Annotated in this window: 92 protein-coding genes, 3 tRNA genes and 2 pseudogenes (1 of these 97 running past the window's edge); 59 read left to right on the top strand and 38 right to left on the bottom strand. The window is 68.9% G+C overall.

The genetic code is table 11. The features are described from left to right. The 3 genes in view from E3O48_RS11940 to E3O48_RS11930 are tightly spaced (at most 8 nt apart) and all read left to right on the top strand, a layout consistent with a single transcriptional unit that may run on beyond the window. Positions 1-276 carry the end of a methyltransferase domain-containing protein gene (locus E3O48_RS11940; protein ID WP_134507479.1) on the top strand. It extends 567 nt beyond the left edge of the window, so 276 of the gene's 843 nt are visible here — the last part of the coding sequence; the start codon falls outside the window, past its left edge; its stop codon occupies positions 274-276. A gap of 8 nt (positions 277-284) precedes the next feature. Continuing rightward, positions 285-1,709, top strand: coding sequence for a class I adenylate-forming enzyme family protein (locus E3O48_RS11935; protein ID WP_134539075.1), 1,425 nt, complete (start codon positions 285-287; stop codon positions 1,707-1,709). After that, positions 1,690-2,928 carry a thiolase family protein gene (locus tag E3O48_RS11930; RefSeq protein WP_134539073.1) on the top strand — a complete coding sequence of 413 codons (1,239 nt, stop codon included), beginning with the start codon at positions 1,690-1,692 and terminating at the stop codon, positions 2,926-2,928. The genes E3O48_RS11935 and E3O48_RS11930 overlap by 20 nt, the downstream gene beginning before the upstream one ends. A 20-nt stretch (positions 2,929-2,948) precedes the next feature. Here the strand turns inward: E3O48_RS11930 and E3O48_RS18235 are convergent, their stop codons facing one another. The 8 genes from E3O48_RS18235 to E3O48_RS11890 form a co-directional block, all read right to left on the bottom strand. After that, complete coding sequence (locus E3O48_RS18235) at positions 2,949-4,379, bottom strand: protein kinase (RefSeq protein WP_134539071.1); 1,431 nt, start codon at positions 4,377-4,379, stop codon at positions 2,949-2,951. Positions 4,380-4,475: 96 nt separating this feature from the next. After that, positions 4,476-4,742, bottom strand: coding sequence for a hypothetical protein (locus tag E3O48_RS11920; protein ID WP_134539070.1), 267 nt, complete (start codon positions 4,740-4,742; stop codon positions 4,476-4,478). A gap of 1 nt (position 4,743) precedes the next feature. Beyond that, positions 4,744-5,190, bottom strand: coding sequence for a GNAT family N-acetyltransferase (locus tag E3O48_RS11915; protein WP_134539068.1), 447 nt, complete (start codon positions 5,188-5,190; stop codon positions 4,744-4,746). 9 nt (positions 5,191-5,199) lie between these two features. Continuing rightward, on the bottom strand, positions 5,200-7,782 hold the full coding sequence (gene valS / locus E3O48_RS11910) for a valine--tRNA ligase (protein WP_134539066.1): 2,583 nt from the start codon (positions 7,780-7,782) through the stop codon (positions 5,200-5,202). 133 nt (positions 7,783-7,915) lie between these two features. Next, complete coding sequence (locus E3O48_RS11905; RefSeq protein WP_370249885.1) at positions 7,916-9,619, bottom strand: dipeptide ABC transporter ATP-binding protein; 1,704 nt, start codon at positions 9,617-9,619, stop codon at positions 7,916-7,918. Further along, entirely contained in the window at positions 9,616-10,479 is an 864-nt protein-coding gene (locus E3O48_RS17830; RefSeq protein ID WP_134539062.1) for an ABC transporter permease, read from the bottom strand. The genes E3O48_RS11905 and E3O48_RS17830 overlap by 4 nt, the downstream gene beginning before the upstream one ends. After that, positions 10,476-11,498 (bottom strand): ABC transporter permease, encoded by a 1,023-nt coding sequence (locus E3O48_RS11895; RefSeq protein WP_370249883.1) that lies wholly within the window; start codon positions 11,496-11,498, stop codon positions 10,476-10,478. Before E3O48_RS11895 ends, E3O48_RS17830 begins: the two co-directional genes overlap by 4 nt. After that, positions 11,495-13,147 carry an ABC transporter substrate-binding protein gene (locus E3O48_RS11890; protein ID WP_134539060.1) on the bottom strand — a complete coding sequence of 551 codons (1,653 nt, stop codon included), beginning with the start codon at positions 13,145-13,147 and terminating at the stop codon, positions 11,495-11,497. The genes E3O48_RS11895 and E3O48_RS11890 overlap by 4 nt, the downstream gene beginning before the upstream one ends. A gap of 380 nt (positions 13,148-13,527) precedes the next feature. On the opposite strand from E3O48_RS11890, the gene ileS reads away from it, so the two are divergent. Genes ileS through ndk form a run of 4 tightly spaced genes read left to right on the top strand, consistent with a single transcriptional unit; the run spans position 13,528 to position 19,094 of the window. Further along, positions 13,528-16,971, top strand: coding sequence for an isoleucine--tRNA ligase (gene ileS, locus E3O48_RS11885; RefSeq protein ID WP_134539058.1), 3,444 nt, complete (start codon positions 13,528-13,530; stop codon positions 16,969-16,971). Beyond that, positions 16,964-18,340 carry a folylpolyglutamate synthase/dihydrofolate synthase family protein gene (locus E3O48_RS11880; RefSeq protein WP_134539057.1) on the top strand — a complete coding sequence of 459 codons (1,377 nt, stop codon included), beginning with the start codon at positions 16,964-16,966 and terminating at the stop codon, positions 18,338-18,340. Before ileS ends, E3O48_RS11880 begins: the two co-directional genes overlap by 8 nt. Further along, the gene (locus tag E3O48_RS11875) at positions 18,337-18,675 is read left to right on the top strand and encodes a DUF4233 domain-containing protein (RefSeq protein ID WP_241982510.1); all 339 of its coding nucleotides are present in this window, start codon (positions 18,337-18,339) and stop codon (positions 18,673-18,675) included. The genes E3O48_RS11880 and E3O48_RS11875 overlap by 4 nt, the downstream gene beginning before the upstream one ends. Beyond that, on the top strand, positions 18,672-19,094 hold the full coding sequence (ndk, locus tag E3O48_RS11870; protein WP_134507492.1) for a nucleoside-diphosphate kinase: 423 nt from the start codon (positions 18,672-18,674) through the stop codon (positions 19,092-19,094). Before E3O48_RS11875 ends, ndk begins: the two co-directional genes overlap by 4 nt. Positions 19,095-19,120: 26 nt before the next feature. Here the strand turns inward: ndk and E3O48_RS11865 are convergent, their stop codons facing one another. Both E3O48_RS11865 and E3O48_RS11860 read right to left on the bottom strand, forming a co-directional pair. Then, positions 19,121-19,531 (bottom strand): PLD nuclease N-terminal domain-containing protein, encoded by a 411-nt coding sequence (locus E3O48_RS11865; protein WP_134507493.1) that lies wholly within the window; start codon positions 19,529-19,531, stop codon positions 19,121-19,123. Between the two features lie 169 nt (positions 19,532-19,700). Beyond that, positions 19,701-20,300 (bottom strand): vitamin K epoxide reductase family protein, encoded by a 600-nt coding sequence (locus E3O48_RS11860; protein WP_241974586.1) that lies wholly within the window; start codon positions 20,298-20,300, stop codon positions 19,701-19,703. Positions 20,301-20,578: 278 nt separating this feature from the next. Here E3O48_RS11860 and E3O48_RS11855 point away from each other — a divergent pair, with 278 nt between their 5' ends. Beyond that, complete coding sequence (locus E3O48_RS11855) at positions 20,579-23,257, top strand: Rne/Rng family ribonuclease (RefSeq protein ID WP_241982542.1); 2,679 nt, start codon at positions 20,579-20,581, stop codon at positions 23,255-23,257. Between the two features lie 111 nt (positions 23,258-23,368). Here E3O48_RS11855 and E3O48_RS11850 read toward each other — a convergent pair whose 3' ends face one another. After that, positions 23,369-23,659 (bottom strand): DUF4031 domain-containing protein, encoded by a 291-nt coding sequence (locus E3O48_RS11850; RefSeq protein WP_134539051.1) that lies wholly within the window; start codon positions 23,657-23,659, stop codon positions 23,369-23,371. 198 nt (positions 23,660-23,857) lie between these two features. On the opposite strand from E3O48_RS11850, the gene rplU reads away from it, so the two are divergent. The 13 genes from rplU to E3O48_RS11785 all read left to right on the top strand — a co-directional run bounded on the left by rplU (position 23,858) and on the right by E3O48_RS11785 (position 33,497). After that, complete coding sequence (gene rplU / locus E3O48_RS11845; RefSeq protein WP_134447928.1) at positions 23,858-24,166, top strand: 50S ribosomal protein L21; 309 nt, start codon at positions 23,858-23,860, stop codon at positions 24,164-24,166. Positions 24,167-24,185: 19 nt separating this feature from the next. Next, positions 24,186-24,443, top strand: coding sequence for a 50S ribosomal protein L27 (rpmA, locus tag E3O48_RS11840; protein ID WP_134507497.1), 258 nt, complete (start codon positions 24,186-24,188; stop codon positions 24,441-24,443). A 77-nt stretch (positions 24,444-24,520) separates the two neighbouring features. Then, entirely contained in the window at positions 24,521-26,098 is a 1,578-nt protein-coding gene (gene obgE / locus E3O48_RS11835) for a GTPase ObgE (protein WP_134507498.1), read from the top strand. After that, complete coding sequence (gene proB / locus E3O48_RS11830; RefSeq protein WP_134507499.1) at positions 26,095-26,904, top strand: glutamate 5-kinase; 810 nt, start codon at positions 26,095-26,097, stop codon at positions 26,902-26,904. Before obgE ends, proB (E3O48_RS11830) begins: the two co-directional genes overlap by 4 nt. A gap of 13 nt (positions 26,905-26,917) precedes the next feature. After that, complete coding sequence (proB, locus tag E3O48_RS11825) at positions 26,918-27,766, top strand: glutamate 5-kinase (RefSeq protein WP_134539049.1); 849 nt, start codon at positions 26,918-26,920, stop codon at positions 27,764-27,766. A gap of 9 nt (positions 27,767-27,775) precedes the next feature. Continuing rightward, positions 27,776-29,047 (top strand): glutamate-5-semialdehyde dehydrogenase, encoded by a 1,272-nt coding sequence (locus E3O48_RS11820; RefSeq protein ID WP_134539047.1) that lies wholly within the window; start codon positions 27,776-27,778, stop codon positions 29,045-29,047. A 72-nt stretch (positions 29,048-29,119) separates the two neighbouring features. Beyond that, entirely contained in the window at positions 29,120-29,320 is a 201-nt protein-coding gene (locus E3O48_RS11815) for a hypothetical protein (protein ID WP_134507502.1), read from the top strand. Between the two features lie 13 nt (positions 29,321-29,333). Then, positions 29,334-29,927, top strand: a complete 594-nt coding sequence (nadD, locus tag E3O48_RS11810; protein WP_134539045.1) for a nicotinate-nucleotide adenylyltransferase — start codon at positions 29,334-29,336, stop codon at positions 29,925-29,927. Beyond that, positions 29,924-30,928, top strand: a complete 1,005-nt coding sequence (locus tag E3O48_RS11805; RefSeq protein ID WP_134539044.1) for a hypothetical protein — start codon at positions 29,924-29,926, stop codon at positions 30,926-30,928. Before nadD ends, E3O48_RS11805 begins: the two co-directional genes overlap by 4 nt. A gap of 40 nt (positions 30,929-30,968) precedes the next feature. Beyond that, on the top strand, positions 30,969-31,346 hold the full coding sequence (rsfS, locus tag E3O48_RS11800) for a ribosome silencing factor (protein WP_134507504.1): 378 nt from the start codon (positions 30,969-30,971) through the stop codon (positions 31,344-31,346). 87 nt (positions 31,347-31,433) lie between these two features. After that, a tRNA-Ala gene (locus E3O48_RS11795) sits at positions 31,434-31,509 on the top strand. Between the two features lie 176 nt (positions 31,510-31,685). After that, on the top strand, positions 31,686-33,020 hold the full coding sequence (locus tag E3O48_RS11790) for a phosphoribosyltransferase (protein ID WP_134539042.1): 1,335 nt from the start codon (positions 31,686-31,688) through the stop codon (positions 33,018-33,020). 72 nt (positions 33,021-33,092) lie between these two features. Continuing rightward, on the top strand, positions 33,093-33,497 hold the full coding sequence (locus E3O48_RS11785) for a YchJ family protein (RefSeq protein ID WP_134539040.1): 405 nt from the start codon (positions 33,093-33,095) through the stop codon (positions 33,495-33,497). A gap of 25 nt (positions 33,498-33,522) precedes the next feature. On the opposite strand, the gene E3O48_RS11780 is transcribed toward E3O48_RS11785, so the two are convergent. The 3 genes from E3O48_RS11780 to E3O48_RS11770 form a co-directional block, all read right to left on the bottom strand. After that, positions 33,523-34,176, bottom strand: a complete 654-nt coding sequence (locus E3O48_RS11780) for an anaerobic ribonucleoside-triphosphate reductase activating protein (protein WP_134507507.1) — start codon at positions 34,174-34,176, stop codon at positions 33,523-33,525. Next, positions 34,173-36,269, bottom strand: coding sequence for a ribonucleoside triphosphate reductase (locus E3O48_RS11775; RefSeq protein ID WP_134539032.1), 2,097 nt, complete (start codon positions 36,267-36,269; stop codon positions 34,173-34,175). Before E3O48_RS11775 ends, E3O48_RS11780 begins: the two co-directional genes overlap by 4 nt. A 396-nt stretch (positions 36,270-36,665) precedes the next feature. Further along, the gene (locus tag E3O48_RS11770; protein ID WP_241982509.1) at positions 36,666-37,712 is read right to left on the bottom strand and encodes an NAD(P)-dependent alcohol dehydrogenase; all 1,047 of its coding nucleotides are present in this window, start codon (positions 37,710-37,712) and stop codon (positions 36,666-36,668) included. A gap of 144 nt (positions 37,713-37,856) precedes the next feature. Between E3O48_RS11770 and E3O48_RS11765 the strand changes: the two genes are divergently transcribed. Next, positions 37,857-38,552, top strand: coding sequence for a TetR/AcrR family transcriptional regulator (locus E3O48_RS11765; protein ID WP_134539031.1), 696 nt, complete (start codon positions 37,857-37,859; stop codon positions 38,550-38,552). A gap of 50 nt (positions 38,553-38,602) precedes the next feature. On the opposite strand, the gene E3O48_RS11760 is transcribed toward E3O48_RS11765, so the two are convergent. Both E3O48_RS11760 and E3O48_RS11755 read right to left on the bottom strand, forming a co-directional pair. Further along, a complete protein-coding gene (locus tag E3O48_RS11760; RefSeq protein WP_134539029.1) occupies positions 38,603-39,283 on the bottom strand; it encodes a hypothetical protein in 681 nt (226 codons plus the stop codon). 175 nt (positions 39,284-39,458) lie between these two features. Beyond that, on the bottom strand, positions 39,459-39,662 hold the full coding sequence (locus E3O48_RS11755) for a hypothetical protein (RefSeq protein ID WP_134507512.1): 204 nt from the start codon (positions 39,660-39,662) through the stop codon (positions 39,459-39,461). 123 nt (positions 39,663-39,785) lie between these two features. On the opposite strand from E3O48_RS11755, the gene E3O48_RS11750 reads away from it, so the two are divergent. Next, positions 39,786-40,757, top strand: a complete 972-nt coding sequence (locus E3O48_RS11750; RefSeq protein WP_174774796.1) for an NAD(P)-dependent alcohol dehydrogenase — start codon at positions 39,786-39,788, stop codon at positions 40,755-40,757. A gap of 33 nt (positions 40,758-40,790) precedes the next feature. On the opposite strand, the gene E3O48_RS11745 is transcribed toward E3O48_RS11750, so the two are convergent. Next, positions 40,791-41,216: a hypothetical protein gene (locus tag E3O48_RS11745; protein WP_134539027.1), complete on the bottom strand. Its 426-nt coding sequence runs from the start codon at positions 41,214-41,216 to the stop codon at positions 40,791-40,793. A gap of 456 nt (positions 41,217-41,672) precedes the next feature. Here E3O48_RS11745 and E3O48_RS11740 point away from each other — a divergent pair, with 456 nt between their 5' ends. From E3O48_RS11740 to E3O48_RS11715, 6 genes are all read left to right on the top strand, one after another. Beyond that, positions 41,673-42,707, top strand: coding sequence for an LLM class flavin-dependent oxidoreductase (locus E3O48_RS11740; RefSeq protein ID WP_134539025.1), 1,035 nt, complete (start codon positions 41,673-41,675; stop codon positions 42,705-42,707). Positions 42,708-42,824: 117 nt separating this feature from the next. Next, the gene (gene glgX, locus E3O48_RS11735) at positions 42,825-45,137 is read left to right on the top strand and encodes a glycogen debranching protein GlgX (protein ID WP_134539023.1); all 2,313 of its coding nucleotides are present in this window, start codon (positions 42,825-42,827) and stop codon (positions 45,135-45,137) included. Further along, entirely contained in the window at positions 45,134-47,491 is a 2,358-nt protein-coding gene (gene treY, locus E3O48_RS11730; RefSeq protein ID WP_134539021.1) for a malto-oligosyltrehalose synthase, read from the top strand. The genes glgX and treY overlap by 4 nt, the downstream gene beginning before the upstream one ends. Then, positions 47,481-49,301 carry a malto-oligosyltrehalose trehalohydrolase gene (treZ, locus tag E3O48_RS11725; RefSeq protein WP_134539019.1) on the top strand — a complete coding sequence of 607 codons (1,821 nt, stop codon included), beginning with the start codon at positions 47,481-47,483 and terminating at the stop codon, positions 49,299-49,301. Before treY ends, treZ begins: the two co-directional genes overlap by 11 nt. A gap of 5 nt (positions 49,302-49,306) precedes the next feature. Beyond that, a complete protein-coding gene (locus E3O48_RS11720; protein WP_134539017.1) occupies positions 49,307-49,840 on the top strand; it encodes a hypothetical protein in 534 nt (177 codons plus the stop codon). After that, positions 49,833-50,333, top strand: a complete 501-nt coding sequence (locus tag E3O48_RS11715) for a hypothetical protein (RefSeq protein ID WP_134539015.1) — start codon at positions 49,833-49,835, stop codon at positions 50,331-50,333. The genes E3O48_RS11720 and E3O48_RS11715 overlap by 8 nt, the downstream gene beginning before the upstream one ends. A gap of 72 nt (positions 50,334-50,405) precedes the next feature. On the opposite strand, the gene E3O48_RS11710 is transcribed toward E3O48_RS11715, so the two are convergent. Next, positions 50,406-51,638, bottom strand: coding sequence for a low temperature requirement protein A (locus E3O48_RS11710; RefSeq protein ID WP_134507520.1), 1,233 nt, complete (start codon positions 51,636-51,638; stop codon positions 50,406-50,408). Positions 51,639-51,757: 119 nt separating this feature from the next. Between E3O48_RS11710 and E3O48_RS11705 the strand changes: the two genes are divergently transcribed. Genes E3O48_RS11705 through paaZ form a run of 4 tightly spaced genes read left to right on the top strand, consistent with a single transcriptional unit; the run spans position 51,758 to position 56,633 of the window. After that, positions 51,758-52,942, top strand: coding sequence for an acetyl-CoA C-acyltransferase (locus E3O48_RS11705; RefSeq protein WP_134539013.1), 1,185 nt, complete (start codon positions 51,758-51,760; stop codon positions 52,940-52,942). Next, a complete protein-coding gene (locus E3O48_RS11700) occupies positions 52,943-53,689 on the top strand; it encodes an enoyl-CoA hydratase/isomerase family protein (protein WP_134539011.1) in 747 nt (248 codons plus the stop codon). After that, positions 53,686-54,591 (top strand): 3-hydroxyacyl-CoA dehydrogenase family protein, encoded by a 906-nt coding sequence (locus E3O48_RS11695; RefSeq protein WP_134539009.1) that lies wholly within the window; start codon positions 53,686-53,688, stop codon positions 54,589-54,591. Before E3O48_RS11700 ends, E3O48_RS11695 begins: the two co-directional genes overlap by 4 nt. Next, positions 54,588-56,633 carry a phenylacetic acid degradation bifunctional protein PaaZ gene (paaZ, locus tag E3O48_RS11690; RefSeq protein ID WP_134539007.1) on the top strand — a complete coding sequence of 682 codons (2,046 nt, stop codon included), beginning with the start codon at positions 54,588-54,590 and terminating at the stop codon, positions 56,631-56,633. Before E3O48_RS11695 ends, paaZ begins: the two co-directional genes overlap by 4 nt. Positions 56,634-56,829: 196 nt before the next feature. Here the strand turns inward: paaZ and E3O48_RS11685 are convergent, their stop codons facing one another. The 5 genes from E3O48_RS11685 to E3O48_RS11665 all read right to left on the bottom strand — a co-directional run bounded on the left by E3O48_RS11685 (position 56,830) and on the right by E3O48_RS11665 (position 61,958). Next, the gene (locus E3O48_RS11685; RefSeq protein ID WP_134539005.1) at positions 56,830-58,338 is read right to left on the bottom strand and encodes a dihydrolipoamide acetyltransferase family protein; all 1,509 of its coding nucleotides are present in this window, start codon (positions 58,336-58,338) and stop codon (positions 56,830-56,832) included. Continuing rightward, a complete protein-coding gene (locus E3O48_RS11680) occupies positions 58,335-59,351 on the bottom strand; it encodes an alpha-ketoacid dehydrogenase subunit beta (RefSeq protein WP_134509972.1) in 1,017 nt (338 codons plus the stop codon). The genes E3O48_RS11685 and E3O48_RS11680 overlap by 4 nt, the downstream gene beginning before the upstream one ends. Beyond that, on the bottom strand, positions 59,348-60,508 hold the full coding sequence (gene pdhA / locus E3O48_RS11675) for a pyruvate dehydrogenase (acetyl-transferring) E1 component subunit alpha (protein ID WP_194088068.1): 1,161 nt from the start codon (positions 60,506-60,508) through the stop codon (positions 59,348-59,350). The genes E3O48_RS11680 and pdhA overlap by 4 nt, the downstream gene beginning before the upstream one ends. Positions 60,509-60,619: 111 nt before the next feature. Beyond that, positions 60,620-61,114: an Lrp/AsnC family transcriptional regulator gene (locus tag E3O48_RS11670; protein WP_134509968.1), complete on the bottom strand. Its 495-nt coding sequence runs from the start codon at positions 61,112-61,114 to the stop codon at positions 60,620-60,622. 40 nt (positions 61,115-61,154) lie between these two features. Then, entirely contained in the window at positions 61,155-61,958 is an 804-nt protein-coding gene (locus tag E3O48_RS11665) for an oxygenase MpaB family protein (protein WP_241974899.1), read from the bottom strand. Positions 61,959-62,065: 107 nt separating this feature from the next. Between E3O48_RS11665 and E3O48_RS11660 the strand changes: the two genes are divergently transcribed. Both E3O48_RS11660 and E3O48_RS11655 read left to right on the top strand, forming a co-directional pair. Continuing rightward, entirely contained in the window at positions 62,066-63,319 is a 1,254-nt protein-coding gene (locus E3O48_RS11660; protein ID WP_134539001.1) for a glycoside hydrolase family 3 N-terminal domain-containing protein, read from the top strand. Between the two features lie 107 nt (positions 63,320-63,426). Further along, a complete protein-coding gene (locus E3O48_RS11655) occupies positions 63,427-63,987 on the top strand; it encodes a YceI family protein (protein ID WP_134539000.1) in 561 nt (186 codons plus the stop codon). 162 nt (positions 63,988-64,149) lie between these two features. On the opposite strand, the gene E3O48_RS11650 is transcribed toward E3O48_RS11655, so the two are convergent. The 4 genes from E3O48_RS11650 to sepH all read right to left on the bottom strand — a co-directional run bounded on the left by E3O48_RS11650 (position 64,150) and on the right by sepH (position 67,922). After that, entirely contained in the window at positions 64,150-65,187 is a 1,038-nt protein-coding gene (locus E3O48_RS11650) for an aromatic acid exporter family protein (RefSeq protein ID WP_134509962.1), read from the bottom strand. A gap of 4 nt (positions 65,188-65,191) precedes the next feature. Continuing rightward, on the bottom strand, positions 65,192-66,379 hold the full coding sequence (locus tag E3O48_RS11645) for a winged helix DNA-binding domain-containing protein (RefSeq protein WP_134538998.1): 1,188 nt from the start codon (positions 66,377-66,379) through the stop codon (positions 65,192-65,194). 19 nt (positions 66,380-66,398) lie between these two features. Continuing rightward, the gene (locus tag E3O48_RS11640) at positions 66,399-66,689 is read right to left on the bottom strand and encodes a hypothetical protein (RefSeq protein ID WP_134509958.1); all 291 of its coding nucleotides are present in this window, start codon (positions 66,687-66,689) and stop codon (positions 66,399-66,401) included. A gap of 150 nt (positions 66,690-66,839) precedes the next feature. Continuing rightward, positions 66,840-67,922 carry a septation protein SepH gene (gene sepH, locus E3O48_RS11635; RefSeq protein WP_134538996.1) on the bottom strand — a complete coding sequence of 361 codons (1,083 nt, stop codon included), beginning with the start codon at positions 67,920-67,922 and terminating at the stop codon, positions 66,840-66,842. 197 nt (positions 67,923-68,119) lie between these two features. On the opposite strand from sepH, the gene E3O48_RS11630 reads away from it, so the two are divergent. Further along, positions 68,120-68,413 carry a DUF4193 domain-containing protein gene (locus E3O48_RS11630; RefSeq protein ID WP_066599570.1) on the top strand — a complete coding sequence of 98 codons (294 nt, stop codon included), beginning with the start codon at positions 68,120-68,122 and terminating at the stop codon, positions 68,411-68,413. A 6-nt stretch (positions 68,414-68,419) separates the two neighbouring features. Here E3O48_RS11630 and E3O48_RS11625 read toward each other — a convergent pair whose 3' ends face one another. Then, positions 68,420-68,875 carry a DUF3093 domain-containing protein gene (locus tag E3O48_RS11625; RefSeq protein ID WP_134509955.1) on the bottom strand — a complete coding sequence of 152 codons (456 nt, stop codon included), beginning with the start codon at positions 68,873-68,875 and terminating at the stop codon, positions 68,420-68,422. A gap of 38 nt (positions 68,876-68,913) precedes the next feature. Here E3O48_RS11625 and dut point away from each other — a divergent pair, with 38 nt between their 5' ends. The 8 genes and pseudogenes from dut to E3O48_RS18340 form a co-directional block, all read left to right on the top strand. Then, a complete protein-coding gene (dut, locus tag E3O48_RS11620; RefSeq protein WP_134509953.1) occupies positions 68,914-69,405 on the top strand; it encodes a dUTP diphosphatase in 492 nt (163 codons plus the stop codon). Beyond that, the gene (locus E3O48_RS11615; RefSeq protein ID WP_241974897.1) at positions 69,402-70,031 is read left to right on the top strand and encodes a DUF3710 domain-containing protein; all 630 of its coding nucleotides are present in this window, start codon (positions 69,402-69,404) and stop codon (positions 70,029-70,031) included. The genes dut and E3O48_RS11615 overlap by 4 nt, the downstream gene beginning before the upstream one ends. A gap of 28 nt (positions 70,032-70,059) precedes the next feature. After that, on the top strand, positions 70,060-70,899 hold the full coding sequence (locus E3O48_RS11610; protein ID WP_134538994.1) for a DUF3159 domain-containing protein: 840 nt from the start codon (positions 70,060-70,062) through the stop codon (positions 70,897-70,899). Positions 70,900-70,903: 4 nt separating this feature from the next. Beyond that, positions 70,904-73,297 (top strand): HAD-IC family P-type ATPase, encoded by a 2,394-nt coding sequence (locus E3O48_RS11605; protein WP_134538992.1) that lies wholly within the window; start codon positions 70,904-70,906, stop codon positions 73,295-73,297. 203 nt (positions 73,298-73,500) lie between these two features. After that, a complete protein-coding gene (locus E3O48_RS11600; protein WP_134538990.1) occupies positions 73,501-76,323 on the top strand; it encodes an aconitate hydratase in 2,823 nt (940 codons plus the stop codon). Between the two features lie 95 nt (positions 76,324-76,418). Further along, positions 76,419-78,374 carry a 1-deoxy-D-xylulose-5-phosphate synthase gene (gene dxs, locus E3O48_RS11595; RefSeq protein WP_134538988.1) on the top strand — a complete coding sequence of 652 codons (1,956 nt, stop codon included), beginning with the start codon at positions 76,419-76,421 and terminating at the stop codon, positions 78,372-78,374. A 58-nt stretch (positions 78,375-78,432) separates the two neighbouring features. Then, positions 78,433-78,762, top strand: coding sequence for a MerR family transcriptional regulator (locus tag E3O48_RS18345; RefSeq protein ID WP_370249854.1), 330 nt, complete (start codon positions 78,433-78,435; stop codon positions 78,760-78,762). Beyond that, a pseudogene (locus E3O48_RS18340) lies at positions 78,759-78,935 on the top strand (aldo/keto reductase); the annotation flags it as partial. The gene E3O48_RS18345 and the pseudogene E3O48_RS18340, both read left to right, overlap by 4 nt. Before the next feature lie 75 nt (positions 78,936-79,010). On the opposite strand, the gene E3O48_RS11585 reads toward E3O48_RS18340, so the two are convergent. From E3O48_RS11585 to E3O48_RS11570, 4 genes are all read right to left on the bottom strand, one after another. Next, entirely contained in the window at positions 79,011-81,173 is a 2,163-nt protein-coding gene (locus E3O48_RS11585; protein ID WP_134538986.1) for a 3-hydroxyacyl-CoA dehydrogenase NAD-binding domain-containing protein, read from the bottom strand. Between the two features lie 3 nt (positions 81,174-81,176). Then, entirely contained in the window at positions 81,177-82,376 is a 1,200-nt protein-coding gene (locus E3O48_RS11580; protein WP_134509939.1) for a thiolase family protein, read from the bottom strand. Positions 82,377-82,452: 76 nt separating this feature from the next. Next, a complete protein-coding gene (locus E3O48_RS11575) occupies positions 82,453-83,649 on the bottom strand; it encodes an HRDC domain-containing protein (protein ID WP_134538984.1) in 1,197 nt (398 codons plus the stop codon). After that, on the bottom strand, positions 83,642-84,232 hold the full coding sequence (locus E3O48_RS11570; RefSeq protein ID WP_134509935.1) for a DUF3000 domain-containing protein: 591 nt from the start codon (positions 84,230-84,232) through the stop codon (positions 83,642-83,644). Before E3O48_RS11570 ends, E3O48_RS11575 begins: the two co-directional genes overlap by 8 nt. Before the next feature lie 113 nt (positions 84,233-84,345). Between E3O48_RS11570 and E3O48_RS11565 the strand changes: the two genes are divergently transcribed. Beyond that, positions 84,346-85,485 carry a S9 family peptidase gene (locus tag E3O48_RS11565; protein ID WP_134538983.1) on the top strand — a complete coding sequence of 380 codons (1,140 nt, stop codon included), beginning with the start codon at positions 84,346-84,348 and terminating at the stop codon, positions 85,483-85,485. A 66-nt stretch (positions 85,486-85,551) separates the two neighbouring features. Here E3O48_RS11565 and E3O48_RS11560 read toward each other — a convergent pair whose 3' ends face one another. Together E3O48_RS11560 and E3O48_RS11555 are read right to left on the bottom strand one after the other, a co-directional pair. Then, positions 85,552-85,995: a SufE family protein gene (locus E3O48_RS11560; protein WP_134538981.1), complete on the bottom strand. Its 444-nt coding sequence runs from the start codon at positions 85,993-85,995 to the stop codon at positions 85,552-85,554. 74 nt (positions 85,996-86,069) lie between these two features. After that, positions 86,070-86,972, bottom strand: a complete 903-nt coding sequence (locus E3O48_RS11555) for a sulfurtransferase (RefSeq protein WP_134538979.1) — start codon at positions 86,970-86,972, stop codon at positions 86,070-86,072. Positions 86,973-87,148: 176 nt separating this feature from the next. Here E3O48_RS11555 and zapE point away from each other — a divergent pair, with 176 nt between their 5' ends. The 11 genes from zapE (at position 87,149) to E3O48_RS11500 (ending at position 110,223) form a co-directional block, all read left to right on the top strand. Continuing rightward, the gene (gene zapE, locus E3O48_RS11550) at positions 87,149-88,198 is read left to right on the top strand and encodes a cell division protein ZapE (RefSeq protein ID WP_134538977.1); all 1,050 of its coding nucleotides are present in this window, start codon (positions 87,149-87,151) and stop codon (positions 88,196-88,198) included. A gap of 209 nt (positions 88,199-88,407) precedes the next feature. After that, positions 88,408-89,679, top strand: a complete 1,272-nt coding sequence (locus E3O48_RS11545) for an ammonium transporter (protein WP_134509925.1) — start codon at positions 88,408-88,410, stop codon at positions 89,677-89,679. 352 nt (positions 89,680-90,031) lie between these two features. Further along, on the top strand, positions 90,032-96,712 hold the full coding sequence (locus E3O48_RS11540; RefSeq protein WP_166788692.1) for an SdrD B-like domain-containing protein: 6,681 nt from the start codon (positions 90,032-90,034) through the stop codon (positions 96,710-96,712). A gap of 47 nt (positions 96,713-96,759) precedes the next feature. Next, a complete protein-coding gene (locus E3O48_RS11535) occupies positions 96,760-98,094 on the top strand; it encodes a multicopper oxidase domain-containing protein (RefSeq protein WP_166788691.1) in 1,335 nt (444 codons plus the stop codon). A gap of 26 nt (positions 98,095-98,120) precedes the next feature. Beyond that, on the top strand, positions 98,121-99,464 hold the full coding sequence (locus E3O48_RS11530) for a multicopper oxidase domain-containing protein (protein WP_241982541.1): 1,344 nt from the start codon (positions 98,121-98,123) through the stop codon (positions 99,462-99,464). Between the two features lie 38 nt (positions 99,465-99,502). Then, on the top strand, positions 99,503-102,472 hold the full coding sequence (locus E3O48_RS11525) for a multicopper oxidase domain-containing protein (RefSeq protein ID WP_166788690.1): 2,970 nt from the start codon (positions 99,503-99,505) through the stop codon (positions 102,470-102,472). A gap of 60 nt (positions 102,473-102,532) precedes the next feature. Then, on the top strand, positions 102,533-103,045 hold the full coding sequence (locus E3O48_RS11520; RefSeq protein ID WP_134538969.1) for a hypothetical protein: 513 nt from the start codon (positions 102,533-102,535) through the stop codon (positions 103,043-103,045). A gap of 29 nt (positions 103,046-103,074) precedes the next feature. Beyond that, positions 103,075-104,919, top strand: coding sequence for a copper resistance CopC/CopD family protein (locus tag E3O48_RS11515; RefSeq protein ID WP_166788689.1), 1,845 nt, complete (start codon positions 103,075-103,077; stop codon positions 104,917-104,919). Then, complete coding sequence (locus tag E3O48_RS11510) at positions 104,916-107,945, top strand: S8 family serine peptidase (protein ID WP_134538965.1); 3,030 nt, start codon at positions 104,916-104,918, stop codon at positions 107,943-107,945. Before E3O48_RS11515 ends, E3O48_RS11510 begins: the two co-directional genes overlap by 4 nt. Before the next feature lie 105 nt (positions 107,946-108,050). Beyond that, positions 108,051-109,499 carry a flotillin family protein gene (locus E3O48_RS11505; RefSeq protein WP_134509909.1) on the top strand — a complete coding sequence of 483 codons (1,449 nt, stop codon included), beginning with the start codon at positions 108,051-108,053 and terminating at the stop codon, positions 109,497-109,499. A gap of 1 nt (position 109,500) precedes the next feature. Further along, positions 109,501-110,223 (top strand): YqjF family protein, encoded by a 723-nt coding sequence (locus tag E3O48_RS11500; RefSeq protein WP_241982507.1) that lies wholly within the window; start codon positions 109,501-109,503, stop codon positions 110,221-110,223. Between the two features lie 41 nt (positions 110,224-110,264). Here the strand turns inward: E3O48_RS11500 and E3O48_RS11495 are convergent, their stop codons facing one another. Beyond that, entirely contained in the window at positions 110,265-110,954 is a 690-nt protein-coding gene (locus E3O48_RS11495) for a TetR/AcrR family transcriptional regulator (RefSeq protein WP_166788688.1), read from the bottom strand. Between E3O48_RS11495 and E3O48_RS11490 the strand changes: the two are divergent. Then, positions 110,953-111,354, top strand: a pseudogene (locus E3O48_RS11490) (hypothetical protein); the annotation flags it as partial. The gene E3O48_RS11495 and the pseudogene E3O48_RS11490 sit on opposite strands and share 2 nt — an antisense overlap. Positions 111,355-111,500: 146 nt before the next feature. On the opposite strand, the gene E3O48_RS11485 reads toward E3O48_RS11490, so the two are convergent. Next, positions 111,501-112,211 (bottom strand): M50 family metallopeptidase, encoded by a 711-nt coding sequence (locus E3O48_RS11485; protein ID WP_134538959.1) that lies wholly within the window; start codon positions 112,209-112,211, stop codon positions 111,501-111,503. Between the two features lie 4 nt (positions 112,212-112,215). Next, positions 112,216-113,166: a cobalamin biosynthesis protein CobQ gene (locus tag E3O48_RS11480; protein ID WP_134538957.1), complete on the bottom strand. Its 951-nt coding sequence runs from the start codon at positions 113,164-113,166 to the stop codon at positions 112,216-112,218. A gap of 205 nt (positions 113,167-113,371) precedes the next feature. Here E3O48_RS11480 and E3O48_RS11475 point away from each other — a divergent pair, with 205 nt between their 5' ends. Further along, a complete protein-coding gene (locus tag E3O48_RS11475; RefSeq protein ID WP_166788687.1) occupies positions 113,372-114,835 on the top strand; it encodes an acyltransferase in 1,464 nt (487 codons plus the stop codon). Positions 114,836-115,034: 199 nt separating this feature from the next. On the opposite strand, the gene E3O48_RS11470 is transcribed toward E3O48_RS11475, so the two are convergent. Continuing rightward, positions 115,035-115,107, bottom strand: a tRNA-Val gene (locus E3O48_RS11470). Positions 115,108-115,262: 155 nt separating this feature from the next. Here E3O48_RS11470 and E3O48_RS11465 point away from each other — a divergent pair. Then, positions 115,263-115,334, top strand: a tRNA-Gly gene (locus tag E3O48_RS11465). The last annotated feature ends 9 nt before the right edge of the window (positions 115,335-115,343 follow it).

Below are 115,343 nucleotides of genomic sequence, written 5' to 3'. Positions count from 1 at the left end.
GGGCGGGCGCTGAAGGCCTGGGCCCGGCAGGCCGGATTCACCAGTGTCGCCAGCAGCGCGTCGATCTGGTGCTTCGCCTCGGACGCCGAACGCGAGTGGTGGGGAGAGTCGTGGGCCGTGCGCGCCACCGAATCCGCGTTCGCGGCGCACGCGATCGAGGTCGGCGCGGCCGACCTCGCCGACCTGCGACAGATCGCGGCGGCCTGGCGGCAGTGGGCGGCCGACCCCGACGGCTGGTTCGGGATGCCGCACGGCGAGATCCTCGCCCGGAAGTAACATCAAGGGTGCCCTTCCTGGATCAGCTGAATCACTGGGCCCGGCACCAGCCGGGCGCGACGGCCGTCGAGGTCGGCGCCGACCGGCTCAGCTTCGCCGGACTCGCGGCCCGGGCGACCGGCGCGCTGCCCGAGGAGACCGACCGGGCGTTCATCACCGCCATCAGCCTGCCCAACGGCATCGACTTCGCCGTCGCCCTCACCGCCGGGATCGCCGGCGACGGCGCCGTCGCCGTGCTCGACCCGGGCTGGCCGGTCGCCCAGCGGGAGACCGTCACAGAACGGCTGGCCGCCGAGGGCGCTCGGTGGCAGCCGCGGTCCCGGCCCGGTTCCGTCCCGGCCCTGGCCGACGGGCGCCCCGGCTCGGTCTTCCTCTACGGATTCACCTCCGGAACCACCTCCCTGCCCAAGGCGTTCACCCGCACCCGCGAATCCTGGCGACGCTCCTTCGAAGCCGGCACCGACTACTTCGGGCTGACCCGGCACGACCGCACGCTCGCGCCGGGACCGTTGTCCTCCAGTCTCACCCTGTATGCCCTGGCCGAGTCCCTGCACGCCGGCGCCACGTTCGTCACCCTGCCGGAATTCGACCTGGCCGCCGCCCTCGCCTGCGTCGCCGACCGGGAGATCACCCGGCTCGTGCTGGTGCCCACCGTGCTACGCCTGCTCGCCGAACGCGGCCTGGCCGGCGGGGTGGACGGCCGGGGGCTGACCAGCATCATCAGCGCCGGCGCCCGGCTGGATCCGGCCACCCTGGCCGCCGCACGACGGTTCGCGCCCAACGCGACCATCCACGAGTACTACGGGGCTGCCGAGCTCAGTTTCATCGCCGCATCGACGCTGCGCCCGGGGGAGGCGCCCGGAACGGACGTCACGGCCGTCGGCCGCGCGTTCCCCGGAGTCTCCCTGAGCATCAGGGACGAGTCCGGGCGGGAACTGCCCCGGAACGAAACCGGCACGATCTTCGTGCGCAGCGACCTGGTCGGCAACGGCTATGCCTGGGGCGACGACGGCGAGGCCTTCCGCCGCGACGGCGACTGGTGCACGGTCGGCGACCTCGGCTTCCTCGACCGGGACGACGTGCTGCACTTCCGGAACCGTCGGGCGGACATGGTCGTCACCTCCGGCCAGAACGTCTACCCGCAGGAGGTGGAGGCGGCCCTGCAGGGCCTGTCCGGCGTCACATCCGTCATCGCGGTCGGGGTGCCGGATGCCCGCCGGGGCGCCCGGCTCGTCGTGGCGGTCCTCGGCGGTCCCGAGGTCGACGCGGCCGTGCTGCGCCGGGCCGTCGCCGCCTCGCTCGCCGAAGCGAAACGGCCACGGTCCTACTACCGGCTCAAGGCGATGCCCCTCACCCCCAGTGGCAAACTCAGCCGCAGCATCCTTGCCCGCTGGATCACCGAGGGAGACCCGCGTGTCACCGCACTGGACTGATTCTGCCGGGTCTGGCCACGCCGGGCCGGGCGCCGACCGTGAGCCGGTCGTCCTCCTCGGCCGCCGCACCGCCTTCGGCCGGGTGAACGGCGCTCTGGCGACGCTCACCGCCGACCGGTTGCTCGCGCCGGTGCTGGCCAGGCTGCTGGCCGACGCGGGCGTCGCCCCGGAGACGGTCGACGATGTCATCATCGGCAACGCGGTCGGCGGTGGCGGCAACGTGGCACGCCTCGCCCTCCTGCGCGCAGGCCTGCCCGTGACGGTGCCGGGCCTGACCGTCGACCGCCAGTGCGGCTCCGGCCTCGAGGCCATCGTCCTGGCCTGCCGGCTCATCGCCGCGGGCGCCGGTGACATCTATCTGGCCGGCGGCGTGGAGAGTTGCAGCACGGCGCCGCTCCGGGCCCACCGGCTCTCGTCGACGCCAGGGCACCCCGACTTCTTCGACCGGGTGCGGTTCTCGCCCGACGAGGTCGGCGACCCCGAGATGGGCGTCGCCGCCGAGAATCTGGCCGACCGGTTCGGCATCACCCGGGAGCGACAGGACGCGTTCGCACTCCGCAGCCACCGGCTGGCCATCATGGCCGGCGCGTCAGGGAAGCTGGCCGAGGAGATCGTCGCCCTGGCCACCGAGGCCGGCCGGGTCGATGCCGACGAGGGCCCGCGGCCCCGCCTCACGGCCGGCCTGTTGAGCCGGTTCGGTCCGGCCTTCCGGGCAGGCGGGACCGTCACCGCCGGCAACTCCTGCGCAGACGCCGACGGGGCCGTCGCGGTGCTGGTGACCAGCCGGCGGACCGCGGATGCCCTCGGCCTCGGCGGTGGGCTGCGATTCGTCGATTCCGCGGTGACGGGCACGAACCCGGACGTCCTCGGCATCGCCGGCGGCGAGGCGGCCCGGCTGGTGCTCTCCCGGCAGGGGCTTGGGGGAGCGGACCTGTCCCGGATCGAATTCACTGAGGCCTTCGCGGCCCAGGTGCTGGCGTCGCTGGATCTGCTCGGTGTTGCGGAGGAGCGCGCCAACCTGCAGGGCGGGGCGCTGGCTGTCGGCCATCCGTTCGGCGCGAGCGGCGCGCTGCTGGTGCTCGGCCTGCTGCGGCAGTGCCGGGCCGCGGCCTCGCCGGGAGAACTCGGCCTCACGGCCGTGAGCATCGCCGGGGGACTGGGCGTCGCGGCGCTCTGGGCCTGGGACGACACGGGTGGCGCCGCGCGGCGGGACCGGTAGCCGGCGAGACGAGCCGCGGTTCAGCCTGGGGTCGGAATAGCGGTCGCTCCGGCCTTCATCGAACGTCGGGTCTCCAAGCGCAGTTCCATCTCGCTCATGACGATGGCCGCGAGGTCCCCGAGGGTGGCAAGTTCCTGTTCCGTGGCCAGGCGCGGTTCGAAGTCGAGCACGCACAGCGTGCCGAGGTTGTGTCCGTCGCGGGTGCGCAGGGGCACTCCGGCGTAGAACTGCAGGCCGAAATCGTCGGCAACAAGGGGGTTCGCCAGTGTCCGTGGGTCGAACCGGGCATCTTCCACGACCCAGGGCAGGTCATCCATGATGGCCGACGCACAGAGCCCGGGGTGCCTGTCGATATTGTCTATCTCGAGTCCGTGGTGGGACGTGAACCAGATCCGATCGTGATCGACGATGGTGACGAGAGCGACTGGAACCGAGAATACCCGGGCGGCAATCGCCGTGATCCGGTCGAATGCCCCGTCGGCCGGTGCCTCAGGCAGCCGGTAGCGCTCTACCGCGAGCATCCGGGCCTCCTCGGTCGACGGCTCGGGATCGGTGCCGACACCCCTGTGCCGGCCGGTCTCGGACGCCACCAGCTGGCGCAGCGCCGGGACCAGATCGTGGATGGACGGGCGGTCTTTCGGGTTGCGGGCGGTCATGGCCGCCAGGAGGGCCCGCCATTCCGGGGCGAGGCCGTGCGGAATGGGCGGATCGTTTCGCAGCCGGGCCAGCGCTGACTGGATCGGGTCGCCGGGAAAGGCGACGGTGCGGGTGAAGCACTCGAGGAGCACGAGACCCAGCGAGTAGATGTCGCTGGCCGACCCCAGGTTCTGACCGCGCGCCTGTTCGGGGCTGAGGTAGGCGGCCGTGCCCGTCGTGACGGTGTCCGTGTCACCGCCCGGGGCGGCACCGACCAGGGCGATACCGAAGTCGGTCAGCTTCGCACGGTACCGTGCGCTGCCCTGGTTGTAGTCCACCAGCAGGATGTTCGCCGGCTTGACGTCTCGATGCACGACGCCCCGATGGTGAATGTACTGCAGGCCCTCGGCCAGGTCGAAGCCGATGTGCGCTATCTGGCGAGGAGTGAGCGGACCGCGCTCGAGCTTGACCTTGAGATCGGCGCCCGTGACAAGCTCCATGACGAGGTAGACGCGCGGCCGGGCAGCATCCGTTCGGTCGACGCCCGCGTCGAGCAGGGTGACGAGACTGTGGTGATTGAGGCTCGCGAGGAGGTTCACCTCGTCTTCCTGCAGCCGGATGTCCTTCTCGCTCGTTGCCGACGCGTCGAAGACCTTGACGGCGACGTCGCGACCCAGCGATTCGTCCGTGGCGCGAAAGACCGAGCCCTTGCCGCCGCGGCCGATCAGTTCCTGCAACCGGTATCGTCCGCGCAGTCGCGGGGCGCCGGCCTCGGCGACCTCAGGCGAGCGCCCCGACGTGGTGATGACATCCATGAGAGAGCCTTCGTGTCGTGCCGCCGTCACCACAGGCGGTCCGGCGAGTCCACTTACTAGACGTAGCTCGATGTCGATATGTCACGCCGGTGACTCTTAGATCCAGTCCTCGTCGTCCTCGACCGCCACGGCAGGCTGGGTGATGGTGGCGCTGTCTTCCCCCGGGTTGTACCGGATGACGGTGCCGTCGTCGAGCTCGAGCACCGGCTGGGCCTCCAGCCAGGTCAGCGTCCAGCGCCAGCCGCTGTTGTCCTCGCCCAGGGCGGCGAGTTCCTCCTCGACCGCCTGGATCGCGATCTCGACCACGTGCGGCAGCCCCGTCGGAACCGGTCCGCCGAGTGGGAAGCGGTTTCCCAGCTGCACCCTAGAGCTCTATCTCGTAGGTGACCCAGTCGGTGCGGGTGGCGACATCGTCGTAGAGACGCTGGGCCTCAACATTGTCGGCAGCCGTGATCCACGCCAGGGTGCTGAGGTGGTGCTCGGTGGCGTATTGCTTCGCGAACTCGATCAGGGCACGTCCCACCCCGCTGCTGCGCGACTCTGGGACCACGAACAGGTCGTCCAGGTAGAGTCCGCGGGTTGCGCTGAGCGTGTTGGGCACCTCGCGATAGTGGGCGAAGCCGATGAAGTCACCCTCGTCATTGACGGCGACCGCCCCGGCCAGCACGTGGTCCTTGTCGATGATCCAGCTCCAGACCTGGAGCGCCTTCTCATCGGTGAGCGCGCTCTTGTAGAACTCGCTGTAGCCCTCGAAGAGGCCTAACCACGAGAAAAAGTCCTTGTCGCCCAGTGTTCGTACCTTGACTGACATCCGGTTCTCCTAACTCTCTGGCACCGTGTCGAGCACGATATCAGTGACAGCCAATTCGCTGCCATCGACAAAAACCAATTCCGAGATACGACCAACGGCCCGCAGATCATCGGAAGCCTGCGCGAGCAGGGCAACCTCAGCGGCCGTTCCGCTAATTACAGCAGATGCGACGGCAGATTTCTGGGATGCTTTCGCATCGGTCTTGGCGCGCCGGATGCCGGTGAGCGCCCGGCTGGCCAAATCGAGCAGGGCGACGTTGCCGGCACTTCCCGCGGCGAGCTCGGCCTGGCTCGGCCACGGCGCTCGGTGCACCGAGCCGTCGTTGGACCAGGACCAGGCTTCCTCCGTGGCGAACGGCACGAACGGCGCGAACAGGCGCAGCAGCGTGGCGAGGGCCGTGCGGAGCGCGGCGACGGCCGACGCCTGGCCGGCGCCGCTCTCGCCGTAGGCGCGTTCCTTGACCAGCTCGAGGTAGTCGTCGCAGAAGGTCCAGAAGAAACTCTCGGTGAGTTCGAGCGCGCGGGCGTGGTCGTAACCGTCGAACGAGGCCGTGGCCTGGCCGACGACCACGCTCAGCCGGGCGAGCATGCTCTGGTCGATCGGCTCGGTCACCGGGGCGTCCGCGGCGCCGTCGAAGCCGAGGATGAACTTCGACGCGTTCAGGATCTTGATCGCGAGGCGACGGCCGATCTTGATCTGGGTCGGGTTCTTCGGGTCGAACGCGGCATCCGTGCCCAGGCGCGACGACGCGGCCCAGTAGCGCACCGCGTCGGAGCCGTGCTGCTCGAGCATGTCGGCCGGGGTCACCACGTTGCCCTTGGACTTGGACATCTTCTTACGGTCGGGGTCGACGATGAAGCCCGACAGCGCCGCGTGCTGCCACGGTGACACGCCGTGCTCGAGTTCGGCGCGGAGCAGGGTGGAGAACAGCCAGGTGCGGATGATGTCCTGACCCTGCGGGCGGAGCGAGTACGGGTAGACGAGGTCGAACAGTTCGGGGTCGCGTTCCCAGCCTCCGGCGAGCTGCGGGGTGAGCGATGACGTGGCCCAGGTGTCCATCACGTCGACCTCGCCGACGAAACCGTTCGCGGCCCCGCGCTGGTCGGCGCTGTAGCCGGGGGCGGTGTCGGACGACGGGTCGACCGGGAGCAGGTCGCGGGTGGCCACGATCGGCTGGTCGAAGACCGGGTTGGCGTCGGCATCCAGCGGGTACCAGACAGGAAGGGGGACGCCGAAGAAGCGCTGGCGGGAGACGAGCCAGTCGCCGGTGAGGCCGTTGACCCAGTTCTCGTAGCGAACGCGCATGAATTCGGGGTGCCACTGCAGGTCGGCGCCGTGGGAGATGAGGCGGGAGCGCAGGGCCTCGTCGCGGGCACCGTTGCGGATGTACCACTGGCGGGTCGACACGATCTCGAGCGGCTTGTCGCCCTTCTCGAAGAACTTGACCGGGTGCACGATCGGTTTGGGCTCGCCGATCATGTCGCCGCTCGCGCGGAGCAGTTCCACGACGGCCTGCTTGGCGGAGAAGACCGTCTTGCCGGCCAGCTGGGCGTAGGCGGCACGGCCGGCCTCGCTCACGATGACGTCGGGGGCCTCGGCGATGATCCGGCCGTCGAAGCCCATGATCGCGCGGTTGGGCAGGTCGAGTTCGCGCCACCAGACCACGTCGGTCACGTCGCCGAAGGTGCAGATCATCGCGATTCCGCTGCCCTTGTCCTTCTGGGCGAGGTGATGCGCGAGAACAGGCACCTCCACGTCGAAGAGCGGGGTGCGCACAACGGTGCCGAAGAGCGCCTTGTACCGTTCGTCGTCGGGGTGCGCGACGAGGGCCACGCAGGCGGGCAGCAGCTCGGGGCGGGTGGTTTCGATCTCGATGGTGCTCTCGTCGGGCTTCCGGAACGACACCCGGTGGTAGGCGGCGGGCATCTCCTTGTCTTCGAGCTCGGCCTGGGCCACGGCGGTGCGGAAGGTCACGTCCCAGAGGGTCGGCGCCATCGCCTGGTAGGCCTCGCCGCGCTCCACGTTGCCGAGGAACGCGAGCTGGGAGGTGATCAGCGAATCGTGGCCGATCGTGCGGTAGGTCTGGGTCCAGTCGACGCTCAGGCCGAGGGTGCGCCAGAGGGCCTCGAACTGCTTCTCGTCCTCGATGGTGAGGCGCTCACACAGCTCGATGAAGTTGCGGCGGCTGATCGGGAGCTGGTCGGCGGCCTTGCTGCTCTTGCCGTCGCCGCCCTCGAACGGCGGGGTGAAGTCGTCCGCGTAGGGGAGCGAGGGGTCGCAGCGCACGCCGTAATAGTTCTGCACCCGGCGTTCGGTGGGCAGGCCGTTGTCGTCCCAGCCCATCGGGTAGAACACGTCGCGGCCGCGCATCCGCTGGAACCGGGCGATGACGTCGGTGTGGGTGTAGGAGAACACGTGGCCGATGTGCAGCGAGCCGGAGGCGGTCGGCGGCGGGGTGTCGATGGAGAAGATGTTCGCGCGGTTGGCGGAGCCCCGGTCGAACCGGTAGGTGCCGGAGTCTTCCCAGTTGCCGCCCCACTTGGTTTCGAGACCCTCGAGGGCCGGTTTGTCCGGAACGCTGGCGGCGGTCATGTTTCTCCGTTTGTCTATGTGCGGCACCGAGTCGTTGGTGAGGTGCCTGAGTATTGGGCCTCACCCAATCTACCGGATGCCCTGTTCCCCGCCGATTCCGGCGGTGCTCGAGTGTTCGAGTGCGGCCTCCGGCTCAGCCCAGGCGGGGGACCGCGGCGAGCAGGGACTGCGTGTACGGATGCCGCGGCGCCGTGAAAACCTGCGCCGTGTCCCCGGTCTCCACGATCGTGCCGTCCAGCATCACCGCGACCTGGTCGCTGGCGTGCTGGATCACCCCCAGGTCGTGGGAGATGAGGAGCAGGCTGAGGCCTCGCTCCCGCTGCAGTTCGTCGAGGAGATCGAGCACCTGGGCCTGCACCGTCACGTCGAGGGATGACACCGGTTCGTCGCAGACCAGGATCTGCGGCTCCGAGGCCAGCGCCCGCGCGATGCCGACCCGCTGGCGCTGGCCGCCGGAGAGCGACAGCGGGCGCCTGCTGAGGAGCGTCGCCGGAAGCGACACCTGGTCGAGCAGCTCGAGCACCCTGGCCCGGTCGCGGGCGGCGTTCCCCGCCTGGCGGGCGGCGTGGCGCGCGCCCCGCACGGCGTCGCGCAGCACCGCGTCGACGCTCAGTCGAGGGTCGAAGGAGCTGAGGGCATCCTGGTAGATCGCGCCGAGCTCCGGGCGCAGGCGCCGGCGCTGCCGCTCGGTGACGGCGCTGAACGGGCGACCGAGCACCCGCACCTCACCCGCATCCGGTCGGCTGAGGGCCAGCAGCAGACGCGCCGTCGTGGTCTTGCCCGAACCGGACTCGCCGACCAGACCGAGGGTGGTGCCACGAAGGAGCCGGAAGGAGACCCCGTCCACCGCCCGCTGCTCACTGCCGTCCGGCCTCCGGAAGGTCTTGACGAGTCCGGACGCCTCCAGCACGACCTCGGCCGGAGCCGGGGCCGACGCCGACGCCGGGGCAGAAGCCGGGGCATCCGCCCGGCCTTCGGGGGAGGACAGCCGGGTGCCGCGCGGCTTGTCGATCGGAATCGCGGCGATCATCCGCCGGGTCTGCTCATGCTTCGGCGAGGCGAGCAGCCTCGCGGCCGGCCCGCGTTCCACGATCCGACCGGCGCTCATTACCGCGATCCGGTCGGCGATCCGGCCCACCACGGCGAGATCATGACTGATCAGCAGGATGGCCGTCCCATGCCGTTTGAGGCTCTCCAGGAGGTCGAGGATCTGCGCCTGCACCGTCACGTCCAGTGCCGTGGTCGGTTCGTCGATCAGCAGCAGGGGCGGGTCGAGGGCGATAGCGGAGGCGATCAGCGCGCGCTGGCGCTGCCCGCCGGACAACTCGCCCGAACGCTGCCTCACCCGGGTGCGGCCGTCGGGCAGCCCCACCCGCTCGAGCACCTCCTGCACCCTGGTCCGCCGCGCCGCGCGATCGAGGGTGGTGTGCAGTCGGAGCGAATCGGCGATCTCGCGGCCAATCGGTCGCAACGGGTCGAGGGAGACGAGTGCGTCCTGCAGCACCAGGCCGACGTCCCGGCCGCGCCGCCGCCGCCACTGCGCGTCGGAGAGGCCGAGCACGTCGCTCCCGTTGATCTCCAGTTCGGCGGCCTGCAGCCAGGCGTCGTCGCCGGCCAGGCCGATCAGGCTCCGGGCGGTGACGCTCTTGCCGGAGCCGGACTCGCCGACCAGCGCCAGGCATTCGCCGGGGGCGATGTCGAAGGAAACCCCGGCGACGACCGGATCGGTCCCCGGCTGCCCGCCGAACCCCACCGCGAGGTCCCGAACGCGGAGCATCGAGACGAGCGTCGGGGTCACCGCGGCACGGCGGGCGGCGGGACCGGTTCCCTGGCTCATGCGTGCCTCAATCGTCGTTCCAGGGCGCGCCCCAGGCTCGTCGCGGTGACCGCGGTGAGCACGATGAACAGCCCGGGGAAGAAGGCCATCCACCAGGCCGACGTGATGTAGGTGCGCCCGGCCGAGAGCATGGCACCCCATTCGGCGGCCGGTGGGGCTGCGCCGAGCCCGAGGTAGCTCAGGGCCGACGCCCAGACCACGGCCTGCCCGATGCCGAGGGTGCCCAGCACGAACAGCGGCGCCAGGGTGTTCGGCAGGATGTGCCGCACCAGGATCTGCCGGCGGCCGCGGCCGAGCACGGTGGCCGCCTCCACGAACGCCGAGGACCGCACCGAGATGAGCTGGCCCCGGATGATGCGGGCATAGCCGGGCGCCGTCGCCAGCCCCACCGCCACGGTCGCCGTCTGCGTTCCGGGCCCGAAGACGAGGATGACGAGCAGTGCCAGCAGAAGTCCGGGGAACGCGAACAGCACCTCGAGGAACCGATTGACGGTGAAATCGACGACCCGGCCGAGCATCCCGGCCATGGTTCCGAGCACGATCCCCAGGCCGAGCCCGATCGCCGTGGCCAGGATGCCGATGACCAGGGAGCCTCCGGTGCCGTGGCTGACCCGGGTGAAGATGTCCCGGCCGGACTCGTCGGTGCCGAACCAGTGCGCGAGATTCGGCGGCTGGAAGGCCGACAACGGGTCGATGGCGAGCGGGTCGCCCGGTGCGAGAACGGAGGGCGCGACCGCGGCCACGACGAGGAACAGCGCGAATGCCGCGGCGAGGGCCTCGGCCACGCCGATCCGGCGGCGGCGAGGTTCCCGGGCGCGCGCCTGGCGGCCGAGGTCGGCCTGGATCTCGAGGTCGCTCATCGCCGGCGCAATCGCGGGTCGGCGATCCACTGGGCCAGGTCGGTGACGACGGTCATCAGGATGTACCCCACGGCGACGATCATCACCACCCCGATCACGACGGGCACGTCGCGCACGGTGACCGCATTGAGCATCGTGCGGCCGAGGCCGGGCCGGGCGAAGATGGTCTCCACCACGACTGCGCCGCTGATCAGGGAGCCGAAGGCCCAGCCGGAGAGGCTGATCGCCGGCAGCGACGCGTGCCGGAGGGCATGGATCCAGCGCACGCCGCGATCGCCCTCGCCGCGGGCTCTCGCCGAGAGCACGAACGGCGACTCGAGTGCGGTGAGCAGGGACTCGCGCATGATCTGGCCGAGGAACCCGGCCAGGGGGACGGCGAGGGTGAGCACGGGCAGCACGAGGCCGGCCGGGCCCGGGGTGCTGATCGGCGGCAACCACCCCAGCCAGACGCTGAACAGCACGATCAGCGCGGTAGCCAGCCAGAAGTGGGGCAGCGCCGCCGCGACGATCTCCAGTCCGGAGCCGAGGTACCAGGCGAAGCGCCCGCCGCGGGTCGACCAGGTGGCGAGCACGAGCGCGAACAGCCAGGCGACGACGAGCGCGAGTGCCGCCAGCAGCAGGGTCCCGCCGAGCTGGCCGACCAGGAGCGGGGCGACATCCTGCCTGAGCGCGTAGGACCGGCCGAGGTCGCCGGTTGCCAGCCGGCCCAACTGGGCCAGGTACTGAACGACGACGGGCTGGTCGAGACCGTACCGGGCCCGCACCGCGGCCAGTGCCTCCGGCGACGTCTGCGAGCCCGGACCGCCGAGGATGGCCTCGGCCGGGTCGCCGGGGATCAGCCTGATCGCGAAGAAGGTGATCGTGGCGACGGCCCAGAGCACGAACACCGCCCCGGCCAGGCGGGCGGCGAGCAGCCCGGGCAGCGTCCGGCGGAGAGCGCGCCGTGGGCGTGCCCGAACCGGCCGGGCGGAGCGGGGTGCTCCATCCGGCCTCAGCGAACCCGCCGCCGCGTCGGTCACTCGGCGGGGAGCCAGGCGTCGTAGAACGTGGGAGTGGACACGGTCGGCATCGCGCGGGCCCCGGAGACGCGGGAGCTCAGCAGGTAGTGGTTCTGCTGGTCGTAGAGCGGCAGGAGGTAGAAACCCTCCAGGACCTTGTTCTGCACGTCCGTGTAGAGGGCGGCGCGCTTGCCGGCATCCGTCACAGTGGCGGCCTCGGCGAGCAGCGCGTCGACCGCGGGGTCGTTCACCTGCGCGTGGTTGGCGAAGTAACCGCTGGGGGCAGGGACGATGCCGGCGGAGTCGAAGAGGATGCGCAGCACGTCAGGGCCGACCTTCGTGTACGGGGCGCTGACGGCGTCGTAGCCGTTCTCGCCGAGAGCCGTGTACCAGCTGGAGAGGTCCATCGGGGTGAGCACCACGTCGAAGCCGGTCTTCTTCGCGGTCGCCTGGAGCTGCTCGAACAGCGACTGCTCGGCGGGGATGGACTGGTTCGTGCTCACCGGGAACTGCACGGTCAGGCGCGCGCCGTCCTTCACCCGGTAGCCGGCCGAGTCGCGGGCAGTCCAGCCGGCTGAGTCGAGCAGCTTGTCGGCTGCTCTGGCGTCGTAGCCGAACAGGTCAGGCCGCTGCACGGCGGTGGCCTCCACGCTGGAGAGCGCGGAGTACGACCGCGTGGCGGTGCCCTGGAAGAGGCTGCTGACGGCATCGTCCACGTTGGCCGAGCGGATGAAGGCCTCCCGCACGAGGGGGTCGTTGAACGGCGGCCGGGACGAGTTCAGTTCGATCCGGTTCGAGGCTCCGGGCCGGGGCGCGTCGAGGTGGGTGATCGTGTCACCCTTCTCCGCCTGGACGATCGTGTCGGGCTGGGCGTTGTCGATCACGTCGACGTCACCGGCCTGCAGGGCCGCGAAGCGCGACGCCGAGTCGGGGATGAACCGCCAGATGATTTTGGCCAGGTACGCCGGGCCGGAGTGGTCCGCGTCGGCGGGCGGCGACGTGTAGCCGGCGTTGCGCACGAGCACGACCGAGTCCTGCTTCTCCCAGCTCTCCACCTGGAACGGGCCGGTGCCGACGGGGGCCGCGCAGTTCTCGTCCACGCCCCGGGCCAGGCCCGTCGGGGACTCGATCGCCAGCCACGGCTGGGTCAGCGATTCGAGGAGGGCGCCGTCCGGTTGGCTCAGGACGAATCTCACCACGTTCGCCGAGACGGCCTCGGTGCTCGCAACCTTCGCCAACGCCAGGTAGCCGGTCGAGGACCCGGTCTTCGGGTCCCGCAGGTGCGCCAGGTTGGCCTGCACGGCGGCCGCGTCGAGCGGGGTCCCATCCGTGAACGTCACGCCGTCCTTGAGGGTGAACTCCCAGGTGAGCCCGTCGGGGCTCTCCGTCCAGGACTTCGCCAGCCACGGGATGATCTGGCCGTTGGAGTCCCGGGAGACCAGCGACTCCAGGTACTGCGTGCTGACCAGGGCCTGCGGGTAGTTGCCGCCGACGTGCGGGTCCAGGCAGGTCGGTTCGGCGTCTCCCGACGCGTAACTGAGCGTGCCGCCCTTCACCGGGGTGCTGCCGGCGTCGGTGCCGGGGGAGGCCGTGCACGAGGTGAGGAGGAGGGCGGCGGCCAGAACGGCCCCGATGACGGCCGGACGATGTGAATGGACCGAGGAATGCATGCGGTGATCTCTTTCCACGGCAGGGAACGGCCGAGTGTGCTGGTCGGGGTGCGGCCCCGTGGTGGGCCGCCAGTGTCCCATCGTAAAACATCCGGTGGCGGCCGGGAATTCCACCCGGCGGATACGGCAGGCTAGAATTACGTACGCATGACTATGATCCGGCCATCACCGGTGAGTCTTCGGAAGAACGGTCCTCCGGGGCCTGGTAGAACCGAACGGGTCGGGCCCGTCACAGCCTCTGAACAAGCGGTCGCCCGCTCACCCGGGCGGCAAGCGAGGTGGTACCGCGGCGGATCCCTTTCGGAGTCGGCGTCCTCGTGGAACAGGGCAGGCCTGCCTCACGCAGGACGCAGAAACTGCCCGACTCGTCCAGGAGAAGCATGACGTACCCCCAAGGTCAGCAATCAGGTTCGGCCGACCAGCAGTCCGGCTCGATCGTGCCGTCGCCGAACTTTCCCCAGCTCGAAACCGAGGTGCTCTCGTTCTGGAAGGACGATGCCACCTTCCAGGCGTCGATCGACAACCGCGAGGGCGCGCCCGAGTGGGTCTTCTATGACGGCCCGCCGTTCGCCAACGGCCTGCCGCACTACGGTCACCTCCTGACCGGGTACGCGAAGGACCTGTTCCCGCGTTTCCAGACCATGCGCGGCAAGCAGGTGCACCGCCGGTTCGGCTGGGACACCCACGGGCTGCCGGCCGAGCTCGAGGCCGAGCGGGAGCTCGGCATCGTCGACAAGAGCGAGATCGAGAAGATGGGCATCGGCGCCTTCAACGCCGTCGCCCGCAGCTCCGTGCTCAAGTACACCAAGGTGTGGGAGGAGTACGTCACCCGCCAGGCCCGCTGGGTCGACTTCGAGAACGACTACAAGACCCTCGACATCACCTTCATGGAGTCCGTGATCTGGGCCTTCAAGCGGCTGCACGACAAGGGGCTCGCCTACGAGGGCTACCGGGTGTTGCCGTACTGCTGGCGCGACCAGACCCCGCTGTCCAACCATGAGCTGCGGATGGACGACGACGTCTACAAGATGCGCCAGGACCAGACGGTCACGGTCACCTTCCCGCTCGTCGGGGCGAAGGCGGAGGTGCTCGGCCTCACCGCAGTGCGTGCCCTCGCCTGGACGACGACCCCGTGGACCCTGCCGACCAACCTCGCGCTCGCCGTCGGCCCGCAGATCGTCTACGCCGTCGTGCCGGCCGGCCCGAACGGCACCCCGGACGCCACCGTGCTCCGCGAGGAGACCGGGCGAACGGATGCCTCGGCCGAGGTGCTCGGCGCCGAGTACCTGATCGCGATCGACCTCGTCGGCAACTACGCCAAGGACCTCGGCTACGAGTCCGCGGCCGACGCGACCGCGGCGATCGCCCGCACCGTGCTCGGCAGCGAACTCGAGGGCGTCTCCTACGACCGGCTCTTCGACTACTACGCGGACACCGCGGTGTGGGGCACCGGGAACGCCTGGACCATCGTCGTGGCGGACTATGTCACCACCGCGGACGGCACCGGCATCGTGCACCAGGCCCCGGCCTACGGTGAAGAGGACCAGCGGATCTGCGAGGCCGCGGGCATCCCGGTGATCATCTCCCTCGACGACGGCGGCAAGTTCCTGCCCGACGTGCCCGAGGTGGCCGGCCTGCTCTGGTCGGACGCGAACAAGCCGCTCACCCAGCTGCTCCGCGCCGAGGGACGCCTGCTCCGCCAGGCCAGCTACGAGCACTCCTACCCGCACTGCTGGCGTTGCCGCAACCCCCTCATCTACAAGGCCGTCTCCAGCTGGTTCGTGCGGGTCACCGACTTCCGGGACCGGATGGAGGTGCTCAACCAGGACATCAACTGGGTCCCGGAGAACGTCAAGGACGGCCAGTTCGGCAAGTGGATCGGCAACGCCCGCGACTGGTCGATCAGCCGCAACCGCTACTTCGGCTCGCCGATCCCGGTCTGGAAGAGCGACAACCCCGACTACCCGCGGATCGACGTCTACGGCTCGCTCGACGAGCTCGAGGCCGACTTCGGCGTGCGCCCGACCGACCTGCACCGCCCGTACATCGACGAGCTCACCCGGCCGAACCCCGACGACCCGACCGGCCAGTCCACCATGCGGCGCATCACGGATGTGCTCGACGTCTGGTTCGACTCCGGCTCGATGCCCTTCGCCCAGGTGCACTACCCGTTCGAGAACCGGGATTGGTTCGACAGCCACAACCCGGCCGACTTCATCGTCGAGTACATCGGGCAGACCCGCGGCTGGTTCTACATGCTGCACGTGCTCTCGACGGCGCTGTTCGACCGCCCCGCCTTCAAGAACGTCGTCAGCCACGGCATCGTGCTCGGCAACGACGGGCAGAAGATGTCGAAGTCCCTGCGCAACTACCCCGACGTGAACGAGGTGTTCGACCGGGACGGGTCGGATGCGATGCGCTGGTTCCTGATGAGCTCCTCCGTGCTGCGCGGCGGCAACCTCATCGTCACGGAGGAAGGCATCCGGGAGGGTGCCCGCCAGGTCATGCTCCCGCTCTGGAGCACCTGGTACTTCTTCTCCCTCTACGCCAACGCGTCCGGCGAGAACGGCTACGACGCCGGCTGGCGCACCGACTCCACCGACGTGCTCGACCGGTACCTGCTCGCCAAGACCCGCGCCCTGATCACGGACGTCACCGCCGACCTGGAGAACCTGGACAGCACTCTCGCGTCCGCCCGGCTCCGGGACTTCGCCGACGTGCTCACCAACTGGTACGTGCGCCGGTCGCGCGACCGCTTCTGGGCCGGCGCGGCGGCCTCGGGAACCACCGGCTCCGAGGCCTTCGACACCCTGTACACCGTGCTCGAAACGCTCACCCGGGTTGCCGCGCCCCTGCTCCCGCTCGTCACCGAGCGCATCTGGCAGGGACTCACCGGCGGCCGCAGCGTGCACCTCGAGGACTGGCCCGACCCTGAACTTTTCCCTGCCGACGATGTGCTCGTCGCGGCCATGGACCAGGTGCGCACCATCAGTTCCACCGTGCTCTCCCTGCGCAAGCAGGCGGGGCTGCGCGTGCGCCTGCCGCTCGCGAACCTGACCGTGGTCACCACCGACACGGCGGCGATGGCCCCGTTCGAGGCCATCCTCCGCGACGAGCTCAACGTCAAGAACGTGTCCCTCGTGGAGCTCGCGGCCGACAGCGCCACCGCCTACGGCGTCACCTCCCGGCTCAACGTGAACGCCCGGGCCGCGGGCCCCCGACTCGGCAAGCAGGTGCAACAGGTGATCAAGGCCGCCCGCGCCGGCGACTGGACCGAGACCGACGGCGTCGTCACCGCCGGCGGGATCGAACTGGCCACGGGAGAGTACGAGCTCGTGCTGCAGACCGGCGGCCCGTCCGCCGACGCGGGCCAGGGCGCCGAGTCCGGCGACACGACCGCGCTCGCCCTGCTGCAGGGCGGCGGATTCGTGCTGCTCGACACGACCACGACGGCCGAACTCGAGGCCGAGGGATTCGCCCGGGACCTGATCCGTGCGGTGCAGGATACCCGCAAGTCCGCCGGATTCGAGGTGAGCGACCGCATCCGCCTCGACCTGGTCTTCTTCGACGACCTGGACGCGGCCACCTTCGCCCTCGCGGCCGGCGTCGATGTGCCGGCCGAAACCCTGACCACCCGCTTCGCCACCCACCGGGCGAGCGACGCCGACGCCGAACTGCTGGCCGCGACCCTGCCGTCGGAGTGGCTCGGCGACCTGGTCGGCGCTCCGGTCGAACACTACGTGCGCTTCGAAGCGGGGCAGTACGCCAACCGGGGTGCCGTGCTCGTCGCCGTCGCCAGAGAGAACGGACTCATCCATGTCTAAGTCCAGCCCCACAGCAGGCGACGCCGCGCGGGAGGCCGGCGACGCCGTCTACACGGCCCTGCTCGCCCGCGTCGGCGAAGGATCGCCGCGGCCCCGCCTCGAACCGACCAGGCGCGCCCTCGAACTGCTCGGCGACCCGCAGACCGTGTACCCGATCATCCATATCACCGGCACCAACGGCAAGACCAGCACCAGCCGGATCGCCGAGAGCCTGCTCCGCGCGTACGGCCTGCGCACCGGCCTGCTGATCAGCCCGCACCTCGTGCGGCTCAATGAGCGCATCGTGATCGACGGTGAGTCGATCGAGGACGAGGCCCTCGCCGCGAACTGGGACGACATCGCCCCCTACCTGCGGATGGTCGACGACGAGCTCACCGCCGCCGGCGACGAACCGCTCACCTTCTTCGAGGCGCTCACCGTTCTCGCGTTCGCCTGCTTCGCGGACGCTCCCGTCGACGTCGCCGTGATCGAGGTCGGCATGGGCGGCGAGTGGGACTCCACCAACGTCGCCGACGGGCAGGTCGCCGTGATCACGCCGATCGCCCTTGACCACACCAGGCGCCTCGGCGACACCATCGCGGAGATCGCCCGCACCAAGTCCGGGATCATCAAGCCCGCGGCATCCGTCGTCACGGCGAAGCAGGGCGAGCAGGCGCAGGCCGAACTCGAACGCGCCGTCGAACTGACCGAATCGACCCTGGCCAGTGAGGGCGAGGACTTCGCCCTGCTCGCCAGCCAGGTCGCCGTCGGCGGGCAGCTCATCTCGGTGCGCGGCCTGGCCGGCACCTATTCCGACCTGTTCCTGCCTCTCTACGGCACGCACCAGGCGCAGAACGCGGCCGTCGCGATCGCCGCCGTCGAATCGTTCATCGGCGCCGGCAGTCAGGAACTGGCCTACGACCTCGTCGAGGAGGGGCTCGCCTCCGCCACCTCGCCCGGCCGGCTGCAGCTGGTCGGCACCGACCCGACCGTGCTGGTGGATGCCGCGCACAACCCGCACGGCGCGGCCGCCCTCGCCGCGGCGCTGGATGCCTACTTCGACTTCGACGAGATCGTCGCCGTCGTCGGCATCCTGGCCGACAAGGACGCCGCCGGGATCATCGCGGCGCTCGAGCCCGTCGTCGCCCGCTTCCACGTCACCGCGTCGCACTCCGAACGGGCCATCCCCGTCGACGACCTCGCCGACCTGGTGGCGCGCACGGTCGGGGACGACACCACCATCCGGTTCGACGACCTCGCCCAGGCGCTCGAATCGGCCAGGGACTGGGCCGAGGAATCCCCGCGGCGCGCCGTCATCGTCACGGGGTCGATCACCCTCGTCGGTGAGGCGATCGCCCTGGCCGACGCCCGGGAATGGCTGAAGAAGTGAGCCGTCGCTCGGTGAAACGGTCGCTGGCCTCGATCGTGCTGGGCTTCGAGATCATCGTCGTCTTCCTCGCCGCGCTGGTCGTCTTCGGCCTCGGCGCGCTGCCGGCGTGGCTCGCGCTCGGCGGGGGAGCGGCGCTCTGCCTGGCGATGGCCTTGGTGATCGGCCTGCTCGGCCGCGACTGGTCGTACTACGCCGGCTGGTCGATCCAGGCCATCGTCGTCGCGACCGGTTTCCTCAACCCCACGATGTTTTTCGTCGGCGCAATGTTCGCTGCCATGTGGACGTACTGCATGATCGTCGGCACCAGATTAGACAACCAGAAGGAGAGCTCATGAGCACCCAGATCGAAGAAACCCTCGTATTGGTCAAGCCGGATGGCGTCGCCCGCAACCTGTCCGGTGAGATCCTGCGCCGGATCGAAGCGAAGGGATACTCCCTCGTCGACGTGAAGCTGGTCGAGCCCGAGCGGTCGCTGCTCGTGCAGCACTACGCAGAGCACGAGGGCAAGCCGTTCTTCGAACCGCTCGTCGAGTTCATGGAAAGCGGCGCCATCCTCGCCCTCCGGATCGCCGGCGAACGCGTGATCGAGGGCTTCCGCGCCCTCGCCGGGACGACCGACCCGACGACCGCGGCACCCGGCACCATCCGCGGCGACCTCGGCCGCGACTGGGGCGGAAAGGTGCAGCAGAACCTCGTTCACGGCTCCGACTCGCCCGAGTCCGCCGCCCGCGAGCTGGCCCTCTGGTTCGACTGACCGCCGGTTCGACTGACCGCCCGGGGCTACTCCAGGCTCTTCCGCCGGGCCTCGATCTCGGCTTCGAGGTTCCGGATCCTCGCCGCCTCCGCGTGGAACTCGATCTCCCGTTCGAGGTCGGCCAGCTCGTCCTCCGTGGAGCGGCTCGGAACACCGGTGTACTTCCCGCGTGAGGGTTCTCCCGGTCGGGGTTCGCCCGGCCGGGAGGGTCGTGCCTGGCTCCGGCGGGGGTCGCCGAACGTGCCCCGATCGATCGGAGCCGCATACTCCCGCCCGACGGCGAACCAGAGGATGCTGCCGATGACCGGAAGCAGGATGACGATCATGATCCACACCAGCTTCGGCAGATGCTGAACCTGGCCGTCCTGCCTGGTGATGATGTCGATGAGCGCACCGAGCAGCAGCAGAAAGAACACCGCGGAGATCAGCATGTACATGGGCGACAGTCTAGTGACCCGGGCGCGCTGAACGTGGGTCGATTTTGGTCGTTGATCAGGGGTCGAATCGGGCCTGCCGTGCCCCGCCGAACTGTGAGAAAAGTCGCCCTTTCCCGGGTGGAAGACCTGCTTTTCTCACAGCTCGGCGGGGTGGGGGGTTCGAGGCAGGTCAGAGCCGGTGCAGGAAGTCCATCTGCACCTGGGCGATCGCCGCGGCGACCAGGTAGCAGCCGATCGTGATCACGACGATCCAGGAATAGGCGCCGGCGGCGAAGCGACGCACGGCGGCAGGTGCCGGCAGGTTCCCCTCCGTGAGGTTGTGCAGCGTGACGGCGAGAAAGACCGGAATGGTCACGACCCAGGTCACCATGCACCACGGGCAGAGCACGTCCAGCACGAAGAAGCTCTGGCCCATCAGCCAGACCACCAGTGCGATCGCGCCGGTGACTCCGACGTTGAGGCCGATCCAGAACCAGCGGGCGAATCGGGCACCGGCGAGGATGCCGGCCCCGATCGTGATCACGACGGTCCAGCCGATGAGGCCGATCAGCGGGTTCGGGAAACCGAAGATCGCGCCCTGCCACGAGCCCAGGTTGGTGCTGCAGCCCACCAGCACACTGAAGTTGCAGGAGAGCTGGGCCTGGGGGTCCTCGAGGATGTGGATCTTGTCGAGGGTGAGCAGGAAGGCTGCGGTCAGGGCGATCAAACCGCCGATGATGAGGAAAATTGCGAGCCCGACGGGGCGCTTGGACGTCTCGGGCTGGGGCACCTTCGGATTATGCCATGCGCCTCGCGCGTCTTCCTGAGAATGCATGCGATAATCGAAGAAGTCGCTTGAGCCGCGCTCAAGCCGATGCCAGAGAAGGCCTAATGGGCAGCGAAAGCCCAGATTCATTGGTCCCACGACCAAAGGTATTAGCAGCCAGAGCCAAGAGCCGGTTGCGAACGAAGAGGATTCCCGAGGCTTTTGCGCAAGCAAAAACCTCGCATGAGAGGAGCCGGATGGGTGGCGCGGTCGCCCAAAACCGGTCAAGGAGCGCACCAGTGATGGTGGAAGACAACGAAATCAAGAAGCGCAAGGGACTGTTCGGCGGTCGCAGGACCAGCCGACGGGCATCCGCGGCCGCACCGACCACGCCGGAGGTGGCCGTAGAGCCGCAGCCCGTTGTGACGGATGCCGCCCAGGCCACTGAGGCGGCGGCGACCAACGCCGCGCCGACCCGCGCGACCAGGACCAGCACGGCGCGGACGAGCGCCGCGACCACCACCGATGGCCCGGCCGAATCGAACTCCGCTTTCGAGGCCCAGCCCCAGACCCCAGCGGAACAGGAACCCACCGTGGACCTCACCACCCCGCCCGTCGAACAGCCCGAGGTGCGACGCCCGTCGACTTCGCTCCTCTTCCAGGCGCCGAACATCCTCCCGCTCCCGGCCCGCACCGCTGCGCGCCAGGGAACCGCCCGCCAGGACGGCTTCCGCCAGGACAACCTCCGCCAGGACGGCTTCCGCCAGGACCAGGACGACGACGGCGATGAAGCGTCGACCGTGCGCCGCCGGGCCCGCCGCCGCACCGGCGACGAAGGACGCTCCGGCTCAGACGACCCGGCGAACACCGTCGTGCGGGTGCGCACCCCGCGCGAACCCGAACTGATCACCGAGCCCCAGCGGATCAAGGGCTCCACCCGGCTCGAGGCCAAGAAGCAGCGCCGCCGCGATGGTCGCGATGCCGGCCGCCGCCGCCCCGTGATCACGGAGGCCGAGTTCCTCGCCCGCCGTGAGGCCGTCGACCGGGTCATGGTCGTGCGCGCCAAGCACAACAAGATCCAGATCGGCGTCCTCGAAGACGGCGTTCTCGTCGAGCACTACGTGGCGAAGAACCAGGATGCGTCGCTGATCGGCAACGTCTACCTCGGCCGAGTGCAGAACGTGCTCCCCAGCATGGAAGCCGCGTTCGTCGACATCGGCCGCGGCCGCAACGCCGTGTTGTACTCCGGTGAGGTCGACTGGGATGCCGCCGCTGAGAACTCGGGCAACAGCAGCCAGGCCCGCCGGATCGAACTGGCGCTGAAGCCGGGCGACAAGGTGCTCGTGCAGGTGACAAAGGACCCGATCGGCCACAAGGGCGCGCGCCTGACCAGCCAGGTCTCGCTCCCGGGCCGCTACCTCGTCTACGTGCCCAACGGTTCGATGAACGGGATCAGCCGCAAGCTGCCCGACACCGAGCGTGCCCGGCTGAAGAAGATCCTCAAGGAGGTTCTCCCCGACAATGTGGGCGTCATCGTGCGCACCGCTGCCGAGGGTGCCACCGACGAGCAGCTCACCCTCGACGTGAACCGTCTCACCACGCAGTGGGCGTCCATCGCCAAGCAGGTCGACACGGTCCAGGCGCCGGCCCTGCTGCACAGCGAGCCCGACCTGCTGATCAAGATCGTGCGGGATGTCTTCAACGAGGACTTCCAGAAGATGGTCATCTCCGGCGACGACTCGCGCGAGATCATCGAGGCCTACCTGCGCCAGGTGGCCCCCGACCTGGTCGAGCGCGTCGAACGCTATGAGGGCGACGTCGACGCCTTCGACGAATACCGCATCTCCGAGCAGATCGAGAAGGCCCTCGACCGCAAGGTCTGGCTGCCGTCGGGCGGATCCCTCGTGATCGACCGCACCGAGGCCATGACGGTCGTCGACGTCAACACGGGCAAGTTCGTCGGCTCCGGCGGCAACCTGGAAGAGACCGTCACCAAGAACAACCTCGAAGCGGCCGAGGAGATCGTGCGCCAGCTGCGCCTGCGCGACATCGGCGGCATCATCGTCGTCGACTTCATCGATATGGTGCTCGAGACCAACCGGGACCTCGTGCTCCGGCGCATGCTCGAATGCCTCAGCCGCGACCGCACCAAGCACCAGGTGGCCGAGGTCACCTCGCTGGGTCTCGTGCAGATGACCCGCAAGAAGCTCGGTCTCGGACTTCTCGAATCGTTCAGCGAGAACTGCGAAGCCTGCGCCGGCCGGGGAATCATCATCCACCACGACCCGGTCGTCAAACACCGCCAGACCGCGCAGCCCGCCATGGAGCGTCGCCCGCGCAGCAAATCGGGCGGCAACGGCGGCAACGGGGACGCCGGCAGCCGCGGCGGCGACAACGGCCATCGGGGCGGCAGCGACAACGGTCACCGCGGAGCCGGCGCGCAGCAGTCGGAGCCGGCCAAGTCCACTGTCGGCACGCACGGGATCACCGAGGACGCCAAGCACGCCCTCGCGCTGATCGCGGCGCGTACCATCACCCGATCGCTGACCGGTTCCATCGCTGTCGTCCCGGCCATGGAGGCCAACCCGATCGCGGCGGCGGTCGACGCGGCTGCTGTCGAGACGGCTGCGGGCGACGCGGCAGTGACCGAGACGGCGATGACCGAGACGGCGATGACCGAGACGGCGACGTCTGCCCCGGTCACGGCCGGCGAAGCGGAGGCGGCGGCATCCGCGCCCCTGATCGACGACGCCTCGGAGTCGGTGGCGATCCTCGACATCCCGCTGAAGAAGTCCCCGCGCAGCCGGCGCACGGTCAGCAAGCAGGTCACCGACCAGCTCCTCGACTCCGTGCTCGAGGCTCTCCCCGAGCCCAAACAGCCCGGCCAGGGTCGTTCGCGCAGCCGCCGTGTCACCACCGCCGGCGGCTCGACCGCCACGGTGCAGCCCATCGTGACCCCCGGGCACGACGCTCAGCAGTAGCGGTTCCGCCCCAGGCGACCGATGGAGACCCGGCTTCGGCCCGGCCTTCATCGGTCGCCTATCTTTAACGGGCTCCGACGGGTGCGGGCTGCGGGAGCGGGGCGCCGACGGCTAGGAGCCCGGGTGCTCCGGACGGGTCGCGCGATCCCTTTTCGTCACTCTGAGCCCGCTGGCCCGCAGGCGCAGCACCAGCTCCCGGTTGCCGACCGGATGCGCCCCAGCGGCCACCAGGACGTCGTAGAGGCGCGCGGGCACGTCATAATGATCCAGGTCGAATCCGCGCAGGGGGATCTCGTTGGCGGCCGCGAAGGCGTGCAATTCGTCCAGCGAGGTGTCGCTGATCAGATGGGACCAGACGGTACCGTGGGCGGGCCACATCGGACGGTCGATCAATACGGTCATCACCAGATTCTATGTTCCCGGTTCGGTTTGACCGGGGCAGGAGGATCAGCTAAAGTCGATTGTTGGTGTGCGATGGGCCTGAGCCCGCGCGGTCACCAAGGTTTTCTGACAGCGACGAGCCGACTTGGCCCGTTCAACGCAGTAACTTTCCATCTTAGGAATCGGGGCCTCACGGCTCCCCAGAGTTAGGTACGTAACGTGGTTTACGCAGTTGTGCGCGCCGGTGGGCGGCAGGAGAAGGTAGAGGTCGGGACCATCGTCACGATGGACCGAATCAAGGCTGATAAGGACGGCAACGTCGAGCTGGCCGCCGTGCTTCTCGTCGACGGCGACAAGATCACCTCTGACTCGAAGTCGCTGGCCAAGGTCACGGTTACCGCCGAGGTCCTCAACGACCTCCGTGGTCCGAAGATCGTCATCCAGAAATTCAAGAACAAGACCGGGTACAAGAAGCGTCAGGGGCACCGTCAGGAGCTCACACGCGTTCAGGTCACCGGCATCGCCTAAGGCCTGAGGAGAAGAACAGATGGCACACAAAAAAGGTGCGAGTTCCACTCGCAACGGTCGCGACTCCAATGCTCAGCGCCTCGGCGTGAAGCGTTTCGGTGGTCAGGTTGTCAGCGCGGGCGAGATCATCGTTCGTCAGCGCGGCACGCACTTCCACCCCGGCGTCAACGTCGGCCGCGGTGGAGACGACACGCTCTTCGCCCTGGAGTCCGGCTCGGTTGAGTTCGGCGCCAAGGGCGGCCGCAAGGTCGTCAACATCGTGGTGGCTGCCGCGTAGGCATCCACAACTCTTGAACGTCAGGGCGGGCCTTTGGCTCGCCCTGACGTGTTTTCGCCACCTGAAAGGGGCACCCCATGGCCACATTCGTTGACCACGTCACGCTGCACCTGAGAGCGGGCAACGGAGGGAACGGCTGTGTCTCCGTCAAGCGGGAGAAATTCAAGCCCCTCGCCGGCCCCGACGGCGGAAACGGCGGAAACGGCGGCGACATCGTGCTCGTGGCCGACCCCCAGGTGACCACGCTGCTCGGCTACCACCGTTCGCCGCACCGCAGCTCCTCCAACGGCGGCCCCGGTATGGGCGACCACCGCGCCGGCTACGCCAGCGACCTGATGGAGCTGTCCGTGCCGCTGGGCACCGTCGTCAAGGACGCCGAAGGCAATGAACTCGCCGACATGACGGAACCCGGCTTCCGCATCGTCGTCGCGCCCGGCGGCCAGGGCGGGCTCGGCAACGCAGCCCTCGCCTCGACCAAACGCAAGGCGCCCGGTTTCGCACTCCTCGGCACTTACGGCTGGGAAGGCGACATCCAGCTCGAGCTCAAGACCGTGGCGGATGTGGCGCTCGTCGGCTACCCGTCGGCCGGCAAGTCCAGCCTGATCGCGGCGATCTCGGCCGCACGTCCCAAGATCGCCGACTACCCCTTCACCACCCTGCACCCCAACCTCGGCGTCGTCGACGCCGGCGAGGTGCGGTACACCGTCGCCGACGTTCCCGGCCTGATCGAGGGCGCCAGCGAGGGCAAGGGGCTCGGGCTCGAATTCCTGCGTCACGTCGAGCGCTGCACCGCGCTGCTGCACATCCTCGACTGCGCCACCCTCGACCCCGACCGCGACCCGCTCAGCGACCTCGACGTCATCCTCGGCGAGCTGGCGGCCTACCCGGTCCCCGAAGGCCAGAAGCCGCTGCTCGACCGGCCGCAGCTCGTCGCGCTGAACAAGATCGACGTGCCGGAGGCCCGCGAACTCGCGGACTTCGTCAAGGGCGACCTCGAGGCGCGCGGGTACCGCGTGTTCGAGATCTCCACGGTCAGCCACGAGGGCCTTCGCGCGCTCAACTACGCGCTGGCCGAGGTCGTCGAAGCCGGCCGGGTCGAGGCAGCGGCGACGCAGGCGGCCAAGCCGCGCATCGTCATCCGCCCCAAGGCCGTCGACGACAGCGGTTTCGTCGTCAAGGTCGAGGGTGGCTCGTTCGGCAACATCTACCGGATCATCGGCACCAAGCCTGAACGCTGGGTGCAGCAGACCGACTTCACCAACGATGAAGCGGTCGGGTTCCTCGCCGACCGGCTGGCCAAGCTCGGGATCGAGAACGAACTGTTCAAGGCCGGCGCCATCGCCGGGTCGACGGTCATCATCGGCCCCGGCAACGGCGTCGTCTTCGACTGGGAGCCCACGCTCACGTCAACGGCCGAGCTGATCACCGCGCCCCGCGGAACGGACACCCGGCTCGACGACTCCAAGCGCCGCACGAGCAACGAACGTCGCGAGGAGTACTTCGGGCGGATGGACGCCAAGGCGGCCGCCCGCGCCGAACTCATCCGCGAACGCGAAGCCGGCATGTGGTCCACCGGCGAAGAGGAATTCAACGGCGACGTGACCGGCGACGGTTCAATCCCGGTGAAGGGAAAGCAGGAAGGCGAGTCCGAATGAGCGCCAGAGCCCGCGCCCAGGTGTCCTCCGCGCGCCGGATCGTGGTGAAGGTCGGCTCCTCCTCGATCAGCGGTGACAACGCCGACCAGATCGCACCGCTGATCGAAGCCCTCGCCGAGACGCACGGGCGCGGCGTCGAGGTGGTCCTGGTGTCCTCAGGGGCCGTCGCGAGCGGGATGAGCCACCTGAACCTCGACGGGCGACCGAGCGACCTGGCCACCCAGCAGGCGGCCGCGTCCGTGGGGCAGAACGTGCTCACCGCCCGCTACCAGGAGACCCTCGACCGGCACGGCATCGCCGCGGGGCAGGTGCTGCTCACCGAGGGAGACCTCCTCAACGAGCCGCACCGCAGCAACACCCGCCGTGCGGTGAACCGGCTCCTCGACCTCCGGATCATGCCGATCGTCAACGAGAACGACACCGTGGCCACCTACGGCCTGCGGTTCGGCGACAATGACCGCCTCGCGGCCATGCTGTCCGTGCTCATCCGGGCCGACCTGCTGCTGCTGCTCAGCGATGTCGACTCGCTCTACACCAAGCCCCCGCACCTGCCCGGCGCCGAACGGATCGACCACATCGGCTTCGACGAAGAACTCGCCGGTATGGAATTCGGGGCGACCAAGGCGGCGGGCGGCGTCGGAACCGGCGGCGCCAACACCAAGGTGAAGGCGGCCCGGCTGGCCGCGTCCGCCGGCACCGCGGTGCTCGTGACCGCGACCGGACTCGCCGCGGATGCCCTCCGCGGCGAGGAGGTCGGCACCTGGTTCGAGCCGATGCCCACGGCGCCCGGGCGCGCGCTCCTGTGACCCGGGCCGGGGAATGAGCGTGCTCGCACGGAATGAGATCGCATCGGCGGCGCGCATCGTCGTCAAGGTCGGGTCCTCGTCGATCAGCGGCGAGAACGCCGGCCAGATCGCCCCGCTGGTCGACGCCCTCGCCACGGCCCATGGGCGCGGAGCGGAAATCGTGCTCGTGTCCTCCGGAGCCATTGCCACCGGGATGCCCTACCTTCAGCTCGACGAACGGCCCACCGACCTCGCCACCCAGCAGGCCGCGGCATCCGTCGGTCAGAACCTGCTGATTTTCCGCTACCAGGACAGCCTCGATCGGTACGACATCGTCGCCGGCCAGGTGCTCCTCACGGCGGGCGACCTCGAGAACCCGTCACACCGCAGCAACGCGCACCGGGCCATGGACCGGCTGCTCGGGCTGCGCATCCTGCCGATCGTCAATGAGAACGACACCGTCGCGACCCACGAGATCCGGTTCGGCGACAACGACCGGCTCGCGGCCCTCGTCGCCACCCTGATCAAGGCCGACCTGCTCGTGCTGCTCAGCGACGTCGACGCGCTCTACACCCGTCCGCCGCACTTGCCGGGTGCCGAGCCGATCTCGCACGTCGGCGCCGGCGACCGGCTGCCCGGCGTCGAATTCGGCGCAAGCCGTTCCGGCGTGGGCACCGGGGGTGCGGGCACCAAGGTGTCGGCGGCCCGGATCGCGGCCGACGCCGGCACCGCAGTCCTGGTCACCTCGACAGCGCTGGTCGCCGAGGCCCTCCGCGGTGACCTGGTCGGAACCTGGTTCGAACCGAGCGCCGGCGCGCCCACCCTGCGGCCCGGCAGCCCTGCTCGGCAGACCACCCAGCGCTCCGGCGGCCCCGTCGCGTAAACTGCCGGGATGTCCTCACAGACCCTGACCGACACTGTCCAACTCACGCCCATCCTCGAGGCGTCCCGGCGGGCGGCGGTTGACCTCGCCGCCGCGCCGACCCAGGTGAAGAACCGGGCGCTGGCCGCGGTGTCCGCCGCGCTGCGCGGGAACGTCCCCGACATCCTCACCGCCAACCGCGCCGACCTGGCCGCCGGCCGCGAGAACGGCCTGTCCGGCGGGATGCTCGACCGCCTCATGCTGGACGAGGCCCGGATCGAAGGACTCGCCGCCGCCGTCGAGCAGATCGCCCTGCTCACCGACCCGATCGGCGAGGTGGTGCGGGGGAAAAGCCTGCCCAACGGCATCAGGATCAGCCAGGTGCGGGTGCCCTTCGGCGTGGTCGGGGTCATCTATGAGGCCAGGCCCAACGTCACCGTCGACATCGCCGCGATCGCGCTCAAGAGCGGCAACGCCGTCGTACTCCGCGGCGGATCCGCCGCGGAGAACACCAACCGGGTCCTGGTCGGCCTGTTACAGCAGGCGATCGGTTCGTCCGGGCTTCCCGCGGAGTCGGTGCAGACGATCGACCCCTTCGGGCGCGAGGGCGCCACCCTGCTGATGCAGGCCCGCGGCCACGTCGACGTGCTCATCCCCCGGGGAAGTGCCGGCCTGATCCAGGCGGTCGTGAACCAGTCGAAGGTGCCCGTGATCGAGACCGGGGCGGGAGTCGTGCACATCTTCCTCGACGAGAGCGCCAACGCAGACTGGGCGGTGGAGATCGTGCACAACTCGAAGGTGCAGCGGCCCAGCGTCTGCAACGCCCTCGAAACCCTCCTCGTGCACCGGGATGCCGCCGCACGGCTGCTCCCCGGCGTGCTGGCGAAGCTCGCCGCATCCGGCGTCACGGTCCACGGGGACGCGCGGGTGCGGGAGATCTTCCCGGCCGCGGTGCCGGCGACCGAGGAAGACTGGGGCACCGAATATATGGGCCTCGAGGTCTCCGTGGCCGTGGTCGACTCGCTCGATGACGCGATCGCGCACATCCGCCGCTACTCCACCGGGCACACCGAATCGATCATCACCAACGACGTCGTCAACGCCGAGCGGTTCCTGGCCGAGGTCGACTCCGCCGCCGTCATGGTCAACGCCTCCACCCGGTTCACCGATGGCGGCGAATTCGGATTCGGTGCCGAAGTGGGCATTTCGACCCAGAAACTGCACGCCAGGGGGCCGATGGGCCTGCCGGAACTGACCAGCACCAAATGGATCGTGCGTGGCTCGGGCCAGGTGCGCGCGTAGGCCCCGCTAGAATACTGTCGGAGTCGTCCAATCTTGCCGGGCACCCCTGAACCGCCTCTGAATGGAGAACCCATGTCGTTCCTGAACGTAGTGCTCGCGCAGGCCGAACAGGTCGCCTTGCCCATGCCGACGTTCGTCTACGGCCTGATCGCCCTCGTGACCTTCGCCGCCCTCGGCGTCGTCGTCTGGTCGTACCGTGACGTGGCGAACCGCCACCAGGCCAAGGCGAAGGCATACGCCGACGCTCACGGCGGCGCCCGCGCCGGCCACTGAGGCTGACGTTTCGATGCCGGAGCGCCGTCTGAGAATCGGTGTGATGGGCGGCACCTTCGACCCGATCCACCACGGGCACCTCGTGGCCGCGAGCGAGGTCGCGCAGAGCTTCGACCTCGACGAGGTGATCTTCGTGCCGACCGGCCAGCCGTGGCAGAAGTCCGATGTGACGGTCAGTGAACACCGTTACCTGATGACGGTCATCGCGACGGCGTCGAATCCGCGCTTCACGGTGAGCCGGGTCGACATCGACCGCACCGGACCCACCTACACGATCGACACGCTCCGCGACCTGCACGCCCAGCACCCGGACGCTGAGCTCTTCTTCATCACCGGCGCCGACGCGATCCGTCAGATCCTGAGCTGGAAAGACGTCCAGGAGCTCTGGGACCTCGCCCACTTCGTGGCTGTGAGTCGTCCGGGACATGAGCTCAGCGTTTCGGGATTGCCGAACCAGGACGTAAGCTTGTTGGAAGTTCCGGCTTTGGCTATCTCGTCCACAGACTGCCGGGCACGTGTGAACCGGGGATTCCCGGTCTGGTATCTGGTCCCCGATGGGGTTGTCCAGTACATCTCAAAGCATCATCTGTATCGGAGTGTGGCATGACGTTGGGTAATGACCCACAGCCACTGACGCGTCGTCAAGCGCGCGAGTTGGCCCAGGGGCACGAGCCTGCCTCGGCAGACCAGCAGCATTCGTCGACCCACATCCCCACGCACACGTCCGGCACCACGCCGGTGCGACCCCCGGCCCCGGTCCCTGTCACGCCCGCCGCCGTCACACCGGACACCGAGCCCGCTTCCGCATCCGTTTTCGCGCCGCCGGCGACGAAGTCCGGCTGGGCCGGCGCGGTGAGCGCCCCGCGCCAGCCCGTCCCCGAACGAACCCTGACCCGCCGTGAACTGCGCTCCCTGCAGCTGGCCCAGGGCCACGACGACGAATCGGGCCCGTCCGAGCCGGCCCCGGTCGAGTTGTCCGCAGCCGAGACCCCCGTCGTCGAGGCGACGCAGGTCAAAGCGAAGCAGGCCGTGCCCGTCGAGTTCCTCGTCGAATCGAAGACCTCTTCCACGGCCTCTGCCCGGGCCCGCCCCGGGGTGCTCCACCCGCCGGTCGGTCACTGGTCCCTCGATCGTGACGAAGACGACGGTTCCTTTCCCGGCGGATCACCGATCGAGCCGTTCGACCAGCTGATGAGCCGCGGGATCAGCGCCGGCGGAATCCCCACGACCACCAACGCCCTCATCCTGCCGTCGATCCCGCACCAGGGCACGACCTCCGGACCGTTGACCAGCACCGGCGAGATCATGATCACCGGGTCGATCGACCTGCCGCGCAGTCTCGGCTCGACGGGCGCGCATCCGAACCTGTTCGATTCCGCCGAAATGGACCACATGCTCGACCAGCTCGATGAGAGCGGTCACCACAGCGACGTCGCCCCGGTGAGTGCCAGCCGCGCTGTCAGCACCCACGCCTCGACCAGGGGCGTGATGGCGCCGCCGGCCAAGCGCGGGGTGACGCTTCCCACCGTCCTGACGATCACCGTCGGCGTGCTCGCCCTCGGCGTTGTTGCGCTGTTCATTGCCGGCTACGTTCTCAAGATCTTCTAATGCCACTTCATTCGCTTTCACTAACTCAGGGATCCATTCGATGACCGCTTCTGCCCATGCTCTCGAGCTCCTCAAGCTGGCCGCTGCCGCCGCAGACTCGAAAGCGGGGGAGGACCTCGTCGCGATCGACGTCTCGAACCCCCTTCCGCTTGCCGACATCTTCCTGATCGTCACGGGGCGCTCAGAGCGCAACGTCGTGGCCATCGCCGGCGAGATCGAAGACAAGCTCACCGAGGCCGGCCACAAGCCCCTGCGTCGCGAGGGCCGCGCCGAGGGCCGTTGGATCCTCGTCGACTTCGGAGACCTCGTCGTCCATGTCTTCCACGAGGAAGAACGCGTCTACTACTCCCTCGAGCGTCTTTGGAAGGACTGCCCCGTCATTCCGATCGAGCTGCCCGCCCACAAGGTCCAGGAGTAGCAGTTGGTACTCAACAGGCTGGGGATGTAGTAGCCTAGAGAAGTTGTTTCGGGCCGGAAGAAATGGAATCCGGCCGAAGCACAATCTGGGTCCGTGGCGCAGCTGGTAGCGCACCTGCATGGCATGCAGGGGGTCAGGGGTTCGAATCCCCTCGGATCCACCAAAAACTGTTTGACGAAGAAGACCCGCTCACTGAGTGGGTCTTTTTTGTTTGGCAGGGAAGACCCGCTCACTGAGCGGGTCTTTTTCACGGTCCGGCCCGCCCCTGTCGGGGAGCCCCGGTCGGGGGGATGATGTGCGGGAGCACAATCATCCGCTCGATCAAGGAGGTTCCGGACAATGGTCGTCTTCGCCGATCGCGTCGATGCGGGTCGCCAACTCGCCGAACGCCTTCTCCACCTGCGTGACCGGGATGTGGTCGTGCTCGGTCTGCCGCGCGGCGGTGTTCCCGTCGCGTTCGAGGTCGCCGAGGCCCTCCACGCGCCGCTCGACGTGATCGTGGTCCGCAAGCTCGGGGTTCCGTACCAACCCGAACTCGCCATGGGGGCGATCGGCGAAGGCGGCGCCCGCGTGCTCAACACGGAGGTGCTCACTCTCACCGGCGTGACCGCTGAGGAGCTCCGCACCGTGGAACGTCGAGAGCGGACACTGCTGGACGAGCGGGTGGCCGGCCTCAGACTGGGCCGGGAGCGGGTGGATCTGACGGGGCGCACCGTTGTCATCGTCGACGACGGCATCGCCACGGGCTCCACGGCCCGCGTGGCCTGTGAGGTGGCCCGTCACCTCGGCGCGGCGACGGTGATCATGGCCGCGCCGGTGGTGCCGGCGGAAACGGTCGGAAACCTTCCGGGGGCCGACGAGGTCGTCTGCGTCCTGGCTCCGCACCGGCTGGTCGCCGTCGGGAACCACTACCGGGACTTCTCCGCGACCAGCGACGAGGAGGTCGTGGTGCTGCTGGATGCGGCAGCCCGGCGGATGCGCAACGGCCGGGTCGTGGTCGACGACCTGGATCGCGACGTCGAGATCCCCGCTGACGGCGTGCTGGTGGAGGGCCATCTGCGCTTGCCCCAGGGCGCCACGGGGATCGTGCTCTTCGCACACGGCAGCGGCAGCAGCCGGCACAGCCCGCGCAACCAGTTCGTCGCGGAGGTGCTGCTCCGAGCCGGCCTGGGGACCCTGCTCCTGGACCTCCTCACGGCCGACGAGGAGACTGACCGATCCAACGTCTTCGACATCGGACTGCTCGCGAACCGGCTGACCGCGGCAACCGCGTGGTTGCGGCACCGCCCTGAGACGTCACAGTGCCGGATCGGGTACTTCGGAGCGAGCACCGGCGCGGGCGCTGCGCTCTGGGCGGCGGCGGAGCCGGCCAGCGACATCTCGGCCGTCGTCTCCCGTGGAGGACGACCCGACCTGGCCGGCGCCCGGCTGCCACTCGTACAGGCCCCGACCCTGCTGATCGTGGGCGGAGCGGACGAAGCCGTGCTCGAGCTCAACCGGCAGGCCCAGGCCCGCCTGCACTGCCGAAGCCGACTCACGGTCGTGGACGGAGCCACGCACCTGTTCGAGGAACCGGGCGCCCTCGCCGCCGCCGCCAACCTGGCCACCGACTGGTTCTCCCGCTACCTCCTCCCGGAGCGGGGCGAGAACGGGGACGACCCGACCGGGTTCTGAGGCCGCCCCGGAGCGTCACGGATGCCGCGGCATCCGTTTGGACCACCACCGGCGGTGGCCGATAATGGGGCTGTGCCGACCCCTGAACCGACAGCCCTCCGACCTGGGCCCTGCCCGTGCCAGAGCGGCGACTCCTACCTCGGCTGCTGCGGGCCGCTCCACGACGGCCTCTCGGTCGCTCCCACCGCCGAACGACTGATGCGCTCCCGGTACAGCGCGTTCGCGGTCGGCGACGTCGGCTACCTGCTCTCGACCTGGCATCCGAGCACCCGGCCCGACGAATTCGAACTGGACGCCACCCTCGTCTGGACGCGCCTCGACATCGAACGGACCGAGCGCGGGGGACCGTTCGACACCGACGGGGTGGTGGAATTCACGGCGCAGTGCCGCGCCGACGGCATCCGCAGCCGACAACATGAGGTGAGCCGCTTTGTGCGGGTGGATCGCCGCTGGCTCTACCTGGACGCAGCGGACTGACCTGGCGCCCGGCCGGACCGGCCGATCACGCGAAGTGGGCGGCCAGGCGCTCTGCGTATTCCGGTCGAGCGCCCTCTGAACGCACCGTCTGGATGACGTGCTCGTCCACGCCCAGGGCGCTGAGGATGCCGGTGAGCCCGGCCACGTCCTCGTCCGACATGATCATCGGGTCCACCGTGGTGCGCACCTGCAGGTCCACCGGGGAATCCAGAGCGACCCGGAGGCAGGCGAAGGCCTTGGCCGCCGCGGACTGCACCCCGGTGACTGCGCCGTAGAGCCGCTCGGGCGCCTTGATGTCGAGGCCGACCCAGTCGCAGAGCGGAAGCACCTCGGCGAACCGTTTCGGGTAGGGACCGGCGGTGTGCATCCCGACTCCGAAGCCGAGCTCCTTCACTTCGCGCATCGCCGCGGCCAGGCCGGCCTGGCGGGTCGGTTCCCCACCGGAGAAGACGACGCCGTCGAGCAGGCCGTGACGTTTGGCGAGGAGCTCGCGCACCTGCTGCCAGGCGAGCGTTCCCGGCGTGCGCGGGTCGAGCAGTTCGGGGTTGTGACAGTAGGTGCAGGCCAGGGGACAACCCTGGAGGAACACCGTTGCCACGAGCTTGCCCGGCCAGTCACAGGTGGACAGGCTGACCAGCCCCGCGATCTGCAGGTCGTCCGCGCACGCCGGCGTGCTCATCGGGCCATCGCGGCTTCGACGAAGTGGGTGCGCTCGGCGTGCTCGCCCTTCTTGCCGATGTTGAACGAACTGACCGGGCGGAAGTACCCCATCACCCGGGTCCAGACCTCGCACGGACCTCCGCAGGTCGTGCAGGTCGGGTGCTCGCCGGCCAGGTAGCCGTGGTCAGGGCAGATCGAGAACGTCGGCGTGACCGTGATGTACGGCAGCCGGTGCGTCGACAGACTGCGCTTGACCAGCTCGCGGCAGGCCGCGGCAGTGGAGAGCTTCTCCGACATGTACAGGTGCAGCACGGTGCCGCCGGTGTACTTGGTCTGCAGCTCGTCCTGACGGTCGAGGGCATCGAACGGGTCGTCGGTGAAGCCGACCGGCAGCTGCGAGGAGTTCGTGTAGAACGGGTTCGCGACGGTGCCGGCCTGCAGGATCGACGGGAAGCGTTTCTTGTCCTCCTTGGCGAACCGGTAGGTCGTGCCCTCGGCCGGGGTGGCCTCCAGGTTGTACATGTTGCCGGTGGCCTCCTGGAACTCGATCATGCGGGTGCGCACGTGGTCGAGCAGGCGCACGGCGACCCCGTGGCCCTCCTCGCTGGTGATGTCGTGCGCGTCGTCGGTGAGGTTGCGGATCATCTCGTTGATGCCGTTGACGCCGATGGTGGAGAAGTGATTGCGCAGGCCCGCGCCGAGGTAACGCTTCGTGTACGGGAAGAGCCCGTCGACGATGAGCTGGTCGATCACCGTTCGCTTGAGTTCGAGGGAGTCCCGGGCCAGGTCGAGCAGGCGGTCGAGGTCGGCCAGCAGAGCGGCCTCGTCGCCGCGGTGCACGAAGCCGAGGCGTGCGCAGTTGATGGTGACGACGCCGAGCGAGCCGGTCTGCTCCGCGGAGCCGAACAGCCCGTTGCCGCGTTTGAGCAGCTCGCGCATGTCCAGTTGCAGGCGACAGCACATCGACCGGATCTGGTTCGGCTTGAGCTCGGAGTTGATGAAGTTCTGGAAGTAGGGGGTGCCGTACTTCGCGGTCATCTCGAACAACCGGTCGGCGTTCTCGGATTCCCAGTCGAAGTCCTCGGTGATGTTGTAGGTGGGGATCGGGAACGTGAACACCCGGCCGCTGGCATCCCCGGCCGTCATCACGTCGATGTAGGCGCGGTTGATCACGGCCATCTCCTCGGCGAGCTCGCCGTAGGCGAAGGACTGTTCGACCCCGCCGATCACGGGCACCTGTTCGCGCAGGTCCTCGGGGCAGACCCAGTCGAAGGTGAGGTTGGTGAACGGGGTCTGGGTGCCCCAGCGGGAGGGCACGTTGAGGTTGTAGATGAGCTCCTGGATGCCCTGGCGGACCTCGGCGTAGCTGAGCTTGTCGATCCGTACGAACGGCGCCATGTAGGTGTCGAAGGAGCTGAACGCCTGGGCTCCGGCCCATTCGTTCTGCATGGTGCCGAGGAAGTTCACGATCTGGCCGATCGCGGAGGAGAAGTGCTTCGGGGGAGTCGATTCGACCTTGTCCGGCACTCCGTTGAGTCCCTCTTCGAGCAGCACGCGCAGCGACCAGCCGGCACAGTAGCCGGCGAGCATGTCGAGGTCGTGGATGTGCAGTTCGCCCTCGCGGTGGGCCTTGCCGATTTCAGGGGAATAGACGTTGGAGAGCCAGTAATTGGCGACGACCTTGCCGGCCGTGTTCAGGATGAGGCCGCCGAGGGAGTACCCCTGGTTCGCGTTGGCGTTGACCCGCCAGTCGGAGCGGTCGAGGTACTCGTTGATCGACGTGCTCACGTCGACTGTGGTGCGGGTGACGTCGCGTTCGCGTGCGTGCTGGTCCCGGTAGGCGATGTAGGCCCGGGCGGTGGCGGCATAATTCTTGGCGAGCAGGGTCTGTTCGACGAGGTCCTGCACCTGTTCGACGGTCGGGTAGGCCCGGCCCAGGTCGGCGAGCGCCACGACGACGGTGTTCGTGACGAGGTCGGCGTCGTCATCCGACATTTCTCCCGACGCGGTTCCGGCGCTGTTGATGGCGGCACGGATGCGCTGGGCATCGAACGGTGCGGTTGCGCCGGTGCGCTTGATGATGCCTAAGGGAGAAATGTTTTGTGGTGTCATTCGAGGCGTTCCTTGGATTGTGGCCGACATCCGGATGATGGGGGCCGTTGAATCACCACCATACGCCCGAGCACCATATGTAGTGGTCGGCCCGCGCCGTGCAACTGCATGTAGTGGTTGGGTCGGATACTTAGTGCCCAATGTTTTCCAGTCGACCGCGGGCGGGCAGCCTTCGAAAATGTTGTCAGACCACATTGGGCGATCGCGGTGCCACGGGCGAGTCGCGGCTGCTCCGCCGGCGGCGGGGTCCGTCGCGGCCGCGGCCCCGGCCGTGCCGCCGGTGATCAGGACCGTTCGACCGGACATCGACTTCTCGGGGTTCGTTTCCATGGTCGTGCTCCTTCTCGTGGTAGTCGGGTTGTCAGGGGTCCTGGTCGGATGCCGGGGAGCCGTGGGTCACAGCGTGACGACGATCTTCCCCCGGGCATGGACCTCGGCGAAGTGGCGGATCGCCCCGGGCACGTCGCGGAGCGGGTAGCTCCGGTCGACGACCGGCGTGACCTTCCCGGATTCGACGAGGGTGCGCAGGAGGTCGAGGTTCTCCCGGCTCGGGGTGCCCACGAATGTGCGCACGCTCTGGCTGACGAAGCGGGACAGTACGAGCGCCCCGACCACGCGGCCGAGCGGCCCCAGTACCCGGCCGCCGGTGCCGCTGGAGAGCACGAGCGTGCCCGTGGGCGTGAGGGAGCCGATGCAGGAGCGCACGGGATGGTTGCCGATGAGGTCGAGGATGAGGTCGTAGCGCCGGCCGTTCGCCGTGAAATCGTGCCGGGTGTAGTCGATCACCTCGTCGGCGCCGATCGATCGCACCAGGTCGACGTTCCGCGCGCTGCAGACACCGGTGACCTCGGCCCCGAGGGCCCTGGCGATCTGCACCGCGAAGCTGCCGACACCTCCCGAGGCGCCGTTGACCAGGACCCGCTGCCCGGCCCGCAGGCCGCCCGCGTCGCGGAGTCCCTGCAGGGCGGTGTTCGCCGCAAGCGGCACGGTGGCGGCCTGCTCGAACGAGAGGTTCGCCGGCTTCGGCGAGACCAGGGCTGCCGGTGCGCGGGTGAACTCGGCGAAGCCTCCCGCCGGGACCTGGGCGTACACCTCGTCACCGGGGCGGAACCCGGTCACGCCCGCGCCGACGGCCTCGACCAGCCCCGCGACATCCATGCCTCGGACGCGTTCTTTCGGCCGCCGCAGCCCGAATGCCAGCCGGCCGATCAGGGGACGGCCGGTCGTCAGCACCCAGTCGGCGTGGTTGACAGCGGCCGCGCGGACCCGGATGAGCACGTCGTCGTCGCCGATCCTCGGCCTGTCGACGCGCTCCAGGCCCAGGACCGCCGGTGACCCGTAGCGGCGCTGCACGATGGCCTCCATCGTCTGGTCCGGTGTGACCGGCTCCGGCGAGGCCTCTTCGCCGACGGTCGCTCTGCTGGAATGGCTTGTCCTGGTCATTGTGCCCTCCTGGGGTCTCGGTGACACCTGCACCATACGGCGTAAGGTGATTGGTGCGAATGTACCATACGATGTAAGGTGTGTTCAGGGCTCAACCGGCCGACCGCGGGCACGGGTCGCCCGGCACGCAGACGGAGGCATGAGATGGCGACCACGGCACCCAACGAGTCGACGCGGGCGCCGGTGACCCGGGAGAGCGCCGTGCGGGCGGCGGTCGCGCTCGCCGACCGGGACGGGCTGGATTCTCTCAGCATGCGCAAGCTCGCCCGTGAGCTCGGGATCGAGGCGATGTCGCTCTATTACCATGTCACGGGCAAGGACGACATCCTCGACGGCATGGTCGAGGTCGTCGTCGCCGAGATGGCCCTCCCGGCCGACGGTGCGAACTGGAAGGCGGCACTGCGGGACGGTGCCGAGTCTGCGCGCGCGGTGCTCGGACGGCATCCGTGGGCCATCAGCCTGATGGACTCGCGCACCACCCGGGCGACGCTGAACCACCACAATGCCGTGATCGGCTGTCTCCGGAACGCTGGTTTCAGCATCGGTCTGGCCGCGCACGCGATGTCCCTCCTCGACAGCTACGTGCACGGGTTCGCCTTGCAGGAGGCGTCACTCCCGCTCGACGAGTCCGGCGACATCGGCGCCGCGACCGAGGAGATCATGGGCCGGCAGGACCTGATGGCGGAATTCCCGCACCTGTCCGAGATGGCCGTGGCGCACATCCTCCAGCCGGGCTACGCCTACGGGAACGAGTTCCGGTTCGGTGTGCGCGTGATCCTCGACGGCCTCGAGACGGCATTGGCCGCGGATGCCGCCACCGCGTCGCGCGGCCGTCTCTGACCTGGCCCGGCATCGGCAATCCCCTCGGCCGGGCGGGGGAGACCGCATGGTCAGCCGGAACGCGTTCCCACGAGGAACGCGGTGACGACACCGCGGGTTCCGAGCGTCCCGGAGCCCGAGATCGCGGCCACCTCAACGGTCCAGCGAGGTGACGACCGATCGATGCCGTCGCCCTCCGCCGCCCAGACGGCTCCGTTCACGGCGCACGAGTATGTCCCGAACCAGCCGGGGTGCGCGGCCAGGTCGTTCCAGACGCCGCCGCTGCGGATCAGGCAGCGGTCACCGTCGCTGAGCACCAGGCCGAGTGGCTGGGCCGTGGCGAGGGCCGGCGCCGCCGGGAAGCTGTCGCTGAGCGTCATTTCGACCAGGTCAGGGCTCCACGGGTCCCGGAAACAGATCGCGGTGGCCGGGGCGGCTCCGTTCCAGCAGGCGACGGCATAGGCGCTCGACGGTGAGCAGACCAGGATGTCGTCGTCGACGGCGACCGGCGACGGGCGGGCCGTGGACGGCGAACCGCAGTCGATCGTCACGGACGTGTCGCTGGTGACGGAGAACCCGCCCGCCGGCCGGCCGGCTGCGGTGACCGGGCGAAGCACAATGCGTTTCGTCGGCGTCGATGGCTCCGCGCTCGGCGTGGAGGAGTCCGATGGAGGCGCCACCTCGGATTGCGCGGCGCATCCCGGGAGCGTGGCGAGGGCAATGCCGAGGGCGATGAGGAGCAGCGAGCGCATCCCAGCCCTCCGTCCCGCGGGCTTCCCGAACTCCGGCCGGGCGGTCGTGACGAGATGTCCGCCGGGTATCCGTGCCCTCTGAGGCCGCCCTCTGAGGCCAGACGCTACCCGCGGCCAAACTCCCCGTCAAGGGAGTCGTGACGAGGTCGATCATGCCCGGTGACAGGTGAAACCCTCAGCGGTGACGGAACTCCGACCGCTGACGGGAATGCAACTCGGTGACATGACGGCGCCGGCGCTCATGTTCCGCGTCGAACGCGTCCTGCCCGCCCGCTTTCGCGATGAAGCCGGGATGGTCTGAGTAGTGCACCCACCGGTCGAGGTCGGCCCGCGCCGCGGCGAGCTCCTTCGGCGTCGGTGCGGAGGCATCAGGCTGCATGGCTCGATTATGGCGTGATCGAGGGCCGAGGTGTTGCTCCCGCGCAGGTCCGGCGATGCCGGACGCACTTTTACGGAACGGGCATTCCGTCCGGGCCAGGGGTCGATTCGCTAGAGTCCAGTCATGAGGGCAGCGGTGTACACACGGTACGGTCCGCCGGCCGTGGTCCGGATCGAAGAGGTGGGACGACCGGCCGTCCGGGCCGGGCAGGTGCTCGTCAGGGTCCACGCGACCACGGTCAATCGCACGGACTGCGCCTGCCGGGCCGCCAAGCCGTTCTTCATGAGGCTGTTCACCGGGTTGACCGGCCCGCGCGCGACCGTTCTCGGCAACGAGTTCGCGGGAGTGGTCGACGAGGTCGGCGCCGGCGTCAGATCGTTCGAGGTCGGCGACAGGGTCTTCGGGTACATCGAGGGCCCGTTCGGGGCCCACGCCGACTACCTGTCGCTTCCCGCCACCGGATCGATCGCGACCATGCCGGCGCATTCGACGTTTGCGGAGGCCGCCTCGAGCACGGAGGGCGCGCATTACGCCCTGGCGCAGATCAGGGCGGCGAAGATCACGGCGGGCCAGGACGTGCTCGTCTACGGTGCGAGCGGCGCGATCGGATCGGCGGCGGTTCAACTGGTCAAGGGCCTCGGCGCCGGCGTGACCGCTGTCTGCGGCACGGCGAACGTGGAACTGGTGAGGGGACTGGGTGCGGACCGGGTCGTCGACTACCAACTGGAGGACTTCACCGCAGACAGCCAGGCCTACGATGTCGTCCTCGACGCGGTCGGCAAGAGTTCCTTCGGCCGATGCAGGCCGCTCCTGAAGCCCGGCGGGATCTACATCTCCACGGAGTTGGGCCGCCGCGCCGAGAACCCGTTCCTCGCCCTGATCGGTTCGCTGCATTCCGGCACGAGGGTGATGTTCCCCATCCCCACCCACGACCAGGCGATGATCGTGTTCATCAGGGGACTGATCGAGAGCGGGACATTCACGGCGGTCGTCGACCGAACGTATCCGTTGGACCGCATTGTCGACGCCTACCGGTATGTGGAGACGGGTCAGAAGACCGGCAGCGTCGTGATCAGCCTGACGGATCAGGCCTGACAGCTGTTCCTCGGCACGACGGCCGCGGGAACGCTACCGGGCTGCCGTTCCGCAACCGAAGACGGCCGTCATCGGGTGTGGCACCGTCGCCCCATCGGCACCGGCCAGGGCGCCGGCCAGGTCCGCCAGCAACGCCGCCGCGGCATCCGGGCCCAATGAGGCGATCTCCGGGCCGAACGGGGTCCCGGCAATCCCACGGGCTTCGTCTCCGGGCGTGGGCCAGCGAACCGTGAGGCGTTCCCGTGTCGCGATGACCTGCTCGAATCCGCCGCCCGCCAAAGCTGCGGCCACACCGTCCGGGGTCATCGAGAGCGTGCCGCCGGCCATCGCCCGCGCGAATGGTGAGTCGGGCAGGTTCCGCCGAACGAATTCCGCGTAGCTGTCGAACGGTTCCAGCCGTTCACCGAGGGCCCAGACCGCAACGGCAACCGTGCCGCCCGGCCGGAGAACACGTCGCATCTCCCGAGCGACAGCGACCCGATCCGGCATGAAGGGGAGGCACCGGTGCCGGCTGCCACATCGAGCACGATCTGGCCGGGGCGGGGGCCCGCGAACTCGACCAGGCGCCTGGCCCATGGGTCGAACAGGTACGGCTGGAGGTACCGGCGATAGTGCTCGGCGATGCGTGCGGGTTCGAACAAGCCCTGGTCCGGGACGGTCACAGCCGGAACTCCTCTCGGTCTTGTCGCGGGTGCCTTTCGTCATGGCCGACCGGCGGACCCGTTGCCTCTCATGACGAAGCTAGACCCTCAGGGCGGCCGGGCGGAAGCCCTGGTCGGCGGCGACCGAATCGAACCGGGTGAAGCTCGCCTGAAACCACGATGGTCGGGACCTGAGGCTCCGGAATAAGACCGGCCCCGGCGCGGTTTCCCCGTTGAATGCATTTGCATGCAAATTGACTGAGGGAAGACGACGATGGCGCAGAAGATCGAATTGGGACTGGACACCTTCGGAGACGTGACCTTCGACGCGGCGGGGGAGCTGCTTCCCCAACCGCAGGTGCTGAGGAACGTGGTCGCCGAGGCGGTCCTGGCCGACCAGGTCGGGCTGGACTTCTTCGGCATCGGCGAACACCACCGCAGGGACTTCGCCGTGTCGGCACCCGAGGTCGTGCTCGCCGCGATCGCGGGCCAGACCCGCGGCATCCGGCTCGGATCCGCCGTCACCGTGCTCAGTTCCGACGACCCCGTGCGAGTCTTCCAGCGCTTCTCGACCCTCGACGCCGTATCGAACGGGCGCGCTGAAGTCATCCTCGGCCGCGGCTCGTTCACCGAGTCGTTCCCGCTCTTCGGCCTTGAACTCGATCAGTACGAGCTTTTGTTCGAGGAGAAGCTCAACCTCTTCACCGAGCTGCTCAAGGAGAAGCCGGTGACCTGGTCCGGGGAAACGCGGGGCGCGCTGAACAACCAGAGTGTCTACCCGCCCACCGAGACCGGGTCGCTCCGCACCTGGATCGGGGTGGGCGGCAGCCCGCAGTCGGTCGTGCGCGCCGCGCACTACGGTCTGCCGCTCATGCTGGCCGTCATCGGTGGCTCGCCGCTCGCGTTCGAGCCCCTGGTCGCCCTGTACCACCGCGCCCTCGCCCAGTTCGAGAAGCCGACCCAGCCGATCGGCGAGCACTCGCCGGGATACGTCGCGGCGACGGATGCCCAGGCCCGAGAGGAGATGTGGCCGCACTACGCGGCCATGCAGGAGCGGATCGGACGCGAACGAGGCTGGGGGCCGGTCAGCCGGGAACGGTTCGAGCACGATGCCGGCCCTGACGGCGCCCTCTTCGTCGGCTCGCCCGAGAGCGTCGCCACCAAGATCGCCGCCGTCGCGAAGGGTCTCGGCCTGTCGCGGTTCGACCTGAAGTACAGCCTCGGCACGCTCGCCCACGAGAAACTGATGACCAGCATCGAGCTTTACGGCACCCGGGTGGCCCCGCTTGTGCGGGAGCAACTGGCCTGATTCGGCGTCGCCGCGGCTCCGCAGGATGTGGCGGACTCCCGGAGACGGTAGCGTACTGATGTGTTCTGCGGCCGCCGCCGGGCACCTGTATCGATCCGAAAAACCCTGAGGAGTCCCTTGGAAACCTGGCCTGGAACTGCTTACCCGCTCGGCGCCACCTATGACGGGAGCGGAACGAACTTCGCCCTCTTCAGCGAGGCCGCCACCCAGGTGGAACTCTGCCTGTTCGATGATGACGGCGGCGAAACACGCATCGACGTCATCGAGTCCAGCGCGTTCATCTGGCACTGCTACCTCCCGCTCGTGCAACCCGGCCAGCGCTACGGCTATCGGGTGCACGGCGACTACGACCCGGAGAACGGCCAGCGCGCCAACCCGAACAAGCTGTTGCTCGACCCGTACGCTAAGGCCACCTGCGGCACCATCGACTGGGACCCGTCGCTGTTCTCCTATGACTTCGGCGACCCCGATTCGCGCAACGACGACGACTCCGCGTCGCACATGATGCTGGGCGTCGTCGTCAACCCGTTCTTCGACTGGGTCGGCGACCGCCCGCTGCGCACGCCGTACAGCGAATCGCTGATCTACGAGGCCCACGTCAAGGGGCTCACCAAGTTGCAGGAGCTCGTGCCGGAGTCCCAGCGCGGCACCTACGCGGGAGTCGCGCATCCGTCGGTCATCGACCACCTGCAGAAGCTCGGCGTCACCGCCATCGAGCTGATGCCGGTGCACCAGTTCGTCAACGACGGCACCCTCGAGGAAAAGGGGCTGAACAACTACTGGGGCTACAACACCATCGGCTTCTTCTCCCCGCACAACGCGTACTCGTCGACCGGCGACCGCGGCCAGCAGGTGCAGGAGTTCAAGGGGATGGTGCGCAGCCTGCACGATGCCGGCATCGAGGTCATCCTCGACGTGGTTTACAACCACACCGCGGAGGGCAACCACCTCGGCCCGACCATTTCCTTCAAGGGCATCGACAACCAGGCCTACTACCGGCTGATGGACGACGACAAGCGCTATTACATGGACTACACGGGCACCGGCAACACGCTCAACGTGCGGCATCCGCACTCCCTGCAGCTCATCATGGACTCGTTGCGGTACTGGGTGATCGAGATGCACGTCGACGGCTTCCGGTTCGACCTGGCCTCGGCGCTGGCCCGCGACCTCTACGACGTCGACAAGCTGTCCACCTTCTTCGAGCTCGTGCAGCAGGATCCGATCGTGTCCCAGGTCAAGCTCATCGCCGAACCGTGGGACGTCGGCCCCGGCGGCTACCAGGTCGGCAACTTCCCCGCCCAGTGGACGGAGTGGAACGGCAAGTACCGCGACACCGTGCGCGACTTCTGGCGAGGTGAACCGTCGACCCTCGGCGAGTTCGCCTCCCGGATCACCGGCTCCGCCGACCTCTACGAGCACTCCGGGCGACGCCCGGTCGCGTCGATCAACTTCGTCACCGCGCACGACGGGTTCACCATCAACGACCTCGTCTCGTACAACGACAAGCACAACGACGCCAACGGCGAGGGAAACAACGACGGCGAATCGCACAACCGGTCCTGGAACATGGGCGTGGAAGGTCCCACCGACGACCCGGAGGTGCAGTCCCTGCGCGCCAGGCAGCACCGCAACTTCCTGGCCACCATGCTGCTCTCGCAGGGCGTGCCGATGATCCTGCACGGCGACGAACTCGGCCGCACCCAGCAGGGCAACAACAACACCTACGCGCAGGACTCCGAGCTGAGCTGGATCCACTGGGATGATGCCGACCACCCCCTGATCGAATTTACGGCCGCCGTGTCCCGGCTGCGGAAAGAACACCCCACCTTCCGGCGCAGCCGGTTCTTCGACGGGAATCCCGGCAAGCGTGCCGAGGGCGACCCGCTGCCCGACATCGTCTGGCTGAACAGCGACGGCCAGGAGATGCAGACGCAGGACTGGGATGAGAACCGGGCTCGCACGGTCGGCATGTTCCTGAACGGTGACGGGATCCGGGAGCGGAACTCGCGCGGTGAGAACGTCACCGACGTCAACTTCCTCCTCATCTTCAACGCGGACCACGAAGACGTCGCCTTCACCCTGCCGTCCGCTGACTACGCGCCGGCCTGGGAGATCGTCGTCGACACCGCGGGCCACGGAGCGGATGCCCTGCCGCACGCCGCCGGCGCCGTGCAGACCGTGTCGTCGCGCTCGCTCGTGGTGTTGCGCGCCTACCAGCCGCCCGAATCCGTCCCGGATCACTCCGTCGCGGCCTCCCTCGCGGCCCTGGCCGGTTCGCCGATCCCGCCCGACTCCCTGTCCGGCGGCGTCGCAGCGGATGCTGCCGCTCCGGGTTCGGCGCCGGCCGTCGAGGCGACGGCCGAACCGTCCGCAGAGCCGGTGAAGAAAACGCGGAAGCCGCGCGCCAAGCCGGAAGAGAACAAGTGAGGATCCCGCTTTCCACCTACCGGGTCCAGATCACGGCGGACTTCGATCTGGACGCTGCCGCCGGCATCCTCGACTATGTCACCGCGCTCGGCGTGGACTGGCTCTACCTCTCGCCGCTGCTCGCGGCGGAGGAAGGCTCCGACCACGGCTACGACGTGGTCGACCATTCCACCGTCGACCCGGCGCGCGGCGGGCCGGACGGGCTCCTCCGGTTGGCGACGGCCGCGAGGGAGGCGGGGCGGGGAATCCTCGTCGACATCGTTCCCAACCACGTCGGGGTCGCCACCCCGCGGCAGAACGCCTGGTGGTGGGACCTGCTCGCGGGCGGCCGGGGCTCGCGCTTCGCCGAAGCATTCGACGTGGACTGGGCGGCCGGAGCGGGCCGCATCCTGCTCCCGGTGCTCGGTGACGGTGACGCTGAACTCGACGCGCTTGAGATCGTCGGCGACGAACTCCATTACTTCGACAACCGGTTCCCGCTTGCCGCCGGCAGCGCCGACGACGGGGCTGACGCCCGCACCGTGCACTCCCGCCAGCATTACGAACTCGTCAGCTGGCGCCGCGCCGACACCGACCTGAACTACCGGCGTTTCTTCGCCGTCAACAGCCTCGCCGGGATCCGGGTCGAAGTGCCCTGGGTGTTCGAGGAATCGCACCGGGAGATCGTGCGCTGGGTGCGGGACGGGCTCTTGCACGGCCTGCGGGTCGACCACCCCGACGGCCTGGCCGATCCGGGCGGCTACCTCGACCGGCTGCGCGCGGCCACCGGGGGTACCTACGTGCTCGTCGAGAAGATCCTCGAGGGTGACGAACAGCTGCCGGCGAACTGGGCCACCAGCGGCACCACCGGCTACGACGCGCTGGGCGACTTCGACCGCGTCCTCGTCGACCCGGCCGGCGAAGATGAACTCGACGCCCTCGAGACGCGCCTGCAGCGGGAAGCGGGACGCCTCGAGGACGCCGACGCGCTCGCCTGGGAGGAGCTGGTGCACGCCGACAAGCGCACCATCGCCGACCGGACCCTGCGCGCCGAGGTGCTGCGACTGGCCAGGCTGGTGCCGGAGATCGCCGACCCGGCTGACGCGATCGCCGAACTGCTCGCCTGCTTCCCGGTCTACCGCTCCTACCTCCCGGTCGGCATCGACCGGCTGCAGGCCGCCGCACGGTCGGCCGTGGCCCGCCGCCCCGAGCTGGTGTCGACGATCGACCTGCTGCTGCCCGTGCTCGGCGACCCGGGGCATCCCGCCGCCGTCAGGTTCCAGCAGACCTCCGGAATGGTGATGGCCAAGGGCGTCGAAGACACCGCCTACTACCGTTACAGCCGGCTGACCTCGCTCAACGAGGTCGGCGCCGACCCGTCGGAATTCACGATCGACCCGGCCGAGTTCCACCGCCGCCAGCAACTGCGGCAGGCCACCATGCCCGGCTCGATGACCACGCTCGCCACCCACGACACCAAACGCGGCGAAGACGTGCGGGCCAGGATCACCGTGCTCGCCGAGGTCCCCGCCGAATGGGCGAGCACCCTGGACTCTCTCCGCCAGGCGGCGCCGCTCGGCGACGCCCCGTTCGAGAACCTGCTCTGGCAGGCCGTGATCGGCGCCTGGCCGGCCAGCCCCGAACGTCTCGGCGCCTACGCGGAGAAGGCCGCGCGGGAGGCCGGAACCTCGACCACCTGGACCGACCGGAACGATGCTTTCGAAACGGCGCTGCGTGACCTCACCGCCGCGACGACCGGGAACGAGTCCGTCGCCGGCACGATCACCGGGTTCGTCGACCGGGTGCGGCACGCAGGCTGGAGCAACTCCCTCGCCGCGAAGCTCGTGCAGCTCACCACCACCGGCGTGCCCGACGTGTACCAGGGCAGCGAACTGTGGGAGACCTCCCTGGTCGACCCCGACAACCGCCGCCCCGTCGACTACGCGCTCCGGCGCGACTACCTGGCCCGGATCGACGACGGATGGCTGCCGGAGGTCGACGAGAGCGGTGCGGCCAAACTGCTGGTCACCAGCCGTGCCCTGCGACTGCGCCGCGACGAGCCGGGCCGGTTCTTCCGCTACGCGCCGGTCCCGGCCTTCGGGGCACGGGCCGGGCACGTGATCGCATTCGACCGCGGCGAGGCCGTCACCGTCGCGACCCGGCTCCCGCTCGGCCTGGCCGACGCGGGCGGGTGGGAGGACACGACCATCGTGCTCGCCGGCCGCCAGGTCGTCGACCTTCTCACCGGCATCCGTTTCGACGGCGGGTCGATCAGGCTGGCCGACCTGCTGGCGCGCTACCCGGTGGCGCTGCTCGTGACCGAGGACGCCGCCGACCGGCGCGAAGCGACGAAAGGCGGCCGACATGCCCGGTGAACCCTTCGAGGACAAGGCGCCGCTGGAGGACAGTGAGTCCTTCGAGATCTGGGCTCCGGCCGCGGCCACGGTGGAGCTGGTGCTCGCCGGCGCCACACTGCCGATGACCCGAACCGGCGACGGCTGGTGGCGGGCCCCACGGCCTGGTGCCTCCGGCCCGCTCGACTACGGCTTCCGGGTCGACGGCGAGGGCCCGTTCCCCGACCCTCGCTCGCGGCACCAGCCGAACGGGGTGCACGGCCTGTCCCGGACCGTGGATCACGGCGGGGCCTGGACCGACCAGGCCTGGACCGGCCGCCAGCTGGCCGGAAGCACCATCTACGAGCTGCACCTGGGCACATTCACCCCGGAGGGCACGCTCGACGCCGCGGCCGGGAAGCTGGCCCACCTCGCCTCGATCGGCGTTGACTTCGTGGAGCTGCTCCCCGTGAACGCGTTCAACGGCGCCCACAACTGGGGCTACGACGGCGTGCTCTGGTACGCGGTGCACGAGGGCTACGGCGGCCCGGCCGCCTACCGCCGCTTCGTCGACGCCTGCCACCGGGCCGGCATCGGCGTCATCCAGGACGTCGTCTACAACCACCTCGGGCCGAGCGGCAACTACCTGGGCAAGTTCGGGCCCTACCTCAGCGCTGCCGCCGGGAACACCTGGGGATCGTCACTCAACCTGGACGGCCCCGGCTCGGACGAGGTGCGCCGCTACATCATCGACAACGCCCTGATGTGGCTCGGCGACTACCATGTCGACGGCCTGCGCCTGGACGCGGTGCACGCCCTGCACGACGAGCGGGCCACCCACCTGCTCGAGGAACTGGCCATCGAGGTCGACGCCCTGAGCGCGCACGTCGGCCGCCCGCTCAGCCTGGTCGCCGAATCCGACCTCAACGACCCGCGCCTGATCACCACCAGGGAGGCGGGCGGTTACGGGCTCACCGGGCAGTGGAGCGACGACTTCCACCATGCGGTGCACGTCGCCCTGACCGGCGAGACCACGGGCTACTACGCCGACTTCGAGCCGCTCGGCGCCCTCGCGAAGGTGCTCACCCACGGTTTCTTCCACGACGGCACCTTCTCCAGCTTCCGGGCACGCACCCACGGCCGCCCGATCGACACCGAGCGGATGCCGGCCTGGCGCCTCGTCGTCGCCAGCCAGAACCACGACCAGATCGGCAACCGCGCCATCGGCGACCGGCTCGGCGCCCAGCTGGACGCAGGCCAGCTCGCCATCGCGGCGACCCTGACCCTGCTGGGCCCGTTCACGCCCATGCTCTTCATGGGGGAGGAGTGGGGTGCCCGCACACCGTGGCAGTTCTTCACCTCGCACCCGGAGCCCGAGCTCGGCGAGGCGACCAGGAATGGCCGGATCAGCGAGTTCGCCCGGATGGGCTGGGACCCTGCCCTGGTGCCCGACCCCCAGGACCCGGAGACGTTCACCCGGTCCCGGCTCGACTGGACAGAGCCGGATGAACCAGGCAGCGCCCGCCTGCTGTCGTACTACCAGGCCCTGGCGGTTCTGCGCCGAGCCGTTCCCGGCTTCACGGACCCCCGCTTCGACCGGATCCAGGTGGACGTCGACGAGCGGGAGCGCCGGCTCAGCCTGCGCCGCGGCGAGACGGAGATCGTGGTCAACCTGGGTTTGGAACCCTGCCGGGTCGCCACGACGGGCGGCCGGCCGGCCGCGTCGTTCGCCGCATCAGGAGACGCCGTCGTCGCGACCCACGACGGCGGGCTGACCCTGGCCGGGCACGCCGTCGTCGTGTTCTGCGACCGGCCCGGAAGCGCGGCCCCGCGTCACCAGCGGGACCGATGACCGCGATGAGCTCATTCCTGGCGCCGTCCACCCGGGCTGCCCTGGTGCGATTGGCCGAACTGAACGAGGACCAGGCTGCGCCGCCGCTTGAACGGGTGCGGGCCATCCGTCGCCTGGTCCACGAACTCGAGGCCGACCCGGCCACCCTGGCCGGGGTGAGGGATGCCCTGGACGCCGGCGCCGGCTGGGACGAGATCGCCGACGCCGCCGGGTTGAAACCGGCGGCGGCCCGGTGGCGCTGGAGCGGCACCGACGAGGACATCGCGGCGCGGCTGGCCGCCGGCCGCAAGCGCGGCGCCCGGCCCAGCAGCGTGCCGACGGAGCTGCCCGGTTTGTCTGTCGCGCAGGCGGCGGCGACACTGGGAGTCACGGTGCAGGCCGTCTACCTGCAGGTGAGCCGGGGCAAACTGGCCAGCCGCACCGTGGAACTGCCGGACGGCCGCTCCTACAAACGGGTCTTCCTCGACGGAGCCCCGGACGACGCCTCGATTGAACTCCCCACCCGATCGCACATTGAAGATGGAGCAACAGATGACTGACCTGCCCACGAACCAGGACGACCGGACCGCGGTGATGCCCACCTTCGACGGCGCCGCATCGGTCCCTGCTCCGGCCGCGCCGACCGCCGCCGCCGCCGTGCACACCATCGCACACTCGAACACCGCCCAGCGCACGGCCCTCGTCGTGCTCGTCGGCATCGGCGCGCTCGCGCTGGCCTTCATCGTGATGATCCTCGTCGGGGTGTCCAGCGAGAGCATCAACGCCCTCGCCGTGTTCGCGACGCCGATCGCGTCGATGGTCGCCGCGTACTACGGGATCACCCTGAGCATCCAGCAGGTCAAGAACGAGCGCGCCGAGAAGGAGAAGGCGATCGCGCGGGCGGATGCCGCGGACGCCGGCAGCCGGGAGACCGAGGTCTGGGCGGCGCAGATGGAATCAGGGCTGCGCGTGGCGATGGCCAAGCTCGCCGCCGCGGGCGTCGGCACCGATGAGGTCACGAAGGCGGCGGGCACGCCCGACGGCTTCTTCTGATCCGCCCCTCCGTTCCCCGCTCCGTTCCATCGCTCTCGCGGCCGGAACGGTCCGGGAACAGGACGGGGCAGGTCAGCCGGCGTCGGCATCGGTCGTGCCGGCCCGGAGCCGCACGATGGTCTCCCAGGCCGCGACGAGCATCAGGACGGCAGTGCACAGGCCGGCGAGGGCGAGCGGCGAGACCAGCCCGGCTGCGGCGAACGCGAGCGCCAGGAGGGCGATCCCGGCCAGGTGTGACGCCAGCACCTGCCGGGCGACGATCCAGCGGAACAGCTGGAGCCCGATGAGATAGACGAATGGCCCGCCGGTGATCACCACGGCCGTCGACAGCCGCATCGGCTCGTCCGGATGCGCCAGGATCTCCTTGTCGGCAACACTGGTCAGCACGATGCCGGCGATGATGATCGCGTGCACGTAGGTGTAGGCGAGGCGTGCGATCCGGCCCGGCTCCGCCGACGCGGCGATCGCGCGGCTCCCGGCCCGCTCACCGTGGTCGAAGTACAGCCACCACATCATCACGCCACCGGTGAAGGCGAGGAGCAGGCCGAGGACCCCGGGAAGCGACGCGTCCTGGTCGACGAACGCGAAACCGCTGACGAGGATGGATTCGCCCAGCGCGATGATCACGAACAGCGCGCTGCGCTCGGCGATGTGCGGGCCGGAGAGGTCCCAGTCGTCCAGACCCGACCGGCCGAGACCCGGCAGCCGGAAACCGATGCTTGCCGAGACGTACTCGACCAGGAGCCCGGCGATCCACAGCGGGAGCCGGAACTCCAACGGCAGCAGCGCCCCCATGATCCAGAAGACGCCCGAGACCGAGAGCCAGACCAGGATGCGCAGGAAATTCCGGTAGAGCACCCGGTCGTGGCGCGCCAGCGCCAGTGCCATGAAGACCGTGCGCCCCAGCTGCAGCGCCACGTAGGCGAGGGCGAAGGTGAGGCCGCGGTCGCCGAACGACTCCCCGATCGACACGCTCAGGAGCAGGCCCACGAGCGAGAGCCCGATCACCACCAGGCGCACCGGCAACCGGGCCGGGTCGAGCACGTTCGTCACCCAGGTCGTGTGCACCCACACCCACCACAGCGCCAGCACCAGGGTCGCGGATTCGAGCGCGCCGACCCAGGACTGGTTCTCGTAGAGGAAGCGGGACAGCTGGGTGAGGGCGAACACGAAGACGAGGTCGAAGAACAACTCGATGTAGGTGACCCGGTCGGTGCGCGGGTGGTCGGCGGGCCGGGCGAGATCGCGGCGGAGCCCGAGCGCGGGCGTGGACGGATGGGTCGCATCCTTCGGTCGGGCAGTCACGACTCCATTGTGCCCGACCTGCCCGACCGGAGGGTCGGTTGCCGCATCCGCTGTTTCTGTGTCATTCTTTACGGAACGAACGGTCAGTAAGTAATACGGCGATCAAAGGTGATGAAGCCATGCCCGAAGCATTCCTCGTTGATGGTGTTCGAACTCCCATCGGCCGATACGGCGGGGCGCTTGCCGGCGTTCGCCCCGATGACCTGGCCGCCCTCGTGCTGTCCGCCGTCGTGAGCCGCTCCGGCCTCGACCCGCTGCTGATCGACGAAGTGATCATGGGCGCGGCCAACCAGGCCGGCGAGGACAACCGCAACGTCGCCCGGATGGCCGTGCTCCTCGCGGGGCTGCCCGACAGCATCCCCGGGATCACGGTCAACCGGCTCTGCGCTTCCGGCCTCTCCGCGGTGCACCTGGCCGCCAGCATGATCAAGGCAGGCGAGGCCGACCTGGTCATCGCCGGCGGCGTCGAATCGATGACGAGGGCGCCCTGGGTGCTCGCCAAACCCGAGAAGGCATGGGCTAAACCGGGGGAGATCGTCGACACGTCGATCGGCTGGCGCTTCACCAACCCGCGCCTCACCGAGCGCGACAAGGCCACCTTCTCCATGTCGGAAACGGCCGAGGAGGTCGCCGCGATCGACGGCATCAGCCGGGCGGATGCCGACGCCTTCGCCCTGCGCTCTCACCGGCTTGCCGTCGACGCCCGGCAGGGCGGCACCTTCGCCCCCGAGATCGTGCCGGTGCCCACCCGGGCCGGCCTGGTCGACGCCGACGAGGGCCCCCGTGCGGACACCACCCTCGAACGGCTCGCCGGCCTGCGCTCGGTCGTCCGCCCGGGCGGAATCGTCACGGCCGGGAACGCCAGTTCGCTCAACGACGGGGCCTCCGCCATCGTCGTGGCCAGCGAAGCCGCCATCGAACGTCTCGGGCTGACCCCCCGGGCCCGGGTCGCGGGCGGCGCCAGTGCCGGCGTCGCGCCGGAGACGATGGGCCTCGGCCCCGTGCCCGCCACCGAGAAGCTCCTGCGCAGGCTGGGCCTCGGCATCCAGGACCTGGACGCGGTCGAACTCAACGAGGCCTTCGCCACCCAGTCTCTGGCGTGCATCCGCCGCCTCGGCCTCGACCCGGAGATCGTCAACCGCAACGGGGGCGCGATCGCCCTCGGTCACCCGCTCGGCTCCTCCGGGGCGCGCATCCTGGTCACCCTGCTCGGCCGGATGGAACGCGAGGGCGCCCGGCGCGGCCTCGCCACCATGTGCGTCGGCGTCGGCCAGGGTTCGGCCCTCATCGTGGAGAGTGTCTAGATGCCCCGGGAATTCAGCACCCTGCTCGTCGAACGCCGCCCCGACCGGGTGCAGGTACAGCTGAACCGCCCCGACGTGCGCAACGCGATCGACCAGGCCATGGTCGACGAACTGCACCTGCTCTGCAGCGAACTGGAACGCGGGCCGAGGATCCTGATCCTGTGCGGCGCAGCCGGGGTCTTCGCCTCCGGCGCCGACATCGCCCAGCTGAGGGAGCGCCGCCGCGACGACGCCCTCACGGGCATCAACTCGGAGCTGTTCGAGCGGATCGCCCGCTTGCCGATGCCGGTCATCGCCGCGATCGACGGCTGGGCGCTGGGAGGCGGGGCCGAACTGGCCTACGCCGCCGACTTCCGGATCGCCTCCGAAACGGCTCGCCTCGGCAACCCGGAGACCTCCCTCGGCATCATCCCCGCCGCCGGGGCGCTCTGGCGACTGGCCGAGCTCGTCGGCGAACCCGTCGCCAAGGAGATCATCCTGGCCGGCCGCATCCTCACCGCTGAGGAGGCGCTCGCCGTGCGCCTGGTCACCGAGGTGCACCCGGCGGAACGGCTGCTCGCCGCCGCGCACTCCCTCGCGGACCGGATCGCCGCCCAGGACCCCCTCGCCACCCAGCTCGCCAAGGAGGTCTTCCACGTGCCGCGCGCCCGGCATCCGCGCGCCGACAACGAGGCCCAGGCCGTCCTCTTCGAATCCGAAGAGAAATTCGCCCGAATGACCGCATTCCTGGAAAGGAAGAAACGATGACGCTCGCCCCCGGCAGCACGGACCATCAGCCCGCGCCCGCGCCCACCACCGTGCCCACCCAGGTCGGCGTGCTCGGCGGCGGACGAATGGGCGCGGGCATCGCCCACGCCTTCCTCGTCGCCGGCGCGCACGTCACCGTCGTCGAGCGGGGCGCCGACGCGGCCGCCGCGGCACGGGAGCGCGTGCTCGGCGCCGTCGACACAGCCCTCCGCCTCGGCGCGATCCAGGGCGAACGGTCCAGCTACGCCGACCGGCTGAGCGTGGCGACGGATGCCTCGGCTCTCGCCGGCGCCGGCCTCGTCGTCGAGGCCGTGCCTGAGGTCGTGGCGCTGAAGACGGAGGCGCTCCGCAGCGTGGAGGCGCAGCTGGCCCCCGACGCCTGGCTGGCCTCGAACACCTCGTCGCTCTCGATCACCGAACTCGGCGGGGTGCTCGAACGCCCGGACCGGTTCATCGGGCTGCACTTCTTCAACCCGGTGCCGGTCTCGACCCTGATCGAGGTCGTCATGGGGGAGGTCACCAGCCCTGAGCTCGTCGGCCTGGCCGCCGGCTGGGTCTCCGCCCTCGGCAAGACGCCGATCCTGGTGCGCGACTCACCCGGATTCGCCAGCTCCCGGCTCGGCGTCGCGATCGCGCTGGAGGCCATCCGGATGGTCGAAGAAGGCGTCGCCAGCCCCGCCGACATCGACGCGGCCATGGTGCTCGGCTACAAGCATCCGGTCGGGCCGCTGCGCACCACCGACCTGGTCGGACTCGACGTGCGCCTCGGCATCGCCGAGCACCTGCACTCCACCCTCGGTGAGAGGTTCGCCCCGCCGCAGCTGCTGCGCGACCTCGTCGCCCGCGGTGACCTCGGACGCAAGAGCGGCCAAGGATTCTTCGATTGGAAGGACGCATCATGACTCTCCTCAGCACCGGCACGATCGTGCCCAGCTACGTCCTCGACTCCTGGTGGACCCCGGCGGACGGTTCCCGGTCCCAGCTGGTGCTCGACGCGAGCACCGGCGAGGAGGTCGCCTCGGTCAGCAGCGAGGGACTCGACCTCGCCGACGTGGTCGAGCACGCCCGCACGGTCGGCCAGGCCTCGCTCGGCCGGCTCACCTTCCACCAGCGCGCCATCCTGCTCAAGCAGCTCGCGCAGTACCTGAGCGGGGTCAAGGAGGAGCTGTACACGCTCTCCGCGCGCACCGGTGCGACCCGGTACGACTCGATGGTCGACATCGACGGCGGCATCGGCGTGCTGTTCACCCTGTCGTCGAAGGGCCGGCGGGAGATGCCCAACAGCCAGGTCTACGTCGACGGCGACGTCGAGGCGCTGTCGCGGGACGGCTCGTTCAGCGGCCAGCACATCTACACCCGCATCCCCGGGGTGGCCTGCCAGATCAACGCGTTCAACTTCCCGGTCTGGGGGATGCTGGAGAAGTTCGCCCCCGCGTTCATCGCCGGGGTACCCTCGATCGTCAAGCCCGCCTCTCCCACCGGCTACCTCACCGAGGCGGTCGTTCGCCACATCATCGCCTCCGGAATCCTGCCGGCCGGAACCCTGCAACTCGTCTCCGGCAGCGCCCGTGACCTGATCGATCACCTCGACTACCGCGACCTCGTCGCCTTCACCGGCTCGGCCGGCACCGCGCGCAGCCTCAAGGCGCACCCGAACGTGGTCGAGGGCGGCGTGCGGTTCACCAGCGAGACCGACTCCCTCAACGCGGCGATCCTGGGCCCTGACGCCACCAAGGGCACGGCCGAGTTCGACGCCTACGTCGCATCCGCCGTCACCGAGATGACCAGCAAGGCCGGCCAGAAGTGCACGAGCATCCGCCGGCTGATCGTGCCGGCCGGGCGGCGCGACGAGATCGTCGCGGCCGTGGCCGAGCGGGTGGAGCGCCGGGTCAGGATCGGCGACCCGCGTGCCGATGGCGTCACCATGGGCCCCCTGGCCAGCCTCGACCAGCGCCGGGAGGTGCTCTCGAGCGTCGCCCGACTGCAGGGCGGCGGCGGCCGGATCGTGATGGGGTCGACGGATGCCCCGGCCGGCACCGACCCCAACGGCGCCTTCGTGGGGCCGCTGCTCCTGGCCTTCGACGACGCCGAAAGCCCCGCCGTGCACGAGATCGAGGCGTTCGGTCCCGTCGCTTCGATCATCGAGTACACCGGCCTGGACCACGCAGTCGCCCTGGCCGCCCTCGGCGGCGGCTCGCTGGTGGCCACGGTCGCGACCCACGACCCGAACGTCGCCCGAGCCCTGGTGCTCGGCATCGCCGCCCACCACGGGCGGGTCCTGATGCTCGACCGGGTCGACGCGCGCAGCAGCACCGGCCACGGAGCTCCCGTGCCGCACCTGGTGCACGGCGGCCCCGGCCGCGCCGGCGGCAGCGAGGAGCTGGGCGGCATCCGCTCGGTGCTGCACCACATGCAGCGCACCGCCATCCAGGGCTCGCCCGACATGCTCACCGCGATCACCGGCCAGTGGCACACCGGTGCCGCGGTGCGGCACGGGATCCACCCGTTCCGCAAGTCTCTGGCCGTGCTCCGGGTGGGCGACCAGGTGCAGGGCGGACCGCGCACCGTGACCCTCGCCGACATCACCGCGTTCGCCGAGGCGACAGGGGACAAGTTCTACGCGCACACCGATGCGGAAGCGGCCGCGGCGAACCCGTTCTTCCCCGGGATCGTCGCCCACGGGTACCTGCTGGTCTCTTGGGCGGCCGGGCTGTTCGTGGATGCGGCTCCCGGGCCCGTGCTCGCGAACTCCGGGCTGGAACGACTCCGGTTCCTTACCCCGGTCTCCCCGGGCGACAGCATCCGGGTCACCCTCACCGCCAAGCGGATCACGCCGCGGGAGACGGAGGACTACGGCGAGGTCTGCTGGGACGCCGTGCTGCACAACCAGAACGATGAGGTCGTCGCCAGCTACGACGTGCTCACCCTGGTCAGCAAGAACTAGGGGCGGCCGGCTCCGGTCCGCCGGGGTGTGAGCCGTGGGCCCGAGGCCCCGTCGAATTCGACGGAGATTTTGCTCCACGGCCGGCTGAGAACGCCATTTCGGGCCTGAAACCGGAAAAAGTCCGTCGAATTTGACCGCGCCGGCTCCCGGCTTCCGGCCCCAGGCTGCCGGCTGCCGGGTGCCGGGGCCGGCGGGCTCAGAGGTCGGCGAGCAGGGAGACGGGGGATTCGATGCACCGGGCGACGTAGGTGAGGAACCCCGCCGCCGTGTCCCCGTCGCAGACCCGGTGGTCGAAGACCATGGACAGCTCGACGACGGTGCGCACGGCGAGCTGGTGGTCGACCACCCACGGGCGTTCGATCATCCGGCCGATGCCGAGGATCGCGGCCTCCGGGTGGTTGATGATCGCCGCCGACCCGTCCACCCCGAGGGAACCGAAGTTGTTCAGGGTGAAGGTTCCCCCGGCCAGGGCTCCGGGGGAGAACGCACCGTCGCCGGCCTGTGTGACCAGCCCGGCGATGGCGTCCCGCAGCTGACGGGTGGTCAGGGCGTGAGCGCCCTGCACGACCGGGACCATCAGGCCCCGCGGAGTCTGCGCGGCAATGCCGAGGTTGATGTCCCCGCGCACGAGAATCTCCTGGCTGGCGGTGTCGACGGATGCGTTGAGGAGCGGGTAGCGGCGCAGGCCGGCCACGACGAAACGCGCGATCAGGGCGGTCACGCTGAAGCGTTCCCCGGTGTCGGCGAGCAACCGGTCCCGGGCGGCGAACAGCTCCGTGGCGTCCACGTCGAGCCAGATCGTTGCCTCGGGGATCTCCCGCCGGGACTGGGCCAGGCGTTCGGCGACGACCTTGCGGAGCCCCGTGATCGGAATGCGGGTGTCCCCGGTCGTCGGTGGTGCTGCCACGGCCGGTGCTGCCACGGCCGGCGCTGCCGCCTGGGCGGGCGCTGCCGCCACGGCGGGCACCGGTGCCTCGGCAGCGCGGATCCGGGCCTCGACGTCACGACGCAGGACCAGGTCGTTCGGCCCGCTGCCGCGGAGGGTGCTCGCGTCGAAGCCGTTCTCGCGGGCGAGCCGTCTCACGATCGGGGAGACGACCGGTGACGGGCGGCCGAGGCTGGTCGGGCCGGCTGCAGGGCCGGCTTCCGGGGTGACTACAGGGCCGGGCGCGGGGGCGGCTGCAGGGGCGGCCGCGGGAGCGACCACCGCTGCGGTGGCCGAGGGAACCGGCGCGGGAGCAGGCTGGCCGGCCCTGGCGCCGAACCGCGCCGCGGACGGCCGCCGGACCGGCCGGGTGTTCTCACTCGTGCCGTAGCCGACGAGCACGGCGCCGGATGCCCCGCTCGGCTCGGCAGAGGACGCCGACGACGCGGGCGCCGACGCCGCGAGTGCGGGGGCCGGCGCGGCCCCGGGCGTAGCCGCGGGCGCGGACCCCGACAGCGTGCTCTCCGTGGGCGGCGCCCCGGCATCCGTCACGCTCAGCAGCACCTGGCCGGAGTGGATCACCTGGCCGGCCTCGCCGAAGAGCGCCTTCACCACGCCGCCGAACGGTGACGGCAGCTCGACGATCGACTTGGCGGATTCGACCTCGACCACGGGCTGGTCGATCGCGATGGTGTCGCCGACGCTCACCAGCCAGGAAACGATCTCCGCCTCGGTCAGCCCTTCGCCGAGGTCAGGCAGGATGAAGTCGTTCGTCATCATGACCACTCCCAGGTGCCGAGTGCGGCGAGGATCCGGTCGGGGGTCGGCAGGAAGTACTCCTCGAGTTTGGGCGACGGGTAGGGGATGTCGAATCCGGTGATCCGCAGGATGGGCGCGGCGAGGTGGAAGAAGTTGCGTTCGGTGAGCCGTGCCGCGACCTCCGCGCCGTACCCGCCGAACTGAGCGGCCTCGTGCACGACCGCGGCCCGGCTCGTCTTGCGCAGGGACGCGCCGACGGTCTCGTCGTCGAACGGTGACAGGCTGCGCAGGTCGATGACCTCGATCGACAGTCCCTCCTCCATCGCCAGTTCCGCGGTGGCCAGGGCGGTCTTCACCGTGGGGCCGTAGGCGATGAGCGTGACGTCGGTGCCCTCCCGGAGCACGACGGCGGTGTTCATCGGTGCGGTCTGCACGGGCAGAGTGAGCTGCTCCTTCATCCAGTACCGGCTCTTGGGTTCCATGAAGATCACCGGGTCGTCGCTGGCGATGGCCTCGCGCAGCATCGAATACGCGTCCGCCGGGTTGGACGGCGACACGACCGTCAGGCCGGGAGTGGCGCACCAGTAGGCCTCGGACGAGTCGGAGTGGTGTTCCACTCCGCCGATGTCGCCGGCGTAGGGGATGCGGATGACGATGGGGAGGGAGATCCGGCCCCGGGTGCGATTGCGCATCTTGGCCAGGTGCGACACGATCTGCTCGAACGCGGGATAGCTGAACGCGTCGAACTGCATCTCCACCACCGGGCGCAGCCCGTAGATGGCCATGCCGATCGCGGTGCCGACGATGCCGGACTCGGCCAGCGGGGAATCGCTCACCCGGGTCTCGCCGAACTCGGCATAGAGCCCGTCGGTGACCCGGAAGACGCCGCCGAGGGGACCGACGTCCTCCCCGAACAGCACCACGGTCGGGTCGTCCCGCATCGAGTCCTGGATGGCCGCGTTGAGGGCGGCGGCCATGGTGAGGGTGGCCGGTGGGCGGGCACCGACGTGCGGGGCCGTGCTCTGCAGCGTCATGCGGGGGCTCCTGACGGGGTGGAAACGGGCGGGGGCGCGGTGTGCCCGGCGAGCGCAGCGTGTTCGGCCAGCTCGGCGGCCAGGAAGGCGCGCTGTTCGGCGAGAGCGGGCCGCGGGGTGGCATAGACGTGATCGAACAGCTCGAGCGGGTCCGCCTGCACGGGCAGCGTCATGCAGTCCCGGGTGGCCGCGGCGAGGTCCTCGGCTTCGTCACGGATGCCGGCCCGCTCCCGGTCGCTCAGGGCGCCGATTGACACCAGATAGGTCTCCAGTCGTTCGATCGGGTCGCGACGCCGCCAGACGTCGACGTCGCCCGCCGTGCGGTACCGGCTCGGGTCGTCTGAGTTCGTGTGCGCCTCTATCCGGTAGGTCAGCCCCTCGACCAGGGTCGGCCCGCCCCCCGTGCGGGCACGGTCGACGGCCGCGGAGGTGACCGCGTACATCGCGGCGACGTCATTGCCGTCGACGTAGAAGCCGGGCATGCCGTAGCCGATGGCCTTGTCGGCGATGGTGCGGCAGCGCATCTGCTTGTCGAGTGGCACGCTGATCGCGAACTGGTTGTTCTGCACCACGAACACGACCGGCGCCTGCCAGACGGCGGCGAAGTTGAACGCCTCGTGCGCGTCGCCCTCGCTCGTGGCGCCGTCACCGAGCAGGGTGAGGGCGACGGTGCTGTCCCGTTTGAGTTTGGACGCGGTGGCCAGGCCGACGGCGTGTAGCGCCTGGGTGGCGAGCGGGGTGGCCTGCGGCGCGATCCGGTGCTCGTACTGGTCGTAGCCGCTGTGCCACTCGCCGCGGAACGAGGCGAGGATGTGTTCGGGCTTCACGCCTCGGGTGAGCAGGGCGATGCTGTCCCGGTAGGTGGGGAACAGCCAGTCGCCCGGATCGAGCGACGCGACGGCCGCGATCTCGCAGGCCTCCTGGCCGAGGGCCGACGGGTAGGTGGCCAGACGGCCCTGCCGGGTGAGGGCGGTGACCTGCACGTCGAACCGGCGTGCCACCACCATCTGGCGGTACAGGCCGAGCAGCGTGAGCGGGTCGGGGAGGGTGAAACCGCCCGCGTCGTCCGTCACGGCATGCCCGGTGTCATCGATCAGGCGGAGGGGCTGCGGCGCCGACGCGGTGGACACGACCGGGCTCTCGACATTGAGGCTCATGACGCAATCGTGGGGCATCCGTCGGCCGGTCACGACACCGCGGCGACGGATGTGAACGATTGGCTCGAACAGGCCCGTCGCCGTGCCAAACGTCCGATATCCAACTCGGATTCAGTGCCAGATGTCCGGTGCTTCGGCGGGCGCGTGACCGGCGATCTCCTCCAGAATCAGGTGGGACCGGGTGGAGATGACGCCGGGCATACTGTGGATGTCGCGCAGGATGGCCTGGCTGAGCTGCTCGTGGTCGGGCGCGCTGACCGTGAGGATGATGTCGATGTCCCCGCTGACCGCCTGGGCCTTCTCGACGAAGGGCAGCTTGCTGAGCCGGGACGCGATATCCGTCCAGGAGACGTCGCCGATCTTGACCACGACCAGGGCGGACACGTGCAGGCCGAGGGCGCGCGGATCGATCTGGGCACCGAAGCCGGTGATGACCCCGTGGCGCACGAGGTTCTGCACCCGAGTGTGGGCCGCCGTGCGGGAGATGTGCACGAGGGCGGCGACCTGGCGCATCGACAGGCGCGCGTCCCTGCTCAGTTCGGCGACTATTCGCCGGTCGATCGCGTCGAGGCCGGCGGGCGCGGGCGATGGGGAGTGCTCGCTCATACCGGCGGCTGCGTCATTGTGGTCCTCAGTTCGGGAGGCTTCAGACTACCGCCGGCTCAGCCATGGATTGGCGCACCGCGCGCAGGTAGTGGTTCTTCGGCCAATGGCGAAGCCGCATCGGCAGGAGCGGGTAGACCACTGCCGTGATGGCCAGCAGCCGGTCGAACCGCCGCTGCGACCGCGGTGACCAGTCGAGCTCGAACAGCTCCCGCACGCGCGCCGGGAGCAGCCCCACGGTGAGGAGACGGCCCAGCGGCATCAGCATCCGCAGCCAGACCGGTCCGGCCTGCGGGTGCAGGAGCTCATTCGCCACGGCCCGAGTGGTGGCATCGGTGCGAAGTTCGGCGACCCGGTCCCGGAAATACCCGGCGAACGCCGCGCGATCGACCGGCCAGAGGTCGGCCGGCACCTGGAGCGCCGTTCCGAGAACGGCGTAGTCCAGGTAGAGGGCGTCGGCGACGTCGTCTTCCAGCGGCCCGAAGACCAGTTCGCGCATCGTGATGGCAGAGTCGTACAGGGTCGCCGCCACCCAGAGCTGCAATTCCGGGGTGAACGCGCTGTAGGCCGGGGCTCCATCAGCGGCCTCGCCGACGACCGGGCCGTGAGCGCGGTTGACCCGCCGGCTGGCGCTCGCCGCCTCTGCCGGGGTGCCGAAGACCACGGCGTAGACGTAGGTCAGTGTGCCGCGCAGCCGGTCGAGGGGCCGCGAAGCGAAATCGCTGTGGTGCGCGACGCCGTGCCCGATGGCCGGATTCGCGATCTGCAGCAGGATGGACCGTCCGCCGGCGGCGATGAGCGCGCCTTCGCCGGCGATGTCCCGCATGCCCAGGTCGCGACGTGCCACTGGTTCCTCCCGTCGGGTGCCTCCCGTTGTGAATGCCGAGTGTAGTGCGACTCGGCCGCGTCGTGGGACCGGGTGCCCGCGCCGGCTCGCGGGGCTAACCTTGACCGATGATCACCGGTGGAGGACGACATGGCCGCCCATCCGGGAGCGCGGCGCTCGCCGCCGCTGTGGCAGCCGCTGTCGCCCTGTCGATGGCGCTGGCCGGCTGCTCGCCGGTCTCGCCCTCCGGGGGCACCGGGACCCACGCGCAGGCCGCGCCGGCCCGCACCAGCGCCCCGGTCGACCCGCTCGCTGCCGACGCTCGGCGGCGCCTGTCCGTCATGACCCTGACCGAGAAGATCTCCAGCCTGCTGATGCTTCACCAGCCGGGAACGGATGCCGCCGCGCTCGGCTCCTTCGCCGCCGACAACGGCCTCGGCGGGCTCATCCTGATGGGCGACAACGTGCCGCCCGCACCGGAGGACCTCGGCGCGTTGACCTCGGCGCTGAGCGCCGACGCCGCGCTTCCCCTCGTGATCGGGATCGACCAGGAGGGCGGCGAGGTGGACCGGCTGCGGAATGACGAGGCCCCGGGTGCGGAGGCTCTGCGTCCCCAGCCGGTGCAGGCCACCGAGGACGCCTTCCGCAGTCGCGGCGCCCTGCTTCAGTCGGCCGGGATCAGCGTCAACTTCGGAATCGTGGCCGACGTCACCGCCGATCCGAACTCGTTCCTGTACGGCCGCGTGCTCGGCACGGACCCTTCCGCGGCATCCGTGCGCGTGGCCGCAGCCGTCGCCGGCGAACGTGGCCGGGTGCTGAGCACCCTCAAGCATTTCCCGGGGCACGGGGCGGCACCGGGGGACTCGCACCGGAGCATCCCGTCGACCGGGCTGGGCTATCGGGACTGGCTCAGCCAGGTGGCACCGCCGTTCAGGGCCGGGATCACAGCCGGCGCGCAGGTGGTCATGTTCGGGCATCTGGCCTATCCGGCCGTTGATGCCCGGCCGGCCAGTCTCTCCCCGGCCTGGCACACGATCCTGCGCCGCACGCTCGGATTCACCGGAATTGCGATCACCGACGACCTGCTGATGCTTCAGGACACGGGGCTTGCCGAGTACGCCGACCCGACCGAGAACGCGATCGCGGCGATCGCCGCCGGCAACACCATGCTGCTCTACGTCACGCCTGCCGACCCTGCGCGGGTCGGGATGGTCATTCCGGCCCTGATTAACGGAATCGCCGGTGCCGTCGAATCCGGGCGGATCACGGAGGCTCAGATCGACGACGCGGCCTACCGGCTGCTCGTGGTGCGCCGGGGGCTCGCGGTGCGCTCGGCGCACGGAGAACCGTGCGGCGTGGATTGCCGCCGGCTGCTCCGATAGCGAGGCGGAACGAAAGAAATAACCGCGGATTCGGAATAAACCGGGATCCTATGCAATTGCATGTAATTGACGGCGACAATCCACCGCCTGAGACTCGAGGAGAACCCATGACTGACACCATCACGAACATCCCCGGCTACAAGGCTGGGACCTGGACCATCGACCCGACCCACAGCGAGGTCGGCTTCAGCATCCGTCACCTGATGATCAGCAAGGTCAAGGGCAAGTTCGAGAAGTTCGACGCGACCTTCGTGACCGCAGTGAACCCGCTCGACAGCACTGTCAGCGCCACCGCCGAGGTCGCCTCGATCAACACCAACGAGGCCAACCGCGACGGTCACCTCCGTACCGGCGATTTCTTCGACGCCGAGACTTTCCCCAGCATCAACTTCGTCTCCACCGGTGTACGCAGCGTCAAGGGCGACTTCCTCGTCGACGGCGACCTCACCATCAAGGGCGTCACCAAGCCGGTCACCTTCGACTTCGAGTTCGGCGGCTTCGGCATGGACCCCTACGGCAACTACAAGGCCGGCGCGACCGCCAAGACGGAGGTCACCCGTGCAGACTTCGGCCTCGAGTACAACGCGGCCCTCGAGACCGGCGGCCTGCTCCTCGGCGAGAAGGTCACCATCACCCTTGAACTCCAGGCTGCGCTGAACCAGGCGTAACGGGCACTTTCGACAGGGGCTCCGCTACGGCGGGGCCCCTTCGTTGTGCCCCTGTCGCCACCGTCACCGCACCTGCCCGGCCTCCGATCCCATCCGCAAGTCCTGTCCCGAGTTCAGGAGTGCAGCTCGGAACTCAGCCGAGCCCCCACCGCAGCCTCGAACCTAGTCGCCCTTGATCTCCTCGCGCACCCGGCGGAGGTCTTCCATCAGTGAGCCGATCAGAATCCAGTGCTGCGGATGCGGTGTCGCGATGATCAGCGGAGCCGTCAGGGCCGGCGGCTCCACGGGCAGGGACACCTTCTCGCGGTCGGGATGGTCGACCTCCGACGCCAGCAGCCGCAGGTCATGGGCGGCCCGGCTGAGCTCCACGGTGATCGCCAGCACTGTCGGCTCGAGGTGGAGCGAGTGGTCGTAGTGGTCCCTGAGCGACCTGGTCATGCCGATGGTGCGGGTGACCAGGGAGATCAGCCGGTTGTAGAACTCCTCGTCGATGTCGAGCAGGCGCCGGTGCATCCCGTGCCGGGGATTGAGCGTGAGGCTCTCCTCGGCCTGCTTGATCGCCTTCTCGGCCTTGCTCAGCATCGGGCGCAGCAGCCGCGCCTTGATCATCATCTCTTCGATCTGGCCGGCCTGCTGCGGAAAACGGAGGGCGTCGACAATGCGGTCGAGGGTGTCGGCGACCTCGAGGGCGAGCCGCACCACGGCGTCATGCGCCGGCGCGAGCAGCACGGGCGGCACTATCAGCGCGTTGACGACGAGCGCGACGGCCGCCCCGATGATCGTTTCCAGGATGCGGTCACGCGCGTATTCGGGGGTCGTCGCCCCGATCGAGAGCACGAGCATCGCGCTGATCGGGATCTGGCTTGCCGAGCTGGGGGCGAGGCGCAGCGCCCAGGCCAGCATGATGCAGAAGACGATGGCGAGCAGCACGATCCAGCTGGACTGACCGAACGCGATGCCGACCGCATAGGCGATGAGCACGCCGCCGATGACCCCGAGGCTGCGTTCGACCGCCCGGCCCAGGGTCTGGTTGATGTTGGGCTGCACGACCAGCAGCGCCGCGATGGCGGCGAAGATGGGCAGGTCGGTCTGGAGCAGGAACTGCGAGAGCAGCCAGCCCAGCCCGACGGCAACGGAGGTCTTCACGGCCTGGAGGAGCGGGATCCGGCTCGTGGATTGCAGGCGGGCCGTTAGTCTCACTTGCTCAGGGTAGCGCGAGCGGGCCCTCGGGCAGTCCGGGCCGTTCGACGTGTTCCCGAGGTTCGCCCTGCCCGGCGGCTGCCGGGGCGCCGTGAGGCTGGAAGAAGCGGGTGTAGTCCCGGACTGCCCGGTCAAACCCGGTGCGCTGACGCTCCGTCAGGCCGGTGAACGCGATGGCCTCGTAGCCCGGGCTTCCGGACGGGCCGGACTTCCGGCGCCAGGTGCCGGCCACCCGGCCGTTCACGAGCACGAGGGGCAGGAAGATCCCGTTCTTGCCGGGCACGACGCGCGGGAAGTCGGCGTCGGCCACCGCGAATCCGCGGTTGCGATAGCCGAGCAGGTATTCGTCGAAGCCGGGAAGCGCGAGCACCGGTGTGCGTTGCTTCGGTGGGCGCCCGGTCTCGCCGGTGTCGGCCGCAGCGGCCCAGTAATGCGCGATGCCCTCCACCTGCAGTTCGGTCAACCGGTCGCGAGCGACATCGAGGCCGACCCGGGCGTCGGCGACGGTGAGCTGGGACCACCAGACGAAGTCCTGCACGGTGGCCGGCCCATGGCCGGAGAAATAGCGCAGCACGAACTCGCCCAGGGCCTCCTCGCGCTCCAGCCGTCGTGGCGCGCGCACCCACCCTTCCAGCAGCACCAGCTGCTGCTGCGAGCCGACCTGCCTGCCCCAGCAGATCGTGCCGGTCAGGGCGAGGTGGGCGATCAGGTGGTAGCCGCGCTGGCCCGCCGTACTGATCCCGGCCGCCTCGAGGGCGGCGAGGAAGCCGGCCCGGGAGAGCTGTCGACCCTCGGCGAGGGAGGAGAGGGCAGCGCCTCTCGCCTGTTCGAGGGTCGCCTCGTCCAGGTCGAGCTGGCCGCGGCGGGTTCTCATCCCGGCCAGCACCCTCGGGGCCGTCACGCCGAGCATCCAGCCCAGGTCTGCCGCCGGCACGAAATGGAGGGTGCCGCGCATCGGCCAGGACCGCACGATCTCTGCGTCGTCGATCGCCCGGCGCACGTCGTCGGCGGATGATCCGGGCGCCCGAACGCCGACGGCCCACCGGGCGGCCGTGAAATCCTGCGCCTGCAGGGCGAGGAGTCGCTCGACGACCTCGACAGGCCCGTCCGGCGAGCCGCCGGTGACGGGGCCGAGGCCGTGCCGGACCAGGCGCAGCCGGGCGACGTCCCGAGCGGAGGCGGTCAGTGCCATCGGATCAGTATGCCGGACACTAGTCGAACGTGCGCAGCAGTTGCCAGTCCGCGTCGGTCTCGCCGTGCTCGACGTCGAAGACGTGGGTTTCGCCGTCGTCGGCGGTGGCCTGGAAACGCCAGCCCGCGATCCGGAGCGGCGGATGCCCGATGCCGAAGTCGTGCGGCGAGAACGGTCGCCACCAGTCGCAGGTCCCGACGAGGGCCGTCGGGGTGTCCGTCACCCGGAACCGGCGCGCGCGCCAGACCATCCGCTGCGGTTCTCCGGCCGCGCTCGTCCAGACCCTGATCGGTTCATCCACCCTGGACACGGGGCACCACCTCATCACCATCCCGAATCGAACGTATGTTCGATACAGAACTATAACTCCGTTGGCCGGTTCACCGCCAGTGCGCGTCGGGTCCCGTCGGGAATTGGACTATCCCGGTTGACCCCGGCCCGACACCCGGGGCTGCCGGGTTCAGGCGAGGTCGTCGTCCGTGCGCGCGCCGAAGACGATCTCGTCCCAGCTGGGCATCGAGGCCCGGCCGCGTTTGCCGTGGCTGCCGGTGTTGCGGGGCTGACCGGTGGCGGCCTGGTTCGACCAGGCATTCCTGGACGGATCGGTGGCCGGTTCGACGACGGGTGCCGGGGCCGGGGTCTCCAGCAGTCGCATGCCCTGCGAGGGCACCACGGGGGCCTCGTCGTGCTCGAACACGGCGGCTTCCCGCTCGCCTCTCCGGCGACGGAGGGACTCGAGGAGGTCGGCGGTTTCGCTCAGGCTCTGGGGCGGCTCGGCGGCGCGCTTGATCGCGGCCTTGGAGACGGCATCCGTCGTGCCGGCCGGGCGCGAGTAGGGGATCGGGTCCAGCAGCGGCGCGGTGTCGGCGAGCAGGTCGTCGGCCAAGGATTCCTTGAACGTGAACGCTCCGCTGTCGAAGCGGGACACGTCGGCCATGCTCGTCTCCGCGCCGACGGCGCGAAGGCGGGGGATGAGTGCGCCCTTGAGTTCGCCCTGCTGGGAGAGCGCGATGGCCTCGTTGCCGACGGGCGAGAGGGAGTTCTTCTTCGGTTCGAAGCCCCAGCGGGCATCGTGGTCGATGTCGTCCGCCGTGAAGGCGAGCTTCACGATCCACCCGGCGCCCGGCTCTTTCCAACTGGCCCAGCGCTCATTGGTGGCACCGAGCGACGCGAGGCGTTCCCGGATGACGCTGCCGAAGTTGGCGCCGCCCTCCAGCGGGTCAGGGTCGATGGCCGTGTGCACGGGCACGCTCAGCGCACAGGACACGATGTATTCGCGCTCGGCGACGACAGGTCCCTCGAAGCGGCGAACGAAGTCGATGGGTGCTCCCGTCACGGCCGCGACGTCCTCGGCGGACATGCCCGAGCGGATGTGCGCCTGCACCTCGCGTGGGGACAGCTTCGGTCCAGACGTCGACTCGGTCTGGGTTTGGCGAAGCCGGGACTGGAGAACCTCGTCGATGGGGATCCGGAAACGATCACCATCCTCGCTTGCTGCAAGCAGCGCGCCGTTCTCAACTCCGATAACTTTCAATTCCTGCATCTCGAAAGCCCTCTCGCGATCACTGATGTCGCCAAGACTGCCATGCAATCACCGCTTTTCCGGGGAATACGCCGGGCGTGCCGCAAGTTGATGACTGTGCCGGTGAACACGGACGGCGCGTAGTTTGCTATTCCGTCGGGATTGTTGGAAACTATGCCCGCCGATTTCGTTTATCGGCGATAAAGAAATGGATGGGTATGGCAACCGATTACGACGCACCGCGAAAGACCGAAGACGACTCTGAGTCGATTGAGGCCCTCAAGGAGCGCGTACCCGACAAGATGTCCGGAGTCGTGGATGTCGACGACTCAGACAACCCCGGTGGTTTCGATCTTCCCGGCGCCGATCTGTCCGACCTCGACCTCGATGTCGTCGTCCTGCCTCCGCAGGCCGACGAATTCACCTGCGTTGAGTGCTTCCTCGTGAAGCACCGCTCGCAGATGTCGCACGAGACCAAGCTCGGTCCGGTCTGCCTGGAGTGCGACGCCTAAGCGCGCTTAGTCACTTGATGCTGGCCGTCGCGATCCATTGATCGCGGCGGCCAATTTCTGTGGATGGCGGGTCGACACCAGCCAGTACGGCGCGGGGTCGGTCGCGTCCTCGATCGGAATGCGCACGACCGGGCCTACCCAGCCACGGATGAGCAGCCACGCGCGGGCATCGAGCCGGCGCCCCCGCTCCAGCGTCGCCTCCGCGCCCTCGAACGCGGCGGCCGCGCCGACCAGGTCGGTCGCGATCCTCGCCTTCCCGGCCGTCAACGTCCCGTCCTTCACCTGGACGACGGGCGAGGTGAGCACCAGGGTCAGGACACAGGCTGCATACAGGCAGGCGGCGATGATGATTCCGGCCGGCATCGAAATCGGCGCGAAGACGAGGATGCTCGCGGGGATGACCAGTGCTGTGGCGACGTAAGGCGCAGGTGACGCCCAGAGTTTTTCGCGATATTCAGGCATGGCTCTATTCGATCAGACTTCTGCACTAGCCTCGACACGTGGCAGAAAGCGTCGAAGTCCTGATTACCGCGTCCGTCCTCCCGAATTACGCGCATCCAGGCGATGCCGGGGCAGATCTGCATTCCTCGGAGGCGCTCGTCCTGGCCCCCGGTGAACGTGCCCTGGTCGGAACCGGTGTCGCCATCGCGCTGCCCGACGGTTACGCCGCGTTCGTGGTGCCCCGGAGCGGCCTCGCCGTGAAGCACGGCATCACCATCGTCAACGCGCCGGGCACCGTGGACGCCGGCTATCGCGGCGAGATCAAGGTCACGCTGCTCAACACCGACAGTTCTGCCGCATTTCCGATCGCCGTCGGCGATCGCATCGCGCAGCTCATCATCATGCCCGTCGCCCGGGCCTCCTTCATCCCCGTCGAACGGCTGCCAGGCAGCCAGCGCGGGGAAGGCGGATTCGGATCGACCGGGCTCGGCCGGAAGAGCGCCGGCGCCGCCGGGCCGGCCGGCACCCCAGAATCAGGAGACAACCCGTGAGTGACATCGTGGAACCGGAAGAATTCCCGGAATCATTTGCCAAGTCGGCACCGGAAGACCGTGAGACCGAAGGTCCCCTCGACGAGATCGAGGCGAACCCCGTGCGCCCGTATGTCGACCTCGGCGGCGTGAAGATCCTTCCCCGAGAGGGTCTCCACCTGCGCCTGGAGATCGAAGAGGGCAGCAAGCGGGTCGTCGCGATCGGGCTCGACTACGCCGGCTCGACCCTTCAGGTGCAGCCGTTCGCCGCCCCGCGGTCGAGCGGCCTCTGGCACGAGATCCGCGACCAGATCGCCGACCAGATCGGAAAGCAGGGCGGCACCACCACCCTGCGGGAGGGGCCGTTCGGCCCCGAACTCGTCGCGGAGATCCCGGTCGCGGCCGGCTCAGGCGCTGACGAATCGAGTCGGCTGGCCCGCTTCATCGGCGTCGACGGCCCCCGGTGGTTCCTCCGCGGCGTGATCGCGGGGGAGGGCGCCGTCAACCCGGAGGCGGCCGCCCAGATCGAAGACCTCTTCCGCAGCATCGTCGTCGTGCGCGGGTCGGCGCCGATGCCGCCCCGCGATCTCATCCCGCTCCGGATGCCGTCCACCGCGACCGGCGCCGCCGAGCCCACCGACGGCTGACCGGCCTCCCCGCAGGGAGAACGCCCGAATGACGGACGCACCGCTACCTCCAGACGAGTCCCCGGCCCAGTCGACGTCGGCGGATGCCCCGGGCGGGGCCGCCCCTGCCCAGACGCCGGGCTCCGCTGCCGGCCCCGCGGTCTCGGAGACTTTCGCCCAGGGAATGGCCGCGGCGGCACGGCGCGCCGGCTTCGCCTCGGCCGCCGACGGCGAGCCGATCACCGGCCACGCCCTGCTCGCGGCGATGGGCGGCATCCGCGGCCTGGTCGAGGCGGTCCTGCCGGGCCTGGTCTTCCTCATCGTCTACACGTTCACCCGGTCCACCGTCCCTGACCAGTCCCTCCTGCTCTCCCTGATCGCCCCTGTGATCATCGGCGTCGTGTTCGCGGTGCTCCGCCGCGCGGTGCGCCAGACCGTGACCCCGGCCATCGGTGGCCTGCTCGGCGCCGGTTTCAGCGCCGTGCTGGCCTTGTTCTCCGGCAACGCCGCGGATGCCTTCCTGCCCGGCTTCTGGACCAATGGCGCCTATGGCACAGTCCTCCTGGTGTCGGCCCTGGTCGGCTGGCCGATCCTCGGCCTCGCCGTCGGCTTCCTGATGAACGACGGGATCGCCTGGCGGGACGATCCGTCGAAGCGTCGGGTGCTCACGGTGCTCACGCTGTGCTGGGCCGCGCTCTTCGCCCTCCGCCTGATCGTGCAGCTCCCGCTGTACTTCTCGAACAACGTCGAATGGCTCGGCGCGGCCAAGCTGATCATGGGCATCCCGTTGTATGCCCCGCTCCTGGTTGTGTCCTGGTTGATGGTGCGTTCCGTCTATCCGGCGCAGGGCCGACCGGGTGCGACGGCTGCCGAGGCGAGCGGGGACTGACCCGATGGCCCTCGGCGATGAGCTTCCGGGTCTCACCGGCGGGGAGGCAGCCCAGCGGCTCGCCGACGGTCGCGGCAACGATGCGCCGCAGCCGACCTCGCGCACCGTGGCGGACATCCTGCGGGAGAACGTCTTCACCCTCTTCAACGCGATCCTCACGGTGTGCTTCGCGGCCGTGCTGCTCCTCGGCGACCTGCGCGACGGACTGTTCTACGGGGTCGTCGTCGCGAACGCGTTGATCGGAATCGTGCAGGAGGTGCGAGCCAAGGTCGTGCTCGACAGGCTGGCGCTTTTGTCCACCCCGGAGGTCGCGGTCAAGCGCGACGGGCTGCGGCAGATCGTGCCGCTCGCCGGGGTCGTCCTGGATGACATCCTCGTGCTGCGGCCGGGCGACCAGGTGCCCGCCGACGCCCGGGTGCTGGGCGGGGACGACCTCGTCGTCGACGAGGCCATGCTCACGGGGGAGTCCGAACCGCAGGTCAAGGTGGCGGGCGACCCGTTGCTGTCCGGCTCGCACGTGGCGGGAGGGTCCGGCTACGGGGTCGTCACCGCCGTCGGTGCGGCCTCCTACGCGAACAAGCTGACCGCGGAGATCAAACGGCATTCCCTCGTCCACTCCGAGTTGCGGGCGGCGACCAACCGCATCCTCGTCGTGCTGTCCTGGATCCTCGGGCCCGTCATCGTGGTCACCCTGCTGGGCCGGGTCTCGACCTACGGCGGGATCGCGGCCCTGGCGGATTTCAGCGACGGGGACTGGCGCGCCGCCCTCCGCGACGCGGTGGCCAGCGTGGTCGGCATGATTCCGGAGGGCCTCGTGCTGCTGATCAGCCTGGCCTTCGGCGTGGCCGCGATCCAGCTGGCCAGGCACAAGGTGTTGATCGAGGAGCTGGCGGCGGTCGAGGTGCTCGCCCGCGTCGACGTGCTCTGCCTCGACAAGACCGGCACGCTCACCAGCGGCGAGCTGGTCTTCGACCGGCTCGTCCTCGACCGGCAGGCCGGGCTCGATCCGGCACTCGAAGCCGGGGTGAGCCGGGCCCTCGGCGCCTTCGGTGCCGACGATGCCGCCAACCTCACGGCCCGCGTGCTCGGCGGCCACTTCTCCGCTGACGGGGCCACGGTGCGATCCCGGCTGCCGTTCGGCTCGGCGCGGAAATACAGCGGCGTCGCCCTCGAGCACGACGGAGACACGTCCGCGTGGCTCCTCGGGGCGCCGGAGCGGCTCCTCGCCGGGCACCCGGACCGGCTCGCCGCGGCGAACGTCATCGCCGCCGCGGGCGAACGCACCCTCGCCCTGGTCAGGCTGGCCGGCGACCTTTCGACGGATGCCGCCGACGACCCGGGCAACCACGACCTCACCCCGGCCGCCCTCGTGGTGTTCCGTGAATCGGTGCGCCCGCACGCCGCCGAGACGCTCCGCTACTTCGCGGGCCAGGGAGTGCGCGTGATCGTGATGTCGGGGGACAACCCCGTCACCGTCGCGGCGCTCGCCCGCCGGCTCGGCCTCGCCGGGGAGACGGTGAACGCGGCGGGTCTGGCCGATGACGCCGCCCTTGCGGCGGCCCTCGGCACGGCGAGCCTGTTCGGCCGGGTGGGCCCCGAGCAGAAACGGAAGGCCGTGGCCATCCTCCAGGCCGAGGGCCGCACCGTCGCGATGACCGGTGACGGGGTCAACGACGCCATGGCGATCAAGGACGCCGACCTCGGCATCGCCATGGGCGCGGCGACCCCCGCCACCAAGGCGGCATCCCGGTTGGTGCTGCTCGACAACCGATTCGACCGGCTGCCCGAGGTGCTCTACCTCGGCCGCCGGGTGATCGGCAACGTGGAGCGGGTGGCGAACCTGTTCCTGTCCAAGACGGTCTACGGCATCCTGATCGCCCTGACGATGGCCGCCCTGTCGCTGCCGTTCCCATTCCTGCCGCGTCAGCTGACCCTGGTCTCCGCCCTCGCGATCGGGATCCCGTCGTTCGTGCTCGCCCTCGCCCCGAACCGGCGCATCTACACGCCCGGTGTGCTGCGCCGGATCATCCGCTACGCCGTGCCGACCGGGGTGATCGCCGCCGCGACCGTGCTGGCGGCCTTCCTGCCGCTCTATCACCGGATTCCCCTGAACGAGGCCCGAAGCGTCACCACGGTCGCCCTGTTCGTCGTCTCTCTGGCGATCCTGGCCGCGCTGGCCCGGCCTCTCACCGGGCCGCGGCTGGCTCTCGTGCTCTCCATGGCGGCGGCCATGGTGCTCGCCTGCACCGTTGGGTTCGGCCGGATCTTCTTCGCCATTTCGGTGTCGCCGAACCCGGCGCTGGCCTTCGGCATCCTCGTCGGCCTGCTGGGCGCCGCCGCCATCGAGCTGATGTACCGGTTCGCGCGGCGCCGCGGCCTGATCTTCGACCGTGAATAGTTCGGGAAATGCCGCCCGGAATGCGGCCGGTCCGGAGCCGCCACGCTAGAGTTATCTCTACGTCAAGATAGTTTGGCGGACAGCATCGACCGGGTGCCGTGCCCGCTGGTTAGGTTACCCTTGCTGGCAGGGGCAGGCGTCCGGTCGTCAGGATTGGGGATTGCGGACGGTTTCCCGTCGGTTTCCACGAAGGAGAGGGCAACGTGTCTGCAGTAAACAGCTTTGGAGCAAAGGACACCCTGCGGGTCGGTTCGACGGACTATGAGGTCTTTCGACTCGATGCGGTCGAGGGCTACCAGAAACTGCCGTTCAGCCTGAAGGTGCTGCTGGAGAATCTTCTCCGCACCGAAGACGGCGCCAACATCACCGAAGAGCACATCCGCGCCCTAGGCGCGTGGAAACCGACCGCCGAGCCCGACACGGAAATCCAGTTCACCCCGGCCCGCGTGATCATGCAGGACTTCACCGGCGTGCCCTGCATCGTCGACCTCGCCACCATGCGCGAGGCCGTCGCCGAACTCGGCGGCGACGCGAGGAAGATCAACCCGCTCGCCCCGGCCGAGCTCGTCATCGACCACTCCGTCATCGCCGACCTCTTCGGCAGCGAGAACGCCCTCGAACGCAACGTCGAGATCGAGTACCAGCGCAACGGTGAGCGCTACCAGTTCCTCCGCTGGGGCCAGACCGCCTTCGACGACTTCAAGGTCGTCCCGCCGGGAACCGGCATCGTGCACCAGGTCAACATCGAATACCTCGCCCGCGTGACGATGACCCGCGAGGTCAAGGGCGTGCTGCAGGCCTACCCCGACACCTGCGTCGGCACCGACTCGCACACCACCATGGTCAACGGCCTCGGCGTGCTCGGCTGGGGCGTCGGCGGCATCGAGGCCGAGGCGGCCATGCTCGGCCAGCCCGTCTCCATGCTCATCCCCAAGGTCGTCGGCTTCAAGCTCACCGGATCCATCCCCACGGGCGTCACCGCGACGGATGTCGTGCTCACCATCACCCAGATGCTCCGCAAGCACGGCGTGGTCGGCAAGTTCGTCGAATTCTACGGCGAGGGCGTCGCCCAGGTGCCGCTGGCCAACCGCGCCACGATCGGCAACATGAGCCCCGAGTTCGGCTCCACCGCGGCCATGTTCCCGATCGACGACGTCACCCTCGGCTACCTGCGGCTCACCGGCCGCAGCGAGGAGCAGGTCGCCCTGGTCGAGGCCTACGCGAAGCTGCAGGGGCTATGGCACGACGCGAGCCAGGAACCCGTCTTCAGCGAGTACCTCGAAATCGACCTCGGCACCGTCGTCCCCTCGATCGCCGGCCCGAAGCGCCCGCAGGACCGCGTCGAGCTCAGCCGCGCCCAGGAGCAGTTCGAGCTGGACCTGCAGAGCTACGCCACCCAGGACCTGTCCCGGGTCGACGCCGCCGTCGAAGGGACCTTCCCGGCATCCGACCCGATCGGGTTCACCGCCCAGGACGAGTCGAGCGCCCACCAGTTCTCGCACAGCCACGTCAGCCACGCCCCGGTATCGGTGTCGAGCCCCGTCCCGATCAGGACCGCCGACGGTGCCAGCTACACCCTCGACCACGGCGCCGTCGCGGTCGCCGCCATCACGTCGTGCACGAACACCTCCAACCCGTCCGTCATGCTCGCGGCCGGCCTGCTCGCCCGCAACGCCGTCAAGAAGGGGCTCAAGAGCAAGCCGTGGGTCAAGACCACCCTCGCGCCGGGCTCCAAGGTCGTCACCGACTACTACGCGAAGGCCGGCCTCACCGGCGACCTCGAGGCCCTCGGCTTCTACACCGTGGGCTACGGCTGCACGGTCTGCATCGGCAACACCGGCCCGCTGATCGAGGAGGTCTCCGCCGCGATCAACGAGAACGACCTTGCCGTCACCGCCGTGCTCTCGGGCAACCGCAACTTCGAGGGCCGGATCAGCCCCGACGTGAAGATGAACTACCTCGCCAGCCCGCCCCTGGTCATCGCCTACGCCCTCGCCGGGTCGATGAACTTCGACTTCGAGACGGATGCCCTCGGCACCGACCTGGACGGCAACGACGTGTTCCTCAAGGACATCTGGCCCGACTCGGCCGAGGTCCAGGCCACGATCGACAGCTCGATCGACACCGCCATGTTCACCAAGGAATACGGCGAGGTCTTCGAGGGCGACGAGCGCTGGCGGTCACTGCCGACGCCCGACAGCGAGGTCTTCGAATGGGACCCCGAATCGACCTACGTGCGGAAGCCCCCGTACTTCGACGGGATGACGCTGGAGACCAGCCCGGTCAGCGACATCACCGGCGCCCGGGTGCTCGCCAAGCTCGGCGACTCCGTCACGACCGACCACATCAGCCCCGCCGGCAACATCAAGGCCGACAGCCCCGCCGGCCAGTACTTGGTCGAGCACGGCGTCGCCCGCGGCGACTTTAACTCCTACGGGTCGCGCCGCGGCAACCACGAGATCATGATCCGCGGAACCTTCGCGAACATCCGTCTCCGCAACCAGCTGCTCGACGGCGTCGAGGGCGGCTACACCCGCGACTTCACCGTCGACGGCGGCCCGCAGGCGTTCATCTACGATGCGAGCCAGAACTACCAGGCCGCCGGCACGCCGCTCGTCATCTTCGGCGGCAAGGAATACGGCTCCGGCTCGTCCCGCGACTGGGCAGCCAAGGGAACCAGCCTGCTCGGCGTGAAGGCTGTCATCACCGAGAGCTTCGAACGGATCCACCGTTCGAACCTGATCGGGATGGGCGTCGTGCCGCTGCAGTTCCCGACCGGCGAAAGCTGGGCCTCGCTCGGCCTGGACGGCACCGAGGTCGTCTCGATCGCGGGCATCGAGGATCTCAACCGCGGAACCACCCCGAAGACGGTCCACGTGACCGCCACGCCGAGCGCCGACTCGGCGCCCGGCAAGGAGACCGTCGAGTTCGACGCGGTCGTGCGCATCGACACGCCAGGCGAGGCCGACTATTACCGCAACGGCGGCATCCTGCAGTACGTGCTGCGGTCGCTCGTCTCCGAGTAACTCCCGGCTGGCTCCCAAACCGGCGCGTAGACTGGGTATAACCGTATCTACGCGCCGGTTTCCTTCGGTGCCGGCCAACGTGAAAGGTGTTCTTGATGGGTCTTCTGGAGACAATTTCCGGTCCCCGCGATCTCGATCGTCTCTCGAACCAGCAACTCATCGAGCTGGCAGCCGAAGTGCGCGCGTTCCTGGTCAACGAGGTCGCCAAGACCGGTGGGCATCTGGGACCCAACCTAGGCGTCGTCGAGATGACGATCGCCATCCACCGGGTCTTCGAATCGCCCCGTGACGCGATCGTCTTCGACACCGGCCACCAGACCTACGTGCACAAAATGCTGACCGGGCGGCAGGACTTCAGCAAGCTGCGGCAGCGAGGCGGCCTCGCGGGCTACCCGCAGCGTTCGGAGTCGGTGCACGACATCGTCGAGAGCTCCCACGCCTCCAGCTCGCTGTCCTGGGCCGACGGGATCTCCCGTGCCTTCGAGATGACCGGGCAGAGCGACCGCCACGTGATCGCCGTGGTCGGCGACGGCTCCCTCACCGGCGGAATGACCTGGGAAGCCCTCAACAACATCAGCGACGACAACACCCGCCGCCTGATCATCGTCGTCAACGACAACGGCCGCTCCTACGCGCCCACCATCGGCGGCATGGCCCGGTTCCTCAACACCGTGCGCACCCGGAGGAGCTACCGGGCCGCCTACCTGACCAGCCGCCAGGCCTTCGACCACATGGGGGCCCCCGCACGGGCGTTCTTCCGCGGTGTTCGCGGAGGGCTGCACGGCTTCCTCGCCCGCGTCACCAACAACGAGGCGCTGTACTCGAACCTCGACATCAAATACATCGGACCGGTCGACGGCCACGACATGGTTGCCATGCTCGAGGCTCTGCGCCAGGCCAAGGGTTACGGCGCCCCGGTGATCGTGCACACGATCACCCAGAAGGGCAAGGGCTACAACCCGGCCATGCAGGATGAGGCCGACCAGTTCCACGCCGTGGGCCAGATCGACCCGGAGACCGGCGAATCGATCGAGTCGGCCGGTGCGCCGTCGTGGACCTCCGTCTTCGCCGACGAGCTCCTCCGCCTCGCCACCCTCGACGAGAAGATTGTCGGCATCACCGCCGCGATGCTCCGCCCCACCGGACTGCACAAGATGGCCGAACGCTTCCCCGACCGCGTCCACGATGTGGGGATCGCCGAGCAGCACGCCGTGACCAGCGCGGCCGGTCTCGCCTTCGGCGGCCTGCACCCGGTCGTCGCGCTGTACGCCACCTTCATCAACCGGGCATTCGACCAGGTGCTGATGGATGTCGCGCTGCACAAGGCCGGCGTCACCTTCGTGCTCGACCGGGCCGGAGTCACCGGGCCGGACGGTCCGAGCCACCACGGGATCTGGGACCTGGCCATCCTGCAGGTCGTGCCGGGCATCCGTCTCGCCGCGCCCCGGGACTCGATCCGGCTGCGGGAGGAACTCGAGGAGGCCGTCAAGATCGACGACGGACCGACCGTGCTGCGTTTCCCCAAGGGCAGCACGGGGGTCGAATTCGACGCCATCCGCCGTCTCGACGATGGGGTGGACGTGCTGCTGGAATCCAGCCAGAAGGATGTGCTCATCGTCACGGTGGGACCGATGGCCGGGATTGGCCTCGACGTGGCGCAGCGCCTCGCCGCGCAGGGGATCGGCGCCACCGTCGTCGACCCGCGCTGGGTGGTGCCGGTGCCGCGGAGCATCATCGCGCTGGCGGCCGAGCACCGGATCGTCGTCACCATCGAGGACGGCATCCGTGTCGGCGGCATCGGCACCCGGATCCGTCAGGACCTGCGAGAGGCCGGCGTGGACACCGCGGTCACCGAGCTGGGCCTGCCCGACGAGTTCCTCGACCACGGCACCCGGGCGGAGATCCTCGAGCAGGTGGGCCTGACCCCGCAGCACATCGCCCGCGACGTGGTCGCCATGGTGCTCGGCAGCAAGATCCCGCACGCCAGGGCCCTGCCGGCCGACCACACCGACACCGGCGGGGTCACGGTCAACCGCGCCCAGAAGGACTGACCGGCCTCCGTCTCCACGCGGTCGTCCTGGCGCGCCGAACTGTGAGTTGGGCCGCCCTGTGCCCGTGGATTTCGGTGCAGAACTCACAGTTCGGCGGCGCTGGGACGGGTGGTCACGGGCCGGGCTCATGCTCGAGCCGGTCGATCGTGCGCCGTCGTCCCATCGCCGTTACTCGGCCAGTGACGTGGGCTGGATCCAGTTCCTGACCAGGCTCCGGTCCACATCGCTGCCGATCGCGAGGATCCGCGACTACGCCGAACTCGCCCGCCAGGGCGACGGCAGCAGCGCGGACCGCCTCGAACTGCTGCAACGGCACGACGCCGCCGAGTCGATCCGCACCATCCACCGTGGCATCGGCCTCGGGGTCACCTTCTTCGACACCGCCTAGCGTGGCTGCTCGCGCAGGGTGATGACATCGCGCCGATTCCCGGCACCAAGCGGGTCAGCCGCCTCGAGGAGAACATGGCGGCGGATGCGCATCGGCTCAGCGCAGACCAGCTTGCCGCCCTCGGCGCGCCTGTCGGCGACCGTTTCTCGGACATGTCGCCGGTCAACCGGTAGCCGCGGCGCCGGTGGTGGAGCCGGACGAGACCGGGTCTCGACCGGCTCCACCACCGTTGCCGGATGGTTACCGCGCTACTCGGCCGCGCCGGCCAGGGCCGGAACCGCTCCGACGCCGCGGATCGGGGGAGTGTGGAACGTGCCGCCGAAGACCCGTTCGCTCGCGCCGACCCGGTCGAGGTAGGGGGTGACCCCGCCCATCTGGAACGGGTAGCCCGCGCCGAGGATCATGCACAGGTCGATGTCCTCGGCCGCGTGCACCACGTCGTCGTCCAGCATCCGCTTGATCTCGTCGGCGAGGCCGTCTTCGAACCGGCGCTGGAGATCCGTGGCCGTCATCGGGGTGGTGCCGCCGGCGACGATCTTCAGGGCCGCCTTGTCGTAGCCCTTGATCTTGCCCTTGGCGTCCCGCTCGAGGAGCTTGCCGTGCTCGGCGAGCTTGTGCAGGTTCTCGCTCTCGAAGAACCGGTCGGGGAACGCGGCGTGGTGCGTGTCCAGAACGTGCGCTCCCACCTTGAGGCCAACCAGTTCGAGCAGCTCGAACGGCGTCATCGGAAGCCCGAACGGTGCGATCGCCTCGGAGACGACGTCGAACGGGGTGCCGGTGTCGACGGCGTGCATCGCTTCGCCGAGAACCTTGGCCAGAATCCGGTTGACGACGAACCCTGGGGTGTCCCGGGTGATCACCGCGTTCTTCTTCAGCTTGCCCGCGACGACCATCGCCGTGGACAGGGTGACGTCGTTGGTCTGCGGGGTGTTCACGACCTCGATCAGGGGCATGATGGCGACGGGGTTGAAGAAGTGGAAGCCGACCAGTCGTTCGGGGTGGGCGAGTTTCGCACCGATCTGCTCGACCGAGAGCGACGACGTGTTGGTGGCGAGGATGGCGTCGGGGGCGATGTGCTTCTCGATCTCGGCGAAGACATCCTGCTTGACGCCCAGCTCCTCGAAGACGGCCTCGATCACCCAGTCGGCGTCGGCGAACTGCGCCTTGTCGGTGGTCCCGGTGACCAGCGCGCGGAGCCGGTTCGCCTCGTCGGAGGTGATCCGTTTCTTGTTCTCCAGGGCGAGGATCTCGTCGTGGATGTAGGCGACGCCCTTGTCGACCCTGGCCTGGTCGAGGTCGGTGATCACGACGGGGACGCGCAGCCTGCGAACGAAGAGGAGGGCGAACTGGCTGGCCATCAGCCCGGCGCCGATGACGCCGACCTTCGTGATGGGGCGGGCCAGTGCCTTGTCCGGGGCGCCGGCTGGACGCTTGGCGCGTTTCTGCACCAGGTTGAACGCGTAGATGCTCGCCTGCAACTGGTCGCCCGAGATGAGGCCGGCGAGTGAGTCGTCCTCTCGTTCGAAGCCTTCCTGGCGGGTGCCGCTCTTCGCGGCCTTCAGCAGGTCGAGCGCGACGTGGGGCGACATGGCGACGGTGCCGATCCGGTTTTCGAGCATCCGGCGGGCGATTCCCACGGCAGCGTCCCACTTCACGAGGCGCTCGATCTTGCCCGGCAGATTGGGCCTGGCCACGGTCTCGGTCCCCGCAATGACCTTCTCGGCCCAGGCGATGGAGTTCTCGAGGAAGGAAGCCGAGGCGAACAGGACGTCCGCGATTCCGAGTTCGAGGGCATCCGCGGCCTTGAGCACCCGGTTCTTGAGCGGGTTCTCGATGATCACCTTGAGGGCGTTCTCGATTCCGATCAGGTTCGGCAGGAGGTAGGAGCCACCCCAGCCGGGGATCAGCCCGAGGGATACCTCCGGCAGCGCGATCGCAGGCACGGAGGCGTCCACGGTGCGGTAATCGGCGTTCAGGGCGATCTCGAGCCCTCCGCCGAGCGCTAGCCCGTTGATGAAGACGAAGGACGGCACGCCCAACTCCGACTGCTTGCCGAGGGCGTGGTGGCCGAGCTGGGCGAGGAGCTTGCCGGTCTCCAGGGACGGGATCTCGCTGACCTTGCTCAGGTCGGCGCCCGCAGCGAGGATGAACGGCTTGCCGGTGACTGCAACGCCGTGGATCTCCCCGCGTGCCGCCCGCGCCTTCAGCGCATCCATGGTGGCGGCGAATTCGAGCAGGGTGACCGGGCCGAGGGTGTTCGGGCGGGTGTGGTCCCGGCCGTTGTCGAGCGTGACCAGGGCGAGCACGCGGCCGTGGGAGAGGGGGACATCCCGAACGAAGGAATGCGTGACGACCTCGTCGGCCGACAGGGCGACCAGCGGGGAGAAATCGAGTGCGGAGTAGTCGCTCATCGTTTACTTGGCCTTTCGGTTGAAGTGTGGGTTCTCCCAAATCACGGTGCCGCCCTGGCCGAGGCCGATGCACATGGCGGTCAGGCCGTAGCGCACCTCGGGGTGTTCGCTGAACTGGCGGGCAAGCTGGTTCATCAGGCGCACGCCGGAGGATGCGAGGGGGTGGCCGATCGCGATCGCGCCGCCGTACTCGTTGACCCGCGGGTCGTCGTCGTCGATGCCGAAGTGGTCCAGGAACGAGATGACCTGCACGGCGAAGGCCTCATTGAGTTCGAAGAGACCGATGTCGGTGATGCTGAGGCCCGCCTTGCGCAGGGCCTTCTCCGTCGACGGCACCGGTCCGAGGCCCATGACCTCAGGCTCGACCCCGGCGAAAGCGAAGCTGACCAGCTTCATCTTGACCGTGAGGCCGAGTTCCTTGGCAGCCTTGCCGCTGGCGAGGAGGCAGGCGCTGGCACCGTCGTTGAGGCCGGACGCGTTGCCGGCGGTGACCCGGCCGAAGGGACGGAACGGGGTCTTGAGCGTGGCCAGTCCCTCGAGGGTGGTTTCAGGGCGCGGTGCCTCGTCCCTGGTCGCCAGTCCCCAGCCGGCGTCGCTGCGGATGGCCACGGGGATGAGGTCGGGCTGGATCTTCTCGGCGGCGTAGGCCGCGGCGACCTTCTGCTGGCTGCGCAGCGCGAAGCGGTCGGAGCGTTCCTTGGTGTACGACGGGAACCGGTCGTGGATGCGCTCGGCCGTGGCGCCCATGTTGAGGGCGTCCTCGCTGACGAGGCGCTCCGACAGGAAACGCGGGTTCGGGTCGACGCCGGAACCCATCGGGTGGCGCCCCATGTGCTCGACGCCGCCGGCGATGGCCAGGTCGTAGGCGCCGAAGCCGATCCCCGCACCGAGAGTGGTGACGGCGGTCATGGCGCCCGCGCACATCCGGTCGATCGCGAATCCCGGCACCGACTTCGGCAGCCCGGAGAGCAGTGCCGCCGTGCGACCGAGGGTGAGGCCCTGGTCGCCGGTCTGGGTGGTGGCCGCGATGGCGACCTCATCGATCCGTTCCCCGGGCACAGCCGGGTTGCGTTCCAACAGCCCGATCATGGCCTTGACCACCAGGTCGTCGGCCCGGGTGTTCCAGTACATTCCCTTTTCGCCGGCTCTCCCGAACGGGGTGCGAACCCCGTCCACGAAGACGACTTCTGCTCTATCGGCCACTTTGCCTCCATCAATCCAACGGGTGTCGGTCGATCCTAAGGTGACACCCTGGGGCGGAAGAATCGTTGGACGGTTCCTACGAATCCTCTTCCGAGGCCGCGTCGATCGTTTGGTGGACCTCGACAAAGGCATCGGCTATTCGTTGTGCGGTCAGGTCAATCTGCCAGGCCCGGGCCCCGAGGGCGGCGAGGGCCTCGCCAACTGATCCGGAGTCGATCCGTTCCGGCGGAGTCCACGCCATCCGGCGCACATAATCGGGTGTCACCAGGTTCTCCAGGGGGATCGCGAACTCGTCGGAGATCACGGCGAGCACCGCACGCGCGGCCTTGAAACGCAGATCGGCGTCGGGATTGCGGTCGGCCCAGGCTCGTGGCGGGGGCAGGGCATCCCCGGTGGCCCGGAGTGAGGGCAGATCGGTCGTGGCCAGGCCGGCCTGGATGGCGGCCCACCAGCGGTCGAGTTCGCTGCGGCTCGCCCGTCCGCTGAATTCGCGGAGGTCGGCGAGGGCCTGCCGGGTCACCGGCAGCGTCCGGGCCGCGGCGAGGAGGGACGCATCCGGCACGAGACGGCCCGGTGAGACATCGATGGCCTGGGCCAGCCGGTCCCGGGCGAGCCAGAGCTCACGGGCCACGGCCAGGTTGCGCTGGGCCCGGAGCGAGTGCACGCCGGAAAGCCGTCGCCACGGTTCGGCGCTTGCGGGCTTCGGGTCGCGGGTCAGCACCGCGGCGAACTCCTGCTCGGCGATGACGGTCTTCTGGTCTGCGGCGAGCATCTCGACCATCCGGTCGCGCAGATCCGGCAGCAACTCGACGTCGAGCGCGCCGTAGACGAGCCAGGCCTCGGGCAGCGGGCGGGTCGACCAGTTGGCCGCCGAGTGTTCCTTGGCCAGGTGGATGCCGAGCAGTTCCTCGACGACGGTGCCGAGACCGACCCTGGGCAGGCCGAGCAGGCGGGCGGCGAGTTCGGTGTCGAAGATCCGTGCCGGGTCGAGGCCGACTTCGCGCAGGCAGGCCAGGTCCTGGCTGGCCGCATGGAAGATCCATTCCTCCTCGACGAGGGCATCGTTCAACTCGTGGAAGTCGCCGATCGCCGGTGGGTCGAACAGGAACGTGCCCGCGCCGCGACGGTAGACCTGGATCAGGTACGCGCGCTGCGAGTAGGTGAACCCGGAGGCCCGCTCGGCGTCAACGCCGATCGGGCCGGTGCCGCCCACAATCGCCGCGGTCGCCGTCAAGTAGGCTTCCCGCGTGTCTATCACGTGGTGATCAACCACGTCCGGTTCGGCGTGTGGACAACATGCTGACTCCTTCGCCAGTGGGTGGAAGACCGGCGAGCATGCAGAGCAGTTCACCCCATCCTTCGACGTGGGCGGTGAGATTGTGGTCCAGCGGTGTCCACGAAGCTCGCAACTCTATCTGTGCGCCATCGCCCTGCTTGGCAAGTTCGCCGAAGCCTGACGAGATGATCTTAGTCGCAGTCCCTGATGCAGCGGTATATCGGGCGCCGTGCGCGTCGAGCGCGTCGACCAGCCAGGCCCAGGCGACCTCGGCCAGGAAAGGGTCGAGGCCGATGTCCGTTTCGAGTGGGGCCTGCGCGAAACAGACGACGCGGAAGGCCCCACCCCACGCCTCCGGCTCGTCGGGGTCGTAGAGCAGGATGAAGCGGCCGGTGCCGAAATCGGAGTTTCCGCCATGCCGGCTCGGCGTGATGTCGGCGGAGAGCGCCACGGCGTGCGGGGCGAGGTTGCCGGGCGCGGAGATCTCGTTCACGATCAGTTCGACCCGGGACTGGGCACGGCGGACGGCCTCGAGGGCTGCGGCGAACTCCGGCGGGAGCGGTTCCAGTGTTTCGGGCACGACTGCAGACTAGAGTTTTTTCAGGGTGCCGCACGCGAGGCACGCCGGGCAGCGGGAGGTAGCGGGTGGGCAGACGGTTCGAACGAGGCGCACAACCGGCGCGGATTGCAGCGGTGACCGGGCTGATCGGTGTCGCGGTGCTGGCCGTCGCCGCCCTGGCGGCGAGCGTGCTGTCCGGCGTGATGGCGCGCCGCATCGTCACCCCGTCGACGAAACGCGCCGACGATGTGCGGGTTGAGTTCGTCGACATCGCGGCCGGCACGATCACGCTGCAGCCCACACCCGACTCCGTGCTCCAGGGCGACTACAGCTTCTGGTTTTCCGGCGACCGCGGGCATGCGCACCTGGGGGAGGTCCTCCGCAGCACGCCGGACGCGGTGACTCGGCGCATCCTGCGGGTCGACTACGGTGACCTGGCCGCGGCGCGGCGCGGCCGCCTCGGCGGCTACTCCTTCCTGGGTCCCTGGGACCTCGCGGTCGACTACGAGGACCTGCTCGTACCCACCAGGGGCGGGGATGCCCCGGCCTGGCTGATCCCGGCCGCGATGCCCGGCGGGCGCTGGGTGATCCAGGTGCACGGCCGCGGCGTGCGCCGGCAGGAGACGCTGCGTGCCGTACCGGTTTTCCGGGACGCGGGCTTCACCTCCCTTCTCATTTCCTACCGGAACGACGGTGAAGCCCCGGAGAGCGCGGACGGGCGCTACGGCCTGGGAGACACCGAATGGCAGGATGCCGAGGCGGCCATGGCGTTCGCCGCGCGCCGCGGGGCAACCGAGATAGTGCTGATGGGGTGGTCGATGGGTGGTGCCATCGTGCTGCAGGCGGCCACCCGGTCACGGCTCCGCGAACTGGTCGTCGGGATCGTGCTGGACTCGCCCGTGATCGACTGGGCCGATGTCGTCGCCTACCAGGGTGGAAGCCTGGGCTTGCCCGGGATGGTGTCCAGCGGCGCGATGCAGGTGCTCGGCCGGCGCTGGGGCGGGCGGATCACCGGGCAGGGCGCCCCGATCGACTTCGGCCGGCTGGACTTCGTGTCGCGGGCGGGCGAACTCGACCTGCCGGTCCTGCTCATGCACAGCGACGACGACGGTTATGTGCCGGCGACCGGTTCCCGGGCGCTGGCCGTGCGGCGACCCGACATCGTCACCTTCCTGCCGTTCACGGTCGCCCGCCACACCAAGCTGTGGAACTACGACCGGGAGAGCTGGAACCAGGCCATCACGAACTGGTTGGCCGCACTCCCGGCCAGGTGACCCCGGCGGACGCCTCCGAGCACACCGGCACCTCGGACGGCGCTCGCGTTCAGACGACGCTCGCGTTCAGACGGCACTCGCACGGAGCCGTCGCTTCGTGCGGGCGAGCATCGCCGTCATCCCGCGGATCCGCAGCGGCGACACCGCCTTGGTCAGGCCGATCGAATTGGGGTAGTCGTCGGGAACGGCAAGCACCTCTTCGGTACTGAGACCGTCGAGACCCTGGGCGAGAATGGACGCGAACCCCCTGGTGGTCGGCGATTCCCGGGGCGCGGTCGCGTACAGGTGCACCGACCTGCGAGCGTCGTCATCGACCTCGACGAACATGAACACGGGAGACTGGCACTCGACGACCCGTTCCAGCAGGTCGGGATGCTCCTCGTAGCGAGCGGGGAGCGCCGGCAACTCGCCCGCGAACTCGAGCAGGAGCAGCAGCCGGTCGGGCTGCTCGAGGGCGAGGAAGTCGTCGCGGATCTCAGCCAGTTTCGCGGGCAATTCGGTGGAAGTCATCGGAAGTATTCTGCCACGCGCCGCTGAAGGGCGGCGCGTACGCAGCTGAGCCGGGGTCAACCGGTGGCAAACGGTCAGCGGGGGAGCGGGGCGGCGCCCGGCTCCGTGCCGAGCGCGATCGGCACGTGCACGGCATTGCCCCATTCGGTCCAGGAGCCGTCGTAGTTGCGCACGCCCTCGAAACCGAGCAGGTGGGTGAGCACGAACCAGGTGTGGCTGGAGCGTTCCCCGATCCGGCAGTAGGCGATCACTCTGTCGCCGTCGGAGAGGCCGGCCTCTCCGCGGTAGATGGCGTCGAGCTCTTCGCGGGTTCGGAAGGTCGCATCCGGTGCGGCGGCACGGGCCCACGGCACCGACGCCGCCGACGGGATGTGGCCGCCGCGGAGGGCGCCCTCCTCCGGGTAGGCCGGCATGTGCGTGCGCTCCCCGGTGTATTCCTCCGGCGACCGCACGTCGATCAGCGGATTGCCGAAATGGGCGAGCACGTCGTCCTTGAAGGCGCGGATCGGTGCGTCATTGCGCGGGACGACCGGGTAGCCGACAGCGGTCACCTGGCTGGCGGCGGTCGTGGTCTCCCGTCCCTCGGCGATCCACTTGTCGCGGCCGCCGTCGAGCAGACGCACATCGGAGTGCCCGAAGAGGGTGAACACCCACAGGGCGTAGGCGGCCCACCAGTTGTTCTTATCGCCGTAGATGATGACCGTCGTGTCCCGTGCGATCCCCTTGGAGCCGAGCACGGCGGCGAACGCGGCGCTGTCGACGAAGTCCCGTTCCACCGGGTCGTTGAGGTCGGTGTGCCAGTCGATCTTGACGGCGCCGGGGATGTGCCCGGTCTCGTAGAGCAGCACGTCCTCGTCGGTTTCCACCACGACGACGCCGGGCTCGCCGAGGTGCGCCTGCAGCCACTCGGTGGACACCAGGCGCTCGGGATGGGCGTAGCCGGCGAATTTGGGGGCCGGATCGAGTGCGACGGACATGGGAATTACCTCCGGGGAGCGTCGGAACGACACAGGATTGATTTGGCTGCGGTTTAGGCTGGTCACCGCCCGCACTTCGAATCTACGCGGTGTGGGCGGCGAACGCATCCGGCCGGTCACGTGATGATCCCGGGGCGTGTCCCCATCAATCGACACAGAAACGCGGGTGTTCCACCATGGCTCCAGAGGTGCCTCGCCGTCAGCCTCGGCTGATCGATCGTTCCCCCAGCATCACCGGAGCCGAAATCGTCGCCGAGCTGGTCCCGCCGCCCCAGTTCGAGCACGCCTCGTTCGACTCCTACCGGCCGGACCTCGACTTTCCGTCGCAGTGGGCGGCCGTCGAACGGCTGAACGCTTTCGCCGGCGCGTGGCTGCCCCAGCGTCCGAGCGGATTTTTCTCCCGCACCCGCAAGCCCAAACCTGAGCTTCCCGGCATCTACCTCGACGGCGGCTTCGGAGTGGGTAAGACGCACCTCCTCGCCGCGCTCTGGCACGCGGCTCCCGGCCCCAAGTACTTCGGCACCTTCATCGAGTACACGGCGCTGGTCGGCGCCCTCGGCTACGCGGCCACAGTCAAGCAGCTCTCCGGCGCCCGCCTGATCTGCATCGACGAATTCGAGCTCGACGACCCGGGCGATACGATGCTGATGACCCGGTTGCTCGCGGAACTCGTCGCGTCGGGGACCCGGGTCGCCGCCACCTCGAACACCCCGCCGAATTCCCTGGGCGAGGGCCGTTTCGCGGCGATCGACTTCCTCCGGGAGATCCAGGCGATGTCGGCGAACTTCGAGATCGTGCGGATCGACGGCCTCGACTACCGCCGGCGTGACATCGAGGGCCACGCGATCGCCGTGCCCGCGGAGGTGCTCGAGCACCTGGTCGGCGCGCTCGTGGAGCGGGGCTCGACCGTCACCCTCGACGATTTCGGCGCCGTGATCCGGCATCTGAGCACGGTGCATCCGTCGAAGTACATCAAGATCATCGACGGCATCGACGTGATCGTGCTCACCGACGCCTACCTGCTGACTGACCAGACGGATGCCCTGCGCCTGGTGGCCTTCATCGACCGGGTCTACGACGCGGAGATCCCGATCATCGCCAGCGGCCAGCCGCTCAACGAGATCTTCGACGACGAGATGCTGTCCGGCGGGTACCGCAAGAAGTACCAGCGTTCCCAGTCGCGCCTGGTGGCGCTGACCACGGGGGAGCTCCCGCCGCACGACTGATCGGCGCCTGGGCCCGTCTCCGCTGGCCGGGCGGGTCTGAAACGCGATGTTAACACGTTCGCCGACCGCGTAACGTGGCCGAAACATCCGCGCGCATTCGCCGAAACGTGGCAGTTCCAAACTAACTCTTGTACCCGCCGAGACACGATCAACTGCTCACCCTGTGCACGTCGACGGCGATCCTTAGTTAGAGAGAGGTAACCATCCCCATGGTTGAACTGTCAGTCCTGGCGAACGCCACAACGGACGAACTGACCCTGAACCTCAATTCCCTGTGGTTGCTCGTCGCTGCGGCCCTTGTGCTGCTGATGACGCCCGGAGTCGCGTTCTTCTACGGTGGCATGGTCAAGGCGAAGAGCGTCATCAGCATGATGATGATGAGCTTCGGCGCCATGGGCGTCGTCGGCGTGCTCTGGGTGCTCTACGGGTACGGCCTGGCGTTCGGGCCTGCGCTCATCCCCGGCTTCCTGGGCAACCCGTCGTCGCTGCTCGGTCTGAGCGGGCTGCTCGGCGCAGGCAAGGACGGCGCTCTGGCGCCGGACCTCAACGGTCTCGCCTTCGCGGGCTTCCAGGCGACCTTCGCCATCATCACCGTCGCCCTGATCTCCGGCGCGATCGCCGACCGGGCGAAGTTCGGCGCCTGGCTCATCTTCGCCGCCGTCTGGTCGACGCTGGTCTACTTCCCGGTCGCCTACTGGGTCTTCAACCTCGCCGACGGCTGGGCTCCGGCCGCACTCGGGGTCAACGACTTCGCCGGTGGCACCGCGGTGCACATCAACGCCGGCGCCGCCGGGCTGGCCCTCGCACTGGTCCTCGGTAAGCGGGTCGGCTTCAAGAAGGGCATCTCCAAGCCGCACAACGTTCCGCTGACGCTGCTGGGCGCCGCTCTCCTCTGGTTCGGCTGGTTCGGCTTCAACGCCGGCTCGGAAGCCGCCGTCGACGGAATCGCCGCCCTCGCCTGGGTGAACACGCTCGCCGCGCCCGCCGCCGGAATCCTCGGCTGGCTGATCGTCGAGAAGATCAAGGACGGCAAGCCCACGTCGATCGGTGCCGCGTCCGGTGCCGTCGCCGGCCTGGTCGCTGTGACCCCGGCCTGTAACATCCTCACCCCCGGCTGGGCGATCGTGCTCGGCGTGCTGGTCGGCGCGGTCTGCGCTGTCGCCATCGACCTCAAGTTCAAATGGGGCTTCGACGACTCGCTCGACGTGGTGGGCATCCACCTCATCGGCGGCATGATCGGGACGCTGTTCATCGGCATCTTCGGTTCCGGCATCGGCCTCCTCGACACGGGCAGCCTGAAGCAGCTCGGTGTGCAGGCGCTGGCCGCCTTCGGAATCGCGATCTTCTCGTTCGTGATGGCCTACGCCATCGGCTGGGTCATCCAGAAGACGATCGGCTTCCGGATCAACAACGAAGACGAGGTCGCCGGAGTCGACACCATCGTTCACGGCGAAGAGGGCTACGCACTCGACGCTGTCTGACCCGCCGTAGCTCGGCACGCGCGGGGCGGAGTCCGGTTTCGACCGGGCTCCGCCCCACCGTTTCGTAGCTCCCGATGTGCTGTAGTCCCTTCCACGGTCGCTGTCCAGCCCTTGCGGCGGCGCCGGACCTGAGGGATGCTCGACCTGCTGGCGATGAACCCGAACATCGCGAGATTCCCCGTCACGGTTTCGTTCAACGAAGCCGTGTCGGGGATTTTTTGTGCCCGGCCCACCGACGCCGTATGCGGGAGGAGGCCTCCCCAATTTTGGGGAGATGAGCATCCCTCACCCGGGGCTTAGCCAACCGGTCGCTGCCGATCACCATGGAGACGTCCAGACAATGGAGGTCAGCATGGAAGCGATGAAGCACTCGACCGGGGTCAAACCGCCGAAGCGGCCTCTCTGGCAGCGCATTGTGAACGCCGCCACTGCCCTGGCCATGCCGGTTGCGATGCTCGTCGCCCTGCCCGCACTGCCGGCCCAGGCTGCGACGACGAGCGACCTGTCGCTCAACGTGATCAGCGCGCGCACGGAACCCCGCGCGTTCGCGGGTACTGGCGTCGTCAAGGGCGACGACATCCCGAACTTCACTTACATCATCAACGAGGACAACACCGGGACGACCGCCCAGCGGAGCCCGGCGCCCGACAGCGGCTGCGCGGCAACCGACCCCTTGTATCCGGCCAGCTGCGACTGGCCGTCGATCAAGGAGGTGCCGCACACCACGAGCCCGATCGTGCGCCAGGGCGACCAGGCCGACTTCGTGGGCGGTCTCACCCTGCCGGACGGGCGTTACCTGATCTCCGTGCTCGCCGACGGTTACAAGATCGACGGGGCGCACTTCAGCGTGCCTCTGCCGGCTACGGGTCTGGTCACCGTCGAGCTCCAGCCCAACCCCCTGCCCGACTCGACACTGCGGGCCTTCATCTTCCGGGACACCGCGCCGACCAACGGAGCCAACGATCAGGGTGAGCCCGGCCTGGCCGGCTTCGTCGGACACGTCGCCGACACCCTGGGCGAACTGCAGACCGACGTCTACGGCAACCCCCTGTGCACCGTCTATGTTGGCGAGAATCCGGACACGCATCTGATCCCTCTGGCCAGCCTGGACGCGACTATGTCCCCAGTGCCGATTGCCGGGACAGGGGGCCGCTGTGTCAGCGACGCCGATGGCCTTTTGACCATGCCGCACCTGGGCAGTAACCGTTACGTGCTGACCGCTACGCCCCCCGACGGGCAGATCTGGATCCAGACGACGACGCTGGAAGGCAACCACGACTTTGACACCTGGCTCATGGAAGGCAGCACCGGTTACGACACCGAGGCACTGGTGGCCGGCGAGCCTGTCCCCGGGCCGATCTTCGGTTTCGTTCCGCCCACGAACACCCTGGCCGCCGGTGCCGCCGGGCGCATCACGGGCGTGGTCGTCACCGCAAAGCAGTACACCCCGCCCAAGGGCGGCGATTTCAACTACTGGCTGGGGATGACCGGGAGCAAGATGGGCAAGCCTATCGTCAGGCCATGGCTCTCCCTCGCCGACCTGCAGAATGGTGACCAGGCCGTATGGGTGGGGCAGGGCGACGCGAACGGCGCCTTCGACATCTCCGGCGTGCCCGACGGCAACTACAGCCTGAGCTGGTGGGACGAGCCGCAGAACTACTTCCTCAACCTGGTCAACGTGACCGTAAGCGGCGGCCAGACGGTGCAGATGGGCAACGTGCCGATCAGCGGCTGGTGGACCGAATACGACGGGTACGTCTTCAACGACACCAACCGCAACGGGGTCAGGGACCCCGGCGAGAGCGGCCTGCCCAACTTCACCCTGACCATGCGCAAGCAGGACAACTCTTTGATGGACCGGGGCACGAACGTCGTCACCAGCGACAGCACGGGCTACTACCACTTCGAGAGCGCGTACCCGCTCAGTGAGTGGACCGTGATGGAGAACTACAAGGACTCCTTCTACACCACCGGGGTCACCTACCAGGCCGACAACCAGCCGACCCCGACCACGGTCAAGGGTGCCGGTGTCGACGTCAGCGTGCTCAGCATCATCGGGCTCAGCGGCCGGATGGACTGGGGCGTTCACACCTACGATCCGACCGGTGCCAACGGCATCGACCCTCGCAACGGCGGCATCGTCGGCTCGGTGAGCTACGACACGACCCGCAACGAGCTCGACCCGCAGTACGCCGCCTCCGAGGACTGGCAGCCGGGCGTCTCCGATGTGCCCGTAGAGCTGTACGCCACGGTCGACTGCGGTACGAACGCGAACACGCCGTGTGGTGGCACCAACGACGCGTACGAGCTGGCATCAGACGGTTCCCTGGCCAAGGGCAAACTGCTGAACACCTACCTCTCGGAACACTGGAGCCGCCCGACCGGGTGCGTGGCTCGCGACGTGGACGGCAACCCGCTCGTCCACGCCAAAGACAACCCCGCGGCCTACGACGAGAACGTGCTCGTGCCCAATCAGGAGACAGACGGAGAGTGCATCTCGAGCTTCATGCAGGGCGTGCAATTCGGGCCCTACCCGACCGACCAGGGCACAGCCGCCGCCAACTTCGGTGCGGCCGTGGACGGCAACTACGGCTTCGGTGACGCCTGTACCGGCACACTCGTCGCCACGGATCCGTCCGCTCCCGTCTGCAACGGTGGAACCTTCGAGCCCCTGACGAGCGGGGACTACCTGGTCAGGGTCGCGATCCCGAAAGACGCCACCGGGAACCCTATGTACAAGGTGACCGGGGAAGAGGACATCAACATCGGCAACGGCGACCAGATCGTCCCTCAGGTGCCGCCGCCGTCCTGTGCCGGAACGCTTCACACCGTTGACCTTCTTGGTGCCGCAGCGGACAACTACCCCGCATTGGTCGGCAACGATACCAACGGCGCCCCCACCGGGGTCACCGTGCCGGCCTCGACTCCGGTCGCCAACGCCACCTTCCTCGACATCGGTGGGTCGCCCTACGAAGGCTCAGCCAAGCCGTCCTGTGACACCAAGCTGGTGCGAGTGAACAACGGCAAATCGGTCGTGCCCATGTTCAATATCTTCACCGCAGTGCCGATCCCGTCCCGCCTTCGCGGCCTGATCGTGGACGACATCAACTTCTCCACCGACTCGCGCTCGACGCTCTACGGGGAGAAGACCGGCGTGGCCTTCGCGCCGGTCGGCATCTATGACTTCGCCAACCGGCTGGTCACGACCGTCGAGTCCGACTTCAACGGCTCGTACGATGTCCTGCTTCCCTCCACCAATCACATCAGCTGCCCCACCCCCTCGGGTGTCTGCGCCAACATGTACCGCTTCGTGGGCAACGACCCGGGGATCCCTGGGCGTCTGAACGCAAACTACAACCCGCGGTATCGCTCCATTGCGACCGAGTTCGAGGCCCTACCAGGCGTGACCATCCCCACTGACCTTGCTCCGACCCAGGTCGGTGTCTATGTCGGGTCGCCGACCACCGGGGTCAACACGGCGGTCGCCTGCACCCTCGACGGTGCCACGCCACAGCTGTTTTCCGTCTCGAAGCCCTACGTGGCCGCGAACGGAACCCGCTCGTTCACGATCGCCGGGACCGGCTTCGGCGCCAACAGGGGCACCGGTCAGGTCACTCTCGGCAACACGCCCCTGGATATCACCGCCTGGAGCGACACCTCGATCTCGGCCACTGTGCCTGGCGCGGTCCCGGTTGGGGCGCACCAGCTGGGGATCATGGCCGACAACGGGCAGAGCACGGTCAACGGGCTCACCTTCCATGTGCTGGGGACCGGGTACGATCCTGCCCTGCGTGAGGTCGGCCCGGGCCGCTCCTACGCCACGATCCAAGCCGCGCTCGACGCCGCGTTCACCAACAACGGCGACGATCTGGTGGTCGTCTACCCGGCACCCTCCACCACGGCCAACCCCCGGGGCGCCTACTACGAGAACCTGGTCGTCGCTTCGCCGGTCAAGCTTCAGGGCGTCGGCTCCGGTGGCTTCCAGGGCACGGCTTTCGTGCCGGGATCAATCATTGACGCCGGCGCGTTCGGCGGTGACACTGCCCTGGCCGCGGCCTGGTTCACCAAGGTCGGCGGCCTCACCTGGGACGGCAACCAGGCCGTAAACGACGGCGAGGCCATCTACGTACTGGCCTCGGAGAACGCCACCACCGCGTCGGGGGCCGCGCGCCAGTTCACCAGCGGCTTCAAGGCCTCCATCGACGGCTTCGACATCCGCGGCGGCGATCAGGTGGGCTTCCCGGGCAACGTCGACGGTCTCACCGGTGGGCCGACCGGCCTTCCGCCGAACATCACCACCCAGGGCGGAGCGATCTTTGCCAACGCCTACGCCCGATTCCTGCAGATCACCAACAACGTTGTCGACAACAATGGAGGCGGCTACGGGACAATCCGCATCGGCACCCCTGACCTGGCCGCGCCGAACACCAGCCAACACAACGAGAACGTCCGGATCGCCAACAACCGGATAATCGCCAACGCCGGCACCAACCTGGCCGGCGGCATCGGTCTCTACGCGGGCTCGGACGGCTACGAGGTGGCTGCCAACGACATCTGCGGCAACTTCTCGCTGGAGTACGGCGGCGGGCTGAGCGCCTACGGCTTGAGCCCGGGCGGCAAGATCCACCACAACCGCATGTACTTCAACTCTTCCAACGATGAGGGCGGCGCCATCATGATCGCGGGCCAGCTGCCGGCGACGGTCGGCGCGCTCTCGCCCGGCTCCGGTCCGGTGGACATCTATGCCAACCAGATCCAGGCCAACATGGCCAATGACGACGGTGGCGGCATCCGCTTCCTGATGGCCGGCGACTACCCGATGAATGTCTACAACAACATGATCGTCAACAACGTGTCGACGCACGAGGGCGGCGGCATCGGCATCAATGACGCCCCCAACGTGCGGGTCTTCAACAACACGATCATGAAGAACCTGTCGACGGCCACCGCGGTGACCTCGAACGGCCAGCCCGCCCCCGCCGGGTTGTCAACCTCGGCTAACAGCGACCAGCTGCAGGCGACCCTGCCGGGCGGCTCGCCGACCTTCAGCAACCCGCTGATGTTCAACAACATTCTCTGGGACAACCGGGCCGGCACCCGGGCCGGCACCACCGTCACCGGAATCGGCCTGGCCGGTGCCACCGACATCAACAACTGGGATCTGGGCGTGGCCGACGGCACGGGCGTGCTCGCGCCGAGCAACTCGGTCGTACAACAGAACACCGCTTCTCACCCATTCACGACCAGTCCGACCAACAGCTCCACCGATCCGGCAGTGGTCTCGACCTACGACGTCTCGGTCTCCTTCGCCACCTGGCGTCAGAACCCGGCGTTCGTGGACGCCACGCTCGTGACCCTGGAAGCGCCGCCGAACCTGCTCGGCAACTACCACCTGGCCAACTGCCCCGGCTCACCCGCCTGCAACCTCGGCGCGGCCAGCAGGGGCGGAGTGAACGCGCCGGCAACGGACTTCGACAACCAGGCCCGGCCGGCGCTGGGTGGCTTCGACAGCGGTGCTGACGAGTTCGGTGCCGTAACGCCACCACCGCCATCCTCGGACCTGTACTTCTCGACAGCAGGAAACACCAACCCGCCCGGCGTAGCCGGAACTGCCGACGACGCCGACATCTACCTCTGGAACGGCACCGCCTTCAGCCGGTCGATCGATGTCACCGCCGCGCCCTACAACGTGCCGGGCGCTGCCAACACGGACGGCTTCTCCCGAGTCGACGCCACCCATTTCTACGCCTCGTTCACCGGGAACGTCACCTTGCCGGGGATCGGCGCGGTGGCCGACGAGGACGTCGTGTACTTCAACGGCACCGCGTGGTCGTTGTGGTTCGACGGCAGCGCGCACGGGGTCGGCGGCAACATCGACCTGGGCGCTGTCAGCGTCGTCGGTAACACGCTGTTCTTCTCCACCGGCAACGATGCGGTACCTCCGGGTGCAGGGGGTTACGGCGACAACGCCGACGTCTACCGCTGGGATGGCGGCAGCTCCTACACCCGAGTCCTGGACGCCACGGCGGCGCCGTACAACCTGCCGAACAGCGGGTCGGCCACCGGAGCGACCAACCCCAACGTCGACGGTCTCATCTGGCGCGACGCAAAGCACTTCTACCTGTCGTTCAGCAACACGACCACTACCGTCCCCGGTCTGGGCGCCGTGAACGACGAGGACGTGGTCTACTTCGACGGCACGTCCTGGTCACTCTATTTCAACGGTGGCAGCCACGGCCTCACGTCGGCCGCCCAGGATCTGGACGCGATCGCGTTCGCCAGCGGGGCCCTGCCGCCCCTGCCGCCGCCGGCCGGCCAGGACCTGTACTTATCGACCCAGGGCAACACCAACCCGCCCGGTGTCGGTGGTACGGCGGACGACGCGGACGTCTACCTCTGGAACGGCGGCACCTTCAGCCGGGTGAACGCTATGACCACTGCGCCCTACGGTCTGCCGGCCACCGCCAACGTCGACGGCTACGACCGGGTTGACGACACCCACTTCTATCTCTCCTTCACCGCCCTGGTGAACGTGCCCGGTCTGGGGAACGTGCGGGACGAGGACGTCGTGTACTTCAACGGCACCTCCTGGTCGCTGTTCTTCGACGGCAGCGCGCACGGTCTGGGCGGCAATGACAACCTGGACCTCGACGCGATCAGCGTCGTGGGGACAACCCTGTACTTCTCCACTCTGGGCAACAGCAACCCGCCCGGAGTGGGAGGTGCCGCCGACGATGCCGACATCTACAGCTGGAACGGCTCCGCCTACAGCAGGGTGATCGATGCCAGCGCCGCGCCCTACAGCCTGCCGGGCACCGCCAACGTGGATGGATTCGTGCGGATAGATGCCACCCATTTCTACCTGTCATTCAGCAACGCGAACACCACGGTGCCGGTACTGGGCTCGGTCCACGATGAGGACGTCATCTACTACAACGCGGGCACCTGGTCGGTCTACTTCGACGGCACCGCACACGGTCTCGGTGCCACCGGGAGCCTGAACGTTGACGCCTTCGACCTTCCGACCCCATGACCCATTCATCCAGCCGCGCTACAGACGATCCCCAGGGAGATACGGGAATGATCTTTAAGCAGCCTTTCAGCCGCCGAGACCTCTTGAAGTTCGCCGGCGGCGCGGTGGCCGTCGTCGGCACCGGCATCTGGGCGGGCAACGTGCTCATGCCCGAAGCCGCCATTGCGGCCCTCGGGGATCCCGACCTCTACCTGGCCGGGACCGACGGCTGGATCTACCTACCGAAGACCCCGGCCATCCCGCCATTCCACCCCGACGTTCTGGCCCCGGGTCTACTCACGACCTACATCTTCGGGTTCCGCGAAGTCACCGGTCTGACCGACATTCAGCTGTCGAACCAGCAGAACAAGGCCCAGCACTCCGCTCCGCTGTTCTGGGCCAACCAGTTCGACCCGGCCCACCCGGTCGACTTCAAGGTGCAACTGACCAACCTGGGCCTGGCGCTGCGGCCCGACCTGTTCGACGCCCACACCCTCCACTGGCACGGGTTCCGCAACGTGATCCCGTTCTTCGACGGCGAACCGAGCGGTTCGGTGGCGGTGCGAACCGGACGAATCTTCACCTACGTGTACCGTCCCCGCGAGCCAGGGACCTACATGTTCCACTGCCACGTGGAGGACGTCGAGCACGTCCAGATGGGCATGACCGGGCTGGTCTTCGTCCGCCCCCTGCAGGACGGCCAGACCCTCGCCGGACACACAAAGTTCCTCTACAACGACGGTGACGGCTCGACCGGCTTCGAGCGCGAGTTTGCGATGTTCCTCTCGGAGGTGTGGGCCGAGGCGCACTGGGCGGACGCTCACATCCAGCTGCCGGAGTGGAGCGACTACCGGGCCGACTTCAGCCTGCTCAACGGCAGGGTCTACCCGGACACCGTCGCTCCCAACGCGCCGATCAATGCCGCGGCATCCACCCACCGTCTTGCCGTGGAGACCGACCCCGTGACCGGCGACCTGGTCGCCCCCGTCGGGCACCCCGAGCTGCAGTACCAGCCGCAGTCTTCGCTGGTGAACTGCAACGCAGGCGAGACGGTCGCGCTGCGGTTTGCCAACCTCGGATTCCGGGAACAGGCGATGACCCTGGCGGGGATCCGAATGCGCGTGGTCGGCCGTGACGCCACCCCGATGCGCGGGCGCGACGGCACCGACACGTCCTACGAAACCGAGACGATCAACATCGGCCCGGGCGAGAGCTTCGACGTGGTCTTCACCGCGCCGGGGCACACCGGTCCGGGGTACGACACGTACATGCTCTACAACCGCAATTACCTGCGGGCGAACAACCTGGCGCCGGGCGGGTTCGGCGGCCAGGCCACAGAGGTTCGAGTGTATGCGGCGGGTGGCGTGCCTGCGCAGGCCTATCCGAACGACTTGGGAGTGTGAGAGCCATGATGAGAGGTGACGCCGTGATGCTTGGGAAGGCCCGCAACCGGCGCCTGCGCCGGCCGACTCTGCTGGTCGCTCTGGCCCTGGTCGGCGCGACGATGACCACATTCGTCCCGGCGGCGACCGCCGAGACTCCGTCGCGGGTCGGCATCGCCTGCACCACCGGGGTCGGGGGAGGTGCCACCACTCCGATCTTCAACCTGACCACCAAGACCGGATACATCAGCCTGCCCGACGGCAACACGGCGTTCATGTGGGGGTACTCCAGCGGATTCGGCTCTTTCCAGCACCCCGGCCCCGTTCTCTGTGTCAACGCCGGCGATACGGTCACCGTGATCCTGCGCAACACCCTGCCCGAGGCCGCCTCGATCGTCTTCCCGGGCCAGGTAAACGTTCTCGCCAACGGGACCCCAGCCCAACCCGAGCTCAGCGGGGCCGGCGCGACCACGTCGCTGACCAACACGGCCGCGGCCGGAGGCGGGACCGCCACCTACAGCTTCGTGGCCGGCGACCCGGGCACATACCTGTACGAGTCTGGCACCAACCCCGAGAAACAGGTCCGGATGGGACTGTTCGGGGCTCTGATCGTGCGCCCGTCGGCCGTGCCGGCTGGCGCAGCAGCTGGCTCGATCGCGAGCGAATACGCCAACAACCGGGCAGACAGCCGGTTCAACCCCGCCGAGGAGTTCATGGTTCTCCTGAGCGAGATCGACCCGTACCAGCATCAGGCCGTCGAAAACAACAAGAGCTTCAACATGAACACCTACCACCCACGCTATTGGCTGATCAATGGGCGAGGCTTCCCCGACAGCATCGCCGACAACGGTGCGAGCTGGCTGCCCACGCAGCCCTATGGGGCCCTCGCAAAAGTGGGTGAGTTTGACCGGGCGGCAGTCCCGGCGGACCAGCCGGGGATGGCTCGCTACCTGAACGTGGGCACCGAGGACTTCCCGTTCCACCCGCACGGTAACAACGGCCTCGTCGTAGCTCGAGATGGCCGTGCCCTGGAGGGTCCGGCGGGGGAGGACCTCTCCTTCGAGAAGTTCGCCATCAACATCGGACCAGGTCAAACCTGGGACGTGATCTTCAAGTGGTACGACGCCGAGAATTACTCCCCGTCCAACCCGGTTCCGGTGACGGTGCCTCAGTTGGCCAACGAGGAGATCGGCGTCTTCTACAGCGGAAGTCCCTACCTCGGCACCAAGGAAGCCCTGCCGCCTGGCATTCAGAGCGTGAACCAGTGCGGGGAGTACTACATCATCTCCCACAACCACGCCCTGTTCCAGATCACGTCGTGGGGCACGAATATGACCGGACCGATCACCTATATGCGGATCGATCCACCGACGCCCAACAACTGCGGCTGACCCGGAAGGCGTAGAGAGCCATGATTCCCAGGACGAGCATGAAGAAGGTAGCCTCCTCCATTTTGACGGGGCTGTTGGCCGGCGGAGGGCTGGCCGTGCTGGTGGCCCTCGTCGTGCCGGCCACGGCCGCACAGGCCGCGACGGTGGACTGCACGGCACCCGGCGACTTGTACGCGGTCTCGGGATCCACGACCCTCGGCGCCCAGACCGTAAACGTCTGGGGCTACAGCACGACGGTTGCCGGCGTGACCCGCCCCGGCGGGCCGACGCTGTGTGTCACCGCCGGCGACACGGTCACGATCACGCTGCACAACCAGCTGGCCGAGAACACGGCCCTGCTCTTCCAAGGGCAGCAGATGATCCCCGACCGAACCGGCGCGGCGCCCGGCACAACCACGCCGTACACATTCACGGCCAGCCGGCCCGGCACCTACCTCTACGAGGCGGGTCTCGTTCCCAACGGCCAGCACCAGGTGGCGATGGGCCTCTACGGCGCCCTGATCGTGCGTCCGGCGACGGCAAACCAGGCCTACGATGCGACGACCACCGCCTATGACGACGAGGCCGTCCTGGTGCTCAGCGAGATCGACCCGGCTCTCAACAACTCCGCGAACCCGGCGACCTACGACATGCGCAAGTACGCCCCCCGGTACTCCCTGATCAACGGGAAGGCCCACCCGAACACCGACCCCATCGCCGCGACGGCCCCGGGCAACAAGGTGCTTCTGCGTTACGTCAATGCCGGCAATCAGTACCACTCAGTGGCATCGCTGGGCGCGGAACAGAGGATCATCGCCCTGGACGGCAGCCCGCTGAACTTCTCACGTCGCTACGTCGCCGAGACCTTCGGTCCGGGCCAGACAGCGGATGCCATCGTCACCACCCCGTCCGCGATCGCCCAGATCAACCGGCTGGCGATCTACGACGGCAGCCTGCTGCTGCACAACAGCAACACGGCCGGCACCGGTGGGATGCTCACCTTCGTCACGGTCCCGGCCGGCGTTGTCGGATCCGACACCACCGGGCCGGTCACCAGCGCGGTCGCCTACGTGGCCGGCACCTTGAGCGCCACGATCGACGACACCACCTCCGGCGGAGCCAGTATCGCCGGGGCCGAGTACTTCATCGACACGGTGGTCGGCACGGGCACCCCGATGACGGGCAGTGGCACCGGCAGTGTGAGTGTCACTGCTGCGTTGATCATCCCGTCCGGTGAGCACATCGTCTATCTACGGGGCCAGGACTCCGTCGGCAACTGGGGGGTCCTCAGCTCGGTGCTGGTCACCGGTGGCGACGCCACCGGCCCGACCACCCGGTCGCCGTCGCTGGCGCCGAGCCTCACGAATGGTTTGGGTACTGCGGGCATCGCAGTTCACGCCACCGGGGACGACACCGCAACCGGCGGCTCGAACATCACCGCCGCCGAGTACTTCATCGACGCCGTCGGCGCCAATGGTTCGGGAGCGTCGTTGGCGGTCAACGTTGCCGCACCCATCGCCAGCCTGGATGGCACGATCCCCGCCTCGACCGTGACCGCCCTGGCCGAGGGCACCCATCTCGTGTCGATCCACAGTCAGGACGCAGCGGGCAACTGGGGCGCCCCGACCACCATCAATCTGGTGATCGACAGGACCGCGCCCACCACGTCCGGCGTCTCGGCAGCGCCCACTCCCAACAACGGCACGCTGGCGGTCAACGGCGGCACGCCGGCGGTCCGGGTGACGGTGGCCAGCATGTCGGATGCGATCGTGGCCACGGTCAACAGCAACATCAGCGCGGCCGAGGCCTTCCTCGACACGGTCGGGGCAAACGGCGCAGGCATCGTCGTCAGGGCCACCGACGGTGTCTACAACAGCCCTGAAGAGGCCGGCTACGCCGACATCCCACTGGCCACCATCGCCCAGCTCACGAACGGTAACCACACCATCTACGTCCACGCCAAGGATGCGGCGGGCAACTGGGGCACGACGGCAAGCACGACCCTGCTGATCGACAAGATCAAGCCTGAGGTCAGTCTCGTCAGCGCAACTCCCAACCCGACCCAGGGTGCCAGATCGGTGAGCCTGACGGCGCAGGCGACTGACGGCCTCACGGCGGTCAGCCGCGGCGAGTGGTTCACCGGTGCCGACCCGGGCGTCGGCAAAGCCACACCGATGACGGCCACCGGGACCGGCCCATGGACCCTCTCGACCCCAATCGACGTCGGTAGTTGGAGCGAGGGCACGTACACGCTCACGGTGCGGGCGCGGGACACGGCCGGCAACTGGAGCGTGAACGCCTCCACCGTGCTCCAGGTGAGCGCGCCGCTGTCCTTCTCGACATTCGGGAACACCAACCCGCCCGGCGTGCTCGGCACGGCCGATGACGCGGACATCTACGACTGGAGCGGCACCGCCTTCAGCCGGGTGATCGACGTCAGCGTCCCGCCGTACAACCTGCCGGGCAATGCCAACGTCGATGGTTTCGACCGGGTCAGCCCCACCTCGTTCTACCTGTCATTCAGCGCGACCAACACGACCGTGCCGGGCCTGGGCGCGGTGCAGGATGAGGACGTCGTGTTCTACGACGCCGGTACCTGGTCGGTGTACTTTGACGGCACCGCGAACGGCCTGACCGCAGCGAACCAGGATCTCGATGCGATCAGCGTCGTGGGTACCACCCTGTACTTCTCCACGCTGGGCAACACCAACCCGCCCGGAGTGGCGGGCGTCGCCGATGATGCCGACATCTACAGCTGGAACGGAACCGCCTATAGCCGGGTGATCGACGCCAGCGCCGCGCCCTACAGTCTGCCGGCCGCCGCCAACGTGGATGGATTCGTCTGGCTCGATGCCACCCACTTCTACCTGTCGTTCAGTGCGACCAACACGACAGTGCCGGTTCTGGGTGCGGTCCAGGATGAGGATGTCGTCTACTACAACGCGGGCAGATGGTCGGTCTACTTCGACGGCACCGCGCACGGCCTCACCGCCGACACCCTCGACGTGGACGCGTTCGATGTCCCGTAGCAACGTCCGTCGGCAGGCCGGATACCCCTGCAAGCCGACTGGCGGAAGGAAGGCGACACCGTGATCACCGAAACCATGCCCGAGGCGAACACTGAACCCGGCACTGAAGCGGACACGAAGCGACCCGGCCGCGGCCGGTTGGTCGCGATCGTCGTGGTGGCGGTCCTTCTGCTCGGGGCAGGTGCCGCACGCGCCTGGTGGCCGGAACAGAAGGCCGACGTTCGCGCGGGGACCACCCTGGTCACGGCCGAGGGCATGGCGGCTCGCTACGGGATCGACGTCAACCTGATCGGCGTGACGGCGGCAGGTGGACTGATCGAGTTCCGCTACCAGGTTGTCGACCCCGACAAAGCCGACCGGATGATGAATGACACCACACTGCTTCCGATCGTCGTCGTCGAGGAATCCGGGGCGACGATGGTCATCTCCAGGCCCCACCACGCCGCCGAGCCCCAGCTGGGCGGAACCTACTTCTTCCTGTTCGCCAACGCTCACAATGCCATTCATGCCGGTTCACAGGTGACTTTGGTGATGGGGGACGCTCGGCTCGAGCACATTGTGGCCCGGGGATGACCCGGGGCTGGCTCCGAGTGGGGAGCCGTGTGACTGCGATCCTGCTCGCCGCGTTCGTAGTGCTCCTGTTCGGGGCGTCGCCGGCCTGGGCGCACGGCGGGCTCGAGCGCTCCGACCCTCCCAATGGCGGGGTGGTCGCCATCGGTAGATCCGCCCTCACCCTCTGGTTCACGGAACCCATCGCCGAAAGCGCCAGCACCTTCGAGCTCCAGACTTCCAACGGAGTGCGGGTGGACGTGACAGCGTCCGTGTCCGATACGGACGGCGGGGGCATCGTCCGGATCGGAACGCAACCGCTTGCCAAGGCCACCTATCTGCTGAACTGGAAGGTTTTCTCCACCGAGGACGGTCACTCGACCAGCGGGTCGTTACTGTTCGGCGCCGGGACTCGCCCCGGGGCGGTCGCGTCCGCAGCGGCAGATGCCCCGGACCCTCCAGGACTCATCCTCCGCTGGTTGGACCTGTCGGCGATCATGCTCGCGATCGGCGCGCTGGCCGTCTCAGGTCGGGTCTTCGATTCGATGGGCGAGATCGGGAACACTCTGCGTCGGCGCGCGCTTGTCATCGGGGCGCTGGCTGTATGCGTCGCGGTCGTCACCGGAGCGATCACCCCGTTTCTCCTCACGCAGCGCGGCGGCAGTTCCCTCGGGCTCTGGTTCGACGCCACCTGGGCCACCCTGACGGGCACTCCCTGGGGTCACCTGTGGCTTGCGCGAGAGATTGCGATCGTGATCGCGGCGGCTGCGCTGGTCCGGGCGACTCGTCCGGGCGGCGCCGGCGGGCGGGTCCAGATCGCCGCCGTCGCACTGGCGGCAGTAGTTTGCCTGGAAGCGTGGGCCGGCCACGCTTCGACCCTGCCCAGCCGATCCGCACTGGCTGCCCTTGCCTCCGCTTCCCACCTCGTCGCCGCCGGAGTCTGGGCCGGCGGCCTCACCATTCTTGCCATCTGCCTGATCCCGGTGATGCGCCACCACCCGGACCTGCGCGGTCGGATTCTCGCCTCTGCCTGGCGGGCCTTCAGCCCGATGGCCGCAATCGGAACCGTGGTCCTCTTGGCAACGGGGCTCTACGAAGCGGGCCGCCACATCCCCGACCTGCGTTCCGTGGCCTCGACCGTCTACGGCGGCGCCGTGGCCGGAAAAGTGGCCCTGATCGCCGTGGCGCTGACCCTGGCGGTGATCAACACGCTGCTCGTCAATCCCCGCCTGGCCGCTCGGGTGGGCCGTTTCCTGGGCAGGCCTGTGGGGTGGCCGCCGGTGTCGCTGCGTCGATTCACCATCGTCGTGGCGACTGAGATCCTCGTTCTGGTCATAGCGGTGGGTGCGGCGAGCGTGCTCACCTCGGTTCCCACCGCTCGGGAGATCGCCACGGCGACACGGCAGACTGTGCTCCACACCGCTACCGTCGACGGACTCTTCGTCACCTTCGAGCAGCTGCCCGCCGGACCGGATCAGAGCCGTCTGATCGTCCGCGCGCGCTCGATCGTCAAGCTGGAGCAGGCTCCCGTCAACGGGGTCTCCGTCACCCTCGCCGCCCCGTCCGGGACGACGACCGACGTGTTGCTCAAGGGTATCGAGCCGGGACGCTACGAGGCAGAGATAGCCAGACCCGCTACCGGCGCCTGGAAGGCCACCGTGGCCCTGCAACGGGACGGCCTCCCCGCCGCGGTCACGCAGGTCGGATGGACCGTCTCCGCCGCGAGCTCTGATGGTGCCCGCCCGCTGGAGATCGTGACCTCCGGTTTGGCCGTCCTGCTGCTCGCCGCGATGCTGGGCACCGTCGGCCTCACCCTCCGCCGCAAGACGGAGACCGTACGGCCGACATCACTAATTCCGGAATTCGCACTGCGTGGCAACAGAGGGAGCCGATCATGAGGAAGACCCTGGCCGTGACTGTGATGGTCGCCCTGTTTCTGGCCGGGCTCGCCCCGGCGGCGTCGGCCCGAAACCTCGCCACTCCGAGAACCGGCAGCCTGACCCCGGAAGTCCAGGCGATCCTCGATTCCCTCCCTCCCGGAGACATGACCACCGTCGTCGTGACCTTGCGCGATCAGGCTGACCTGAAACACGTCCCGGGCGATCGACGTGCGGCTCGTCTGAAGGGCACGATCCTGGCGCTGAAGGCCAAGGCGGACGCCTCGCAGGTGCCGATTCGAACTCTGTTGCGCGCCCGGGCCGTCGAGGGCAGGGTCGCCAGGAGCACACCCCTCTGGGTCGTCAACGGGATCTCAGTGACCGCCACCGCGGACGTCATCCAGGCCCTGGCGGTGCGCCCTGATGTTTCGAGCATCACCGCCGACCAGGTCGTGGTGGTCCCTTCCGTCGGGATCCCGGAACCGAACGTCACCAAGGTCAGCGCACCCGCTCTGTGGGACCTCGGCTTCACCGGGCAGGACGTTGTGGTTGCGAGCCTGGACAGCGGCGTAGACATCACGCATCCGGACCTCGCGGGCCGCTGGCGGGGCGGCACGGACAGCTGGTATGACCCGTACGGCGAGCATCCCACCACACCGACCGACCTCTCCGGCCACGGCACCGCGACAACCGGTGTGATCGTCGCCGGTGACGCAGGCGGCACGTCCATCGGGATGGCCCCCGGCGCCAGATGGATCGCGGCAAAGATCTTCAACGACAGGGGAGCGGCAACGGCCACGGCGATCCACCAGGCATTCCAGTGGGTGCTCGACCCCGATCACGATCCGAACACCCCGGACGCTCCGCAGATCGTGAACGGGTCCTGGTCCATCGGTGCCGGTCCGGGGTGCGACCTGTCGTTCCAGCCTGACCTGCAAGCGCTGCGAGCGGCCGGCATCCTGCCCGTCTTCGCCGCCGGGAACTACGGCTCGGGTGGTTCGACCAGCGTCAGTCCGGCCAACTACCCCGAAGCCCTGGCCGTGGGCGCGGTCACCGGCACCGATCTGATCTACTCGCCCAGCAGTCGCGGACCATCCGCCTGCGAGGCCCGTACCAGGGTCTTCCCGGACCTCGTCGCACCAGGCGTCACCATACGCACCACCGACCTCTACGGGATGTACCAGACGTCCTCGGGCACGTCGATGGCCGCTCCGCACGCCACCGGGGCGCTGGCCCTGCTCCTGGGTGCGATCCCTGGGCTCTCCGCCGACCAGGCGCAGGCTGCCCTCATCGGCACTGCGCTCGATCTGGGCCTCGCCGGTCCGGACGTCGCATATGGCAACGGCCGGCTCGACGTCCTATCCGCCTACCAGTGGCTCAAGGGACAGCAGGACTTCGGAGTAACGTTCACACCGGCCGAGGCGAGTTCGATCGCCGGGGGCAGCGTGACCTACACCGTCCAGGTCACCCGAGCGTACGGCTTCAGCGGGGACGTCTCGTTGTCGCTGTCCGGCCTGAGCGCGGAACAGGCGGACTGGACTTTCACACCGACGGTGGTGCCCGCGGGCTCGGGCACGTCCCAACTGACGGTCGCCACGTCGTCGGCGATCCCGTCCGGCAGCCACCCGCTGACGATCACGGCCAGCAACGGCACCACCAGCAGGACTTCTACCGGCATTCTCGCCATCACGGAGCCCAGCGTGGGGGACCTCATCGGTCCGGCGACGACGTCCCCGACCCTGACGCCGAGTCCCGCCAACGGTTCGGCTGACGCCAATCTGCACGCCATCGGCGACGACGCCGCAACCGGCGGCTCCAACGTCGCTGCAGCCGAGTACTTCACCGACACCCTCGGGGCCGATGGGGCGGGGACGGCGATGACCGTCGCCCCTCCTGCGCCCGTCGCCAGCCTGGACGCCACGATCCCCGCCGCGATCGTGTCCGCACTCGCGGACGGCAGCCACACCATCTTCGTCCACGCGAAGGATGCGGCGGGAAACTGGGGTTCGACGGCGACGACGACCCTGCTGGTCGACAAGATCAAGCCGGTGGTCAGCCTCGTCAGTGCAACACCGAACCCGGCCCTGGGCGCCAGCACGGTGAGTCTGACGGCGCAGGCGACGGATGCCCTCACCGCGGTCACCCGGGCCGAGTGGTTCACCGGCGCCGACCCCGGCCTGGGCAATGCGACGCCGATGGCGGTCAGCGGGACCGGCCCATGGGGCCTGTCCGCCAGTCCGATCAACGTGAGCAGTTGGAACGAGGGTGCCTACACTCTCACCGTTCGAGTGCGCGACGCGGCCGGCAACTGGAGCGTGAACGCCGGCACGGTGCTCCAGGTGAGGGCACCGCTGTTCTTCTCGACCTTCGGGAACACCAACCCGTCCGGCGTGGCCGGTACAGCCGATGACGCGGATATCTACAACTGGAGCGGCACAGCCTTCAGCCGGGCGATCGACGTCAGCGTTCCGCCGTACAACCTGCCCGGCGGCGCCAACGTCGACGGCTTCGACCGGGTCGATGCCACCCACTTCTACCTGTCGTTCAGCGCGGCCAACACGACCGTGCCAGGCCTGGGCGCAGTGCAGGACGAGGACGTCGTGTTCTACGACGCCGGAACCTGGTCGGTGTACTTCGACGGCACTGCCCGCGGCCTGACGGCCGCGAATCAGGACCTTGATGCGATCAGCATCGTCGGAGGCGCTCTGTACTTCTCGACCCTGGGGAACACCAACCCGCCCGGCGTCGCCGGCGTGGCGGACGATGCCGATATCTACAGCTGGAACGGCACGGTATTCGCCCGGTTCTGGGACGCGTCCGCCGACGGCCTGGCGAACGGCGCCAACGTCGATGGCTTCGTCAGGGTCGACGCCACCCGCTTCTACCTGTCCTTCAGCGCTGACACGACCGTGCCGGCACTGGGGGCGGTCCAGGACGAAGACGTCGTCTACTTCAACAACGGCGTCTGGTCGGTCTACTTCGACGGCACCGCGCACGGCCTCGGCGCCTCCGACAACCTCGAAGTAGACGCTTTCGATCTCACTTGACGACGGCTGCTCGCGCGCGTGACCGCGAGCCTGCGCGCGGTCCGGCCCTCTCGGCTGCCAGACTGTGCCCGTAGCTCCGCGCCCATCGCGGGCCGGAAGGATCCAATGTTCGATTTCCTGCTCAGCCCCATTCCCGGGCTCATCCTGTTGGCGGTCCTCGCCTTCCTGATCGTGCTGCTGTACGCCCGGTCGATCTACAAGAACGCCGGCCCGGATGAGGCTCTCATCATCACGGGCAAGAAATCGAAGAAGACCGTCGTCGACGGCGCCACCCTCGAGCAGTCCGGGCAGCGGGTCGTGCACGGCCAGGGCGTATTCATCACCCCGTTCTTCCAGAAGGCCTTCAAGATCAGCCTGCGCAGCCGTGCCATCGAGATCACGGCCATCGCCCAGGACAAGATGGGAATCACCCTCACGGTCGAAGCGGTCGCCATCGTCAAGGTCGGCGACGACCCGGATGCCATCCGCGCGGCCGCCCAGCGTTTCCTCGGCCAGGACAAGAACATCGACAACTTCGCCCTCGAGGTCCTGTCGGGCTCCCTGCGTTCCTCCATCGGCGCGACCGATGTGATGACGATCATCCAGAAGCGCGACGAACTCGGCGCGTCGGTGCTCGCCACGGCCCGCGAATCGCTCGCCAACCAGGGCCTGGACGTCGACTCGTTCGAGATCAAGGGCATCAGCGACGCCAACGACTACATCAAGGACATGGGCCGCGCGGAGCAGGCCAAGGTTCGCCGCCAGGCCGAGGTCGCCGAACACCAGGCCAACCGGGAGGCCCAGGAGGCTGCGATCGCCGCCGAACAGGCCATCGCCGTCGCGCAGAACACACTCGCCCTGCGCCGCGCAGCCCTGCAGCTGGATACCGACAAGGCCGCGGCGGAGGCTGCCGGCGCCAGGCCGCTCGCCGAGGCCAAGACCCAGCAGGCGATCGTGCAGGAGCAGGAACTCACCGCCCAGCGCCGCGCGAGCCTGCGCAAGGCGGAGCTGGAATCCGAAGTGAACGCCGTCGCGGATGCCGAGGCGTACCGCATCCGGGTCACCGCGGTGGCGGCCGCCGACGCGGCCGTGACCGCGGCGAACGCCGACCGGGACAGCCGCAAGTCCATTGCCGAAGCGATCCGGGCCGAGGGCCAGGCCAACGCCGACGCCATCCTCGCCCGCGGTGCCGCCGAGGCCGAGTCGACCCGGCTCAGTGCGGAGGCCGTCGCCCAGCAGTCGGAGGCGCTCATCCAGCTGCGAATGGTGGAGATGCTGCCGCGAATCGCCCACGAGCTCGCGGCGCCGATGAGCAACATCGACAACCTGACCGTCATCTCGACCGACGGCGCGAGTCAACTCAGCAAGAACGTGGCCGCGGGTTTCAGCGAGGTCGACGCCATGCTCTCCTCCACCATGGGGGTCGGCATCCGCGACCTGCTCGGCAGTTTCGTGGGCGGTGCAGTCGCCGGGCAGGGGCTCGCGAAGGCAGCGACCGTTGAGCCGGCCGGGGAGCGGGCACCCGATGCCGCGTCTCCTGAAGACTCGACCTGGACCCGCACCGAGAGCCAGTAGCGTGGGACCGGAACCGATTTCGGTCATCGCGCCGCCGCTTGCGGGCCGCGCCTCGGCCAGCCAGCGGTGGTCGCACCTGGTCTTCCTGCACTGGCGGGTGGAGGCGGCGCAGGTGGCCCCTCTCCTGCCCGCCGGGCTCGTTCCGGACGAGTTCGACGGCAGCAGCTGGGTCGGCCTGATCCCGTTCGTGCTTGACCGGGCGACGGTCTGGGGAAGCCCGCCGGTGCCGTACTTCGGCAGTTTCGTCGAAGTCAACGTGCGCCTCTACGCGGTCGATGCCGACGGCCATCGCGGAGTGGTCTTCGTGTCCCTGGAGGCCTCGAGGCTCGCAGCGGTGATTGCCGCCCGGACCCTGTTCCGGATCCCGTACCGCTGGTCGCGCACCACGCTCACCCGCTCGGCGGGGGAGTTCCAGTACACCTCCCGCAGGCACCTGGCGGTGTCCGCCCGGACTGACATCGTGGCGCGCCGCACGGACCAGCCCGTCGTCGGCGACGCCCTGGCCGATTTCCTCACCGCGCGCTGGGCGCTTTTCAGCACGGTGCGCGGCCGCACGGTGCACCTGCGCAACCACCATGAGCCGTGGCCCCTTTTCAAGGCCGAACTGGTGCGGCTCGACGACACGCTCCTCGACGCGGCCGGATTCCCGGACGTGGCGGCCCGGCCGCCCGATTCCGTGCTCTACTCGCCTGGGGTGACCACGTGGTTCGGGCGAGCGGGCTGAGGCGCGTCGCCCGTTCGCGGCTCCGGCCTGGAGCCGGGGCGCTACCTGGTGCCGTCGGTGACGCCGGCGCTGTCCCGGATCCCGGCGACCAGTTGCCGTAGCGCGCGCTCGTAGTGCTCGTCACTGCCGTACGCGCTCATCTGATCGGCGACGGCGCGAGTGCGCGGGAAGCGCCCGGCCGGCAGTGCCGCGATAGCGGCGCCGATGGCCACGCCGGGGTCCTGGTCGATTCGGGTCGCGGCGCTGCGGGCGGAGGCGAACGCAGACCACCCGTAGTTGAGCGCCAGGATGCCGCAGAAGTCGGCGACGGCGTCCCCGCCCGTGATCCCCCCGCGGCTGAGGATCTCCAGGGCGAGTTCGCCGATCCGGGTGGCGTTCAGGCCGGGGTTGGGGCGGGTGAAGAGCGGGACGATGGCCCAGGGGTGTAGGGCCAGCAGCATCCGGTGTGCTCGCGCGAAACCGGCCAGGTCCGCCGCCCAATCCTCGCTGGGTTCCGGAGCGGCGAGGCCTCCGAGGATTCGGTCGAGGAGCGCGTCGACGAGGTCGTCCTTGGTCGCGAAACAACGATAGGGGGCCATCGGCGACGAGCCCATCTCGGTGGCAACGGCCCGGATCGTGAGGGCGTCGAGGCCCCCAGTGGACACTCGTTCGGCGGCGTCGAGGATCCCCTCGGGTGTGACCGAGCTGCGGGGGAGACGCTGGCGAGCGACGGGCGGGTAGGTCTTCGGCATGGGGTTGACTCCTCTGTGTGTACAGCGTACATTACCCAATGTCGTACAACGTACATTATCTGTTGGGAGAGATAAAATGACCGAAAACCCTTCGCCCACCCCATTGCCCGCCGGCCTCCGGCGCACCACCGGCGGCCTGTTCGTCGTCGGCGCCGTGGCCTTCGCCGCGGCCGCGACGGTGCTGTCCTCGACCTTCGACTGGCCGGACATCCTGCGGGAACCTGCAGACGTGGTCCTGCCGGCCTTCGCCGCGGGCGGCCAGGCTCTCGTCTGGACCTGGTTCGCGACCGCCTGGACCTACGCCATCCTTGCCGTCCCGCTCCTCCTGCTGCCGGCGGTGCTCCGGCGGACGGGCGACCCCGTGCTCAAGGCCGCCACCTCGATCGGAGCCGCATCGGTGCTGCTGTCGCTGATCGGATTCCTGCGCTGGGTGTTCGTGGTGCCTGCCCTGGCGAGTCCGCTCAGGCGCCGGCCAGGGCCTCGTCGCCGAGCGGGGCAGCTGGGACGGTGTCGCGGGACAGGGAGTAGCCCCGGCGAACTCTCCGGTCAGGCGGTGATCGGCAGGACGCTCGCCGCGAGTCCGACGCACAGAACCGCGACCAGGACGAACAGCGCAGCCCAGACGATGCCCGGAACGTGGGTGAGCCGGGCGAGCTGGTCGGCGTCCGAGGAGAGCCCGCCGCGGCGGGACCGTGACACCTGCAGTTCGATGGCGGTCCGCACGGCGCCCAGCAGCAGGAACGTCGTGATCAGCAGTGCGCCGATTCCCTGGACCAGGGGAGTGCCGAACCAGGTCAGCGCGAGGATCAGGGCGCCGGTGACCAGCACGGACCACAGCCCGAACCAATTGCGGATCTGCACGAGGATCAGGGCGAGGGCGGCGAGCAGCAGCCAGAGCAGTCCGCCGGCGTAGCCGGCGCCCAGGATCGTGGCAGCCGCGAGGCCGAGCAGGGCCGGGGCGGTGTATCCGGCGAGCAGGGTGAGGATCATGCCGAATCCGCGCGGCCGTCCGCGACTGACCGTGAGTCCCGACGTGTCCGAGTGCAGCCGGATGCCGCCCAGCCGACGGCCGGTCAGCGTGGCCACTAGGGCGTGGCCGCCCTCGTGCGCAATGGTCACCAGATGGCGTGCGCGCCGCCACAACGCCGGGACCAGGACGAACAGGCCGGCCGTGAGAACGGTGAGCAGTGTCGTCGCGGCGGGGAGCGGGTCCTGGTGGGCGCTGACGCGCCCCCAGAACTCGAGAAGTGCGTCCACCGGTTCAGAGGCCTTCCGCGATCGTCGCCGTGGCGTGCAGCCAGGCCCGGCGGGTCTGCGGGGCCAGGGAATGGATGTTCAGCGGTCCACCGGTGACGATGGCCGGGTCGTACGGCACGTCGCAAACGGCCCGGGTGAGCTGGCCGAAGTGGTCGTGCAGCCGCCTGGAGAGCGCGGGGTCGACGGCCGTGGCCGGCATGGTGAGGATCGTGACGGCCTGGGCCACCTTGTCGGCGTGTCCCTTCTGGCGCAGTCCCTCCAGGAGCGCGGCCGCGCCGTAGCCGGTGTCCTCGCGAATCGTGGAGACGACGACGAGCTGGTCCGCCGTTTCGACAGCGGCCTCCCAGTTGGAGGCGCGCATGTTGTTGCCGGTGTCGACGATCAGAACCCGGTAGAACCGGCTGAGAATGCCGAAGAGCCTGCGGTATGCCGGTCCGTCGATGGTGGACACGCCCGCCGGGTCGAGATCGGATGCCAGCGCGTCGAACTGGGCGTCTCCCTGGGGGTGTACGTAATTGTCCAGGTCACCGAGCCGAATCGAGTGTCCGTTGTCAAAACGGCCGAGGTCCCGCAGAAGATCCATGGCGGTATTGGTGTGCCCGGTGGTCATGATCCGCACTCCGAGGTTGCCCATCGACTCGTTGTTGTCCCAGGCGAGGGTGTAGCCGCCGCGGTACATGCCCATGGTCGCGGCGATCAGCAACGTCGCGGTCGTCTTATTCGCTCCGCCCTTCGGATTGAGCACCACGATCGTCCTCGGTCCGTCGAAGCCGCGCTGGACTCCGGTGATCGCCCGGCGGTGCACGCGCTCGGCGCGACCGGGGCCGCAGGCGATGAGTCCGCGGGTCAGCCGCACCACCTGCCCCTGCCACCCGTGCTGGGCCGGCCCTGCAGTCGACGGGTTGGCGGGCGGCTGCGGGCTGAGGAAAGGGGCGTGCGCGGTGTTCTGCGTCATGGTCGCTCTCTTTCGTTCGCAATTCCCGGGTGTGTGCCGAGTGGCAGTGAGCAGCAGGGCTGGCGCGTCACCGTGCTCAACCGTAAGAGATTCTTCACGTTCGACCAAAACCGGAGCGCTTCGGCCCAGAGCGCGGCCCACGACGTGCGTGCGATTCGGTGTCACACTGGGCGCAACAGCAGCTCCGCCGGAACGGAGGTGGGAGTTGGGCAAGTCGACGCGCGGACAGGTCACCGCGGTGGCCTCTGGCCGGCTTGCGCCGCGAGATCCGGTGATGGACCTCGCCCGGGTCGCCGGCCTCGTCGTCGTCGTGATCGGGCACCTGCTGATGCTGGGCGCATCCGTTGCCGGTGACCACCGGCTGGTGGTCCAGCGCACACTGACCCTGCAGCCCTGGTTCACGCCGGTGACCTGGATCGCCCAGGTCATGCCGTTGTTCTTCGTGGTGGGCGGATTTGCCGGGGTGATGAGTTGGCGCCGCACAGAGGCGCGGGGAGGAACCGCTGCCGTCTTCATTCGCGCACGGGTGCTTCGCCTGGCGTGGCCCACCCTGCCGCTGTTCGCATTCCTGGCGCTGGCCATCCTCGTCATGCACCTGGCCGGACTGGCCTCCGACACCGTGGCGGAGATCGCCACCGGGGTCGTCTCGCCCCTGTGGTTCCTTGCCGCGTACACCTTCTGCCAGGCCTTCCTGCCGGGGATGGCGACAGTGCACGCGCGCTGGCCGGTTCGGCTGCTGGCCGGCCTTGCCGGGGCGATGGTGGTCGTCGACGCCGTGCGGCTGGGGACGCACACGCCGGAGCTCGGCCTGCTCAACATGATCTTCGTCTGGCTCTTCGTGCAGCAACTGGGGCTGTGGGCCGCCGATGGCTGGTTCGGCCGGAGGGGACGACGATTCCTGCTCGTTCTTGCCGGCGCGAGCTACGCGCTGCTCGGATTGATCACGACCGTCGGACCGTACCCGGCGAACATGCTCGAGAACCTCAACCCGCCGACCGTGGCCCTCGCGGTCCTGGCCGTCGGGCAGTTCTCCCTTCTGATGGCCGCGCGCCCGCAATTGGAGCGCCTGATGCGCTGTGCGCTCGTGCAACGCGCCGTGGCCGGCATCGGGGCGCGGACGATGACGGTGTACCTCTGGCATCTTCCCGTCCTCGGCCTCATCGTGGGGACGATGCTGCTCCTGCCGGTGCCGGAGCCGACCCCGGGAAGCGCCGACTGGTGGCTGACCCGCCCTCTCGTCCTCCTTGTAGCCGTGGGTGTCCTGATCGGCGTCGCGGCGTTGTTCGGCCGCTTCGAGCATCCGGCCACGTCTCCAGCCGACGCCGCGGTGGCGGTGCGCGACTGGCGCGTCGGAGTGTCGACCGCGTTGATGATCGTTCCGCCGTTCACGATCGTGCTTTTCGGCCTCAACCTGGGCATCGCCGTGATCAGTGAGGTGCTGCTCACGGTGGCAGTGCTCCTGCAATTACCGGTTCGGCTACACGAAGATGCGGACCAGGGCCACGAGGATCGCGATAAGGGCCAGGATGATCGCGGCCAGGGTCAGCCTGCGGCCGCGCGCGCCGGCCGGGATGACGCCGAAGGCCTTGCCGGAGAGCATGACGGCGATGGTCGCAAGGATGAGCCCGGCAGAGGGAACAGGCACGGCCAGGATGATCCCGGACAGTGACAGCCAGAACCCCGGGACCCGTCCCGGCGTCTTCGACCAGTCGACCCGAGGGGCGCCGAGTCCGAGGAGGCCGTTGCCCTCCATGTTCGCGCGCGGGTCGTCCACTGGCTGTTCCTTCCGTCGTGTCAGTCTTGCACGCGCGGGGCTGCCGGGGTGGAGACGGCAGAAAAAAACCCCGCATGACCGGGGCTTTTGTTTGTGGGCGATACCGGACTCGAACCGATGACCTCTTCCGTGTGAAGGAAGCGCGCTACCAACTGCGCCAATCGCCCTTGCGCGGCCACAGCTTCGACCACGAGTTCTGATACTAGCCCAGAGCAGGGATGCGGCGCACATCGAGAGGGGCACAACACGCCGGGCCGGCTCGGTTTGAATATGCACCGGAGTATCGGCTAGAGTCTTCAAGCGCGCAGAAATGCGGGCAGTTGCGGATGTGGCGCAGTGGTAGCGCATCACCTTGCCAAGGTGAGGGTCGCGAGTTCGAATCTCGTCATCCGCTCGAATTGAA

The sequence above is a fragment of the Cryobacterium sp. HLT2-28 genome (genome assembly GCF_004402495.1).
Lineage (GTDB): Bacteria > Actinomycetota > Actinomycetes > Actinomycetales > Microbacteriaceae > Cryobacterium > Cryobacterium mannosilyticum.
Note: the sequence above shows the minus strand (reverse complement) of the source record. Positions and strands in the feature narration are given on the sequence as shown.

What these genes read in the sequence shown, in the direction of transcription:
- E3O48_RS11645 (WP_134538998.1), bottom strand. Translation starts at nt 66,379, where the DNA reads ATGGCACTGACCGCCTCCGCTCGGGACGTCGCCCGGCTGCGCCTGGTC.
- rpmA (WP_134507497.1), top strand. Translation starts at nt 24,186, where the DNA reads ATGGCACACAAAAAAGGTGCGAGTTCCACTCGCAACGGTCGCGACTCC.
- E3O48_RS11530 (WP_241982541.1), top strand. Translation starts at nt 98,121, where the DNA reads ATGCTTGGGAAGGCCCGCAACCGGCGCCTGCGCCGGCCGACTCTGCTG.
- E3O48_RS11765 (WP_134539031.1), top strand. Translation starts at nt 37,857, where the DNA reads ATGGCGACCACGGCACCCAACGAGTCGACGCGGGCGCCGGTGACCCGG.
- E3O48_RS11660 (WP_134539001.1), top strand. Translation starts at nt 62,066, where the DNA reads ATGATCACCGGTGGAGGACGACATGGCCGCCCATCCGGGAGCGCGGCG.
- E3O48_RS11715 (WP_134539015.1), top strand. Translation starts at nt 49,833, where the DNA reads ATGACTGACCTGCCCACGAACCAGGACGACCGGACCGCGGTGATGCCC.
- E3O48_RS18235 (WP_134539071.1), bottom strand. Translation starts at nt 4,379, where the DNA reads ATGGATGTCATCACCACGTCGGGGCGCTCGCCTGAGGTCGCCGAGGCC.
- proB (WP_134507499.1), top strand. Translation starts at nt 26,095, where the DNA reads ATGAGCGCCAGAGCCCGCGCCCAGGTGTCCTCCGCGCGCCGGATCGTG.
- E3O48_RS11880 (WP_134539057.1), top strand. Translation starts at nt 16,964, where the DNA reads ATGTCTAAGTCCAGCCCCACAGCAGGCGACGCCGCGCGGGAGGCCGGC.
- E3O48_RS11890 (WP_134539060.1), bottom strand. Translation starts at nt 13,147, where the DNA reads ATGCATTCCTCGGTCCATTCACATCGTCCGGCCGTCATCGGGGCCGTT.
- E3O48_RS11820 (WP_134539047.1), top strand. Translation starts at nt 27,776, where the DNA reads ATGTCCTCACAGACCCTGACCGACACTGTCCAACTCACGCCCATCCTC.
- E3O48_RS11685 (WP_134539005.1), bottom strand. Translation starts at nt 58,338, where the DNA reads ATGATGACGAACGACTTCATCCTGCCTGACCTCGGCGAAGGGCTGACC.
- E3O48_RS11605 (WP_134538992.1), top strand. Translation starts at nt 70,904, where the DNA reads ATGGCCCTCGGCGATGAGCTTCCGGGTCTCACCGGCGGGGAGGCAGCC.
- E3O48_RS11610 (WP_134538994.1), top strand. Translation starts at nt 70,060, where the DNA reads ATGACGGACGCACCGCTACCTCCAGACGAGTCCCCGGCCCAGTCGACG.
- E3O48_RS11720 (WP_134539017.1), top strand. Translation starts at nt 49,307, where the DNA reads ATGAGCTCATTCCTGGCGCCGTCCACCCGGGCTGCCCTGGTGCGATTG.
- E3O48_RS11815 (WP_134507502.1), top strand. Translation starts at nt 29,120, where the DNA reads ATGTCGTTCCTGAACGTAGTGCTCGCGCAGGCCGAACAGGTCGCCTTG.
- E3O48_RS11560 (WP_134538981.1), bottom strand. Translation starts at nt 85,995, where the DNA reads ATGACTTCCACCGAATTGCCCGCGAAACTGGCTGAGATCCGCGACGAC.
- E3O48_RS11555 (WP_134538979.1), bottom strand. Translation starts at nt 86,972, where the DNA reads ATGTCCGTCGCACTCGATCCGGCCCCCAAATTCGCCGGCTACGCCCAT.
- E3O48_RS11915 (WP_134539068.1), bottom strand. Translation starts at nt 5,190, where the DNA reads ATGTCAGTCAAGGTACGAACACTGGGCGACAAGGACTTTTTCTCGTGG.
- pdhA (WP_194088068.1), bottom strand. Translation starts at nt 60,508, where the DNA reads ATGAGCCTCAATGTCGAGAGCCCGGTCGTGTCCACCGCGTCGGCGCCG.
- E3O48_RS11625 (WP_134509955.1), bottom strand. Translation starts at nt 68,875, where the DNA reads ATGCCTGAATATCGCGAAAAACTCTGGGCGTCACCTGCGCCTTACGTC.
- rsfS (WP_134507504.1), top strand. Translation starts at nt 30,969, where the DNA reads ATGACCGCTTCTGCCCATGCTCTCGAGCTCCTCAAGCTGGCCGCTGCC.
- E3O48_RS11540 (WP_166788692.1), top strand. Translation starts at nt 90,032, where the DNA reads ATGGAAGCGATGAAGCACTCGACCGGGGTCAAACCGCCGAAGCGGCCT.
- ndk (WP_134507492.1), top strand. Translation starts at nt 18,672, where the DNA reads ATGAGCACCCAGATCGAAGAAACCCTCGTATTGGTCAAGCCGGATGGC.
- dxs (WP_134538988.1), top strand. Translation starts at nt 76,419, where the DNA reads ATGGGTCTTCTGGAGACAATTTCCGGTCCCCGCGATCTCGATCGTCTC.
- E3O48_RS11790 (WP_134539042.1), top strand. Translation starts at nt 31,686, where the DNA reads ATGGTCGTCTTCGCCGATCGCGTCGATGCGGGTCGCCAACTCGCCGAA.
- E3O48_RS11905 (WP_370249885.1), bottom strand. Translation starts at nt 9,619, where the DNA reads ATGAGCCAGGGAACCGGTCCCGCCGCCCGCCGTGCCGCGGTGACCCCG.
- E3O48_RS11865 (WP_134507493.1), bottom strand. Translation starts at nt 19,531, where the DNA reads ATGTACATGCTGATCTCCGCGGTGTTCTTTCTGCTGCTGCTCGGTGCG.
- E3O48_RS11680 (WP_134509972.1), bottom strand. Translation starts at nt 59,351, where the DNA reads ATGACGCTGCAGAGCACGGCCCCGCACGTCGGTGCCCGCCCACCGGCC.
- nadD (WP_134539045.1), top strand. Translation starts at nt 29,334, where the DNA reads ATGCCGGAGCGCCGTCTGAGAATCGGTGTGATGGGCGGCACCTTCGAC.
- E3O48_RS17830 (WP_134539062.1), bottom strand. Translation starts at nt 10,479, where the DNA reads ATGAGCGACCTCGAGATCCAGGCCGACCTCGGCCGCCAGGCGCGCGCC.
- E3O48_RS11740 (WP_134539025.1), top strand. Translation starts at nt 41,673, where the DNA reads ATGGCGCAGAAGATCGAATTGGGACTGGACACCTTCGGAGACGTGACC.
- valS (WP_134539066.1), bottom strand. Translation starts at nt 7,782, where the DNA reads ATGACCGCCGCCAGCGTTCCGGACAAACCGGCCCTCGAGGGTCTCGAA.
- E3O48_RS11775 (WP_134539032.1), bottom strand. Translation starts at nt 36,269, where the DNA reads ATGACACCACAAAACATTTCTCCCTTAGGCATCATCAAGCGCACCGGC.
- E3O48_RS11535 (WP_166788691.1), top strand. Translation starts at nt 96,760, where the DNA reads ATGATCTTTAAGCAGCCTTTCAGCCGCCGAGACCTCTTGAAGTTCGCC.
- E3O48_RS11700 (WP_134539011.1), top strand. Translation starts at nt 52,943, where the DNA reads ATGCCCCGGGAATTCAGCACCCTGCTCGTCGAACGCCGCCCCGACCGG.
- E3O48_RS11525 (WP_166788690.1), top strand. Translation starts at nt 99,503, where the DNA reads ATGAAGAAGGTAGCCTCCTCCATTTTGACGGGGCTGTTGGCCGGCGGA.
- E3O48_RS11630 (WP_066599570.1), top strand. Translation starts at nt 68,120, where the DNA reads ATGGCAACCGATTACGACGCACCGCGAAAGACCGAAGACGACTCTGAG.
- E3O48_RS11695 (WP_134539009.1), top strand. Translation starts at nt 53,686, where the DNA reads ATGACGCTCGCCCCCGGCAGCACGGACCATCAGCCCGCGCCCGCGCCC.
- E3O48_RS11745 (WP_134539027.1), bottom strand. Translation starts at nt 41,216, where the DNA reads ATGCGACGTGTTCTCCGGCCGGGCGGCACGGTTGCCGTTGCGGTCTGG.
- sepH (WP_134538996.1), bottom strand. Translation starts at nt 67,922, where the DNA reads ATGCAGGAATTGAAAGTTATCGGAGTTGAGAACGGCGCGCTGCTTGCA.
- E3O48_RS11545 (WP_134509925.1), top strand. Translation starts at nt 88,408, where the DNA reads ATGGTTGAACTGTCAGTCCTGGCGAACGCCACAACGGACGAACTGACC.
- E3O48_RS11505 (WP_134509909.1), top strand. Translation starts at nt 108,051, where the DNA reads ATGTTCGATTTCCTGCTCAGCCCCATTCCCGGGCTCATCCTGTTGGCG.
- treZ (WP_134539019.1), top strand. Translation starts at nt 47,481, where the DNA reads ATGCCCGGTGAACCCTTCGAGGACAAGGCGCCGCTGGAGGACAGTGAG.
- E3O48_RS11750 (WP_174774796.1), top strand. Translation starts at nt 39,786, where the DNA reads ATGAGGGCAGCGGTGTACACACGGTACGGTCCGCCGGCCGTGGTCCGG.
- zapE (WP_134538977.1), top strand. Translation starts at nt 87,149, where the DNA reads ATGGCTCCAGAGGTGCCTCGCCGTCAGCCTCGGCTGATCGATCGTTCC.
- E3O48_RS11760 (WP_134539029.1), bottom strand. Translation starts at nt 39,283, where the DNA reads ATGCGCTCGCTGCTCCTCATCGCCCTCGGCATTGCCCTCGCCACGCTC.
- E3O48_RS11855 (WP_241982542.1), top strand. Translation starts at nt 20,579, where the DNA reads ATGGTGGAAGACAACGAAATCAAGAAGCGCAAGGGACTGTTCGGCGGT.
- E3O48_RS11770 (WP_241982509.1), bottom strand. Translation starts at nt 37,712, where the DNA reads ATGACCAGGACAAGCCATTCCAGCAGAGCGACCGTCGGCGAAGAGGCC.
- E3O48_RS11655 (WP_134539000.1), top strand. Translation starts at nt 63,427, where the DNA reads ATGACTGACACCATCACGAACATCCCCGGCTACAAGGCTGGGACCTGG.
- obgE (WP_134507498.1), top strand. Translation starts at nt 24,521, where the DNA reads ATGGCCACATTCGTTGACCACGTCACGCTGCACCTGAGAGCGGGCAAC.
- E3O48_RS11495 (WP_166788688.1), bottom strand. Translation starts at nt 110,954, where the DNA reads ATGCCGAAGACCTACCCGCCCGTCGCTCGCCAGCGTCTCCCCCGCAGC.
- E3O48_RS11705 (WP_134539013.1), top strand. Translation starts at nt 51,758, where the DNA reads ATGCCCGAAGCATTCCTCGTTGATGGTGTTCGAACTCCCATCGGCCGA.
- E3O48_RS11670 (WP_134509968.1), bottom strand. Translation starts at nt 61,114, where the DNA reads ATGAGCGAGCACTCCCCATCGCCCGCGCCCGCCGGCCTCGACGCGATC.
- proB (WP_134539049.1), top strand. Translation starts at nt 26,918, where the DNA reads ATGAGCGTGCTCGCACGGAATGAGATCGCATCGGCGGCGCGCATCGTC.
- E3O48_RS11510 (WP_134538965.1), top strand. Translation starts at nt 104,916, where the DNA reads ATGAGGAAGACCCTGGCCGTGACTGTGATGGTCGCCCTGTTTCTGGCC.
- E3O48_RS11780 (WP_134507507.1), bottom strand. Translation starts at nt 34,176, where the DNA reads ATGAGCACGCCGGCGTGCGCGGACGACCTGCAGATCGCGGGGCTGGTC.
- E3O48_RS11755 (WP_134507512.1), bottom strand. Translation starts at nt 39,662, where the DNA reads ATGCAGCCTGATGCCTCCGCACCGACGCCGAAGGAGCTCGCCGCGGCG.
- E3O48_RS11805 (WP_134539044.1), top strand. Translation starts at nt 29,924, where the DNA reads ATGACGTTGGGTAATGACCCACAGCCACTGACGCGTCGTCAAGCGCGC.
- E3O48_RS11850 (WP_134539051.1), bottom strand. Translation starts at nt 23,659, where the DNA reads ATGACCGTATTGATCGACCGTCCGATGTGGCCCGCCCACGGTACCGTC.
- ileS (WP_134539058.1), top strand. Translation starts at nt 13,528, where the DNA reads ATGACGTACCCCCAAGGTCAGCAATCAGGTTCGGCCGACCAGCAGTCC.
- paaZ (WP_134539007.1), top strand. Translation starts at nt 54,588, where the DNA reads ATGACTCTCCTCAGCACCGGCACGATCGTGCCCAGCTACGTCCTCGAC.
- E3O48_RS11480 (WP_134538957.1), bottom strand. Translation starts at nt 113,166, where the DNA reads ATGACGCAGAACACCGCGCACGCCCCTTTCCTCAGCCCGCAGCCGCCC.
- E3O48_RS11585 (WP_134538986.1), bottom strand. Translation starts at nt 81,173, where the DNA reads ATGAGCGACTACTCCGCACTCGATTTCTCCCCGCTGGTCGCCCTGTCG.